Source organism: Actinomadura sp. WMMA1423 (genome assembly GCF_006547145.1).
Classification (GTDB): domain Bacteria; phylum Actinomycetota; class Actinomycetes; order Streptosporangiales; family Streptosporangiaceae; genus Spirillospora.
The window spans coordinates 3,142,111-3,255,778 of sequence record NZ_CP041244.1 but is presented as its reverse complement, the minus strand read 5'-3'; the positions used below and the strand labels follow the sequence as shown (position 1 = coordinate 3,255,778).

Below are 113,668 nucleotides of genomic sequence, written 5' to 3'. Positions count from 1 at the left end.
GGGTCGACTCGGGCCCGGGGCGGCGGACCGCCGCGGGCTGGACGAAGTGCACGATGACGCTCACCAACACGGGGCGTGGCGGCGACGGCCGCCACGCCTCCGACGTGTTCCGCCTGAAGGCCGCCGTCTCCGGTGACGGCTGGACGACGGTGCTGCCGAACGAACTCGCCACCGCGCCGGCGGGGGGCCGCACGAAGGTCGAGGTGTGGGCGAAGGCCGAGCCGGGCGCCGCCCGCCACGCGCTCCTCCGCCTGACGGGGACCTCGGAGAGCGACCCGGCGAAGTCCGACTCGGGGACGTGCGCCCTGCGCTGACCCGCCCTCGGACGGGACGGTCCTCCCTGGTGGGGGCCGTCCCGTCCGTGACGGTCCGTCCCCCCACGACCCCTGGAGCGGCGCACGGGTTGACGCCGCCGGAGTAATGGACCGCGAAACTTAAGTTGCCCTCCCCTAGATCATGAACGGGTCGTCCGCACCACCGGGCCGGGGTATCTGATCTTCCGTGATCAACTCGCTACTCGATGCGACGGCACGCCCGCGGCCTTGGACGGCGGCGGCCGTCGTGGCGGGCGTCCTCGCGGCCGCGGCTTCCGCCGCCGCTCCAGGCGCCGCGCACGCGGCCCCGGCCGGGACCGGGGCCTTGGCCGCGCCCCTGAACCCGCGCGACTTCGACCTGCGCCCAGGCACCGACCGCGGCGGGCCGGTCCGGGCGCTCGGCGACCGGCTCCGCCGGACCGATGTGAGCGGGCTGCTCCGCGCGTCCGGCCACGCCAGGCTGGGCGGCGGCTGCGGGAAGGCGGCCGGGGTCCCGGCCGGCTCCCTCGTCTACTGCTTCACCAGGTCGGACGGCACGACCCGCAGCTGGGTCCCGCAGGGCGTCACGTCCGTCTCGGACGCGGCTGCGGGCGAGCGCTGGGCCGGCGGCGTCAGGCCGATCGTGGTGTCCTGGCACAACGGCGGACGGGTCAGGCTCACGTTCGTCGACCCCGACCGGCGCACGTACCGGCACGTTCTACTCGTCGAGCCGGTGATGCGGGGCGGGCGTCCCACCTACACCGACGTGGGCGTCCACGCGGGCGGCATCGCCTGGTACGGCGACAAGCTGTACGTCGCCGACACCCGGCACGGGCTGCGCGAGTTCGACATGCGGCAGATCTTCGACCTGGCCGCGGGCGGCGCCGGATCGACCGGCCACGCCGACCGGATCGGCCTGCACGGCGGCACCTACTACGCCCACGGGTTCCGGTACGTGATGGCGCAGACGAACGACTGGGAGTTCGCGCGAGGCTCGGCGGGCGCCAAGTGCCGGGGGACGGGCCCGCTGCGCATGTCGTGGACCGCGATCGACCGCACCACGCGCCCGCACGTCCTCATCGCGGGCGAGTACTGCCGAACCGGATGGGCGCGGGGCCGCGTGGTGACCTGGCCGCTGGAGGACTTCGCCGGAGGCGGGACCGTGAGAGCCGACGGCGGCGCGCGGCTCCCGGCGGACATGATCCAGGGTGCGGTCAGGACGCACGGGCGGTGGTGGTTCACCCAGAGCCTGGGAAGCAAGCGCGGCCGCCTCCTGTCGACCCGCCACACCGGGCAGGGCTGGGCCGCGGTCCAGCGCCGGACGATCTCCTACGGGCCGGAGGACCTGTCCTGCTACCGGGGCCGCCACCGCGTCTTCACGCTGGCGGAGCACCCGGGCCGCCGGGCCCTGTGGGCGTTCCGCGCCCCCTCCTGCTCCTGACTCGTGGAAGGACCGGGGCAGGAGCGTCCGCACCGGTCCTTCGTCACGCGTCGGCCGGGGCCTTGGTCGGGTCGGTCTCCTCTGCGGGCCGCCGCCCCGACGCCCGCGCACCGGTCAACGTGCCGGCCGCCACGGCGCCGATCGCCGCGAGGCCCAGCGCCGCCCCGATCCAGGCGGTGGACGTGTAGCCCTTCCCCGCGCCGATCGCGAGCCCGCCGAGCCACGGGCCCGCCGTGATGCCGATGTTGAACGCGACGACGTTCCCGGCCGCGACCAGCGTCGACGCGCCGTCCACCAGCCCGAACGCCCGCGAGTTCAGCGTCGGATTCGTCCCGAAGCCGACGAAGCCCAGCAGGAACACCAGGACCACCACGGGCAGGGGCGACCGCGCCGCCAGGGCGAGCAGCACGGACACGACCGTGAGCCCCGCGAAGCCCGCGTACAGCGTCTGGTCGCCCCACCTGTCGGCCGTGCGCCCGCCGAGCGTGATCCCGATCAGCGCGCCGACGCCGTAGAGGGCGAGCACGCCCGGCACCCACGCCTCGGCGATCCTCGTCGTCTCTGTAAGGAAGGCGCCCAGGTAACCGAAGGTGGCGAGGAGCCCGCTCGTGGCCAGGGCCGTCGTCCCGTACAGCAGCCACAGGCGCGGCACGGCCATCGCCCGCACCTCGTCGCGCACCCGGGGCGGCGCGGCGTCGGCGCGCGCGGTGGGGATCGTCGCGGCGACCCCCGCCATCGCGGCCGCCGACATCGCCGCGACCGCCCAGAACGCCGCTCGCCAGCCGAGGTGCTGCCCGACCGCCGTCCCGGCGGGCAGCCCGACGATCGCGGCGACCGTGAGGCCGCCCGCGACGACGCTCATCGCCTTCCCGCGCGCGTCCCGCGGCACGAGGTTCACGGCGGTCGCCGCCGCCACCGCCCAGAACCCCGCGTAGACGAACGCGCCGACGATGCGCATCGCGAACAGCGTCCAGTAGCCGGGGGTGAGCGCGCTGACCGCGTGCGTCAGCGCGAACACCGCGAGGAACGCCAGCATCGTGCGCCGGTGCGGCCATCGCAGCGTCAGGACGGCGAGCACGGGCGCCCCCACCAGCATTCCGACCGCGAACGCCGAGATCAGCCACCCGGCGGCGGGCACGGACACTCCGAGGTCGTGCGCCATGCCGGGAAGCAGCCCCGCGAGCATCAGCTCCGAGGTGCCCTGCGCGAAGATCGCCACCCCCAGCACGTAGACGGCCAGTGGCATCGGTGTCCTCCTGTATTGGATGGATCAGTACAAAACCGGGACGTGAAAAAGGGCGGCTCGCCGGCCGCCCGGGTCAGAGGGAGAGCATCGCGGTGTCCGCGATCGCCTTGAGGGTGGCGCGGTCGGCGCCGCCCCGCGCCGCCACCTGGATGCCGCTGATCGTGGAGATCATGAAGTGCGCCAGCGCGCCGGCGTCCTTGGCGGCGTCGATCTCGCCGTCGCGCATCCCGTCCTCGATCGCCGCCTTCAGGGTGGCGAACCGCCGCCGCCGGTCCCGCTCGAGCCGCTCGGCGATGTCGGGGTCGTGCGGGCCGAGCTCCACTGTCACGTTCACGACCAGGCAACCCGACGGGTCGTCGTCGTCCGGGACGGCGGCCCAGTCAAGGACCGTCCGGAGGCGTTCGCGCACCTGCCCCTCGCCGTCCCGGAGCTGGGTGACGAGCCGGGTGGTCCGCACCTCCATGTAGTGGGTCAGCGCCTTGACGAACAGGTCGCGCTTGCTCGCGAACGTGTTGTAGATGCTGCTGCGTCCGAGCCCGGTCGCCGCGCACAGCTCCTGCGTCGACGTCGCCTCGTACCCGTCCGCCCAGAAGGCCCGCATGGCCGCCTCCACGGCCCGCCCCTCATCGAACTTCCTCGGCCGCGCCATACCGCCACGGTAACACGTTATGGACAGCTCGATCCAATATCATCGGACGGGGTTGTCGAGCCGCACCACCCGCTGCCGCCCGGGATGCGCCAGCAGCGCCTCACCGAGCTCCAGAGGGCCCTGCGACGAGGAGGGCACGCCCCAGAGGCTCGCCTCAGGGCCGCCTGTGTAACTCGTCAGCAGGACGGGGGAGCCGAGTTCCCGGAGGAGAGCGACCACGGGGTCGAGCGGCTCCCCGGCGCTGATGCCGTGCTGCGCCAGGACGAGGTGGACGTGGGACTCGCGCATCCTCCTCAGATCGGGAACGGCCGCCGCGATCGGGTCCTTCCTGGCCAGGCGAGGACTGTGCGCTACGAGCATGTAGACCTCGGGACCTCTGCCACTGAGGCGGGGCCTGGGGGCCCGCAGGGCCTCGGCCAGCAGCGTGCCGAACTCCTCCGGCGACGCGGTGTACCGTACGCCCGCCTGCCCCCGCGCCTCTGCGTCCGCCAGGTCGCGCGGGCTCATGTACGTGTCCAGGACGTAGACGAGGCGATCGTCCTGGGAGCCGATCGATGCGAGTTCCTCGGCCATCCTGTGCACCAGGGGCGACTTCCCGGTGTCGCTCGGTCCGCTGATGAGCAGGTGGCGATCGGTGCTGAAGTCCAGGAGCACCGGCTCGCCCGTCTCCGGATCGCTCCCGAGACGCACGCTCCGCGGCCGCCGTGCCGCGTCGAAGGCGTGCACCCACCTGAAGCGGCCTTCGAACTCGGGGAGACGCCTGCCCAGTTCTTCGAGCTGTTCCGGGGCTGCGCAGTGGACGACTACGAAGGGTTTGGCCGGCGCCGTATGGATCAGCGTGAGCGTCTCCACGATCAGATCGTCGGCTTCGGTGCTGCGGCCGGGTTCGTCCCGAAGAAGGATCATGCCTCCCGGGCGCGTCAGAAGGAGGTCGGTGAACTCCTGAAAGTATGCGTCGCCCCGATGAAGGGCCGTTCTGTAGAAGGTGAAGAAGTCGTGGCCGACGCGCGGGAGCACGCCGAACTGGGCGAGCACCCACCCGTACACTCTCGCCGCCACGGTCATCTCCGGCATGAAAGGCCCCGGAAAGAGCAGGGGCCCGGGGCGTAGACGATCACCTGAACGCAGGGCTTCGATGTCGGGTCCGACGAGTTCCCACAGGGCCGCCCGGACGGTCGCGGTGTCGACGTCGCCATCGACGTGCCGCTTCTCGGTCTCGATCGCCTCGTCCAGGTCGTCGAGTGTCCGGGCGATCGTGTGTGCCAGATCTTCCAGGTCGGTTCCGTCTGGAGGGGTCTCCGAGGGGCGTGGAGGTTCGCGTGTCCGCCGGACGAAGTCGGCCACGTCGATCTGGGAAGGCTCCGGTGCCAGGGTGAACGGTTGGGGCGAGCCGCCTCCGGCGAGGAGGTAGGCCGTCTGCGGCTCGTCCTGGAAATCCAGGGCTGCCTGCCCGAGGACGTGCTGGAGCTGGTCGGGCGGTAGGCGGTTCGCGGCGATGCGCCAGCCGAGGAGGGGCAGGAAGCGGCCCCAGATCGTCGTGTTCTCGACGGTGGACGAGGTGAGCAGCAACTGGACGTCGAGCGCTCTACCGCGCTGCGCCAGCGAGAGGAGCGTCTCGCCGACCTCGGGCCTGCTGTGCGGGAACGTGAGCGACAGGTCGGCGACCACCAGGAGGCGCGGCCGCGCCTCGAACGGCGAATCGGGAGGCGGGGCGGAGGGTTGCTCGCCCGGCTGGTAGTCCTGGAAGAACTCCCACCAGACCCGGGCGACCGAATGGGGGTCCTGGCGGTACCGCTCGTACAGCTCGTCGACCGACCAGAGGTAGTTGCTGGGCCGCGAAGACCGCGGCGCCTCCTGCGGCGTTTCCGCGGACCGCGCTTCGAGCTCGCCGTAGAGGAAGTCGAAGAACCGCCGGAGCCTCTCCGGCGAGCCCAGCAGCTCTTCCTCGGAGTAACGGGTGTGCGGTAGGCCTATGGGCTCACCGAGGGGGTGCTCGCCCAGGCCCGCGAAGACGAATTGCAGATCCGCCGGGGAATGTCCTGCGGCGAGGGCCAGGGTGATGGCGCGGAGGACCTTCCGGCGGTCCTCCGGACTGCCGACGATCAGGCCGTGCGGGATGCCTGAGGAGCGGTCGAGCGGATAGAGGCTGAGGAGGTGGCCGCCCGGCCGGTAACCGATCGCCGGGCTGCGCGGGGTGTCGGCGGACAGGGCCCACGTCTCGTGCAGCAGCATCCCCGGCCCGCCGCCGTTCAGCCGCAGGACGTCGAACTCGGGAAGGGCCGTGGGCTGGGAAGGGGGTGCCGGCGCCGGTGCGGCGGGTTCCGCGGGTTCGGCGGGTTCCGCGGATTCCGGGGGCCAGGGGATGTCGCTCGCCCTCAGGCCGCGTCGCCGCGTCAGTTCCGCGAGCAGGTCGCCGGTGTCGAGTGAGACGCGTGCGGGCTCGAAGGCGGGCCGGGCCTCCTGCCCGAAGATGTGGACGGACGCTAGGTGATCGCCCATGCGGCTGGGGAGGCCGACGTTCCATCCGGCGAGACCGGAGAGCTCGGGCGGCGTGACCGCGTCGTTCGGGGAGCAGAAGACGAACCTGATCCCCTGGGCCGGTCCCGCCTCGCAGAGCGCGGCGAGAGGCTCGAGGAGGTCGGGGCGGGCCTCCAGCAGGGGACCGGCGTTGTCGAGGACCACGACGAGGGCGGGCAGCGGGGTGAGTCGCCGGCCTTCCAGGAAGGCCGCTTGATACGCGTCCCACGTCGGGAAATCGAAGTACTCGAGGAAGTCCTCGCGTCGTCCCCGCTCGAGTTCCAGAGCCCTCACGAACCGGCCGAGCAGCGGAGAGTCCGCCGACCCGGGGTGGACGGCCGCGGCGACGTGGGGGAGGCTCCCCAGCCCCACGAAGGAGAGGCCCCGGCTGAAGTCGGCGAACGCGAAGTTGACCACGTTCGGTGAGTGGTTGAGCGCCAGGCCCAGGACGAGGGTCCGCAGCAGCGCGTCCCGGGACGCCCGGGGGCCGTTGATCAGCCCGTGCGGCAGGTCGGGATGCCCCTCCAGGACGTTCAGCGACACGAGGTCCTCACCGTCCACGCCGATCACCGCCGGGCGCAGCGGGCCGGGGTCCCAGTCGTCCATCAGTTCCTCGACCGGGGTGCCGAGAAGCTCCAGCAGGTCGGGAGCAGGCGCCGGTGGAGCGGGGGAGGGGGTGAGGTGGGAGCGCGTCTGGGGGTTGAGGAGGGCGAAGTGGTCGGTTTCGGCGGTGAGGACGACCGGGCCGCCGTCCTCGGGCAGGAGGGCGCGGAACGTCTCGGCGGACGTCCCGGCGCGGCGCTCGATCTCCGCGGAGACGGCTTCGAGGACGTGCCGCGTGTGCAGGGCCTCCGGGCGCGGGAGGGTGTCGAGGAGGGCCTCGCGGGCGCCGGGGACGAACTCGTAGCGCGGGCCGCCCGCCGGGCGGAGCAGCCCGCTCAGCAGGACCTCGGCGAGCTGCCCCGGGCCCGAGCCTCCGAGGATCCGGTGCTGGATCAGGCGCATCACCGGCAGGGACGGGACGGAGACGGCGACGTGGGCGGCCAGTTCGGCGGCGGCCGGGGAGGCGCCGGCGAGGAAGCGGCGGACGCGCTCGGCGACCGGCAGTTCCCGCTCGCGCCGTACCGGAGCCGCGCCGGACGGGCGCGCGGGCAGCGTCGCGACGGCCGCCGGCTGCGGTTCGGAACCGGAGACCAGCCGGGCCCACGCGCCGAACCAGCGCGGTGCGATCTCCAGGACGGGGACGGGCATGCCCGCCCCGGCGGCGCCGTCGTAGGGGGCGAAGCGCAGGTCGGTGTTCGGGGCGCCGGGGCGGGGGAGGGCGGCGAGGCCGGGCGCGGTCGGCACGGCGGTGCGGCGCCAGAGGCGTTCGGCGAGCGGCTGGACGATCGCGGTCGGCCCGGTCTGGGCCCAGCGCCGCACGGCCTGGACGGCGCGTCCGTTCCACCAGTGCGGGCCCGAGCAGTCGCTGAGGACGAGCACGGCCCGCCGCCCGGAGGGGTCCAGGAGCGTTCCCGGGTCCTGGGGCGGCGCGTCGGGTGTGGAGGAGACGCGGCCCGTCTCGTCGAGGTAGCTGATGTGGACGTCCTGGAACGCCCCCTGGCGGAGCAGCGCCTCGGCCAGCTCACCGGCGAGGGGGCGCCAGAGCCGCATGGTGGGGCCGGTGTCGATGACCAGGCTGAGGCCGAGCCAACGCTCGGACGACGGGACGAGGACGGGCGTCCACAGGCGGGTGTCGGCGATGCGCGCGGCGGTCGCCTCCTCGTCCAGCTCGACGCGGTGCCGGGACGGGACGCGCCGCTTCAGCGGGCGCAGCGCCCGCTGGACGCCGAGCGGGTCGGCCAGCATCGGCGCGGTCGGCACGAGCACCTCCGACGCCCGCCCCACCGGTTCCGCTTCGGCGGCCGGACGCGGGTGGAGCTCCGTCAGCGGCTCGGACGGAAGGGGCGGCGCGGGCTCCGGCGGCTTGAGCGGACCGGGGGCGTCGGCGGGCTCCTCGACGACCGGAGGCGCGACCGGAGGGACGGCAGGGCCCTGCTTCTCAGCCGGGGAGATGTGGCAGGCGAGCCACAGCATCTCGCTCAGTTCGCGCGCGTCCGGCGGCGGCCCGAAGGCCGACAGGACGTCCCGGAGCCGTTCGATCGTCATCGGCTACCCGGCCCGGCTACTCGTCGTCATCCACGGGCCCGGTCAGGTAGGGCATGATGCGGTCGGCCAGGGCGCGGCGGTCCTCGGTGTCGGCGTGGCGGCACAGGTAGACGGCGTTGAGGAGCTGGTCGGTCGCCAGCGTGCCGGACGCGGAGCGTTCGAAGAACCGGCGGACGAGGTCGTCGCTCTGGTCGGCGAGCGGCCCGAGATGCTCGCGGACGATGGCGGCCAGCTCCTCGCCGTCCACCGGCTGCCGCAGCTCCACGGTCACGCAGCGCCGGATGAAGGCGGGCGGGAACTCGCGCTCGCCGTTGCTGGTCATGACGACCAGCGGGAACGCGCGGCAGCGGACCGTCCCGGCGGTGACCGTGACCCGTGCGCCGGGCCCGTCGGCGGTCATGACCTCGGCGTCCGGTTCGGCCCGCCGGGTCAGCTCGGGCAGCTCGTACTCGCCCTTCTCGAAGATGGTGAGCAGGTCGTTCGGCAGGTCGATGTCGCTCTTGTCGATCTCGTCGACCAGCAGGACGCGCGGCCGCCGGTAGGGCAGCAGCGCCGTGCCCAGCGGCCCGAGCCGGATGTAGCGGCCGATGTCCTCCTCGGACGGCGCGCCGTCCCTGCCCGCCCGGCCGCGCCGTCCCTCCGCGTCATGCCGCCCTGCCGCGTACAGGCGGGTGAGGGGGTCGTACTGGTAGAGGCCGTCGCGGAGGGTGGTCCGGCTGGTGATGGGCCAGTGCAGGACGCGTCCGAGCCCCAGTTCGTGGGCGACGGCGTAGGCCAGCGTCGATTTTCCGGTGCCGGGCGGCCCCGTCACCAGCAGCGGGCGACGCAGGTACAAGGCGGCGTTGACCTGCTGCACGGCATCGTCGGACGGGCGGTACGTCGTCGCCTGGTGCTCGTTCTCGGAACCACCGGAGGGGGGCTCCAGGACGGGCTCGCCGTCGAACGCGCGCCACGGCGGCGGTGGAGGAAGCCGGTCGATGCCGTCGTGCGTGCGTCGGCTCCCTGTGTAGAGCAGCCAGTCGGGCACCTATGCCTCCATCGCGAGCGGGGGGTCGGGGAGCCGGGACGGATCGTCCCACAGCAGCGTCAGGTCGCGCCCGCAGTGGGGGGCGTCCCTGGGGGCGACGAGCGCGGCCTTGCGCAGCGCGAGCGCCAGCCGCGGAAGGTCGCCCGGATGCTTCTCGCCGACCGCCGCGGTCAGCTCGTCGAGGAGGTGGTGCCCACGGCAGTCCTCATGGGACGAGGCGTCGCACCGGGTGCGCGTCCACAGCATCACGGGGATGCCGTTGTTGAGCGCGGCCGTCAGCCAGCTCTTCACCGGGCGCGACCCGTACACGAGGACGCAGAAGTCGATGTTCGCCTCCAGCCAGTCCTGGAACTCGCTGCCCTTGCGCGGCGCGTCGCACGCGATCGGGCGCGGGTCGCTGCGACCGCGCTGGTTCAGCAGCCGCCAGCGGTGGTGGGCCTGGTCGCGGCGGAACGAGCCGGGCTGCAACCGCTCGACGTCCCGCACCACCACCGGGTACATCCGCATGGGGAGCCTGTTGCGGGGGTCGACGTACCACTGCTCGAACGGCTTGCCGAGCCAGCCCTCCGGCACCGCGAACTCGATCATCCACTCGCGGCCGAACAGCTTGGGCGCGAGCTCGGCGACCGCCGCCTCCACCACCGGCCGCACACGCTTCTCCGGCACGCGCTCGGTCGGACGTCCCGGCCCCTCGGCGCCGTCGATCCAGGTGTGGACGGTCACGTCGAAGGCGTTGTCGAACGTGGCGCGCTCCAGCCGCACGATCACCGACGCGGGGCCCGAGCGCGGCGCGGCGGGCGCGGCTCCGGGCAGGTGCCGCGCGGACCAGGAGGTCAGCCGCTGACGGGCGGGGTCCGGGAGGTGCTGCCCGAGCGACGCGACGTACCGGACGAGCCGGTCCTCCGCCCACCCCTCGGCCACGTAGCGCACCGACCCCCACGCCGACCGGAAGCCGCCGAGCGCCCGCCGGCCGGTGATCCGTTCGAGGTCGGCGGTGAGCGGGCCCGTGTAGCGGACGCCGTCCAGGAGCTCCCGCAGCTCGCGGCGGGCTTCGGGGGTGAGCCACCGCAGCGGCAGCAGGTCGTCTAGTTCCTCCCAGTAGGTACGGATGTGCGAGATGGGCAGCATCCAGCCGAGGTCGGCCCGGTCGTCGTGCCGCAGCTCGGCGTTCGTCACCATGCCGATGACCTCGCCCGTCGCCGGGTCGTACACGGCGGACCCGCTGTAGCCCTCCTCCAGCCAGTCGCCCGGTCCGGTCTTGAGCTCCCACCACTCGCGCCGCATCCCGCGATGCGGGAACGCCGTCACGGACGCGTGCCGCTCGTTCCCGTCAGGGCGCCGCGGGAACCCGCACACCCCGAACGTCCGGCCGCCCAGGCCTGCCTCGTTCAGGCCGTCCGGCGCGGCCAGCGTCGCGGGGGTCAGCGTGACCGGCTCGTGCAGTTCGAGGACGGCGACGTCGCCCGGATCGCCCGCCCGCCGCCAGTCGCCGCACCGCACGACCCGGGCGGGAAGGCCCTCCAGCAGGCCGGGGAACCCGACGCTCGCCTCCTCCAGGCCGTGGACCGTGTGGGCGCAGGTCAGCAGCCGGGTCTCGGTGACGAGGAACGCGGCGCCGAGCTTGCCGCCGGCCGGGGGGCCGCCCTCGCCACCGGCCGGGGGGCCGACCCAGGCGCGCCACTGCCAGTCGTCCACGATGCGGCTACGCCTCCTCCGCGGCGCGCGGCTGCTGCCCCCACGTCATCTTGACCTTCAGGTGGCCTTCGACGGTCGTCTTCGCGATGACGGCCCCGGCGGCGGCGTTGAGCTTGACGCCGAACTCCAGCTCGACGCCGTCCGGGTTCAGGTCGCCTCCGCGCAGCGACGCGAGCGCCGACTGCGCCGCCTCCCGGACGTGCTGGAACGCGTCCTCGAACCTGCCCGCCGCGTCGTGGACCAGCTCGCCGGCGCGGGACACCGACTGGAACCCCGGCTCCCGGTCGTCGGTCTCCACGATGATGGTCCCGTTCTCGGTCTGCCAGCGCACCAGTTCGTTCACGCGGCAAATCTAACAAGTCACCGGTAAGCCCGGGAGCACGTCAAGACCGGCCCCGGCCACGGGCTCGCATTCGGCGGTTCCGATCCCCTGGAAGGCGATCGGCCCGGAAGGGCGGAATCAGTCAGCAGGCGCCGATTCGCCCCCCGCTTGGTGGACTATCGCGGCGATATTCGCCTCCATGCCCGCGATGGCCTTGCCGGTGTCCTTGTTCGCGGTTCTCAGTCCGTGGCGCTCAGCGATCCAGGCGGGGTCGTTGTAGGTGAGCCAGGCCTTGCCGTCCTCGTCCTCCCAGACGAGGACCTTGGTGGGAAGGTCGATGGCGCTGCTCCGCCGGTCCTGCATCAGCAGGGTCCCGACCCGGGGGTTGCCGAACATCAGCAGGACCGTCGGCGGGAGCCGCAGCCCGACCTCGGCCGCCTTGCCCGCGTGGTCCACCCGCGCGAAGACCGCGAACCCCGCCTCGACGATCGCGGACTCGAGCCGCTCGACCGTCTCGGTGGCAGGCCGATCACTGGCGATGGTGCGAAGTCCGGTGCCTACTTCCATCGTGCCCCCTGACGCCGCCGTACCCCCGACCCCTGCGACCCAACCTCGACTGAACGAGCGTCACGGCGGTCCAGAAGTCGCCGACCGGGTCGCGCGTTCCGGGATGCTTTGCTAGGAGCGCCGTGGCCACAGGAGGACAGGATGATCACCGTTGCGCAGGTGCGGGCCCTGGCGATGACGCTGCCGCGCACGTCCGAGCACCTCATCAGGGACCGGGTGAAGTTCCGCGTCGGCTCCATCGTCTACGTCGCCTTCTCGCGGGACGAGACCGTGATGGGCTTCGCGTTCCCCAAGGAGGAGCGGCTCGCGCTCGTCGAATCCGAGCCGGAGAAATTCCATCTGCCGGGCCAATCCGACATGCGTTTCAACTGGGTACAAGCATGGACGGGAGCGCTGGACGAGGCCGAGATGGAGGAACTCGTCATCGACGCGTGGCGAATGGTCGTTCCGAAAAGGGTCGCCGCCGCCCGCCTCGGCCTTCAGGACGGGTGACGCCCGGCCTTCAGGACGGGTGACGCTCCGCCGGAGGCCGGGGAGACGCGAGCAGCATCCCGGTGTCCCGGGCGATGGCCTCCGCCGCGGTCGGCAGGAGCCGCGCCATGCGACGGGTGGACAGCCTGCCGGTGCGCCCGGTCACCCCGAGAGCGCCGATCAGCCCGCCCTCCGGATCGCGCACGCCCGTGGCAAGGCAGCTGAAGCCGAGATGGCACTGCTCGTGCTCGACCGCGATCGCGGTGTCGCGCACGGCGTCGAGCTCGTCCAGGAAGCGCGGCCAGGACGTGGTGCCGCGCGGGGTCTGCGGCGCCGGGGGACGTCCGCGCAGGCTCTCCAGCAGCTCGGGCCGCTCGGCCAGCAGCATCCGCCCCACCGCGGAGGTCTGCGTCGCCGCGCTGCGGAGGTCGTTCGCCCACTCGCCGCGCCGCACGTCGGGGGCCCGATCGGCGCCGAAGGCCATGGTCAGGAAGGTGATCGAGTCGTCCCCGACCTGGCAGACCCACGCGATCTCGCCGGTGCGGGCGAACAGGTCCTGCACGTGCGGGGTGGCGACCGTGAGCAGATCCTGCTGCAGGGCCGCGCGCCTCCCGAGGTCCAGCAGGTGCGGGCCGAGCAGGTAGCGCCCGTCCGGCCCCCGCCGCAGCATCCGCCGCGCGACCAGGTCGGCGGCGATGCGGCGCACGGTGGGCTTGGGGACGCCGACCGCACGCGTCAGTTCGGCCAGCGAGACCGGCCCGCCGTACCCGGCGACCGCGTCGAGGACGGCGACGACCCGCCCGGTGACGGTGCGGTCGTCCATGCCTGGCATGCCCTCCATGCCTCGATGGTCGCGGCCGGGCGGACGAAAAGCCACGGGCGGGTCACTCAGTGACACGTTCCCATGGCGTCCGGAAGCGGTCTCGGCGAGCCTGGGTAGGAGGCGCCGCCGTACGGGGGCCGACGCCGCACCGGAGTCCGACCGCACCGGGGGACCATCCCATGACGCAGCCCCACCACCGGGCGACCCATCGCCCCAATGTCCTGTTCTTACTGTTCGGCCTGCTCCTGATCATCATCGGCGCCGCGGCGATGATCCTCGGGTTCCTGTCCGGGGTCCAGACGGTGCTCGGCGCCGGTTCCGGCGCCGACCTGCGCTCCGGGCTCGGCTCCTTCGGGCCGGACGACGCGGGCGGAGAGCTGAAACCGCTGGTCGACAGCTTCACCGTCGTCATCGTCGGAACCACCGTGCTGACGATCGGCCGCTACCTGTGGCGCGGCGCCCGCCGCCGCGGCGCCCGCGACCGGATCGGCCGGCTCCTGATCATCGCCGGGCACCTCGTCGTCTGCGCCGCGCTGGTGGTGTTCACGCGCTTCGTGATGTCCGCGCTGGACGCCGACCCCGGGGAGGGGGAGCAGATCCTCTTCCGGGGCCTGATCGTGTGCGCGGTGCTGTGCGTCCCCGGCGTCCTCCTGGGCGTGCCCGGCATGCGGATGGCGAAGGAGCGCCCGCTGATGAGCGGCGAGATCGAGGTGAACCGCCCCGGGCCCCCTCCGCCGCCTCCGCCTCCGCCACCCCCGCCGCCACCGCGGCCCTTCATACGCTGACCCCGCGCCGTCAGTGCGGCGGCGGCAGCGGGTTGAGGGCGTTGGCGGTGCTGCAACCGCCCTCTCCGGGCATGCGCTGCACGCGGGGCGGCGTCCACACGTTGGTGTGGCCCGGCTCGACGATCGCGAGGACGCAGTCGGCCGTGTCCGCCCAGTAGGGCTTCACCGTGAGCGCCACGCCGACCCGGCCGCCCGCGGTCTGGAACTCGCGCCGGACCGCCGGGTCGAGCCGCAGCGACCCGACCGCCGCGCGGACCTTCGCCTCGTCCGCCCGGCCTCCCTCGGGGACGCGGGGCAGCGCCTTCCGCAGCCGCTCGAACGGGATCCTCGGCGCCTTCGGCCACGGCTTGAACGCGAGCGGTCCGCCGGCCGGGCACGTCACCTCCCTGGTCCCGTAGTGCTCCCACTCGGTGGTGGTGGAGAACCGCAGTTCGAAGCACCGCCGCACGGTGACCGTCGAGGTCGCGAACCAGCCGCCGTCCGGCGCGGTGCCGGACGTCCGGAGCACGAGCCGGATCCCGTCCCCGGCGGTCGAGGCGCCGGTCACGCGCATGACCTCCACGCCGTCGAGGTCCGCCGCCCGGTGCGCCACGTCCTGCGCGGGCCGCGTCCGGGAGTCGTAGATCCGGTTCCCGGCCCGGTCGGCGAGCTTGCGCGCCTGCTCGGTGGCCTGGTCCTCAGGGCTCCGGCCTCCCACCCCGCATCCGGCGGCGAGGAGGACGACCACCGGAATCACGAATCGACGCATGCGCCCAAGTCTGACGATCACTGCGGACCAGAGATATCCGCTCTTCTACTCAATTCGAACACCCGCCCATCCGGACGACCTACGTATCCCGGATCTCCCCACGTCCCGGAGCGCCTGGTCGTTCTGGAGGGCGGAGCTCAGGCCTCGGCGGGCTGCGCGGCGGGGGCCGCCACTTCGGGTGCGGCCTCGACCGGCTCGGACTCCGGCCGGGCCGGACGGCGGCGGCCCCACGCCAGCGCGGCGGCGAAACACGCGAACGGCAGGGCGGGCAGCATGTACCGGTAGTCGAAGTCGACCGTGATCGGAGGGATGGCCAGGAGGGCGACGCCGGAGGTCCAGAACAGCGCCGTCCGTGCGCGCTCCCGCCGCCACACCATCCCCGCGGCGCCCGCGAGCAGGACCATTCCGAGCACCGTCCCCGGCACGCTCACATGCTTCTGGTAGCCGCGCAGCATCCCGGCGTACGGCTCGACGACGTGCGTACGGCCCGTTCCGTGCGAGTACTCGTACACGACCGACCGCCGGTCGCCGCCGCCGTAGACGGGCAGCCGGGGCTTGCGGGCCGTGGGGCGCGTGGGGAAGTGGTACCTGGCCTCGGTGCCCACGGTCGGGTAGCGCGACCGGTGCCACGAGAACGTCCGGACGAAGAAGTCGTAGGAGACGACGCGCAGGTAGTCGAGCGGCTGGTTCTTGATCGCCCACAGGGCGAACCGCTGCGCCCGGGCGTTCGTCTCCGCGTCGAACGCCTTCCCGTTGGACCAGCCGGTCGGCGAGTTGTCCTCCCAGATCTGGTGGGACGAGGCGGACCGGTCGCCCTTGGCTCCGTACGGGCAGAGGCTCGCCAGGTCCCGAGGGGGCGTGAACGCGTCGCAGTCGGCGAACGCGGCCGTCCGCCCCCACAGGAAGATCCCGTCCACGCCGGTCATCTGGAACCGGCCCTGCTCGCGCTGGAACCACGTCGCGTAGGCCCCGACCGGCAGCGCGAACGTCACCGCGAGCGCCATGTACACCGGCCACCGCGTCCGCCTGAGCAGCAGGTAGAGGACGGCGATCAGGAACAGCGGCACGCCCACGGTCCGCGTGACGGCCGCCACGCCGAGCAGCGCCCCCACCAGCGCGGCCCGCCGCCACCCGGCCGCCCCGGGCCTGGCCAGCAGCAGCATCGCCCCGAACAGCAGGACGGTGAACAGGGTGTCCGACAGCAGCAGGTGCTCGAGCGTGACCTGGAAGGCGTCCAGCAGGACCGGCGCCACGGCCAGCGCCGCCCACGTCCGCCGCACCTCGAAGTCGCGGACGAGCATCCGGTACCCGAGCACCGCCAGCCCGAGCACCGCCGCGTGCTGCAGCACCGTCACCAGCGCGAGGCTGTGGAAGGGCTTCAGCCCCCAGAGGAACAGCCCGTACCCGGACGGCCTCAGCGGATGGGGGAACGGGTCGTCCGCGATCCGGACGTAGTCGTAGCTGTCGTTGAACCACAGCACGCCCCGGAACCCCACCATGGCGAGCACGCGCAGCACGATGCCCACGAGCAGCACCGCGCAGAACAGCCAGTTGCGGCGAACGGCCGAAGGGGAGAACGACACCGGGAACCTAACTGTGGGACCTGCGGGCGAACAGAATCCTGCGCCGATCCGGGACCGGCGGCGTCACGCCGGGCGGGCCGATCCGTCACTCACCACCGCCCGCGCATCGGCCGAGATCCTACCAGCGCCACCCTCGCCCGCCCGTGCGGTCCGCCACGGACGACCAGGTAGCAGCGACATTTCCCCCTGCTCCACCGACTCGTGAAGCCCCCGGCGTTCGAGCGGGCGGTGCCTTGACGAGGGGCGGGAGCGCGGGACGGTAGTGGCCGGGACGGGTCTTCACGAGCCGTCCTTCCACCGCAATCCAGACCCGAAGGAGCCTGACGTGGCATCGAAGAGGGAACGTCGAGACAGGGAAATCCTCGCGGAGATCCAGCGAAACTGCGGAAACCAGGCCGAGAACCTCAATCTCCTGGGTTTGCGTACGACCGATCCCGCCTTGAGGGCGGGTGCCTTCGCGGCGGCCGAGGTGAGCAACCGCCAGGCCGGGCAGACACTCGCGGAGTCGCTGGCAGACCCGCGCAACAAGCCCACCGAAGCGATGCGGGCCGCAAGGAGGGCACTGCGAGACGGCGCCTGATCGACTCAACGGCCCATAAGGGCCACCACCACCACCACCGCCGCCGGCGGCGGCGGAGTTCTTAGTTGACTTGCGGCGTGTCGCGCCTATCAGTGCTCGCAGAAGGGCGACACGCCGCGAGTCAACGCATCTGGGGCGGTTTGTCGTGCTAGGTGGCCTGCGCGTCCGCCGTCAGGTAGTGCGCCCGGCCCTCGTCGTCGAGCTCGAACGGGCCTTTCGGGATGATGCAGAACTCGTTGCCCTCGGGATCGGCCATGACGAGGAAGCCTCCAGGGTCGTACTCGGTCAGGCGCCGTCCGCCCAGTGCCTCGACTCTGGCCTGCTCGGCCGCCGGATCCTCCGACTCCAGATCCAGGTGCAGCCGGTTCTTCGCGGGTTTGGAGCCGTCGGTGCGCTGGAAGCCCACGCCCAGCCCGTTCCTGCGTTCCAGCCAGATGTACGGCCCAGAACGCGAGACGACCGGTCGGTCGAGCAGCTCGCTCCAGAAGGCCGCCAGCCGGTCGGGGTCGGCCGAGTCGACGATGACGCAGTTGATGTCCATGATCACCCCTCTGCCCCGGAAGAGGCGGCCGTCAACCGCAAGGGCGCCCAGGCATGCTCGGCCGGGCGGTCCCGTCAACGGATCTCGCAAGCCCTGCTGAAGGACGATGCCTGCTGAGCCGCTCCCGCCTGCTCCGCGGGCAGCCGGATCGTGACGAGGAGGCCCCCGGTGGGGCGGGGGGCGAGGTCGAGGGTCCCGTCATGCGCTCGGACGATGCTGTGCACGATCGCCAGCCCGAGGCCGACGCCGGCGTGCTCGCCGGTCCGCGTGCGCCCGGTGCCGCGCTGGAAGGGTTCGGTGAGGGTCGGTACCAGTTCCGGTGGAACCGGCCGACCGGTGTTCTCGACCCGCAGCATCCTCGCGTCGTGCCGCGCTTCCGTGTGGACCGTCACCCTGCCGCCGTCCGGGAGGTTGTGGACGATGGCGTTCTGGACGAGGTTGGTCACCAGCCGCAGGAGGAGCTGCGCGGAGCCGAGGGCGGGTGCCTTCTCGCCGGTGACGTCGAGCGTGATCCGGCGCCGTTCGGCGAGGGGGAGCAGCGTTTCGGCGGCTTCCTCGGCGATGAGGGACAGGTCGACGCGCTCGCGGGTGAAGCTCCCGCGTCCGCTGCGGCCGAGCAGCAGGAGGGCCTCGGTGAGGTCGATGGCCCGCGCGTTCACGGTGTGGAGGCGTTCGAGGAGTTCGCCCTGGTCTCGAGCGGGATCGTTGCGCGCGGCGTCGAGCAGGGCCTGGGAGATGGCCAGCGGGGTGCGGAGTTCGTGGGAGGCGTTCGCGGCGAACCTCTGCTGCTCGGCGACGTGGAACTCGAGTTGTTCGAGCATGGCGTCGAACGCGTCGGCGAGTTCGCGGAACTCGTCCTTGCGCCCCCGCAGCCGGACCCGATGGGACAGCGACCCGCCGGAGGCCATCCGTGCCGCGTCCGTGATCCGGGTGAGCGGTGCGAGCATCCGGCCGGCGAGGATCCACCCGCCCAGCAGGCCGAACACCAGGATGAAGCCCATCGCCGCGGCCGCGGCGGGATAGAAGCCCCGCAGGAGGTCGGAGCGGTCGGGCCCGAGCACGATCACGATGCCGTACTTCCTCTGGATGGCCGGGGGATCGACATCGCGCATCCAGCGCAGCACGAAGACCCAGAACACGGCCAGCAGGAGGCCGCCGCCCAGAAGGAGGAACCCGGCGTAGCTGAGGGTGAGCTTCAGCCGGGCGCTGAACCCCGGGCGCCTATCCATGACGGCGGTGCTCGTTCTCGACGATCGACACGCGCATGCTCGCGATGCTACGAGCCGGTACATATCGCCGGCATATAGAGAACCGCGTCCGCCCCGGTCAGATGACCGTCTCGGGTGACCGCACCCGGCCGCAGGGGCTGGGAGGCGGTCGGTCAGCCGGCGAGGTAGGTCTCGTAGACGACCTCCTTTGGGCGGCGCCCGCCGACGGTGACGAAGACGCCCTTGTTCAGCCAGTCGAGGCCCGGGGCGGCGGTCTCGATCTCGGTGGCCGCCCGGAAGACGTACTCGCCGGGGTCGACGTCCTCGCCGCGGCCGAGCCGGGCGAGCACCTCCGCGCTGCCGTGACGCACCGAACGCGACCGGACGTAGAGCAGGTCGCCGCCGTCGGTTCGCAGGGTGTAGCGGATGTCGCCCAGCGCGGTGCCGTCCTCCAGCCCGACCTGCCAGTCGGCGCTCGCCCCCGGCACCAGAACCCCCCGGATGTCCGGCCCGGCGAAGGTGCCGCCGGTCAGGGCGACGATGCGCCGATGCCCCGCGGCGACCTCGCCGAGGTCCAGCGGCTCGCCGAGAGCGGCCTCCAGCCGGTACACCAGCGTCAACCGGGGCTCGGGGAGGCGCCCGGTGGCGGCGCGGGCGGGGTCGTTGGGGTGGGGACTGAGCGGCGTGACCGTGATGCGCATCCAGTCGTAGAGCGGTAGGCCCTGGAGCATGGCGTCGAGTTGGGCCCGGTCGTCGGCGCGGTAGAGCCCGAGGATGGGGGAATCGCCGGGCACGGCCCATATGCGGGCGATGTGGCCCTGTGTCGCAAGGTCGGCAGCCGCGGCCGCCTCCGCGTCCCGGCGCCGCTCGATCTCGGCGTCGAGGGTCCCGGCGGGGACGTCGACCTGGAACCGGACGAGGTACTCCATGACGTTCTCCTCCTCTCGGGAGGCCGGCCCGGTCTCGCCTCCTCACAGATCCAGGACGGTCTCCTGTGTCGGGCGGGCGCAGCAGATCAGGACGTTGCCGTCCGCGGGAGGAGCGACGGGCTCCGGGGCGTAGTCCACCTCGCCCGACAGCATGGCCGTCTCGCAGGTGTGGCAGACGCCGGTGCGGCAGGACCAGCGGACGGGGACGTCGCATGACTCGGCGAACTCCAGCAGGCTGGACCCGTGCTCGTCCCAGGGGGCCCGGATGCCGCTGCGGGCGAACGACACCTCCGGCCCGGCACCCGGAGGGCCCGCCGGCGGATGCGGCGGCCGGGCGGTCGAGGCGGTGACGCCCGGTGTGACGGAGGGTCCGGCGCCGAAGGTCTCGGTGTGGATGCGGTCGGCGGCCAGTCCCCGCTCGCCGAGCGCCCGGGTCTGCGCGGCCATGAACGAAGGCGGGCCGCAGACGTAGGCGTCGGAGTCGGCGGGCACCCCGGCGCTTTCCAGCAGGAGCGCGTCCAGGTGCCCCGGGTCGGTGTAGTCGGCGCCGAGGCGGTCCTGCGGGCGCGGACGGCTGTAGCACACCCGCAGGTCGGCGTGGGGGAGCCCGTCCAGCAGAGTGCGGACCTCGGCGGCGAAGGCGTGCTCGGAGCCGTCCCGGGCGCCGTGCAGCCACCACACCCGTCGTGTGGTCCCCGACTCGGCCAGGGCCTGGAGCATCGCGAGAACGGGGGTGGCGCCCACACCAGCCGATACGAGCGCCACGGGTCCGTCGCCGGGAGGGAGCACGAACGTGCCCCGGGGCGCGGCCACTTGGAGGGTGTCTCCGACCCGCAGGTACCGGTGCAGCCGCGTACTGGCGGCACCGTGCGGCTCGGCCTTGACGCTGATCCTGTACCGCCGGTCCCCGGGCCTGCCGGACAACGAGTAGCTGCGGACCAGCGCGGGCCCGTGGTCGTCGGCGTCCAGCCTGACGGTCACGAACTGGCCGGGCAGGGCGGGCGGCAGCGCGTCACCCCGTTCGGCTGCCAGCCACACGGACACGATGCTGCGGCTCTCCCGCTCGATGCGCGCCACCCGCAGGGGCCGGAATCCCGTCCAGGCGGGCGGCGGCGCCGTGGCTTCGGCGGTCAGTCCGGCATTGCCGCCCGGCCCGCCGTCGCCCTGCCGCAGCAGGGCCCGGAACGACTCCTGCCAGCCGGGACTGAGCGCCTGGACGCGCAACGCGCTCTCCAGACGGTCGCGGGGATGCTCGGACAGGTACAGCAGCCCGTCGACCTCGGCGACGCTCATCGCCCCCGGCCCGTCGGCGACCTTGACGATCTCCTGCCCCGCCTCCACCGTGCCCTCGGTGATCACTCGCATGTAGAAGCCGGGACGGCGGTGGGCCACCAGCAGCGCCGCCATCCGCGGCTCGCCCAGGCGCATGCCGACCCGGTAGCAGGTCACCCGGGGCTGGGTGACCTCGAAGACGGCCTCGCCGATCCGGTAGCGGTCCCCGATGCACACCCGGTCGTCGGGCAGGCCCTCGACGGTGAAGTTCTCTCCGAAGTGCCCGTGCACGAGATCATCGCGTCCGAGCACCCGCTCCCAGTACCGGTAGGAATCCGTCTGGTAGACCATCACGGCGCGCTGCTCGCCGCCGTGCCCCGCCAGGTCTCCCTGCCCGTCACCGTCCAGGTTCAGGCGCCGCGCCATGACCGGCCCGCGCACCGGCTCCTTCCAGATCCCGGTACGCACCGTCCGCCCCTCCCAGGAGACGTCCCTGGGCATACCAACATTGACCGCCACCAACCGCGCCAACCACACCACCTCACACGATGCCGCCCCCACCATCACCCACAAGAGCAGCCCCAAACTCCCATTGTCGGGAGGTTTATGACTATTTAAGTGGATTTGCACGCCGCCAATTGCGCCGCGAAAAAATCGGCCAGCCCCTCGCGGTGGACTTGCTGCGGCCACGGTGCGGAGGGCGTCCAGACTGACGGTCTCCAGCGTCCGGGTCCCCGAAGCTCCTCTAGACCGGGGTGCCTGAGGCCGGCGTTTCCCCGGTTGACCGGCCGGCCGACCACGCCTAGACTGAATCACATAGCGACATAGTGATTCAGGGGTGGGTCATGGCAACGGCGAATGTCGGTGCGCTCATCGAGCGTGCACGGGTGGCGGCCGGGCTGAGCCAGCGGGGGCTCGCGGACGCGACCGGCATCTCCCAACCCACTCTGTCGCGGATCATCTCCGGGAATCGGGCGGCGAAGATGCCGGAGATCGTGCTGATCGCTCAGGCGACCGGGCACACCATCCCGCAGTTGACCGGCACCGGGACAGTGGCGGACCGCGTGCAGTGCGCGGCGCGGGCGACGAACGGCTGCGGCATGGAGGGGATGCGCGATGCGCTGCTCGGTTTCCTGGAACTGAACGACTACCTGGAAGACCAGGCCGTCCCCGCGACGGTCTGAGACGGAGGCCGGAGCACGGTGAACGCGGAAGCCGAGGGCCTCGACGCCGCGCGGCGGTTCCGTCGCGAGCACCACCTCGGGGTGCAGCCGCTCGGAGACCTGGTGACGGTCATCGAGCAGACGACGGGGATCGACGTCGCGGTGCTGGACGTGGGACCCGACGAGCACGGCCTGGCGATGCGGGACCCAGACCGGCAAGTCGTGTTCATCGGGGTCGCATGCACCGAGCATCCGATGCGCCAGCGCAGCACCCTCGCCCACGAACTCGCGCACGTCGTCTTCGAAGACTGGGGCGACACCGAGGCGGGCGGCTGGAGCGAACCGTCTCCGAGGGAGGACAGGTGTCGAGCCTTCGCCCGGCACCTCCTCCTGCCCATCGAGGGTCTGCGCGAGTTCCTGGCCGATCGGCGGGACGTGCCCCTGGCATCGTTGTCGGCGGTGGTGCAGCGGTTTCTGGTGTCCCCGGCGATCGCCGCGATCGCTCTTGAGGAGGCCGGATACATCGACCGCGCCAGCAGCGAGCAATGGCGGAAGGTCTACACCCCCCAGTTGGCGGCCCGCTTCGGGTGGACCGACCAGTACCGCGCGCTAGCGGCCGAATCGGGAAAGCGGCGGGCACCGCAGCGACTGCTCGCCCGCGCGATCAACGGTTACGCGCTCGGAGTGCTGTCAGCACAGGCCATAGCCACCCTGCGCGGCGTCACCCTGGAAGAAGCCGAGGCCGACCTGCGCGAGGCGGGCGTCAAGCCCCTCGACCCCACCGTCACCTGGACCGACGCCTCTGATCTTCCCGACGTGGACGTGGACCTGTCCGCCCTGGACGACGACGCGCCGCACGACGCCAAGCAATGAGGTCATTGCTGCTTGAGATCCGCGAGCAGTGCGCGGAACGCGGCGGGGACGAGAAGGAGTTTCGGCCCGTCCGGATCTTGGGAGTCCCGGACGCCGATGCCTTCGTGGAGTTTCGCCAGTTCAACGCACTCATGGGCCTGGTCGTTGCTTCTTTGCGCTTTTCGCCAGGTCACGCTGTCCATCGGTCCATAGCCTCCCGTATGAAGTCGCGGCTGTCGCTAACGCTCAGTGACGTGGACCTCTTCGCCAGCGGCCACCAGGAGTTGCGCAAGGATGCTGGACGATCGTGGACCTCCCCGCGCCGCTCGGCCCATCCACGCTGACGAACACCTCCCCTGCTGGTGGTCAGAGAGGGGTCTGAGGCTCATCCTCGCCCCCTTCCGGCTTCTGGCCGGTGGCCGCCAGTTCGATAGCGGTCATGGCTTCGCTGGCAAGGCTGATCTGGTGGGCTGCCAGGTTCTCGTGGAGACGTGCGCTACTACTGGTTCCGGGGATCGGCGCTACCACGGGCGACCGGTGCAACAGTCACGCCAGCGCGACCTGGGCCGGTGTCGCGCCGTACTCGGCAGCCAGCTCCCGAAGCACACCGTGGGGTTCTGCGAGCCGACCCGTTGCCAGCGGGGCGTACGACACAAAGGGGATGCCGGTCACCTCGCAATGCCGGAGAACGTCTTCTGATGTCCGGTTGGCGACGTTGTACTTGTTCTGCACGGCCGCGACGTCAACCAGCTCGCCACCCGTGCGGAGCTGTTCCAAGGTCACCTTGGAAAGCCCGATACTGCTGATCTTCCCTGTGTCCTGCATGTCCCGCAGTAAGCCGAGCTGGTCTTCCAACGGAACGGCGGGGTCGATGCGGTGCAGGTAGTAGAGGCCGATCCGCTCGACCTGTAGTCGCCGGAGACTCATCTCGACGCACTGGCGCAGGTACTCCGGCCGCCCACACGGTGCCCACTGGTTGGGACCTTGCCGAGTCAGTCCGCCCTTGGTGGCGATGACCAAGCCCTCGGGGTAGGGATGCAACGCCTTGCGGATGTACTTCTCGGCGGTGAACGGGCCATAGGCGTCGGCGGTGTCGATGTGCGTTACGCCCGCGTCGACCGCATCGCGGAGCACCTGCATGGCCTGTTCAGGGTCGTCCGGTGCGGCCCAGTGGCCAGGGCCGGTGAGCTGCATCGAGCCGAAGCCAATGCGCCTGCTGCTAGAAGAGAGCATCTTCGTCGACCTCCTTGGGGGGTCGGCCACGCAGGTCTTCCAGGCTGGCGGCCTTGGTGGCGAGCAGCACGAACAGGCGCGCGGTGACCAGGGCGTCGTACGTCGCCCGGTGCGGGGTGAGGACTTCCGGCAGGCCCTCGGCCAGGCTGTACGCCTCGACCAGCCTCCCGAGCCGGTAGCTGTCCAGCCCCGGCACCAACCGCCGCGCCAGCTTCAGCGTGTCGAAGACCTCGGGCGACTCCCAGCCGGGGAACTTACGGCTCAGTACGCCGAGGTCGACGTGGGCGTTGTGCGCCACGAGAGCGTCTGCGTCCAGGGCGGCGAGCACGTTGCCGGAGATGGCCGCGAACGACGGGCAGTCGGCCACGTCCTTGTTGGTCAGGCCATGGATGCGGGTGGCGAAGTGCTTGATCGGGGCGTCGGGCTTGACCAGCCAGCTCAGCGGTTCCCCGATGACCCCACCGACGATCGGCACGGCGGCCAGCTCCACCAGGTCGGGCGGCTGCTGGCCGTTGCCCTCGACGTCCACGATCACGAAGTTGAGGCTCGTCCATTCAGTCATCTTGCTTCTCGCCCTTCCAGCCGATGTCGGCACGACCGTGCCGACGCTCACGGTGCGGGTGGCGCACGTCGTGAACCTGGAAGCCGAGAGCGTGTTGCAGGTAGTAGCGCGGCTGTTCGGTCTCCAGGCCGGACACCACAGCCGCCCGCTCGGTGATGTCCACGACCACCAGACCACGAGCCTCGGGCAGGCACTCCGCGACCTCCCGCAACCGCTCGGGTGACGGCTGCGTGTGCGCGTTCCGGCAGAGTTCGAGCTGACTCAGCGGGCAGATGTCGCACAGCTCGGGAATGCCGATGTGGCCGTTGTAGTCCGGCAGGCCGTGTGCGTGGGCGACCGCGCAGCTCGTCTTGCGGAACAGCGGCGTCGCCGCGTCGAAGGTGGCGAGTACCCGTTGCTCCAGCGTCTCGGGCACGATTTTCCGCCGCGCGGTGTCCTCGTACGGCTCCGGCAGACCGTTGGCCTTGTAGTACTCCGCGATCTCGTCGCGGTAGAACAGCCCCGTGAACACCGTGGCGTCGGCGTGCTGGGCGAGTTGATAGGCGGCGTCCAGGTGTTCTGGCTTGTCGTTGAGACCCGGCACCAGCGGACGCCAGTAGAGGACTGTGCGGTACCGGCGCCGCGCCGGCCTGCTCATGAGCTTCAAGGACTCGGCCGCCACCGAAGACGGGTAGGGCTCGATCTCCTTGTTGTCGATGCCGCTGTACGTGAAGAGCAGCGTGAGCTTGATGTGTCGGAGCTGGTTCAGCCGCTCGATGTCCTCGGGCTTCATCCGGTGGCGCGTGATGACGAGGACGTGGTTGGTCAACCTCCGCTCGTCCAGGTCTTCCAGCACGGCCAGCGTGTGCGGACGGACGACCGGGAGGAACGGGTCGGTGGCCCGGTTGAACACCTGCACCGGGGTCACGTGCGGCTGGAAGTACCGATGAGTCACCAGCTCCTCAACGGCCTGGGCGTCGGACATGAGCGCCCGCGGTACGCGCTGGTCCCACAGGCCGTAGGTGTGCCGGATGCAGTACGCGCAGTCCAGCGGGCACCCCTGGATGTGGTTCAGGCTGAGGCCGCTCTTGCGATACTCCACGACTTCGCGGGCACGGTCGGGAAGTTTGTCGATCTGATCCCTGCTCAGCAGGGCAACGCGGGTCGCCACTGGCTACTCCCAAGTCCCTTGAGGACGGACGCTGTGCGGCGTCCCTACCGGGAGAGTAGGAAGGAAAAGCCGTGGTGAATAGAAAAATTCTTGGCATTTCTCGAAACATTCGGACGAGTGAGTGCCTGGGAAATCACTCGCCATCTTCCGAGGGTTCCGGGGCAAGATCGTCAATGACCCGGTTGATGATCGCCCGCGCACTCCGGCCGTAACTGGCGACTCCGGCCAGGCTCTCGAAGATGCCGCCGTAGAGTGCGGTCTCCTGCGGCTGTGCAAGGTTCAGTTCGGCCGAGAAGGTCTCGACCATCACGCGGTCGTTGTCCAGCAGCCAGAAGCCGTGGGCAGGCGCGACCACGTAGGCCGTCTCGAACCCGATGATGCCGAGCTTCACGTTGGGCAGGGCCGAAAGGGACACGAGGCGATCAAGTTGCCCGAGCATGATCTCTGGCGGGCAGAGTCGGTAACGGAGCGCCGCCTCGGTCAGCACGAAGTGAAACCGCTTGTCTCCCCGGTACAGGATGTCTTGGCGCTGAACCCGCGCGGCGACCGCTTCGTCAATGTCGTTGCGCACCTTGAAGACCGTGATGCTCTGGGCGAAGCGGTAGCGGGCGTACCCGGCAGTCTGGAGCAGGCCGGGGATGAACGTGGACTCGAAGGCCCGGAACAGCCGCGTCTTGGCGTTGATGTCCGCAACCACTTGCTGATGCGGCTTGAGCCCGACGCGGAGTTGTCGTTGCCACTCGGCGTGCTGGACTTCGAGGGTGTGCAGGGAAGCGAGCAGGGCCTCCGTCTTGTCCTCACTGCCCGTTGCCCGCGTCCAGTCGCGGATATCGTCGTCTGTCGGCGTCTGCTTGCCGTTCTCCAGTTTGCTGACCTTGGAGGGCGGCCACGACAACGACTCCGCGAGCGCGCGCCCGCTCAGTCCCGCAGCGGTGCGCAGCTCGCGGAGTCGCTTGCCGAGTGCATCACGAGCTTCATGAACGCTGGTGATGCCGGTCGTTCGCTTCGGTGGCAAAGTCGTCCCGTCGTATGGCGTGGTGCCAAGCCGCATCTCGCCAGTAGCTGTGCTTCACGATCTCGGTGGGGTCCCCGATCAGTTCGCCGCCCAGGAAGTTCTCATCGTCATCGAAGTGCATCCGCACCAGCTTGGACGAGTCGAACAACCAGTAGTCGTAGTCCGGCAGGCCGGAGGCGTCTTCACGCCTCAAGTACCTGATGTCCTCGCCGGCCTGGTTGGTGTGCTCCGAGCAGAAGATGCCGAAGCGGCTGTAGTCGGTGAGAGGAGTGCTCACGACTCGGACACGTGAGAACCGCCGGCCCGCTGCGGTCGCCTCCCGGATCATGCTCAACCAGTTCTGGAACCAGCCCATGTCCACCGGCTCGCCGGCGGTGAACTGGTCGAGCGCCCTGGCCTCGTTGGCGGACTTGTAGAGGTCGCGCGTCTCCAGCCGGAAAGCGGTGTGCTCGAAGCTGCGAAACAGTCGGCCGAACTCGGGACCGGGTTCGATCATACGGCTCAGCGCAGACCCTCCTGCTCCAGGTAGCGGAGCGCGTACATCTTGAGTACGTCCTCCGGGATCTCGATCAGGGTCTCGTGGTCGGGCACGTCCCCGACGTCCGCAAGTGCCTGGGCGTCGGTGACCTTCCAGCCCTGGGCGATGTACGTCACCCGGTCGGTGCGGTCAGTGGCGAACAGGGTGGGCGACTGCCCCTCCTGGGACTCGGGGTCCTTGCCGAGGAACTGTGCACGCATCGTTGCCTCCGTTGCGAGAAACTTCGCGAACCGTTCTCGACCATCGTGGCCCACGAGTGGTCGCCCGTCAACGGCGCACCGAGCGGCCCTCGTCGACTTCGAGCCCATACCGGACGACAAGTGTGTCGAACCGTGATCACCCAGACAGGCCACCTTGAAATCGCCGTGGTCGGAGGCGGTGGGAAAGCCGTGTGGACGCTGCTGCCTGAAAGCACGTCAGAACGAGGCCGACGCACTGGGTTCCTTGCGCGAGCGTTACCCGTGCCTGGAAGATCTCGCTCGACCGAGGCCCTGGAAGAAGCCGAGGCCGACCTGAGGGAGGCGGGGGTCAAGCCCCTCGACCCCACCGTCACCTGGACCGACGCCTCTGATCTTCCCGACGTGGACGTGGACCTGTCCGCCCTGGACGACGACGCCCCGCACGACGCCAAGCAATGAGGTCATGGCTGCTTGAGATCCGCGAGCAGTGCGCGGAACGCGGCGAGGGCGAGCAACAGCTTCGGCCCGTCCGGATCCTTGGAGTCCCGGATGCCCACGTCCTCGCCGAGCTGTGCCAGTTCCACGCAGTTGCCGCCGAGGTTGTCGCTTCGCCGCGCCTTACGCCAGGTCACGGTGCTCACAGGGCCATCGCCTTCCTGTGAATCGCGAGAGTCCGTTTGGTCTGGGTCTCACTGACGGCCGGGGACTGGGAGGTTAAGTTCTCCGGTAGCCGAGGGGCCGGGGGTGACGACGCCGCTTCCACCGGTGAAGCTACTGCTGTTTGAGGTCTGTGAGCAGTGCTCGGAATGCGGCGGGGGCGACGAGGAGTTTCGGGCCGTTCGGATCTTTGGAGTCTCGTACACCTACGCACTCCGAAAGGGCTGCCAACTCCACACAGGCCCCCTCTTGATCGTTGCTCCGTCGCGCCTTGCGCCAGGTCACATCGTCCACCGGTCGATCGCCTTTCGGATGAATTTACTAGTATCGCCAGCACTCATGGCACGCGCCTGCAACTCCGCGAACGCGCCGATGACGTGCAAGATATCCCGTGGTTCGTCGGATGTGATCCCTCCGGGCGAGGTCTCCAGGTAGACGAGTTCTTCGCGAGTGGGTTGCGTGGCGATGTTAAACGATCCGGAGATGCCGCGGTAGTAAGCGATATCGGGGCGATCTGGAGGGTGATGCTGTCCTGTTGCGACACCCTCAGCAAGTGCTCACACTGCCCGCGCATCACCTCAGGGCCGCCGACATCGCGCATGAGCACGCTCTCGTCCATGACGACTATAAGCCTGGGCGGGGTATCACGGGAGAGGATCTGCTGCCTAAGGAGACGTCGCTCGACGGCGGCCTCGCTCGGGAGGAGTGCCTGAGCGTACTCCTTTGTCTGAAAAAGCCCAGGCACGAACGTTGCCTCGTAGGCGCGGAGGAGGTCGGCTGTTGCTTCGGCTTCCGAGTAGTCGGCGAAGAACTTCGGGTAGCTCGCCGCGCGCAGATGCTTTGTCCAGGCGGTCGTCAGTTGGTCGCCTGTGCCTAACGCCTGGTCGAGACGCTGGGCGAAGTCTTTGCGACAGCGGGTGTTGCCGCTCTCGACCTGCGAGACGTACGAGGGCGTTACCGATATGCGGTTGGCGAGTTCTGTCCGGGTGATGCCGACGTCTTCGCGTAGGCGTCTGACTTCCGCGCCGAAAGCCTTCAGAGCGGGGGACGGCTTGCGGTTGGCCATGACGGGCGCTCCAGTGACTCTGAACTGGCATTAAGTGATTTTGAGTCCTCGGTGTGCGTCCGAGGACTTGCATAGTCACGTTACTTCTTGGAGTGGATTCTGTGCGGGGAGTTACCGGAAGTCGGAGGTGATCGTTCATGGAGTGCCCCGCGGAGATCGTGGTGGCGGTTCGGGCCGAGTCGGTCAAGACGGCTCGGGACTGGGTCGAGGACGTCCTGGAGAGATGGGGCCAGGACGCCTACGTGGCGAAGATCGTGGTGTCGGAACTGGTGACGAACGTCCTGCGGCACACCCGCAGCGCGACGGCGACCGTGCGGGTCGTCCAGGCGGACAAGGGAACCGTCGTGGAGGTCTTCGACTTTTCCGACGTCCTGCCGGTGGCGGGTCCGGCGAACCTGCTGAGCGAGGACGGGCGCGGCCTGGCGATGCTGGGCGCCCTGGTCAAGGAATGGGGCACGCAGCCGCTCGGAGGCGGCGGGAAGGCCGTGTGGGCGCTACTGCCTGAAAGCACATCATGAGCGAGGCGGACGCACTGGTCTCCCTCCGCGAGCGTTACCCGTCCTGGGAAATTTCGCTGAACCGAGGCCAGTGGCAAGCCAATGGGCGCCTCCTCATCCGCTCGTCTTCCCTATGCCTCCTGCAGGCGGCGATGGACGGCGAGCCTCCCTTCACATCCCGCCTGGCGGAGCAGCGAGTGCGGGTGCGGGCGAACGGAGCGGCAACCGTCCCCAAGACGCCGTGCGGAGCGTCCGGGCGGGGCGCGGCCGCTGGCTGTGTGGCGCTCGGCGATTGGTGCGCGCAGTCCAGGCAGGAATGGCAGCAGTAAGGCCGAGGGCGCCCTTCCTAATCGGCGGGCGGCGCGACGCCGTCCCTGGCCGCTCTTTCTAGTTGCCGGTGTTGGTTTGGATTTCGCTGACGACCAGGGGGGTGGGCTGGGAGGTCATGGTCTGGTCGTCGAGGGTGCCGCCGGGGGAGTCGCACTCGGCGCCCTCGCACGTCCAGGTGATCTTCCAGGTGATCGTGGCGGTGATCTTCCAGGAGCCGCCCGGCTGGCCCGTCGAGGAGCGCTTGTAGGTGTAGTTGCAGGTCTTCCCGTTTCGGGTGCCCGCGTCCTTGCACACGAGCTGGCCCTCGCCGAGGTTCCAGGTGACGGACGACGGGGTCGCCGTCGCCTGGACGGTCTGGGCGCCCACCGTGATCGGCTGGGTCTGGACGACGGTGAAGCCGTCCACCCACAGGGACGTCCGCAGCCGCACGAAGGTCTTGTTCTTCGGAGCCGTGTGGACGGTCGGCACGGGGAGCTGGGCCGAGTCCCTGGCCTGCTGCACCAGGGTCCAGGTGTCGGGGGGCGCGGGCGCGGGGGGCGCCGCGGCGGCGGGGCCGTCGACGCCGTCGACGGCCTGGTTGTCGGTCAGGCCCTCGGGCGCGGGCGGGGCCACCGGGCCGCTGGTGCCGCCCGAGCCTCCGCCGGTCCCGCCTCCGCCTCCACCGCCGCCTCCCCCGGTGACGCCGGACAGGTTGCAGTCGAGGCCCTTGTGCGCGCCGCCGCATCCGTCGGCGAGGGCCGCGGCCGGGAACGCGAGGGTGGCCAGGAGGGCCGTCGCCGCGGTGACGCCGGACGCCGCGCGGCGCCGGGTGGGGGTGTGAGACATCGCGTGTCCTCGGGGGGATGTCAGCATGTGCCGTCCCGGACGGAGGCGGCGACCTTCCAGGTGCCGCCGTCGTACTGGACGGTGTAGCGGTACACGTAGGCACCGCCCTTCCCTCCGCCGGTCCGCTTGCCGGTCTCGGCGGAGAAGCGGTAGCCGGCGAGGGTCTTGACGCAGTCGATCAGGTAGATCTTCGTGCTGTCCTTGGAGCGGGCGTAGACCCGGGGGTTCACGGTCTTCGTGAAGCGCCAGATCTGGCCCTTGGCCTTGGTGGCCTCGATGTCGTCGGTGACCTCGGTGAGCAGGGGGTCCATGGCGACGTCGGTGAGGCCGGCGGGGTCGTTCGTCTCGTAGGCCTTCTTGTAGGCGGCCTGGTAGGCGCGGTAGCGGTCGAGCACCGTCCTGAAGAGCTGCTCGGTCGGGATCGCGGTGGGCGCGTTCGCCGCGGGAGCGGGGCCGCCGGTGTCGAACCGGCCGTTGGGAGACAGCTCGCCGCCGGTGGGCGACCCGGACGACCCGCAGCCCGCGGCCGCGCACACGGCGAGGACGGCCGGCAGCCAGGCGGCGCGGCGGGGCCCCAGCGGGGAGGAACGTACCAACCGGGTGCGCATCGCCAATCCCTGAGCGGCAGCAAACGACGGGCCGAATACGCGCGAAAGCTTACAGAGGTGCGTGGGGCGAGAAAAGAGATTCGTTGCGCCCGCTTGACCTCGACCTTGCTTGAGGTGCCAGGCTCCAGGCGGAGGCGTTGAAAGGGCGCGCCGAAACGCGCTGATAGGACGCGTTGGAACGGCGCTGATAGGAGGAGTCGGATATGCGTGCGGTGTGGTTGAGGGAGTTCGGCGGGCCCGAGGTGCTGGTCCCGGGTGACGCGCCCGATCCGGTGCCGGGCGAGGGCCAGGCCCTGGTGGAGGTCGAGTTCGCCAACATCACGTTCGTGGAGACGCAGATGCGGTCGGGCTCCGGCCCGATGCCGGTGCGGTGGGAGCCGCCGGTCATACCGGGCAACGGGGTCGGCGGCGTGGTCACGGCGGTCGGCCGCGGCGTCGACGCGGCTCTTGTCGGACGGCGGGTCGTCAGCGGCACCGGCGGCACCGGCGGCTATGCCGAGAGGGCCGCCGTGGACGCCGAGGGCCTGTTCGAGGTGCCGGACGGCCTGGCGCTCGACGACGCGGTGGCCCTGCTCGCCGACGGCCGGACGGCGACGATGATGACCCGTGCGGCCCGTCCCCGCGAGGGCGAGCGCGTGCTGGTGGAGGCGGCGGCCGGCGGGGTCGGGACGCTGCTCGTCCAGCTCGTGAAGGCGCAGGGGGCCACGGTCGTCGCCGCCGCGAAGGGCGGTCGCAAGACCGAGCTGGCGGTCCGGCTGGGCGCGGACGAGGCCGTCGACTACGGCGAGCCGGGCTGGGCGGAGAAGGCCGGGCCGGTGGACGTCGTCTTCGACGGGGTCGGCGGCGACGTGGCGCGCGAGGCGTTCGGCCTGCTCGGGAAGGGCGGGCGGATGGTCAGCTTCGGCCTCGCCAGCGGGAGGTGGGCGAGCATCCCCGAGGAGGAGGCGCAGGAGCGCGGCGTGGCGCTCGTCCGGCCCGGGGCCTCGCCCGAGGAACTGCGGGAGTTCACGCTGAGCGCGCTGCGCGAGGCGGCGGCCGGACGGCTCAAGCCGGTGATCGGGCAGCGCTTCCCGCTCGACGGGGCGGCGGAGGCGCACGCGGCGATCGAGTCGCGCGGCACCCTCGGCAAGACCTTGCTGGAGGTCAGCCGACCCGCTTGAGGAACGCGACGAGCGAGCGCTCGTAGGCGGCCGGGTCGACGTTCCAGGACTCGGTGTGGTCGCCGGGCGTCGGTATGTGGGTGACCGTGCCGGGCGGCGCCTTCCGGGCGAACGCGAAGGCCGGGGCGTTGGCGACGGTGGCGTCGTCCTCGGTGGTGAACATGAGGACCGGCGTCCGCAGGTGGGGCGCGTACCGGCGCATGTCGAAGTCGGTCAGGTCGATGCCGATCCGCCACTGCAGGACGCGTTTGGCGATGTCGGTGATGAAGCCGGGCAGGTGGCGGGCGTCGGCCTGCTTGTCCAGGGTGGCGTTCCAGTCCAGGACGGGGGAGTCGAGCACGACCCCGCGGACGAGCGACGGGTCACGCTGCAACGTCGTCATGGCCATCGCGCCGCCCATCGACCATCCGTACAGGACGACGCCGGTCGCACCGTGGGCGCGTGCGTAGCCCATGGCGGAGACGACGTCATGCCACTCCTTGTCGCCCAGATGGTTGTGGCGGTCCTCGGAGGGTGGCGCGCCCAAGTCGTTGCGGTAGGCGATGGACAGCATCGGCATGCCCAGCGCGTGGACGGTGCGCATGACGCGGAGCGTCTCGGCCTTGTCGGCGTTGCGCCCGTGAACGCCGATCACCCAGGTCCCCTTGTAGGACTTCCCTGGGACGAGCCATGCCGGCATGGGTCCGACCTCGGACGGATACGTGACGTCCTGGAAGGGCAGCCCGAGCGCGGTCTTCGGGTCGCCGTCGTACATCCAGTGGTCGATCATCGCGGGGGCGTCCTTCACGAGGGCGCCCTCCACGACCGACGACACCTTCCGGACGACGTGCTCGTCGTTCCCGCCGACGACCGGCCCGAGCAGGGCCCGCCCGCCCCGCCAGACGAGGGCCCAGGCGCCGGGGCGCTCGGTCCCCGGCTCGCGGGGGAGCGTGACGGTGCCGTTCCCCGCGTCCTCGATGGTCAGCGGGTACTCGGCGGAGTGGTCGACCTCGATGGCGACGCCGGCGAAGTACCAGCCGATCGCGCCGACGAGCGCGCACAGCAGCGCTGTGATCGTGACGACCGCCGACATCAGCGGGCGGGTAAGGCGGCGGCGCCGCCGGGGCGGCGGGCCGGGGGACGCCGGGACGGAAGACGCGGGTGCAGCGGTGGACACGACATACGAAAGTAGCCTCCCCCGAGAGTCGCGAATGCCCGGGTTAGAGCGCAATACATTGATTAGTGCGGTTAACCTGCCGATCAGGTGCCATAGGGGGAGCCATCGGGACGGAGGGACGCGGGTGACGGGCCAGGACGACCGCGTCGCGGAGGCCGGGAGCCGGGGCGCGGACGCGGGGAGCCGGGCCGCGGAGATCGAGGGCCGGGTCGCGGACTTCGCGCGGCGGCTGGCCCCGCCCGGCTGGCGGCGGCTCGACCTGCGCTGCGCCGCGACGGTCGCGGTGAGCGACGTCGCGCTGACGGTGCTGGCGGGCGACGGCGGGACCGTGACGGCCGAAGACGTCCCGGAGGAGCTGACCGGCCTGCTGATGGACCTGCGCCGCGCGCACTACCTGGCCGAGCGGGGGACCTGGTTCTCGATGACCATGATCATCGAGAAGGGCGCGGTGGCCGCGCTCCACAACCATGACTTCGACCCGCTGTGGGACCCGCCGATCCCGGTGGACTCCTGGCGGCGCGACCAGACCGTGATGCCACGCGACGGCGCCCATGTGCCGGCCTGGCTGCGCGACCGCCTGGAGGGCCGCGAGCCCGCCGAGCGGCCCCCTTCCGATCCGGGGCCGATGAACCCGGTCGAGCAGATGGAGCTGCTGTCGAACCGGTTCGCGATCCTGGTCGGCGACCGCGCGCCGGCGCTGTGGGAGCGGGTCTCCGGGCACTACCAGGCGGTCGGCGGCCACGCCGAGATGCCCGCGACGACCGTCCACCGCGGCGACGGCACCCGGACCTCCTGGACGGCGCCCGCCGACGCGGCGGCGCTCCTCGACCGGCTCCGCGCCGGGACGCACGCGTTCCAGGGCTCCACCTGGTCCCGGATCGACTTCGAGGTCCTGTACGAGGACGGGGCCGTGCGCTGCCGCGCGAGCTTCACCCATGACGACGAGCCGCGCTGGGAACGGGAGCCGTCCGCCGACGACGTCCGGCGCGAGCTGGAACGGTTCCCGCGCGAGGACGTCCCGGACTGGATGGCGCGGCGGCTCGGGCCGCGCCCCCGGCCGGTGACCGTGGCCGACACGCCGCCGCCCCTGCCGCGGTCCGGGCTGCGCAGGGCGAGGATCTTCGACCACGCGGGCCCGGACGGGAGCCGCCCCGCCGTGTCGCGCCCGCCGGTCCCGCCGGAGGAGGCCGCCCGCGTCGCCGAGTACCTGCGGCGGGCCCCGGCCGTCATGGCGGCGCGCTCCAACGCCCCCGACCGGCTCGACCCGTCGCGCGGCGCGGCGGTGCCGCTGACCTTCCACACCGACGGGACGTGGGTGTGGTCGGGTGCGGTGGCCTACTACCTGAGCGAGCACGACGTCCCGCCGGAGCCCGATCTCGTCGCGCACATCAGGGCCAACGGCTTCCGCGTGCCCGCGGTGGACGACGACACCATGGACGCCGCGAACGCCTCCGTCACCGGACGCGCCGCGCCCGAACGCCCCCGGCGCGAGGCCGAGCCCGGCTGGGAGGGCAGGCTCCAGCACCGCCTCGACCAGCTCCGGGTCGACCGCGCCGCCTACCGGATCGACGCGGGCCGGATCGACGCGGGCCGCCTCGAAGACGTGGCCGAGGGCGTCTGGTGCCTGGCGTCCGAGCCGGGGCGCTGGTCGGTGTTCCAGGCGGGGGACGGCGAGCGCCGGAATGAGGCCGTCTTCGACGACGCCGAGCAGGCGTCGGCGCACCTTCTCGGACGGCTCCTGCTCGACCCGCGCCACACCGTCGAGGACGGGCCGTTCGAGCCGCTCAAGGGCGAGCCGCCGCTGTCGCTCCTGCGCGACCGGCACGTCATGGAACTGGCCGCCGGGACCGAGGTGGACCGCTACGGCGGCCCGGACGGCAACGTGGCGTACGCGGCCCGCACGCCGTATCCGCAGCGGTCCCTGCCACCCGAGTGGCGCGACCGCCCGTATCACCTCTACCGGTTGCGGCGCCCCCTGGAGGCCCTTACCGGAACGGCGATCCCGTGGTTCGGCCAGCCGGGCGGCGGGACGGCGCACGTGTTCCGGCGCCCGGTCGCCGACCTCCTCGCCGACGGCAGCATGGTCGAGGTCCCGAACGGCTGACGGGACCGGCCGTCGCGGGGCGGGTCAGGCCTGGCCGATGGCGGAGACCAGGCCGAGCGCCAGCACCAGGTCGAGGTGGATGAACGTCTCCAGCTTCGCGCCCGGCGGGACGTCCCGGTCGGCGGCGAGCCGGTCCAGGACGGCGAGCGCGGTGGGGCCGTCGAGGTCGTCGGCCAGCGCCGCCAGGGCCTCGTCCGCGTACTCGCGGATCATCGGACGCCCCGGGGACGTCGCCCACTCGGCGACCTTGCCGCGCCACGCGTCCAGCCTCGCGGCGGACGCCGCCAGTCGCTCCTCCGACAGCTCCAAAGGCTCCCTGTAGGGGACTTCCAGCATCGCCAGCCGCGCGGTCAACGGGTCCGGGGCGGCGCCCGACTCCTGCGGCACGACCAGGTGCAACGCATCCATGCCGGATGTGTCGGTCGTTCCGGTCACGTACACGTCGGCGTCCGGGAGCACGTCCTCCAGCACCTCGAACGGCTGGACGTTGTAGTCGTCCAGTCCGGCGGGAGCCGCACTCGCCGTGCTCACGACCCGGACCCGGCGCCTGGCCCGCTCGGCGACCCGGCGCAGCAGGTCGGCGACGACGGCGCGGCGGTACCCGCCCTCCGGCGCGTCGGAGGAGCCCACGACCTGGACGCGCAACCCGCGCCCGGCGGGCAGCGCCTCGGTCCGTCCCGTCCGGTGGTCGTGAAGGCGCAGCATGCCTCCCACCCTAGGCGGGGCTTACAGGGGGTGGTCGGCGGCCAGCGGTCCGAAGGGCGCCGGGGCGGCGCCGTCCGAGCGGCGGACGGCCGCGAACCGCAGCCGCACGTAGTCGGCGACCCATCCCGACTCGCGGCGCAGCGCGGGCGCGGCGAGGTCGTTCACCCGCTCAAGGAGCGGGTCCACCAGCTCCGGCGGGACGTCGGCCAGCGCGCGGGAGGCGTAGGCGCGGACCCAGTCGGCGGCGCCGTTCGGCCCCTCGGTCATCCGGGTGGGGCGGTCGGCGTGCTCCAGCAGCCGCAGCGTGAACCCGGCCTCCTCCAGCTTGGTCGCGTACTCGGCGGGCGACGGGAAGTACCAGGGCAGCTCGGGCTCGCCGAGGCCGAACACGCGCCACGCCGTCTGCATCGCGACGATCAGCTCCGCGCAGTTCCCCGCGCCGCCGAGCTCGCCGACGAACCGGCCGCCGGGGCGCAGCGCCGCGTGGACGCGCCCGATCACCGCGTCGGGGTCGCGGGTCATCCAGTGCAGGGCCGCGTTCGAGGCGACCGCGTCGAAGGACTCGCCCACGGTGAAGTCGTGGGCGTCGCCGACGATGAACGACAGCCCCGCGTGCATGGCGGTCGCCTGCGCGACCATCTCCGGGCTGCCGTCGATGCCCAGCACCTCGGCGCCCCGTTCGGCGATCTCCGCGCTGAACGAGCCGGTGCCGCACCCGAGATCGATGATCCTCTCGCCGGGCTGCGGATCGAGCAGGTCGACCAGGGGCGCACCGTGCGCGGACACGTACCCGAAGGCGGAGTCGTACGTCGTCACGGCCCAGTTCACTGTCATAATTTATCGGACATCGGCCAATGGTGAGGTGGGGTTGCCGTGGCGGACGTCACGTCCGAGATCCGCGTCGTCGGTGCTGAGGGCCCGGAAGGCCTCTCCCTGCGGACCTCCGGCCTGTCCGCCAGGGGCCTTCCGGAGTTGCGCGCCGACGGCCTCCCGCCCTATCTGGGGCAGGGCTGGGCGCGGGTCCTGGCCGCACTCGCGCAGCGGCTCGCCGCCACCGGCCAGGTCCCGGACGAGCTCGCGCCCGGCGTCGGGATCCGCCTGGCGCCGGCGGAGGACGGTGCGCTGACGATCGCCCCGCCCCCGGGGCGCGACCTCGGCGAATGGCGCCGGGACGTCCTGCTCCGCCTGTTCCCCGAGGCCCGCACCTGACGGCCGGAGCCTGAAAGGCCGGACCTGGCGGCCCGGACCGGAGAGGCCGGTTCCTAGAATCGGATTCTGACAACCGGGCTGGAGAAGGGTGCGCGAGGTGCCGTACGCAGAGATCGAGTACGAGGTCCGGGACGGGATCGCCACCGTCACGCTGAACCGGCCGCAGAAGATGAACGCCTACACGTTCGTCATGCGCAACGAGATGCTCGACGCCTTCGACCGGATCGACGCCGACGACGACGTGCGCGCGGTCGTGGTGACCGGCGCGGGGCGCGCGTTCTGCGCGGGCGCCGACCTGAGCGGCGGCGGCGACACCTTCGACAAGGACAAGTCCAAGGACATGTTCGCCGGGGAGGACGACGTCCTGGAGGACGGCACCCCGCGCGACGGCGGCGGGACGGTCGCGCTCCGCACCGCGCGCTGCCTCAAGCCCGTCATCGGCGCCTTCAACGGCGCGGCGGTCGGCGTCGGCGTGACCATGACCCTCCCGATGGACGTCCGGCTCGCGAGCGAGAAGGCCAGGTTCGGGTTCGTGTTCGCGCGCCGCGGGATCGTCACCGAGGCCGCCTCCAGCTGGTTCCTGCCGCGCCTGGTCGGCATCGCGCAGGCCATGGAGTGGGCCGCGACCGGCCGCGTCTTCGACGCGCAGGAGGCGCTCGCGGGCCGTCTCGTCTCCCGCGTCCACGCGCCGGACGAGCTCCTCCCGGCCGCCTACGCGCTAGCGCGGGAGATCGCCGACAACACCTCGGCCGTCTCGGTCGCGGCGATCCGCCGCCTCATGTGGTCGGGCCTGTCCGCCCCGTCCCCGTGGGACGCGCACATCGCCGACTCCCGTCTCATGGCCTCCCTCGGCGGCGCGGCCGACGCACTGGAGGGCGTCTCGTCCTTCCTGGAGAAGCGCGACGCCGCCTTCCCGCTGCGCGTCAGCACGGACCTCCCGCCCGAGGTCCCCGACTGGCCCGTCCGCTGACCCGGCCGGTCCGGGGACGGGCCCGGCGTTACGGCGACCCCGGGTGAAGATCCGGTGATCGGGCCGTCGCATGATGGAGGGGAAATCCCCGGGGCGTCCCAAGGACGATCTTGATTTTCCGGACCATCGGGAAGCGTGTTGCATCGGTTACGGAGGGTATTGAACCGCCCGAGGCAACACGTTACGGGGGTGCCTGGTGCGGATCAGGAATTGTGCCGTCATCGGTGCCGGACTCCTGCTCGCGGCCGGATGCAGCCACGCCGACCGCCAGGCGCGGACCGCCGGGCAGCACGGCACGCTCAAGGGCAGGGCTCCGGCCACGCGACCGCCCGCTCCGGCGCCGCCCCCACCCAGGAAGATCGACTGTGATCGGGTGAAGTGCGTCGCGCTGACGTTCGACGACGGGCCCGGCGAGTACACGACACGGCTACTCGACACGCTCAAGAAGAATGGCGTGCGCGCCACCTTCTTCATGCTCGGGGAGAACGTCGGCGCCCATCGCGCCGTCGTGCGCCGGATGGTGCTCGACGGCCAGGAGGTCGCCAACCACACCTGGTCGCATCCGGACCTCACCACCCTGTCGTCGGCCGAGGTGCGCTCCCAGATCCAGCGCACGCAGAAGGCGGTCAAGGACGCCTCGGGCGTCGCGCCCACGCTGGTCAGGCCGCCCTACGGGTCCGTGAACAAGCGCGTCGAGCGCGCCGTCGGGATGCCGCTGATCCTCTGGAGCGTCGACACGCTCGACTGGCGCTACCGCGACGTCGCCCGCGACACGCGCGTGGGGGTCAAGGAGCCGAAGACCGGCGGGATCGTCCTGTTCCACGACATCCACAAGCCGAGCGTCGACTCCATCCCGAAGGTGGTGGACGGCCTGCGCAGGCGCGGGTTCACGTTCGTGACCGTCTCGGAGCTGCTCATGGGACGGCGGCTCGTGCCGGGCGAGTCCTACAGCGAGCGGACCCCGCCTCCGATGCAGGTCACGGCGAGCCCGCCGCCGTCCGGACCGCCGGCGCGCCCGCCCGCCGGATCGCCCACCACTCCGGCGAGCCCGCGCTAGTACGACCCGCGCACGTACGGCCCACGCTCGTCAGTCGTCCTCGGAGGCGGGCGGGCGGGGGCGCCGCTTGGGCGGAGGCTGCGGCGGGACGACCTTCGCCGCGACCATGGCCTGCTCGGGGACCTCGACGAGTTCGCCGTCGCGGCGGCGCACCGCGAGCGTGCCGCCGGCCCAGGATTCGAGGACGCCCACGACGTCGCTGTACTCTCCCGTTGGCAGACGGCGGCGCAGCGAGATCCGCTGACCCACGTCCGCGCCACTGATGGCCACCACCAGGCGTGCGGCGAAGCGGCCGGACATGTAGGGACCCCCATGTCGAATCGTCGGCTGCGGGGTGGCCATACTATTCACAGCGAGCTTGCGGTGAGCCGTGACGTGCGGCGGGGCCGGAAATCCGAGAGGAGTCACTGACGTGACCTACGTCATTGCGCAGCCCTGCGTGGACCTGCTCGACAAGGCATGCATCGAGGAGTGCCCGGTCGACTGCATCTACGAGGGGAAGCGTCAGCTCTACATCCACCCGGACGAGTGCGTCGACTGCGGTGCGTGCGAGCCGGTTTGCCCGGTTGAAGCCATCTACTACGAGGACGACGTCCCCGACCAGTGGAAGGACTTCTACAAGGTGAACGTGGAGTTCTTCGACGACCTCGGCTCGCCCGGCGGCGCGTCCAAGGTCGGGAAGATCGACAAGGACCACCCGATCGTCGCCGCGCTGCCCCCGCAGAGCCACGACGAGTGATCGCGGGCGGTTCTGGAGCGCTCCTCGCGGGCGCTCCGGAGGCCGCCTGCGCTGACAACCGGGCCGTGGTCGGCGACGACCGCGGCCCGGTGGGTTTCTCTCCGAGGAGGTAAGGGCGTTGTTCACGTTGCCGGACTTTCCGTGGGACCGGCTCGCGCCGTACAAGGAGCGGGCGCTGGCCCACGCGGACGGCATCGCCGACCTGTCGGTCGGAACGCCCGTGGACCCGACGCCCGAGCCGATCAGGCAGGCCCTCGCCGACGCGTCCGACGCGCCCGGCTACCCGCAGACCTACGGCACGCCGCGGCTCCGCGAGGCGGTCGCGGGATGGCTGCGCCGCCGCGCCGGCGTGACGGGCGCCGACCCCGACGCGGTGCTCCCCGTCATCGGCACCAAGGAGCTCGTGGCCTGGCTGCCGACGCTGCTCGGCGCCGGCCCCGGCGACAAGGTCGTCTTCCCGGCGCTGGCCTACCCCACCTACGACGTGGGCGTCCGGCTCGCCGGGGCCGACCCCGTCGCGACCGACGGCCTGCTCTCCCTCGGCCCGGTCGCCCCGAAGATCGTGTGGGTGAACTCGCCGTCCAACCCGACCGGCAAGGTGCTGCCCGCCGAGCACCTGCGCAAGGTCGTCGCGTGGGCGCGCGGCCGCGGCGCGGTCGTCGTGAGCGACGAGTGCTACCTGGAGTTCGGCTGGGACGAGGCGAACCCGCCGATTTCGATCCTGCACCCGGACGTCTGCGAGGGCTCCCACGAGGGCCTGCTCGCGCTGAACTCGCTGTCCAAGCGCTCCAACATGGCGGGGTACCGCGCCGGGTTCGTCACCGGCGACCTCGCCCTCGTGAAGCGGCTGCTGGAGGTCCGCAAGCACGCCGGGATGATCGTCCCGGCGCCGGTGCAGGCCGCGATGACCGTCGCCTACGGCGACGACGCGCACGTCGACGAGCAGCGGGCCCGGTACGCGCGGCGCCGCGCCGCCCTGCGCGAGGCGTTCGAGAGGCACGGCTTCCGCGTCGACCACTCCGAGGCGTCCCTGTACCTGTGGGCCACGCGCGACGAGCCGTGCTGGGACACCGTCGCCCACCTGTCGTCCCTCGGGATCCTGGTCGGCCCCGGCGAGTTCTACGGCCCGGGCGGCGCCCGGCACGTCCGCATCGCCTTCACCGCGACCGACGAGCGCGTCGCCGCCGCCGCCGCGCGCCTCTGACCCCCGCTCTCCCGCCGGTGGCGGCGGCCGGTTTCGGTCGGTTCGGGGATAGGGAATCCGGAGTTTCCGGACGAAACCGCATCTTCATTTGATACGTCTGATCGCGGTATGGGCTTGTCAGGCCACAGTCGGTAGGATCCGCAGGTCTGGCCCCCCGAAACGGACGAAACGATGGAGGTGCCGTGGGCAAAGCGGCGATAGTGATCCTGCTGGCACTGATCCTGGTCGCCCTGGTCGTGCTCATCGTCGTCCTGCTGCGGCGCCGCTCGGGCGCCCCGGCGCAGGCGCCCGCCCCGGCCGTCCCGCGCGACCCGTTCGCCCCCGAGGACCAGGTCGCCGGCGACCCGCGCGCCCTCAAGGCGGGCGACATGGTGGAGTACCTCGGCACCCGCTACTTCGTCCGCGGCTCGCTGCGGTTGAAGGAGGGCGGCTTCACCTGGAGCGAGCACCTCCTCGACGCCGACACGATCGAGGGCACCAAGGTCTGGATCTCCGTCGAGGAGGACCCCGACCTCGAGGTCGTCTGGTGGACCGAGCACGAGATCGGCGACCTGCGTCCCGGAGACAGGACGGTCGTCGTGGACGGCGTGGAGTACCGCCGCGACGAGCACGGCACCGCCAGCTACACCAGCGAGGGCACGACGGGCGTCGGCGTCCAGGGCCGGGTCGAGTACGTCGACTACGAGGGCCCGCGCGGGAGGTACCTGTCGTTCGAGCAGTACGGCGGCGGCCAGTGGGAGGCGGGCCTCGGCGAGCGCGTCCCGGCGGGATCGATGACGATCTACCCGGGCGGAAGCTGACCTTGCGGACCGTCCTCGACACCCCCTACGCGGACGCCCGCGCCGACGGGCTGTCGTTCGTGCTCGGCCTGCCGCCGCTGGACGCCCTCGCCGTCCTCTCGGTGGAGTGCGCGGACCTGACCGTGGAGCTGCGCCTGCTCGGCGCGTCCCACCAGGTCATCGCCGGGCCGCTGAGCGAGACGGTGGCGTGCCTGCCGGGACGCACCGAACCCCTGCCGGGACGCGCGGCGACGAGCGTGCCCGGCTGGGCGTACGACTTCGCCGCGACGACCGCGGCGCACAGCGACGGGACGGCGTTCGCCCGCGCCGTCGAGGCGGTGTGCGCGCGGCTCGCGGACCGCGGTGACGCGCTGACCGGGGCGTTCCCCGGTTCCCCGCACGCCGTCACCGCCCTTGCCCTGGAGGAGACGGCGGGACGGGAGGCCGCGGTCGGATGGCGCACATGGCACGCCTACCCGCAGACCCGGGAGATCGTGATGACACGGAGCCGGCTGGTGAGACCTCGTGAACAGTAGAAACCACTCGATCGGCAGGAACAAGGCGGGCCGCAGGTACCGGACGGCGGGCGTGCTGGTCGCCGCCACCGTGACCGCCGGGCTGCTCGGCGGCTGCGGGCAGTCGCAGTCGTCCTGGATCGCCGGCAAGTACACCAAGGCCGGATCGGGCACCTACCGGTCGCCGAAGCCCCCGCGGACGGTGGCGTCGGAGATCGGCCGCAAGTTCAAGCCGATCGACCGGGTGGACGACATGGCCACCATGGGCCCCAACGGCGGCATCTTCATGCGCTACCCGAAGCTCGTCGTCGGCGTCCTGCCGAACGGGACGGGCAGCCGCATCACGGTCGACAACCCGCGCGGCGGCTACAGCCGCCACTACTCGCACGTGGCCGGACGCTGGAGCAGCCCCGGCAGCAACGGCTGGAACAGCAGGGGCGCCGCGTCGTTCCGCGGCGGCGGACCAGGCTCGGGCAAATGAGACATCGGGCAAACGAGGGCGTCGGGCACACGAGGAGCGACACATGAACGACGACATCCTTCACGAGATCGGGGCGACCTTCGCCTACGGCGCGGTCGGCATCGCCCTGATGGCGCTCGGCTACCTGGTCGTGGAGGTGACGACGCCCGGCAGGCTCGGCAAGCAGATCTGGACCGAGGGCAACCGGGGCGCCGCGCTGCTGCTGGCCGCCAAGCTCTTCGGCACCTCGGTGATCGTCACGACCGCGATCGTGACCAGCGACAGCGACCTGACCGACGGACTGGTCGACACCGCCGTGTTCGGCGGGATCGGCATCGTGCTGATGGTCGCGGCGTTCTTCCTGCTGGACGTGCTCACGCCCGGCAAGCTCGGCGCGACGCTCGTGGACGCGGGCGGGACGGGCACGGCGATCCACCCGGCGGGCTGGGTCGTGGCCGCCGCCGACCTCGGGGTCGCCGCGATCGTGGCCGGGGCGGTCTCCTGACGTCCCGCGACCTGGACCAGGCCGCCCCGCCGTCCGGCGGCCCCGCCCCGGAGCCGCCCCCCGCCGAGCGGGACGGCCCGGGGCGGGCGCGCGTCACGGCGCGGGCGGCGCGCGCGCTCGTCCTCGCGGCCGTGTTCGCTTGCGCGGCGTGCGGGCTGGTGTACGAGCTGGCCCTCGTCGCGCTCGGCAGCTATCTCGTCGGGAACTCCGTCACGCAGGCGTCGATCGTCCTGTCGGTGATGGTGTTCGCGATGGGCGTCGGCTCGCTGGCCGCCAAGCCGCTGCAGGACCGCGCCGTCGTGGCGTTCGCCGTCATCGAGGGCCTGCTCGCGCTGATCGGCGGCATGTCGGTCCTCGCGCTGTACGCGGCGTTCGCGTGGCTCGACATCTACGTCCCGGCGCTGGTGGTGGTGTCGTTCGCGGTAGGCGCGCTGATCGGCGCGGAGATCCCGCTGCTGATGACGCTGCTCCAGCGGATCCGCAAGCAGGACGCCGGGTCCGCGGTGGCCGACCTGTTCGCGGCCGACTACGTGGGCGCGCTGATCGGCGGCCTGGCGTTCCCGTTCCTGCTGCTGCCCACGTTCGGGCACATCAAGGGCGCGCTGCTCGTCGGCGTCGTGAACGCCGTCGCCGGGATGGCGGTCGTGCTGTGGCTGTTCCGCCGCGAGGTCGGGCGCGTCGCCCGGGTCGCGCTCGCCCTCGGCATGGTCGCCGTCCTCGCGGTCCTCGGCGGGACGTACGTGCTCGCGGACGGGTTCGAGGTGTCGGCGCGGCAGGCGCTGTACGACGCGCCGATCGCGGTGGCGAAGCGCACGAAGTACCAGGAGATCGTCATCACCCGGCGGGCCGGGCTCGGCCCCTCGGACCTGAGGCTGTTCCTCAACGGCGACCTCCAGTTCTCCTCGGCGGACGAGTACCGCTACCACGAGTCGCTCGTCCATCCGCTGATGTCGGGCCCGCACGGGCGGGTGCTGATCCTCGGCGGCGGGGACGGCCTGGCGCTGCGTGAGGTGCTGCGCTACAAGGACGTCCAGAGCGCGACGCTGGTCGAGCTGGATCCCGAGATGATCCACCTGGCCCGGACGTACGGGCCGCTGGCATCCCTCAACCGCCACGCCTTCGAGGACCCGCGGGCCGAGACCGTCACCGCCGACGCGTTCTCCTGGCTGCGCAGCCTGGACCGGCGGTTCGACGCGGTCATCGTGGACATGCCCGACCCCGACGACGTGTCCACCGCCAAGCTGTACTCGGTCGAGTTCTACGGGATGGTGAAGCGGGCGCTGGCCCCGGGCGGGCGGATCGTGGTCCAGTCCGGGTCGCCGTACTTCGCGCCCAAGTCGTTCTGGAGCATCCAGAAGTCCATCGCCGCCGCCGGCCTCGCGACCACCCCGTACCACGTGGACGTGCCGAGCTTCGGCGACTGGGGCTTCGTCCTCGCCTCCCCGGGGAAGCGTCCGCCCGCGCTGGCCCTGGCTCCCGGCGTCGCGGACCTGCGCTTCCTCGACGGACCGCTGCTCCAGGCCGCGGCCGTCTTCCCCAAGGACCGCCGCGCGAGGGACGTGGACGTCAACACCCTCGTCCACCCCCGCCTGGTCGAGTACGAGGGCCAGGAGTGGAAGAACTCCTAGCCCGGCCCGCGTCCCGTCTCCGCCGGCCGCACCCGCCTCCCGGTAGAGGAGCACGACCGAGCCCTGGCTACAGTGGGATGTATCAGTGCACACTTACTCGCCGGCACAGCTAGGGAGACCGCGGATGGGACGCGAGATCTACACCGAGGAGCACGAGGCCTTCCGCGACATGGTGCGCTCCTTCATCGCCAAGGAGATCGCGCCGCACCACGAGCAGTGGGAGAAGGACGGGATCGTCTCGCGCGAGGTGTGGCTGGCGGCGGGGCGCGCGGGCCTGCTCGGCATCGACATGCCGGAGGAGTTCGGGGGCGGCGGCGACCCCGACTACCGCTACTACGTGATCTTCAACGAGGAGCTGGCGAAGGCCGGCGTGCACGGTCCCGGCTTCGCCGTCCACAACGACATCAACGGCGGGTACCTGCGGCAGCTGTGCAGCCCCGAGCAGCAGCGGCGCTGGTTCCCCGGCTACTGCTCCGGTGAGCTCATCACCGCGATCGCGATGACCGAGCCCGCCGCCGGGTCCGACCTCCAGGGCATCAGGACGACCGCGGTGAAGGACGGCGACCACTACGTCCTGAACGGCTCGAAGACGTTCATCTCCAACGGCATCCTCGCCGACCTCGTCATCGTCGTCGCCAAGACCGACCCGTCCGCCGGGGCCAAGGGCGTCAGCCTCCTCGCCGTCGAGCGCGGCATGGAGGGCTTCGAGCGCGGCCGCAACCTCGACAAGGTCGGCATGCACGCGCAGGACACCGCCGAGCTGTTCTTCGACAACGTCCGCGTCCCCAAGGAGAACCTCCTCGGCGAGGAGGGCATGGGCTTCATCTACCTCATGCAGAACCTCGCCCGCGAGCGGCTGTCCATCGGCGCCACCGCGCAGGCCGCCGCCGAGACCGCCTTCGAGCAGACCCTGGAGTACTGCAAGAGCCGCGAGGCGTTCGGCCGTCCGATCGGCAAGTTCCAGCACAACCGGTTCACGCTCGCCGAGATGAAGACCGAGCTGACCGTCTCGCGCGCCTTCACCGACGAGTGCATCGTCAAGGAGAGCCGGGGGGAGCTGACCCCCGACGAGGCCGCGATGCTCAAGTGGTGGAACACCGAGCTGCTCAAGCGGGTCGTGGACCGCTGCGTCCAGCTCCACGGCGGCTACGGCTACATGACCGAGTACCCGATCGCCAAGGCCTACCAGGACGTCCGCATCCAGACCATCTTCGGCGGCACCACCGAGATCATGAAGGAGATCATCGGCCGCGGCCTCGGCGTGTAGCCCGCGTCCCCGCCCGGTCCGCCGCCGCGCTCACCGCGCCGAAACCTCCCGGCTGCCAGGTTGAGCGCGTGAACACACGCGAGGAAACGGTCGTGCGGCTCGATTCCGTACGCAGGGCATACGGCGGCGTCGCCGCGCTGGACGGGGTGAGCCTGGAGATCCGGCGCGGCGAGTCCGTCGCGGTGATGGGGCCGTCCGGCAGCGGGAAGTCGACGCTGCTCAACCTGGTCGCGGGCCTGGACCGCCCGACGGCGGGATCGGTGGCGGTGGACGGCGAGGACCTCACCGGGATGGGCGAGGCGGCCCTCGCCCGGTTCCGGCGCCGCCGGATCGGGATGGTCTTCCAGTTCTTCAACCTGCTGGACGACCTGCCCGCGCTGGAGAACGTCGCGGTGGCCGCCCGGCTCGCCGGCGTCCCGGCGCGCAGGGCGCGGGCCCGGGCGCTGGAACTGCTGGACGAGCTCGGCATCGCCGCCCGCCGCGACGCCTACCCGGCGGTGCTGAGCGGCGGCGAGCGGCAGCGCGTCGGGGTGGCGCGGGCGCTGGTGAACCGGCCGGCGCTCCTGCTGGCGGACGAGCCGACCGGCGCGCTCGACACCGCGACCGGCGAGCAGGTCGCCGGGCTCCTGCTCGACCTCAACAGGAGCGGCCAGACGCTGCTTCTCGTCACCCACGACCATGGCCTGGCCGACCGGTGCGCGTCCCGCCTGGTCGAGTTCAGGGACGGCCGGATCGTCCACGAGGCCGTGCCCGAGAGCGACGGGCGGGACGGCGGCGGGTCCGAGAGGGGCGAGTCGTGGGCCGTTCGATGAGCGCGGTGTGGGCGGCGTCGCGTGCCGGGGTGCGGCGGCGCCGCGTCCAGTCGGCCAGTATCGCCGTCGTCGTGGCGCTGGCCACGGCGACGCTCGTGTTCGGGCTCGGCCTGCTGTCCGCGTCGCGGTCCCTCTTCGACGACGCGTTCGCGCAGGCGCGCGGCGCGCACGCGACGGCCTCCTTCGACGCCGCGCGGGTGAGCGCCGACCGGCTCGCCGCCACCGCCCACGCGCACGGGGTCACCGCCGCCGCCGGCCCGTTCCGCACTGCGACGCTGCCGCGGAACGGCGGTCCGATGGGACCGGGGGGCGGCGACGACGGCCTCCCCGTGGTGGGACGCGACGACCCCGGCGGCCCCGTCGACAGGCTCACGCTCACGCAGGGCAGGTGGGTCCGCGGGCCTGGCGAGATCGTGCTCCGCGCGAGGCCCGGCGGCCCCTTCAAGCTGGGCGGCAGGCTGTCGCCCCTGGGACTTCCGGAGCTCACCATCGTGGGCTTCGCCGACTCCGCGACCGGCGGCCGCATGGGCTGGGTGACGTCCGGGCAGGTCGCCGCGCTCCGGCCGGACGGGCTCCAGATGCTGTACCGGTTCGACCGCGCGGGGGACGCCGCCGAGGTCCGGCAGAGCCTGACGGCCGCGACCGCCGGGCTCCCGATGCGCGGCTACGACTCCTACGTGACCGCCAGGAAGTCGTTCGAGCTGGAGTTCGACCAGCTGATCCCGTTCATCACGGTCTTCGGGATCCTCGCCATGGCCGTGTCGGTGTTCATCGTCGCCAACCTGGTGAGCGGCGCGGTCGTCTCCGGGTTCCGGCACATCGGCGTCATGAAGGCGCTCGGCTTCACTCCGGCGCAGGTCACGGCCGTCTACGTCGTGACGGTCACCGTCCCGGCGCTGCTCGGCTGCGCGGTCGGCCTCCTGGCGGGCCACCTGCTCGCCGGGCGGGTCGCGGCGCGCGTGGCGGGCGGCTTCGAGCTGCCGTCGGCCGGAGGGCCGGCGCCCCTGCTCGACCTCGGCGGCGGCGCCGGGGTCCTCGCCCTGGTGGTGCTGGCCGCGGTCCTCCCGGCGCTGCGGGCCGGCCGGCTCCCGGCGGTTCAGGCGATCAGCGCCGGGGCCGTCTCGCGCGGCGGCCGGGGGCGGGGCCTCCAGCGGTGGCTGCTGCGCACCCGGCTGCCCGTCCCGGCCGGGCTCGGCCTCGGGTTGCCCGCCGCCCGTCCCGCCAGGACGGCGCTCACCCTCGCGGGCCTGTGCCTCGGCGTGACCGCGGTGACCATGGGCCTCGGCATGCACCAGACGGTCATGAAGATCCTGACGGCCGACACCGAGGGGCACACCTCCGTCAGCGTCGGCCTGCCCCCGAGGTCCCCCGGCGGCATGACCGAGGACCAGGTCGCCGCGCTGCTGCGAGCCCAGCCGGGCACCGCCCACGTGATGTCGTCCGCGCCGGTGAGGCTGCGGATCGCCGGGCTGTCGTCGGGACTGACGGCCGAGACCTGCGGCGGCGACTACCGCCCCTTCCTCGGCGACTCCATCGTCCGCGGACGCTGGTTCTCGGGGCCCGGCGAGGCGGTGCCGAGCGAGGGTTTCCTGCGGCTGCACGATCTGGACGTGGGCGACACCCTCACGCTCCAGACATCCGGGACGCAGGCCACCGTGCGGATCGTGGGCGCGTTCGCGCACCCCGACACCGGCCGGCTGATGCTCGACTCCGCGAGCCTTCCGGGGGCGGTGGGCGAGGACGGGCCGCGGTCCTTCTCGGTGATCCTCACCGAGGGGACCGACGCGGCCGCCTACGCCCACCGGATCACTTCAGCGGCGCCGTCCACCGGGCTGATCGCCGAGCCGACCGAGCCCGACCTCGGGAAGAGCGCGGTCCTCGGCGGGCTGTTCGTGCTGTTCTCGCTGGTCATCTGCGCGGCCGCGGCGATCGGCGTCCTCAACGGCGTGCTGCTGAGCGCCCGGGAACGCGCCCGGGACCTCGGTGTGCTGAAGGCCGTGGGAACGACCCCGCGGCAGGTCGTCGCCATGATGGTGACCGCGATGGCGGCGCTCGGGATCGTCGGCGGCGCGCTCGGCGCCCCGCTCGGGGTCCTCGCCCACCACGGCGTCGTGGTGCTCACGGGCGAGATGCTCGGCAGCGGGATGGCGGCCTCCTGGATCCACGTCTACTCGTGGACGGTGCTGGCGCCGCCGGCCTGCGCCGGGCTGGTCGTCGCCGTCCTCGGCGCCTGGCCGCCCGCCCTCCATGCGGCCGCCACCCGCACCGCCGCCGTCCTGCGCAGCGAGTGACAGGTGAGGGCCACGGCGACCGACAGCCCGCCGTCGGGGTTCGCCGCGGCCCTCACCTCGCCGCCGTGGGCGCGCGCGATGGCCGCGACGATGGACAGGCCGAGCCCCGCCCCCTCCGCCGACCCGGTCCGGTCGGCGTGCAGCCTGCGGAACGGTTCGAACAGCTCGTCCACCTTCTCCGGCGGGACGCGCGGCCCGGTGTTGCGGACGACCAGCGCCTCCTCCGACAGCTCCACGCGGACGTCCCCGCCGGGACGGTTGTGCCGGATCGCGTTCTGCACCAGGTTGGCGACCATCCGCGTGAGCAGCACCTCGTCCCCGGCGACGGTGACCGGCCGCGTCTCGGCCGCGACGCCGATCCGCTCGCTCGCGGCGGCGGCCGCGTTCTCCTCGACGACCTGCCGGACCACCGCTTCGAGATCCACCGGCGCGCGGACGTCGAGCCCGCGGTCCCCCTGCGCGAGGACGAGCAGCCCCTCGATGAGCCGTTCGGACCGCCGGGTGTTGCGCAGCATCTCGTCCCGGACCTCGGCGAGCCGCTCCGGCGAGGGGTCCGCGAGACCGACCTCGACGGCCGTGCGCTGGACGGCCAGGGGGGTCCGCAGCTCGTGGGACGCGTTGGCGACGAAGCGGCGCTGGCTGTCGACCGCTTTCTCCAGCCGGTCGATCATGGCGTCGAAGGTGTCGGCCAGCTCCTTGAACTCGTCCGCCGGGCCGTCCAGCGCGATGCGCTCGTCCAGGGTGGACAGCGACAGCCGCCGCGCGGTCGCCGTGATGCGGTGCAGGGGCCGCAGCAGCCGCCCCGTCAGCCACCAGCACACCGCGAACGCCAGCACGGTGATGACCACGATCGCGACCAGGATGACGACCCGCTGCGACCCCACCAAACTCTCCTGGAACTGTTCCCGCCCGACGACGTGCTTCGCCGCGTAACGGGGACGGGGCTTCACGACCGCGAACGGGGACTCCTCGCATGCACCTGGGGCGCACGGAGCGTCGAGGGAGCGGGACTCGGTGAAATGGACGTCCTGCACCCGGGCGTCGACGATCCTCTGCTGGACCCACAGGACGGCGCCCAGCACGCTCAGCGTGATCGCGGCGAAGAGGCCGCCGTACAGCAGCGTCATCCGCGTCCGCACCTTCATGGGCCGCCCCGTCATGAGGCGCCTCACAGCCGGTACCCGCTCCCGGGAACGGTGACGATGACGGGCGGCTCGCCGAGCTTGGCCCGCAGCTTGCTCACCGTCACCTTGACGACGGTGGTGAACGGATCGGTGTTCTCGTCCCACGCCCGTTCCAGCAGCTCCTCGGCGCTCACCACGCCGCCGCGCGCCTGCATCAGCACCTCCAGCACGGCGTACTCCTTGGGGGACAGGGCCAGCGGCCTGCCGTCCCGGGCCACCTCCCGCCGCGCCGCGTCCAGTGTGATGCCGCCGTGCACCAGCACCGGCGGCAGCGGCGGGACGTTCCGCCGCGCCAGCGCGCTGATCCGCGCGACCAGCTCCTCGAACGCGAACGGCTTGGCGAGGTAGTCGTCGGCGCCGAGGTTCAGGCCGTCCACCCGCTCGTGCACCGCGCCCGATGCGGTCAGCATCAGGATGCGCACCGCCTCCTCGCGCTGGGCCAGCCCCCGGCAGATGTCGTCGCCGTGCACCAGGGGGAGGTCGCGGTCCAGGACGAGGACGTCGTACTCGTTGACCGCGAGCCGCTCCAGCGCGCCCTCCCCGTCATAGGCGACGTCCACCGCCATCGCCCGCTTCCGAAGCCCCTCCGCCACCAGATCGGCCAGGAACCGCTCATCCTCGGCCACGAGTATCCGCATCCCGCCATTCCCCCAGACCGGTCATAAGCCGCCGGTTAACGGTGCGGACCGGTCGGGGCTCAACGGACCGGGCGGGGAATGCCGGTCGGGCCGGTGACCTGATCAGAAAAGGGGCCAGGGGCTGATCCATGGCTTTCTGCTCGGGATCGCGGTTTGGGGATCAGACTTGATGGACACATTCAGCGATGAAGCCATTCCACGCGGTGATCCATTGCAGGTGAGAGGCGATGTGAGGGCCGCTGGCCGGCGGATGCCGTCCCTCCCCGGAAGCACATTTCCATGTCCGCAAATACCCCTCCGACGCGCCCCCCGCTCTTGCGGACTCTGGCGCCCGCCCGTGCCGCCGCTCCGGCACCGACCGTTCCGCCCGCCTCCGCGGCGACCGCGACGCTCGCCTATGTCGCCGGCGACAGCGGCATAGTGGCAGTGATCGACACTGCCACCAACGTGGTGGCCGCCACGGTCACCGTCGGCATCTTCCTGTACGGCGTGGCGGTCACCCCGGACGGAGACACCGTCTACGTCACCAACACCGTCCCCGACACCGGGAAACGCACGGTTTCGGTGATCGATACCGTCGCCGGCGCAGTCACCGCCACGGTCGCCGTCGGCGGCGAGCCGTTCGGGGTGGCGGTCAGCCCGGATGGTGGCAGGGTCTATGTCACCAACCTCGCGGACGGCACGGTTTCGGTGATCGACACCGTCGCCGGCGCAGTCACCGCCACGGTCGCCGTCGGCGGCGAGCCGTTCGGGGTGGCGGTCAGCCCGGATGGTGGCAGGGTCTATGTCACCAACCTCGCGGACGGCACGGTCTCGGTGATCGACACCGCCGCCGACACCGTGGCCGCCACGGTCACCGTCGGCGTTTACCCGTACGGGGCGGCGGTCAGCCCGGACGGTGGCAGGGTCTACGTCACCAACGCCGGGGACGGCACGGTCTCGATGATCGATACCGCCGTCCAGGCCGTCGCCGCCACCATCGCTGTCGGTGCCGACCCGGGCGGGGTGGCGGTCACTCCGGATGGTGGCAGGGTCTACGTCCCCAACTCCGGGAATGGCACGGTCTCGGTGATCGACACCGCCGTCGAGGCCGTCACCGCCACCATCCCTGTCGGTGCCATCCCGGTCGGCGTGGCGGTCACTCCGGATGGCGGCGGCGTCTACGTCACCAACAACGGCGATCACATGGTCTCGGTGATCGACACTGCCACGAACACCGTGACCCTCACCATCTCGGGCGTCGGCGTCGGCCCGTGGGGGATCGCGATCAGCGTGGCCGCCACGTCGGCGGTCGCGGTCACCGCCGAGCCCGATCCGGCCGAGGTGCACAGCCTGGTCACCCTGAAGGCCGCGGTCACCTGTAGCGAGGGCACCCCTACCGGCACGGTCGAGTTCCGTGACGGCGCCACCGCCCTGGGCTCGACCCTTCTGCTCCACGGCACCGCCACCCTCCTGCGCAGGTTCGAGGCCGGCGCCCACACCATCACCGCCGTCTACAGCGGGAATGGCGACTGCCCGGCTGCGGAGTCCAGCCCGATCACCCTCACCGTCAACAGGGGCGCCTCGACCACCGTGGCCTCGGCGCTGCCCCGGACGACGCTGCGGAACCGGCGGGTCGTCCTCCTCGCCCGCGTCCTATGCGGCGGTACCCTCCCCACTGGCACGGTCGAGTTCCGCGACGGCGCCACCAGCCTGGGAACCATCCCGCTGACAGCCGGCGCCGCCTCCCTGGCCACCACCTTCACCACCGCCGGCACCCACACCATCACCGCCGTCTACGGGGGCGACCGCCACTGCGAGGCCTCCACCTCGCCGCCCGTCGCCGTCCTCGTCCGCTGATCAGCGGACGTCCCGGGGACCGTCGGCGGGTGCCGCGCATACGGTCTTCCGGACCGGTCGATGTCCCGCCACCACCGTGGAGGGCCCCTCCTGTCCGAGCGACCCCGGTCCGGAAGTGCGCGTTCCGCGTTTCAGGCTGGGAGTCAGACGGGTGCGTCGGCTGCGGCGACTCCGAGCGCGGCGGCCGTGTCCAGCGTCCGGCGCGGGGTGGCGCACCGCCTGGCCAGGACGGCCTGGTCGAGCCGACCGCCACGGGCCTGGAACAGCAGCGGCGCGGCGGGATGCCGCCGTATCTCGTCCGCCGGCAGGCCAGCGGCCGTCCGGTGCGCCGCGTCCACCAGGGCGGGAACCAGCGTCCGAAGCTTCGCGGCCCATTCCTCGACCGCCCGGAGCCATTCCCGCGACGCCTCATCGGACGTGCTGGAGAACCGGGCGACCTTCTCGCCCAGCTCCTGCCAGGTGAAGTCACGCCACGGCCTGGTCTTCAGGACCGGCAACTGCCATTCGCGCTTGGCGACCGACCAGTGATCAGCGCGTGCCGCCACCGAATGGACCGTGAAGCCCGGAAGGCACAGCGCGGTCAGGTTCCAGCCGTGGCAGGCGCCGGTGTCGAGCCCGAAGACCCTCCCGTCGCGGGCCAGCGGCTCCCGGCCGGTGACATGGTGACCGAACACGACCGGCTTGTCATCGGTGTACCGGTCGTGCCAGTGGCCGTCCGGGAACAGCGCGGCGAGCTCCCGCTCACCGCTGGTCGTGCCGCAGAGGACTTCCTCCTTCTGCTCGCCCAGCGGAACACCGGGAACCAGCGCCGCGTGCACGACCCGGACGTCCTCGCTCTCGAAGAAGTACGGAAGCGTCCGCATCCACTCGACCGTCTCGGCGTACCCGTCGCCCAGTTGCAGGCGCGTGATCTCCTGCGCATAGGAGAAGATCCCGCGCACGTGCTTGCGCTCGTGGTTCCCCATGACCACGACCGAGTTCGGGCGCTCGCGGAAGAACCCGACGACATCCCCGGAGGCCGGCCCCCGGTCGACGAGATCGCCCACGCTGACCAGAAGGTCATCCGGCCGGAGCCCGACCCTGTCCAGCAGTTCGAGCAACTCGTCGAAGCAGCCGTGAACGTCGCCGACGATGACGGTGCGTCCCATCTGCCGGAGCCTAGGCAGCCGCACATTTCACGCGCAAAGCAATATCCAAGCCCTCTCGGACCTTCACCCCGTGGAGAGCCGGCGACCGGCGTAACCGCCTTTGACGGTTCGGACGCTCCGGACGTTCTCGGCGTCGAAGCGCAGTACTCATCGCACATCGCCCACCAGTATGACCGTGTCGGGGCCCGCCTCCCGCCCGATCGCGATGACCTCGACCTCGATCCCGTAACCCGTGAGGGTCCGTGCCAGGTGTGCGAGCGCGATCTGCGCGTTGGGAAAGAGCGTCTCCGGGGTCAGCGGCATCCGGCGGGCGACCTTCATCGCGAGGACGACCTTCGACGGGCGCCAGCCCTCCGGAAGCTCCCGGCTCCCGAGGCTCGTCTTGCGGACGAGGTCGGCGAAGGACGCGCGGGCGTCGTGGCGGAGGCACAGGTTCTCCGCCGAGACGAGGGCCTGGGCGAACATGTGGCTGAACGGCTGAGTGCGCTTGCCGCCCTTCACGTGGACGAGCTCGTTGCCCGGACCGAGCAGGTCGCACGGCTCGAAGCCCTGCGCGCCGTGGAACTCGGTCCGGGCTCCGGTCCGGTCGAGGTTGAGGAACCGGGCCGGGCCGAGGGAATCCTGGACCTGCTCGTTGTAGAGGGCCTCGCCGCGCTTCCCGGAGCCGGGCCGCGGCCTCAGGCCGTCCGGCCAGGACGGCAGGTCGAGGCTCGGCACCGGCTTGAACAGCGCGGCGATGCGGCGCTGGACCGAGGTGAAGTACTCGGTGCCGCCCTCGTACCAGGTTCCCTCGACGAGGAAGTACTCGCGCTCGTTCACGCGCACGGACGCGGCCAGCCACTTGTCGGCCGATGCCCTTCCGAGCACGCGCGTCCCCTCCGCGTCCTCGCACATCCGCACTTCGCCGCGCCGGAGCGCCTGCACGGCCGGAACCTTGTGCTGGAGCCGGCAGTGGCGGAGGACGGCGTCGAGGTCGAGGTCACCCGGGCAGGGGATCTCAGCCGGCCCGATCTTGATGATGTGGCCGGACGCCTCCTGGGCGCGGTCGGCGAGGTCCATCGGAACCGCCGCGGCGAGCCGCATCCCGGTGTCGTCGCCGGGGTCCGCGCGGAGCCGCGCGTCGAGCCGGCCGTCGAGGTCGGCGAGCCGCCAGTCGTCGCGGACCGGGGAGACGGCCTCGACGAAGGCGAAGTCGTCCGGCACGGCCCGCTCGCAGATCTCGGAGATCCGGCGCAGCAGGGCCACGAGGCGGGCCCGGTCGACCGGGATCCGCAGCCGGAGCCCGGCAGACCCCTCGACCCGGAGCGGCCGTGCGCGTTCCAGGCCGAGATCCTCCGGGTCGACCATCCCCGCCAGCCTCCCGACGATCTCGGTGTACTCGCTGAGGCCGATGTGCCCGATGGGGATGCCGGACGGGACGTAGGTCGCGTCCTGGCGCCCGAGCCCTGTCATGGAGCGCCGCACGACGGAACGGACCCGGTCCGCGTCGACCGCCCGGATGGTGAACCTCAGCCCGAAAGCGTGGTCCCTGTGCTGCTCGGGGATGGCTCGCGAACCTCCGCCGAAGCCGATCGCGTACCGGTGGCCGTCCACGTCGAGGAACAGCAGCGCCCGGCAGTCGACGGTCGCGTAGTTGTCGGGGAGCGGCCCGATGAGGTGCTGGGCGGTCGCAACCCACGGAGCCGGGGCGGGGGCGCGGCGCCAGTGGAAGGCCACCGCGTCGGCGTCCGGGTAGTCCGGGAACGCCATGCCGGTCGACGCGGCCTCGTCCAGGTAGGTGCCCTGAAGGGTTTCGAGGAAGGCGTCGACGTCCGTCGCGGCGTCGGAGATGCGGTAGATGGTCAGTTCGTGCGTCGGCACAGGCATGGCTAGGCCCCCGGAGGAAGACGTCCCGCGGCCGGTGGCCGGGGATCAGGTGGGATGCGCGGTTTCATCGCGGTAGTCCACCGCGTCCCATTAGTCGAGTGGAACAACAGCATCAGCCAACCTGTTAGCGTTGTCAACATGTTTAATGATTGATCAGACGCTCACAGGCGTGTACGTTGCCGCTATGGCAGAGGACGAGGCGGTACTGGTCTCGCCCGCGGAGGTCGCGCGGATGGCCGGAGTCACCAGAGCGGCCGTGTCGAACTGGCGGCGGCGACATTCGGACTTCCCGGAGGCGGCGGGCGGCACCGGCGCCGCGCCGCTGTTCGCGCTGCCGGAGGTCCGGCGATGGCTCGAACGGCAGGGCAAGGGCCGACCCATGGCGGACGAGGTCAGGCTGTGGCACGCGCTCCGAGCCGAACGCGGCGAGGACATGGCCGGCGCGCTGGCGGCGGTCGCCGCAGAGCTGGCAGGCGAACGGAGCGGAAAGCCCCTAGGAAGGGCCACTGCGGACCTCGTCGCCGAACTGGCGCGCGATCGGACGCCCGGCGAACTCGTCCGCGACCTGGCGGAGCGGTATGTAGCGTCCGCGACCCACAGCGGCGGCGACCACGTGTCGACACCGTCGCTCGTGCGGGTCGTCCGCCACTTCGCGGGGGAGACGAAAGGCGTCGTGTACGACCCGGCCTGCGGGATAGGTGACCTGCTCCTTTCCGTCGGCGGTTCCAAAGTGAAGGGACGCGTCGGCCAAGACGTGGCCGACGGTCTGCCAGAGTTCGTCCGCCTGCGGGCCAGGCTGGAGAAGAGGCCCGGCACTATCGAGGTCGCACAGGGCGACGCGCTGCGCGACGACCGGTTCCCCCGGCTCAAGGCCGCCCTCGTGGTGTGCGACCCGCCGTCCGGCCAAGCCGACTGGGGGCGAGACGATCTGCTGCTCGACCCCCGTTGGGAGATCGCCCTGCCGCCGAAGGCCGAGGGCGACCTCGCCTGGCTCCAACACTGCCACTTCCACACGGCTCCTGGCGGGCGCGCCCTGATCGTCCTACCCGCCTCCGCCGCCTACCGCCGATCCGGCCGCCGCATCCGTTCCGAGCTGGCGCGCGGGGGCATACTGGACACGCTGGTCGCGCTGCCCGGCGGGCTCGCCGCCGGACACTCCGCGCCCATGCACCTGTGGATACTGAGACGCCCGACCCGCCAGCCCGGCCCAGACGCCCGCGTCCGTATGATCGACCTGACGGACGCCGACCTCGGCAGGACCATCGAGCCGGACCCCGAACGGGTCGCGGACGTGCCGGTCATCTCCCTGCTGGACGAGGAAGCCGACCTGACCCCGGGCCGCCATGTCGCGGCCGGGCAGCCCGGCGCCGCCGCCTACGAGAAGGCGCGCACCCGGTTCGAGGAGCTGCTCGAACAGCTGCGCCACGCGTTGCCTCGCCTGCCCGAGGGGACGGAGGAGCTGGCGGCAACCGTCAACGTGTCCGAGCTGGTCCGCGCCGGCCTCGTCCGGGTCGAAGAGGGACGCCCGGTCTCCACCACCGACCAGCTGGACACGGACTTCCTGCTCGGCTTCATGACGAGCGCGGTCAACACGCGCCGCAACACGTCCGGCTCCGGCACCCACCGCGCCGACCCGCGTGGGGCCCGCGTCCCGCAGATGGACCCTGACCGCCAGCGTTTCTACGGGACCGCGTTCAGAGAACTGGAAACCTTCGTGCAGCACCTCGAAGAGGCGGCCAAAATGGGACGCCGTGCCGTGCAAATGGCGCACGACGGCCTGACGAGCGGAACACTGGAACCACCCCGAGCGAAAGACGAGGACGACGAGTGAGCGTTGACCAGAACCTCTCCGCGTTCATCTGGTCGGTGGCGGACCTGCTCCGCGGCGACTACAAGCAGTCGGAGTACGGCAAGGTCATCCTCCCGTTCACGGTTCTGCGGCGGTTCGACTGCGTGATGGAGCCGACCCGGCAGGCCGTCTGGGAGAAGGCCGACGCCTATCCGGGCGACGCGCCTCCCGCACTGCTGAAGTCGGTGGCGAAACTGCCGATCTACAACACGTCCCGGCAGAGCTTCCGGACGATCGGCAGCGACCCCGCGAACGTGCGCAAGAACCTCACCGACTTCATCAACGGGTTCTCGTCCGAGGTCGCCGAGATCATCGAACGCTACGCGTTCCACACGCAGATCGAGCGGCTGGACGCGGCCGGGCTCCTCTACCAGGTGGTGCAGAAGTTCGCCGACCCGAAACTCGACCTGAGCCTGTCCAGGGTCAGCAACCACGACATGGGCTACCTGTTCGAGGAGCTGATCCGGAAGTTCTCGGAACTCTCCAACGAGACGGCCGGTGAGCACTTCACCCCGCGCGAGGTCATCGAGCTCATGGTCGAACTGCTGCTCGCCCCGGACGTCGACGCCCTCACCGGTGAGGGAAAGGTCATCGACATCCTCGACCCGGCCTGCGGAACGGGCGGGATGCTCGCCGCCGCCGAGGAGCACATCCGGGCGCTCAATCCGAACGCGCGCATCAACCTGGCGGGCCAGGAACTCAACGCCGAGTCGTACGCGATCTGCCGCTCCGACATGCTGCTGAAGGGGTACGACGAGACGAGTTCGCGCATCAAGTTCGGCAACTCGTTCAGCCACGACGGGCACGAGGACTCCACCTTCCGCTACATGCTGGCCAACCCGCCGTTCGGCGTGGAGTGGAAGAAGGTGGAGAAGGCCGTCAAGGACGAGGCCAAGGACTACGGCCACGCCGGACGCTTCGGAGCCGGCCTGCCCCGCATCAACGACGGCTCGTTCCTGTTCCTCCAGCACATGATGCACAAGATGAGGCCCGTCACGATCGACGTGGAGGGTGACCTCAAGGGGTCCCGTATCGCCATCGTCTTCAACGGCTCGCCGCTCTTCACGGGCGGCGCCGGGTCGGGCGAGTCGGAGATCCGCCGCTGGATCATCGAGAACGACTACCTCGAAGCGATCGTCGCCCTCCCCGACCAGCTCTTCTACAACACCGGCATCTCCACGTACTTCTGGATCGTCACCAACCACAAGGCGGAGCGGAACAAAGGGAAGGTCGTCCTCCTCGACGCCCGCGACCAGTGGACGAAGATCCGCAAGTCCCTCGGCGAGAAGCGCAAGGAGATCAGCCAGGCCCAGCGCAACCACATCTGCGCCGTCTACCGGGACGCTCTTGAGATCGCCGCCGACCCGGACCACCCCGACCACGCCAAGGTCAAGGTGTTCCGCAACGAGGACTTCGGTTACCAGCGCATCACCATCGACCGGCCGCTGCGCCAGCGCTTCGAGGTCAGCGAGGAGACCCTGACGGCCCTAGCCGAGACCAGGGCGGTTCAGGGATACGAGCTGAGAGACGAGCTGCTGACCGGCCTCAAGACCCTCATCGGCACCTCCATGAAGGCCCGGACGAAGTTCCGCGAGAAGCTCTTCGCCACCTACATCGAGAACTCCATCACCGTCCCACCGGACAAGGCGGAGAAGGCCATCATGACCGCCTTCGCCGTCACCGACCCGGAGGGAGAGGTGCAGAAGGTCAAGGGCAAGGTCGTACACGACCCCGACCTCCGCGACTTCGAGAACGTCCCCCTCATAGAGGACATCGATGAGTACTTCGAGCGCGAGGTCCTCCCACACGTCCCCGACGCTTGGATCAACGAAAGCAAGGACCCCAAGACGAAGGAGACGATCCGAGCCAAGATTGGCTACGAGATCCCCTTCACCAGGTACTTCTACACTTACACTCCACCTCGCCCTCTCGAAGAGATAGACGCGGAGTTGAAGGCCATCGAAGCCCAGATCCAAGAACTCCTCGGCCAGGTGACGCATGGTTGATTTGACTCTCCCCGAGGGGTGGCGCATGGAGAGCGTTGGCCGCTCGATACTGTCTCTGGCTGACGGGCCTTTCGGTAGTAACCTCGCTTCCAAGCATTACACTGACGAAGGTGCTCGCGTAATCCGGCTTGGTAATATCGGTGTTGGTCGTTTTAAGGACGATGACCGAGCATACATTTCTTTGGAACGTTATACGGTATTGAAACGGCATGCGGTTGAAGCGGGAGATGTCATAGTTGCCGGGCTAGGCGACAGCAACAATCCCCTTGGTCGAGCATGCAGGGTTCCGGCAGGTTTGGGTCGCGCTATCGTCAAGGCCGATTGTTTCCGACTGCGCATGGATGAAACTCGGCTTGATTCGCGATTCTTGGTATATTTTCTAACTTCAAGCCTGGGGGAGTGGGGCGCTAAGGTCAAGTCCCGGGGGTCAACACGTCAGCGCATGAACCCGCGTGATGTGGCATCGTTGCATCTACCCGCTCCACCGCTGCGGGAGCAGCGGCGCATCGCAGACTTCCTGGATGTTGAGACCTCCAAAATTGACCAGATGATGCAACTGCGGAGGGAAATGTCGCTACTGTTGCAACAGCGGGAGCGTGCGCTGCTGGATGTTGAGATCGCTACCCTCGTTTGCCGGTTTGGCTCGCTTCCTTTCCGGCGGTTTATTCTTCGAATGGAACAAGGGGTGAGCCCTCAGTGTGACGTCGTCCCAGCTAGCGATCAAGAGTGGGGTGTGCTCAAGGTCAGTGCAGTTAAGAACGGGCAGTTTTTCGGTGACCAGAACAAGCGGCTTCCTGACGAACTGCTTCCCGAATCACAGTATGAAGTGAGGGCCGGAGATCTGCTCATCACGCGCGCTAACACCCCAGCCCTCGTTGGTGCGGCCGCCGTCGCCAGGAATCCTCGTAGGCGACTCATACTCTGCGACAAGATCTTCCGGGTGCATGTGAGTGATGGAATGAGCAAGGACTACCTTGCTCTCATCGCCAGAGGTACGCGAATCCGAGACCTCTGCGCAGAAGCGTCTCACGGAAGCTCACAGTCCATGGCGAACCTAAAAACCGAGGAGATCAAACAGTGGCCAATTCCGAAGGCGCCGCTCGCTGAGCAGGAGGCGCTTACAAGGCGCTTCGATGTATCCTTCAGTATCAGCAGCGGGCTAATTGGTTCCATTAAGACTCAAGTTAGGTTGCTGGAGGAGCGGCGGCGCGCGGTTATTACGGCGGCTGTGACAGGGGAGTTGGACGTTACGACCGCGCGGAGCATCTCGTCCGTGTAATGCTGATCGCGGGTGATTGATCCGGTGGGCCAACGGTGGCGGGGAGGCTGAGGTGAGGATGGGTTCCGGACGAGGCGGCGGCCCCAAGATCCCTATACAGGTCCAGCAAGTGCGGCAGGCGTTGCTGAAGGACTACGAGGGCCTGATCTACACCGACGATCTGAGCGGGTATCAAGGCAACGCATGGGAGCAGCGATTCCTGTCCCGGGCGCTGACGGCCTCGGCGATCCGTCACGTGACGAAGTGTGATCACAAGGCGGCCGGTCAGGCCGTGATCGATGGCGAGAACGATCAGGGCATCGATGGCGTCGCGCTCGATGTGAGCTCACGCGAAGTCTGGCTGGCCCAGGCCAAGTGGAGCGACGCGGGCAAGGGGAAGATGGACCTGGGCGAGGCCCTGAAGTTCATCGAGGGCCTGCGGCTGATCGAGCGACGTGACTTCGAGGGCACCTTCAACGACAGGTTCGATCCCTTCAAGGCCCAGCTCGACGTGGCCATGGGTGACGCTCGCCTCAAGATCACGCTTGTCATCGCCCTCATGGGGCCGGCCGTCTTGTCGGACGCCGTCCGGCAGCTCCTCGACCGTACTCGTGCGGAGTTCAATCGCCACGGACCGCTGCTCGACTACAAAGTCATCGGCGATGCGGAGTTCCATCAGCAGCTGCGTCAAGATCTGGCACCCGCACCAATCGACGTCGAGGCCACCATGTCGAGGTGGATCAAGCGCGACACTCCCTTCGAGGCGTGGCAGGGGACCGTTGCGGTACGCGACATTGCCCAGTGGTTCGACGATCACGGCGACGCGCTGTACGAGCAGAACGTCCGCAAGTCCCTCGGGCTGACCCGGATCAACTCCGGCATCAAAGAGACGTTGCTCAACGAACCCGAGAACTTCTGGTACTTCAACAACGGCATCACCGTGTTGTGCGACAGCATCGAGCCTTACTGGCTCGGGCGGCCACGGCCTGACGAGCCGGTCCGGCTGACTATGAACGGCGTCAGTGTGGTCAACGGGGCGCAGACCGTCTCCGCCATTCATGAAGCCATGAAGCAGAACGAACAGGCTGTGGACGAGGCTGACGTCACCGTGCGCGCATTCTCTCTGGGGGCGGACCGTCCGGCCTACGCGAAGCGAATCACGGAGACGACGAACACGCAGAACGACGTCTCCCAGCGTGACTTCATCGCATTGGACACAACCCAGGCTGCCATCCGCGAAGACTTCCTGCTGTCGCTGGGGAAGACCTACGTCTACAAGCGGGGTGAGCCGGACCCGTCACCTGATGCAGGATGCTCGGTCGAGCATGCGGCGTTGGCGCTGGCCTGTGCGCACCGCTCACCCGAATTGGCCGTACGAGCCAGCCAAGGCACGGAGACGCTGTGGGAACGCGGGTCCAGCGGAGCCTATCCACGTCTCTTCAAAGAGGCACCGAGCGCGTACCGGGTCTGGCGGCTCGTCCAGGCGCGGCGTGTGGTGGGGGCCGCGCTGGAGGCGAAGCGCAAGGATCTTCACGGCCGCGCGGCGGATATGGCCAGGCGCGGTGACCTGCTCGTCACCCATCTCGTCCTCCAGCTTCTCGATCTGGAAGACGTCGACGAGCACGCCTTCGATGAAGAGTCGATGTTGGCGAGCATCCCCGAGCTGACAGACGGTGTCCTCGCCTGGCTCATCTATCACGTGGACGCCGAGTACGGCGCGAACTCTTTCCTCTCCACCACGTTCACAGATGAGACGCGGTGCAAGGATCTCGCCAAGCTGGTTCTTGATGACGTGCGGCGCGGCGGGACGGTCCCGATCCTCCCGAAGGACTATCAACCGCCCAAGCGTGCGCAACGCAAGCAACGTCGTCCGAACGCGGTCCCGACCCTTGTCAATGCGGGACGGTTGCTCGACGGGACGCGGCTGGTCTACCGGCCGGAGACCAGCAACGAGGAGTTGGCAGTCAAACCCTGGCTGGACGCGGATTCCCGGAGAGACACAGCTACCTGGGTGAACGACCGTCGTAAGTGCCTTCTGTGGGCTTACGACGGGGCGGCGTACTCTCCAACCGGTCTGATCGTCCACATCTGGGAGCTCGCGGGTTACGACCGCTCTCCTGTAGCGGTGCAGGGGCCAAGACGATGGTGGCTGGACGACAAGTCGCTCTGGGATCTCGCCGTTGAGATCTTTGAGAATGAGGAGAGTTGATCCGGCTCTAGCGGATGGTGACCCGGAGCGGCTGCCTGGTGGGGGAGCCGTCGGTGGCCTGCGCGGGGCTTGGGGGGCAGCGCAGGCACCGGAACGGCAGCCGCTCCGGGAGATCAACGGTGTTTGCCGATGTAGCCGGTGTCGGTAATGGCCATGCCGACCAAGAAGATCAGCGTCGTAACCGTGAAGGCCGCGAGCAGTGAGCCCCCGGTAATCGCCAATGTGGTGATCACAGCGTCTCCTCGATCTTGCGTTGGTCGGCGAGGGCCTCCCGGAGTTGGTCGTACGTGTCCTCAACGAGGGTCGCGCAGAGGCCGCGATTGATCTCCCACATCTTCAGCGGTGGACCGAGGCGCGTGGCCACCAGGCATCGCATTGTCGGCGGCCGGCGGATGTGCCATGCCGGGTACTGCTCTTGCAGTCGCTGTCGTTCTTGATCATTCACGGCTCGGAGTTCCCTGCGAGTTGGGGTGCCTTTCGAGAGACGAGCCTTGCAGCTCAGAGTTACTCTGTGCTACGAACCGTTCACTCCCCGAACGGCACCCGAGCAAGTGATGGCGACACCCCAGAACAGGTCAGCCGACACCCGGGAGGCACCCGATGGCACCCTCACGCGACACCAACCCCTCCGCTTACCAGGAAGTGTTCGTCAGCGAGCTGCGGGCGAGGCGCGAAGCATCCGGGCTCAGCCGCAACAAACTCGCGGCTGCGCTGGGTTGCACCCCTCAGTGGATCGCCAAGGTCGAGATCTTCGAGAAGCCTCCGTCTGAGAGCCTCGCTGATGACCTGGACACGTACTTCCAGCTAGGCGGAACGTTCCGACGCATGTGGGAGATGCACCTAGAAGTGCGTAAGCGTGGCTTGATCCCGAGCGGCTTTCGGCCCCTAATTGAGGCGGAGAAGAAAACTGATCAGGTCAGCATCTACGAACCGCTGCTGATTCCGGGTCTGTTCCAGACAGAGGAGTATGCCCGACTCGTGCTGGGTGCTAATAGGCGTCCCGACAAGCTCGAAGAGTTGGTCTCGATTCGCCTTGGCCGTCAGGCTGTCCTAGACAAGGCTGAGCCGCCATGGATATTTCTGCTGATCCGTGAGGCGGTCATCCGTGATTTGCCTGCGGGGGTCATCCTCGGTCAGTGTAAGCGACTGCTGGAGTTGGCAGAAAGAACGACAATATCAGTTCAGGTCGTCCCGACGGGCGCTCATTTGTTTCATCCGGCAGGATTCCAGATTCTCGGATTCCCGCAGGCGCCTTCCATCGCTTACATGGAAGGCACCGGTGAGCATGGTCAAACCCTCACAAACCCGGAAGCAGTGCGTAGGCTTGCCGTACTCTTCAACTTGGCAAGATCCGAGGCGCTGTCTGCCGAGGATTCCATGGCCTCGATCAGGAACTACATGGAAGGCACGTGAGCATGTCTGACCGGTCGCATGTGTCTTGGCGTAAGAGCTCTTACAGTGATCAAGAAGGGGGCAACTGCGTCGAGGTTGCCGAAGTTGCGGCGAGCGTGGCTGTGCGGGACTCCAAGGACCCGGACGGGCCGAAGCTGACCATCCGCCGGGCGGCTTTCGAGACGCTGGCTCGCGACATCCGCGCGGGCCGGTACGACGGGTAGGGCAGCTTCTGGCGGCTCTCGGTGCCTTTCGCCCGTGATTCGGGCGTGAGGCACCCGCCTTGCCGGGGTAAGGAACGAGCCGGACCGCCTGTCCTCGGGGCATGCTCGCGGATGAGCGGGGGGTGCGGGGCCTCCTCGGCCCCCGCGGCCGAGAAAGCCGGCGCAGAGCCGGGCTGGGATCGCCACCGCGACGAAACGCCACCGCCGGAAGCGCGGACGCTCACCGGTTGCGTCCTCCTCAGTCGTGCACGTCGGGGGTCGGGAGTGGCAGGATCTCCCGTTCGAAAAAGCTCAGCAGTTGCTTGCCCGCATCATGCGGCTCGACGAGTTGCCGATGGCACGCGTGGATCACAGCCGGGTCGTCATGGCGACGGCCTCCCGAGTGCGTGCCGTCGCTGTCGTAGAGGACCTCGTACATCACTTCGGTGCCGAGGAACACCAGTTCGGGTAGCTGATGCTCGGCCTCCAGGTGGCTGACCAATGAAGCGTCCAGAATCCGAATGTCCTGGAGGCCCGCCTGGGCTCTCACCCGGAGGACGTGGAGTTCCCACTGGAGGTATGGGCTGATCGGTCGCTCGACGATCCCGAACCGGTGGCTTTCACGCCCGCTGACCGTCGAGCCCTCCGGGTTGACGGTGGAACAGCGCTCCTCGACCGCGGCGAGGGCGCCTCTCCAGTCGCCGTTGCTTAGCGCGACCCAGCCGGGGTCGTCGGGCTCACGGAAGGTCTGTCGGCGTTCCAGCTTCCAGAACGCGCCTTCGGTACGTTCGTGGTACCGCCAGAAGTCGCTGAGATAACCCTGGGGGTCCAGTCGGACGGCGGCGAGACCCGTATGCGATCAAGCATCGGGGAGGTTGGGCTTCGCGGCGATCAGCATGTTCCGGAGACCACTGCGAGCCGTTCGTTCGAGCTGCGGCAGGCGTGGGCGCGGATTCCTCACCCGTGTGACCGTGGGGCCGCTGGATCGTGCTGGTACGCCGCAGGCCTCGTGGGTGCCGCTGCGGTCCCTACGTTCGTAGCCGCGCGGCTCCATCAGAGCCACATCCCGGTGTTTGCTCTTCTAGAGGTGGCTGGGACGGTGCCATACGCGGGTGTTGTTGCGTTCTTCCTTGCGGCGGAAGGCGTCCTCAAGGTCGATGTCGTACCGGTTGACGACCGCGACAAGCATCAGTAGCGAGTCGACGGCTTCCTCGCCCAGGTCGTTGACTCGTCCCTGCGGGTCCTCGGGTTGGCCTTCGAGCTTTCCCACCGCGCGGCATACTTCGCCGATCTCCTCGACGAGCTTGAGGCACTGCGCTGTGGCCGGCCGCCCTTCGAAGCCCCTTTCGGCTTCCAGTTTGGCGACGTAGTCCTGGATGTCGCGTAGCGAGGCGTGGTCGCGGAGGGGATTCATCTCGTGTCACCCCATGGGGTCGATGAGGCAGGGGTGACGACGCTAGCAGCCGATCATGGCCGACGACCGGATTTCATTGCCGTGGGCGGGCGCGGATCATTCCACGACCATCAGGGTGCGTTCCAAGTACTTGTTCAGGTGGTGTTCTTTGTACGGGTATGCCGCCCAGAGCTGTGCCGCCGTCTGTTCGTGCAGGTTCCCGAAGGGCAGGATGCACTCGGGTTCCTGCCATACCGGGGAGGCGACGGCGCGGCCGTCGGGCTCGATGAGGATCGCGTGGCCGGCGCCGATCTTCATCCAGTCGGCGATGGTGATGCGCGGCAGCCAGCCGCATGCCTCGCGCTCGGCGGTCAGGAACTTCTCCAGCTCGTCCAGTTCCTCACCGGTGGTGAAGTCCTCGAACAGATTCCGGCTGTAGCCCTTGGGGATCGTGGTGAGAATCTTGACCTTCTTCGCGCCGAAGACGTCGCCGGTCTGGCAGATGTAGTGAATCTTCCGTTTGTTGCGGCCCAGGTACACGCAGATCACCGACAAGGGGATGTCCTCTTCCGCGACTCTCCGCAATCCGCGGATCACCATGTCATAGTTGCCTCGGATCCGGTCATGCTGGCGGCGCGGTCCGTCGACGGTGATATCGACATAATCGACGAGCGTCCGCAGCCTCGCCGCTCCGTCCCGGGTGATCATGGACGCGTTGGTGGACAGCACGACCTGCCCGAACCTGTCTTGGCAGTACTCCAGGACCTCCCAGAAGTGGCGGTATCGCATCGGCTCGCCGCCGGACAGGATGATCCGCCGCATCCCGGACAGCTTGTCGAGCATCGCCAACACCTCTTCGTGAGACCGCGTGCCGATGCCGGGGGGCTCGCTGCAGTAGGTGCAACTGAAGTTGCAGTCGCGGGTCAGCTGGAACGTCAGCGATAAGGGCCGGTCCATCTGCTCGACCAGATTGCTCGTCTTCTCGCCGCCAGGGGCCTTATAGCACTGTGCCTCGTCGTCGAAGACCAGTTGGGGCAAGGCGCCCTCCGGAGGCGTGTAGGCACTGGACCGGTGGCTCCTGGACCGGGTCAACTGCCGGGTCTTCGGAACGCCCCCTGTCGGGTGGACGGCGGGAGTGGCGGACGGCTGGGTCATGATCTGCCCTTTCTCCGAATCAACATGGCTTTAGGTCACGAGGACCTCGCTGAGCCTCGGGCATGACGCCAGCGCATCCGCCGACGCGGCCGCCGCCCCGACGATCGGGATTTCGTACTCTCTGGCAAGCAGCGCGACGGCGACGCCGGCCTTGTGACGGCCGATGCCGGGAAAGCCGGTAAGCCGATGCAGCAGTGTGCTCGCCGATGGGTTGTCTGACCACACGTTCGCTGCCCGAGCGCCGTAGTGGTCGACCAGTCGCGCGCAGATCCCGATGACGCGTGCCGACATCACGACGGCGAACGGGTGGATCGCCGGGCGCTCGCGCATCACAGTGACGAGGGAACTCGGATCGGCGACGGCGAGGGCGTCCACGTCCAGGCCGCCGAGCCGAGCTGAGAGCCGCACCGGTGCCTTCCACGCGGTCTCGGCGCGGACTTGCTGGTTGAACAGGACTCCGAGCAGGAAATGTAGGTCACCGGCGGGTGCGTCAAGGTCGGGAAAATCCGGCTTTCCGGGGGTCATTGGGCACCCTCGAAACACCGGGCGTACAGCCAGTCCAGCAGGTTCTGGTGATCGGTCATCGTCGAATTATCGACCATGCGGCTCGGTACGCCCTGACGTTTCATGTGTTCGGCGTACCGCGTGTAGGCCGCTGCTTCTGCCCCGGCATCGACGGTTTGGAGCCGAGTCGTGGTCGCGCGTTGGATGTGCCGTCGGCGCAGTTCCCGCGCCGACACCCGTAGGACCAGGTTCAGTGCGGGGCGAGGGAAGTCGCCGTTCAACTGCTCAATGACGGTTTCGGGTACGCCGTCCGCAGTGTGGAAGACATAGGAGGACAGGATGTAGCGGTCGCAGATGACGGTGCGTCCGTCAGCCAAGGCCGGTCCGATCACGTCGTTGACATGCCGCCGGCGATCCTCGGCGATGGACGCGGCCAAGTCGACGCCGTGCATCCGCTGCTCGCGGGTCAGGTCGAACGCCGGAGTCGGCTCCTTGGTCAGAACGACGTCGGCCCTCGATGCGGCGGCCAGCCGGGTGGACAAATCACTGACCAGCGTCGTCTTTCCGGCCAGCTTGGGCCCCTCAAGAGCGATAAGTCGACCTCTCATCATCGCTCCGTCCACTGCCCGGTCATTTGTGGTCGAGTTTCCTGTCAGGCTGTAAGCCTTCCCCAACGCGATGGGTCCACCTCCGCATGGCCGCAGCCGGTCGTGTTCCAGACCCTCACGGTTCAGGAAGCGGGTGCGCCCGGCTCGACTCGGGGTCCACCGCCCACCTCGGCGTGCCCGCACCTCTGTTCCGCGTGGTCCGCAAGGCCCCGCGGCTTTCGTCGGATCGGCCTGGCCGATGAGCGGGCGGGTGAGCCGAGTGTGGCGGCCGGGGCGGTCGGACCGGTCGTAGCCTGGAGGCACTACTGGATGCCTCGCCTCCGGGCGCCGATCGGAGACGAGGCCGCGGCGCTTCCCCTCTCCCCGTTCGCAGAACCTCACGGCGCGCCAGTTCGGGTGGCCCCGTCAATGCGTAGGTTCTGTTAGCGAAGTCAACAACCTGAAACAGGTTGATTGTTGCTCACAAGCGTCCTAGAGTAAGCGCCGCCGGATCAAGCGGCGGCGGTGGGTGAGTCGGGCGGACGAGGTGGGGGCCGTGAGCGCGAAGGTGTACGGAGAGAAGACGTTCGAGGACGCCGTCGAGAGTGCATTGATCGGTCACGGATGGGCGCGGGGCGAGCCGGGGAACTACGACCGGGAGCTCGGGCTCGACACGGCGGAGCTGGCGGTGTTCCTCGGCCGGACGCAGCCCTGGGAATGGGAGCGACTCCGTACCGCCTACGGCGAGGACCCCGCCCGGCCGTTCGCGCGGCTAGTGGGCAAGGAGATCGACGCGCGGGGCGCGCTGGACGTCCTGCGCACGGGTGTGAAGGACAAGGGGATCCGGTTCAGGCTCGCCTACTTCCGGCCCGCGCACACGCTGGCGGCCGGCGCGCTGGACGAGTACCGCGCGAACCGCCTGACGGTGACCCGGCAGCTGCACTACTCGGCCGAGGAGCCCGCCAAGTCCGTCGACCTGGCGCTCTTCGTCAACGGCATACCGGTGGCGTCCGCCGAGCTGAAGAACGCCGCGACCGGGCAGACCGTCGCCGACGCGCGCAGGCAGTACCGCGAGCGCGACCCCAAGGCCCTCTTCTTCGCGCGGCGGACGCTCGTCCATTTCGCCGTGGACACCGACCTCGTCTTCCTGACCACGCGCCTCAAGGGGAACAAGACGCGGTTCCTGCCGTTCAACCAGGGTTCCAAGGGGCCAGGGCTATCGGGGGAGGCGGGCAACCCGCCCGCCGGCGATTCCGGATACCGGACGTCCTACCTGTGGGAGCAGGTGCTCCAGCGGGACAACTTCCTGGAATTGGTCCAGCAGTACCTGCACGTCGAGGACGCGGACGCCAAGGCCGGCAAGGCCCCCTCGTTCAAACCGTTCGCCGCCCACACCCAGCCGCTCATCTTCCCCCGCTACCACCAGTGGCACGCGGTCAGGACGTTGATCGCGGACGCACGGGAGAAGGGCGCCGGGGAGAACTACCTGATCGAGCACTCGGCCGGTTCCGGGAAGTCCAACACGATCGCGTGGCTGGCGCACCGGCTGTCGACGCTGCACGACGACGCGAACGAGCCGGTGTTCGACAAGGTCATCGTGCTGACCGACCGGCTCGTCCTCGACAAGCAGCTCCAGGACACGGTCTACCAGTTCGAGCAGGTCCAGGGCGTGGTGGAGCGGATCGAGAAGGACTCCGCGCAGCTGGCCGAAGCGCTCACCGGCGCCCGCGCCCGCATCGTGATCACCACCCAGCAGAAGTTCCCGTACGTCCTCGGCAAGGTGCGCGACCTGTCGAAGCGCAAGTACGCGATCGTCATCGACGAGGCGCACTCGTCTCAGGGCGGCGAGGACGACGCCGCCCTGAAGAAGGCCCTCGGCTCGCGGACGGAGGACGAGACCGGCGACCCGCTGACCTCGGCGGCGCTGGCGCGCGGCAGGCAGCCGAACCTGTCGGTGTTCGCGTTCACCGCGACGCCGAAGAAGAAGACCCTCGACCTGTTCGGCCGGTTCAACGCGGAGAAGGGCAAGAACGAGCCCGTCCACGTGTACTCGATGCGGCAGGCGATCGACGAGGGCTTCATCCTCGACGTGCTGCGGAACTACGTCACCTACGGCACGTACTTCAAGCTGTCGCAGGCCGCCGCCGACGAGGCCGACCGGATGGTCGACCCGCGCAAGGCCAAGGCGCAGATCGTGCGGCAGGCGATCTGGTCCGAGGCGTCCACCGCGGTCCGCGCGAAGATCATCGTCGACCACTTCCGGTCGCACACCGCGCCCCGGATCGGGGGCCGCGCGAAGGCGATGGTGGTGACGCCGCTGCGAGCTGACGCCCTGAAGCTCTACCAGGCGATCCGCACCTACGTCGACGAGCGCGGGTTCACCGACTGCGGGACGCTGGTGGCGTTCTCCGGCGCGCTGCGACTGGAAGAGGGCGGTGCCGAGTACACCGAGGCCAAGCTCAACGGATTCCCCGAGCGGGAGCTTCCGGCGCGGTTCGCCTACACGCGGGCCGACGACAAGCGCGCCGGGACCGTCCCGAGGCAGGAGTACCGGATCCTCGTCGCCGCCGAGAAGTACCAGACGGGCTTCGACCAGCCGCTCCTCACCACGATGTACGTCGCGAAGCCGCTCGCGGACGTCGCGGCGGTGCAGACGCTGTCGCGGCTCAACCGCACCCACCCGGGCAAGACCCAGGAAGACCTGTTCGTGATGGACTTCGCGAACAAGGCCGACGACATCCTGGACGCCTTCCAGCCGTACTACGAGACGACGATCAGTGAGCCGACCGACCCCGACCTCCTTTACGCCAAGGAGCGGGAGGTGCTCGCCTACCGGCTGCTCGTCGAGGCGGAGATGCGGCGGTTCTTCGAAGCGCTCAGTGCCGAGCGGGCCAAGGCCGCCGACGAGCGCGAGCTGGTCAAGGCGCACGGGAAGCTGTACCGGTGGCTGGAACCGGCCGTCGACCGGTTCGTCGCGCTGGCCGCCGAGGAGCCGGACAAGGCCGAGGCGTTCCGGGGCGCGCTGCGCGACTTCGTCCGCGCCTACGGGTTCCTCGCCCAGGTGATCGGTTACAACGACGACGACCTCGAACTGCTCTACCAGTACGGCCGGTTCCTGCTGAACAAGCTCCCGCCGCGAGGCCAGGAGGCGGCCGTGGACGTCGGCCAGGTCGAGCCGAGCCACCTGCGCGTGGAGAAGAAGGGCGAGCACGAGCTGCGGCTTGAGGCCGACGGCGACCAGGAGGTGAGCGGGCTTCTCGGCGGCGCGACGGGCCCGTCCGCCGATCCCGAGGAGCTGTCCCTCTCGGAGCTGATCGACCGGGTCAACGACGAGTACGGCGCGAATCTCTCCACCGCGGACAAGATCATCGTGGGTCAGTTCGCGGTGGCGATCGCCGAGGACGCGCAGCTCGCCGCGATCGCGCTCAACAATCCCCGCGAGGTGTTCGAGCGTGAGGTCGACAAGGACGCCGACCGCATCATGATCGACCAGGCTGCGTCCAACGAGGAGCTGCTCGTCCGGTATTTCGATGACGAGCGCGTCAACCGGCTCTTCAAGCAGGTCGCCAAACGGCAGGCGTACGACATGATCCGGCGGCCCGTGCGGCGCGAGGCGCAGCGGCGCGCGACCGCCGAACGGGCGGCGGAGATTCGCCGGACTCGCGGCTCTCGTCCCGAGTAGCGTGCATCCCATGGGAGACGCCGACGAGGCGAGCGGGAGAGTCGTCGCGGGTCGCTACCGCTTACGCGCCCCCATTGGCGCCGGCGGCATGGGCGAGGTCTGGGAAGGCTACGACGAGCGCCTCGGCGGGCGCCGCGTCGTCGTCAAGATGATGCTTGACGAGCGTCTCTCAGAGTCGTGGCCGCGCGCGGAGACCATGGAGGTCCGCAGGGAGCGCTTCCTGCGCGAGGTCCGGACGACCGCCGCCATCGAGCATCTCGGGATACCGGCCGTCTATGACGCGGGCGTCTCCGATGGACGGCTGTTCATCGCCATGCAGCTCCTGCACGGCCGCGAGTTGCAGACGCTCATCGACGAGACCGACCACGAGGGGGAGCCGCTCGCCGTTGCGCGGGCCGCCGCGATCGGCGCGCAGATCGCCTCCGTTCTCGACGAGGTGCACCGGCACGACGTGGTGCACCGGGACGTCAAGCCGTCCAACCTGATGCTCACACCGGGCGGGATCGTTAAGGTGCTCGACTTCGGCGTCGCGTCGCTGCTCGGTTCCGGAGACAACCCGCGCCTCACCCAGGTCGGGATGACCATCGGCACTCCGCCCTACATGTCGCCGGAGCAGTCGCTCGGCAACACGATCGGCCCCACCTCGGACGTCTACGCACTCGCCTGCGTCCTGTTCGAGGTGCTGACGGGAGAGCCGCCTTTCGCGGACTCCGCGTCGAAGTCCCACCTGTGGCACCACGTCCACTCCGAGCCGCCCCTCATCCGCGCCAAGCGGTCGGACGTGCCGGAGGAGATCGAGTGCCTGCTGGTGGAGATGCTCGCCAAGGAGCCCGAGGACCGGCCCGATGCCGCGGACGTCTACGAGCGCCTGCTGCCGTTCGCGTCCCGCCCGGGCGGGGCGGGGTTTCCTGCCGAGATCGCCCACCTGGACCCGTGCCTGCCGTTCGTCCGTCCGCTGGGCGGTCGACTGGGCCGCCGCGGCGTCCCCAAGGCCTCTGGTCAGGCCGTCACGGCCCCCCCGCTCACCGAGCGGGAGATCGATGAGGCCGGTGACCGGGTCGCGGAGATGCTGGACGAGGGGCTCTTCGTGGAGGCGTTCGACCTGCTGGAAGGCCTCCGGGCGAGGACGACTGACCGTGCGCTCGCCATCGATCTGTCGTTCCGGCTCGCGACGGCCAAGTTCATCGCGGGCCGGCACACCGAAGCCGCCTCCCTGTTCGCCGAGGTGGGATCGTACTTCGCCGAGCGCTACGGGCCGGACGACACCGATGCGCAAATGGCCCGCTACTACCTGGCGCAGTGCAGGGACGAGTCGGGTGACCTCAGCGGTGCCGCCGCGGCGTTCGAGGACGTGGCCGGTGCCGCGTTCGATCCGTCCGACGACCAGGCCGTGGAGCGGCACCTCGACGCGCTCGCCTCGCTCATGCGGCTGTACGCCGCCGGCAGGCGCCGTGACCGGATGTCGGACACGGCGGAGCGCATGCGGGCGGCCGTCCTCAGGTACCGGCGGGACGACTCGGTGGCGATGCTGGGCGAACTCGACGCCTATCTCGCCCGCCTGACCCGCCTCCTCGACTCCGGTGCGGCGGGGCAGGCCGGAGCGAATCGCTGATCGGCCCCCGCCCGGTGTGCGTTACGGCGGGGCATCCTTCTGGGTGTTCTTGGCGCTGGCCTTGAGCAGCAGGGCCTCTGCCTCTGTCATGGACTGGAGTTCGGAGAAGCTGACGCTCTCGTTCGGGGCGTGGATGGCGCACGTGGGCTCCTCGCAGCCCCACAGGAGGATGTCCGCCTGGGGGTTGGCGACGCGGAACGCGCTGGCCAGCGGGATCGCCCCTCCCTGCCCGGCATGCACCACGGGCTTGCCGTCGTATGCCTGCTCAAGGGCGGTGTGGGCGTCCTTCATGCGGGGCGTGTCCGGGTCGGCGGCGAAGCCCGCGCCCTCGTTGGCGGGAGTCACCTCCACGCGCGCTCCCCAGGGAGCGACCTCCCTGAGTCGTGCGGCGAGCCGCTCGCGGGCCTGGTTGAGGTTCTGGTGGGGGGACAGCCGAACACTGATCTGGGCCGTGACGGTGGGACACAAGGCGTTGGTGGCGCCGGCCATCGGCGGCACGCCGTCCAGGCCGACGACGTTGACCGACGGCTTGCCGTACAGGCGCTCGGCGAGCGGGCCCGTGCCGATCAGACGCACGTCCTCCAGCACGCCAGCGTCGTGGCGGAACCGCTCCTCGGGGACGCCCGGCCACCCGAGGTCCTCCTTGTCCAGCCGGATCATGACGTCGCCCTGGTCGTCCTGGAGCGCGGTCAGCATCCGCGCGAAGGCCATGAACGCGTCCGGCGCGGGCCCGCCGTACACGCCGCTGTGCACCGGATCGCGGAGCGTGCTCACGGTGACGTCGACGGCGACCAGGCCGCGCAGGCTCGTCGTGATGGTGGGCTGCCCGCGTCGGACGTTCCCGGTGTCGGCCATCACGATCAGGTCGGCGGTGAAGCGGTGGTCCGCGCGGCCCGTCTCGGAGGCCAGGTAGTTCTCCAGGATGCCGGTCCCGGTCTCCTCCTCGCCCTCGATGACCAGTTTCAGATTGACCGGCATGGCCTTGCCGAACATGCGCAGCATGGCCAGGTGCATGCATATCCCGGACTTTTCGTCGGCGGCGCCCCTGCCGTACAGCCGGCGGACCCCGGCGATCTCGTTCTCCGTCGCGATGAACGGACGGGTGTCCCAGCCGTCTCCCGGCGGCTGGACGTCGTAGTGCGCGTAGAGGAGCACGGTCGGCGCACCGGCCACGGGCGGCGCCGGGTGCTCGCCGTAGACGAGGGGCGTCGCGGTCCTGCCGTCGTGGGAGACCGCCACCTCCTCCACATGGGCGATCCCCGCCTGCTGGAAGAGGCGGACGACGGCATGGCGGGCGTTCTGGACGCCTTCCGGGTTCGCGGCGTGACTGGGTATCTCCACGAGGCACGCCAGGTCCTGCCAGAGCCGCTCCATGTTGCCGTCGACCAGCGCGCGCACACCGCGCGTCAGGTCCGACACCTCGGTCGTCATGCGTGGCCCTCCCGGCGCAGGCGGACAAGTGCCGCATTCTTTATGGTCGTCATGTCAGGGTTCCCGCCGCCTCCGCGCGTGCCGGCCTCTGCCCGGCGTCATTGAAGGCCCCGAATCGCACAATCTCCGAAGCGTTGAATCACCGGTGCACGCGTTGACCCGCAAGTGCCCGCAGGTGACGTCCGGCCTGCCGCATGGCCGGGGGCCCGGCCGGACCCCCGCCGAGATCTTCATCGGTGTTCGACGCGTCCGATCTCGAGACGCGGCCAGTCGGCGAGGTCCCTCAGCAGTTGCCGGTCGTGGGTGGCGACCACGACGGTGGCGCCGGTGGCCCGGATCGCGCCGGTCAGTTCGTCCACCAGGGCCGACGACAGGTGGTTGGTCGGTTCGTCGAGCAGGATCAGGCCGGGCCGCCCGGCCAGCGCGAGGGCCAGGTCGAGCCGCCGCTGCTGGCCCTGCGACATCCGCGCGGCCGGCGTGCGCATCGCGGCTGAGTCCAGCAGGCCGAGCGCCCCGAGCGGGACGATGTCGGCGTCGCGCAGCACCCCGTGCGCCACGAGCCGCCCCGCGTGCCGGGCGTACACCTCGCGGGCGGTGAGGCCGGGCTCGTGCTCGGCGGTCTCCTGCGTGATCAGGGCGACACGGGTTCCGTTCGCTCTCCAGAGATGCCCGCGGGTGGGCTGGAGAGAACCGGCCAGCACCGCGAGCAGCGTGGATTTCCCGGCGCCGTTGGGGCCGGTGACGAGCAGCCGCTCCCCACCGTCCAGGCCGAGGTCGATCGGGCCCGCCAGCCGCCCTTCGACGGCGACGCCGCCGGCCCGCAACTGCGGCGCTCGCGATCGGACGTCGAGGTCGGGCCATCGCAGGGCCGGTGGCGGCTCCGGCACGTCGATGCGGTGCGCTTCGAGGGCGTCCTGCCGCCGGTTCAGTGCCTGGACGACGCCCGGCGCGCGGGACTGGCGCTGGTGCTTGCCGGTGCCCTTGTCCGGCCGCCAGCCGGTGGACAGGCGGTCGCGGGCCTTGGACACCGCGTCCTGCAGCCGCCGGTGCTCGGCCTGCTGCTGCTCGAAGTCCTGCTCCCAGCGCTCACGCTCGCCGCGCCGCGCGTCCTGCCAGGCGTCGTACCCGCCCGCGTACAGCCGCGGCCTGCCGTCGCGGCTGGGGTCGAGGTCGAGGAACCGGTCGGCGACGTCCCGCAGCAGCGCGCGGTCGTGGCTGACGACGGCGAAGCCGCCGTCGTGCTCCCGCAGCCGGCGCGTCAGGAAGTCCAGCCCGCCGGCGTCGAGGTGGTTGGTCGGCTCGTCGAGCAGCAGCACGTCGTACCGGGCGGCGAGCAGGCACGCCAGCCGCACCCGGTAGCGCTGCCCGACCGACAGCGTCGACAGCCGCCGGTCGCGGTCGGTGCACGCGCCGAGCGCGTCGAGTGCGACGTCGAGGCGGCGTTCGGCGTCCCACGCGTCGAGCCGGGTGGAGGCCTCCAGCGCCGCGGCGTAGCGGTCGCCGGCGGCCGGATCACCGGCGGTCACGGCCTCGGTCGCCTCGTCCAGCGCGGCGAGGGCCGCGAGCGGAGCGGCCAGCGCCGCGGACGTCAGGCCGCCGACGGTCTCGCCGTCGCGCGCCGCCAGCTCCTGGCGGGCGAGGCCGATCGTCCCGGCGCGGTGCACGGTGCCCTCGTCGGGCGGGATCAGGCCGGCGAGGACGTGCAGCAGCGTCGTCTTGCCGCGGCCGTTCTCGCCGACGACGGCGATCCGGGACCGGGCCGAGACGGTGACCGACACGTCGTGCAGGACCCGCCGCGACCCGCGGGTGACCGCGACGTCCTGGGCGCGGATGTGGGCGCTGTCGCCCGCCGGGACGGGCCGGGACATGTTCTCGGGAATCGGGGTGAGGCTCAAGGGTGCTCCGCAGCTCGCAGTGGAGCCGGGCAGCGGAAGACGGCCGCCCGGCGGGAACCGGGACGGCGAGCGCGGATTCAGAAAGGGGAAGGCGCCGCCGTCAGCGGGCGCTGCGGACCTTCTGCGACCAGATGCCTCGTGCCATGCCGCTCACGCTACCCGTCCCGCCCCGCGGCCTCCATCGAATAAAACCCGCCGAGGCCGATCGCCGGCACGCTCCTCCGTCGTACGCCGTGGCCGAGTGCGACCTACCGGAGGCCGCCGGGATCGCGGTGCGGATCCCGTTCGTCAGCGGTGTCCTGTCGGGACTCACGCTGCTTGCCGGATCGCTCTACGGCGCGGTGCGGCGATGACCGGGAACATGCGTGGGTGAAGGTTCGGCCGGTCCGTGTGAGGGGGCAGGCGGGCCCGCGGCGGGTTCGGCCTTCGCCGTCGGGCGGCTCATGGTCCGCAAAGGTCCCGTAAACGGATTCGTTCGGTGTCCGCCCAGTTCAAGGGCCATGAAGTCAGATCCGGGCGGTCGCCGGAAACGTGGCGTAAAGCGCGTGATGCTCTCATGAGGATCATCGAATACGCCAAGGCGCTTCATCGCTGCCGGAACGTGTGGGCGCCCTATGTCGGGGTCGCGGGGGTCGTTCTGGCCATCGCGAAGATCGTTGCCGGATTCTAGGCTCGACCTCCACCGAGGCCCCCTTCCTGACACGATGACCGGACAGGTCGATAAGGGGGCGGCGATGAGTGAGGACGACGGCGCGGCTCAGCGGTTCGCGGACGCTTTATCCGAGCTCTACGAGCGGGCCGGATCTCCTAGTTCCGGGCAACTGAAAGCCGTACTCGCGGCCCGCCATCCGGGGCTGGCATTGTCGCCCACGTCCCTCGGGGAATGGTTGGGCGGCAAGAGCGTGCCGTCCCGCACCAAGGTCTTCGCCTCCCTGGTCGCCGTCCTTCAGGAATCGGCGGGGGAGCCCCGGCGACCGCTGGAATGGTGGGAGGGCCTGCGCAGGGCCGCCCAGCGGGAACGCGCCAGGAACCGCGGCGGCCGCCCGCGCGGCGGCGGTGCGCCGGCCGGAGGTGTCGCGCCCGAGGAGACCGTCCCGCCGCCGAGGGGCGAGCCGCGTCCCCTGCCCCTGACCCGGGCGGAGGAGGACACCGCGGCCACGCTGGCCCGGGCCGTGCTGCGAAGCGAGCAACTGGCCCGGCGGCGCCTGCTCGGTGAGGACGACCTCGCCATCGACCTCGAATTCCGTTTCCGGCCCGCGCGCTCGCACGACGCGGAGGGGGCCGAGCCCCGCAGCAGCCTGCGGCAGGTGGTCGAGTACTACCGCGACCTGCGCCCTCGCCGGATGGTCATCACGGGCGCGGGGGGCTCCGGCAAGACCGTGCTCGCGCTCCAGATCGTCCTGGACCTGCTCGGGAGGTACGCCCCCGGTGACCAGATCCCGGTCCGGATGACCGCGGAGTCCCTGGAGGGCCGGTCGGTGGAGGACTTCCTCGTCCGGCACCTCCATACGGCGTACAGCGTTCCCGCGGGCCGGGCGCGGGCGCTCGTCGATGCCCGGCGGATCCTCCCGGTGATCGACGGCCTGGACGAGATGGACCGTGCGGGCGGCTTCCCGTCCCGCGCCGGCCGGGTCATGCAGGCGATCAACGACTACCAGCACGCGGCGGGCAAGGGCGCGGTCATCCTGACCTGCCGCACCAGGGAGTACAACGCCCTGGAGGCGACCCGCTTCTGGATCAAGTTCGCCGCGCAGGTGGAGCTGGTGCCGGTCAGCCAGGCCAAGCGGACCGAGTTCCTGCGCCGCCGGGTGACCGACCTCGGCCGGTGGGACGCCGTCCTCGAGGCCACGAAGGGGAAAGGGCGTCTGGCCAGGGAACTGTCGACGCCGTGGCGCCTCGACCTCGCGGTTTCGGTGTACGAGGAGCCGAGCCCGGACGGCGAGGGCTACCTGCGCCACCCAGACGAACTGGTCGCACCCGGTCTGAACGTGCGCGACCATCTTCTGGGCCACTACATTCCGGCGATCGTCGCTTCCCATCCGCCTCCGCACGGGGCGTCGGCGGAGAACGTCGAGCGCTGGCTCACCTCCCTGGCGCAGTTCCTCCGCGACAACGCGAGGCCAGGACACGAGGTCGATGGGAAGCGGCTGTCCAGCACCGAATTCGTGATGCACGAACTCTGGCCACTCGCAGGACGCGAAGCCCGCGCCAAGGCGGCGACCGTTCTCCTGGTCATCCTCGTCGCGGGCTTGGTGGCCGGGTACTCGCAGTGGACGGGGCACGACATGCGGAAGGAACTCCTTCTCCCGTCGGGCGTGGGTGCGTTCACCGCGCTCTATTCGTTCGGAAGGCAGTGGCCGGAGCCCAATCGCTTCCATCTGCGCTGGTTCGGTCAGGCCCCCGACAAGTCGTTCCGCACGCTGGGCTCCCTCAGCTGGGCCCTCAGCTGGGCGATCGGGGGTTTCGTGACCTGGCTGGTCACGAGGGAAAAGGACATCCTGATCGCCACGGCCATCCTGGTGGTGGCCGGGCTCCTGCACGTCATCAGTTCCGGCCCCATCCGGGAGAGGTCCCGCTCCACCGCCCAGGGTGATCTGGTGGTCGGAACCACCATAGGCGCGGCCCTTGGCGGCTTCCTGGAGATCGCTGGGCACGGCAAGGTCGGCCACGGCCTCGCCATGGCCCAGGGCCTGCTCTTCGGCCTCGGCCTCTTCGGTGTGGCGGGAACGCGCTACCTGGGCCTGCTCCTGGCCACCCGCCGTTGGCACGAACGGCCTCTCCCATGGATGCTGGGCGGCTTCCTGGAATGGGCCTATGCGGCCGGTCTCCTGCGTGTGGCGGGGGTTGCCTACCAGTTCCGCCATCGCGAACTCCAGGAGTACCTGGCTCCGCTTCCCAAGGCCCGTGCGCCCAAGCGCCGGAAGGCCGCCAAGGCCCGTCCACCGGAGGACGGGGGCGCCGAGCGCGGCCGATCCGGTGCGGCCGGAGAGCACGAAGCCGGGGAGCACGAGGCCGGAGACTCCGCGAGTCATTCAGGTTGAGGTGGGCACCCGCGATGGGAATCGTCCTGCGGGCGGGGCGGTGACTTTTCGCCGGTCTTCGTGGCGAGCCACGGCATTCGGGTGGACGTCCATAAGCATTCGCCAGGCGTGAAGGCCGTCGGTACCGTGGCTTGGTTATGGAGCAGTTTGGGCAATTCCTCAACGTCGTCGACGTGGAGGCGACCTGCTGGGAGGGGCGGCCGCCCCCCGGCGAGGTCAGCGAGATCATTGAGATCGGGCTGTGCGTCGTGGACGTGGAGGCGCGGAGGCGGGTGGCCAAGCACCGCATCCTGGTCCGCCCTGCCCGCTCGTCGGTCAGCGCGTTCTGTACCGAGCTCACCGGGCTGACCCCCGCCGAAGTCGAGGGCGGCGTCGATTTCCGGGAGGCGTGCGCGGTGCTGGAACGGGAGCACCGGTCGCGGTTCCGCGCCTGGGCCAGCTGGGGCGACTACGACCGCCGGCAGTTCGAGCGCCAGTGCTCGGACGGCCGGGTCTCCTACCCGTTCGGCTCCCGGCACACCAACGCCAAGCGGACCTTCACCGACTGCTTCGGGCTTCGCCGCAAACCCGGGATGAGCGCGGCGCTGGAGCACGCCGGCCTCCCCCTTGAGGGACGCCACCACAGCGGCGCCGACGATGCCTGGAACATCGGCGCCCTGGTCCTGGAGATCGCCGCCTGCGAGAGCTGGCCCGGCTCCGAGGAGAACGTGCGCCAGGTGACCGGCGGGCGCTGACCTGCCCGGGGCAGGCCGGATCCGGTCTCGCCATTCCGTTGACACCGGACGCTGAGTAATGCGCAGCATGCGTCTCCGCCCCCTCGCCGGCTCAGAACCCGCCTGCCGGCCCATCGAAGCCGAGGGTGCGACGGGAGGTCGTGTCGGCTATCCTGAGCGCAGGAAAAGCAACACAGACCTTCGAGCTCGCGCGCAGCGCGGGCTTCTCGCAAGAGTGGAGGGCTGCGAAAGTGCGGGTGGACATCGTGTATCCGGACTTCGTCGCCTTCCTCCCCAGGGGCGACGTTGGCGTGATGTTCACACAAAACCGCACCTTCGTCGCCCACAAGGCGGCGTCGGCCCGTTGGCCGAGCAGTCTCATTCACGGGGGCGCTTCTGGCGTTTCCGTGAAGGTATGGTGATCGCTGTCTGCTGCGCTTGGCCAACAAGGCTGCAGTGACATCACCATTCTCTATAAGTTCTGAGGGGTCTGCTGAGCAAAAACAGAGGGAGCGCTGCTTCATGGCGTGACCAGCGGACGATCTGAGCCGCATCTGTTTGTTACTTGTTCGGAAGACTTCTAGTTGATCACCGGGCTGCGCCCGGAGATACTTTTCCACATACAGGAGCCCTTTCTTCGGGCTCCTGTGTTATTTTCGGGGCCTGCCGGCCGGTCGCCGCATGCCCGACGACCCCGCCGCCATCGCCGCGAAGGCGATGCAGAACAGCGTTTCGCGCTCGCCGAACCGCCTATGCCGTTCGCTTTTCAGCTCGCTGAAATCGGTCGTGAGAATACCGATCCCGATTTCGGGCGAGAACATGCCGGGGGCGGCCCGCCGGCTGGGAATCACCAGCGCCCCGTGCGGCTCCACTGCTCCCCTGAGCGACCGGACGGAACTTGATTCGCGCGTTCGTTCCCTCGGCCCGGTTCGGCTGGCGCCGGGGGCCGGCGGTGGGGAGGTCCGGCCACACGCGCCCGTGGCCGGATCCCGGTGGGTCACAGGTCGGTGGCGATGATCTTTTCGATGTTCCGCTCGGCGAGGGCGGTGATGGTGACGAACGGGTTCACGCTGGTGTTGCCGGGGATGAGCGAGCCGTCGATGGCGTAGAGGCCGGGGTAGCCCTGCAGCCGGCCGTAGTTGTCGGTCGCCTTGTTCAGGACGGCGCCGCCGAGCGGGTGGTAGGTGAGGTGGTCGCCCCAGACCTTGTAGGTGCCGAAGAGGTCGGTCCGGTAGATCGTCCCCTCCTTGCTGTTGATCTTGTCGAAGATCGACTTCGCCATGCCGATGCTGGACTGCTTCCAGGCGGTCTGCCAGTTCAGGTCGACCCGTCCGGCGGAGGAGTTCCAGGAGAACTCGGCGCGGTGCGGGGTGTTGGTGATCGACAGGTAGAACGAGGCGTACGTCTCGATGCCGGTGGGCAGCGGCGCGACCTCGGCGAACGCCCCGCCGGCGTCCCAGTTGTCGATCCCGCCCGTCGGCATGGAGGACTGGAGGCTGCCGGTCGGGTCCCACAGGTGGTTGGCGCGGCCGACCATGACGTTGCCGTTGTCGCCCCAGCCCTTGCCGACCTCGCCGTTCAGGTTGGGCAGCGCGCCGGTCGCCCTGAGCTTGACCAGCAGCTTGCTGGTGCCGACGCTGCCGGCCGCGAAGAACACCCGGGCGGCGGTCACCGTCTTGTTCGCGACGACGGCGCCGGTCGTGTCGATCTGCTCGATGGCGACCGTGTACCCGCCGCCGGACGCGGGGGACACCGACGTCACCCTGTGCTGGGCGGAGATCGCGACCCGGCCCGTGGCCTTGGCCTGCGCCAGGTAGGTCTTCTGGAGAGACTTCTTGCCGTAGTTGTTGCCGTAGAGGATCTCGGTGTTCAGCGCCGACCTCGGGACGGCGTTCGCCGCCTCCTGCTTCATGTAGTTGAAGTCGTAGACGTTCGGGACGTAGACGAACTCGAACCCCGAGCGCTGGGCGTGCTTCCGCCCGACCCGCGCGTACTGGTAGCAGTCGGTGGTGTCGAACCAGGCCCGGTCGATCTCGTTGACGCCGAGCCCGGAGTTGGCGCGCGGGTAGTAGACGTTGTACATCTCGTCGGCGTTCACCGAGGGGAGGATGGCGCTGAAGCGCGAGCGCTTCGGGGTGACCGCCATCCCGCCGTTGACGAGGGACCCGCCGCCGACGCCGCGGCCCTGGTAGACGAGGATGCCGCCGAAGTCCTCGGCGTCCAGGATCCCGGTGTACTTGGGGACGTCCCTGTCGATCGGGAAGCCGAGGAAGTTGCTGATGGGCTGCTTGGTCCGCGTCCGGAGCCAGTAGGCGCGGTAGTCCGGGGCCGTCATGCCCGAGAAGATCTTGCCGTCCGAGCCCGGGGTGTCCCAGGTCATGCCCATCTCGACCATGTGGACGTCGACGCCCGCCTGGGCGAGGCGCAGCGCGGCGACCGAGCCGCCGTAGCCCGTGCCGATGACCAGCACGGGGACGCGGGCGCCGTTGGCGATCGGCGCAGGTGCCGGTGCCGCCGAGGCGCCGGTGCGGCCGAGCAGGCCCAGTCCGACGATAGAACCGGTTCCAGCGATGAAGCCGCGACGGGACACGCGAAGGGACGGGGTGGTGTCACTCATGTGACCTCCCTCACTCGTGAGATTAGAACGTGTTCTATCTGGAATTGTGAGCCGCGTCACGACCTGGCCCGAAGATTCTCGTGTCCACATGTGGCTACCAAGTGCTTGCTTGGTCCTGGTACATTCCGCGCATGATCTCCGTGGTCGTCTGGGGTACCGGCAACATGGGACGGCTGGCCGTGCGGGCCGTCGAGGCGCACCCGGCGCTCCGGCTGAGCGGCGTGATCGTCCACGACCCGGGCAAGGTGGGACGGGACGCGGGCGACCTCGCCGGCCTCGACCGCCACCTGGGCGTCGCGGCGACCGCCGACGCCGAGGCCGTGCTCGCCGGCCGCCCGCAGGCCGTCGTGTACGCGGCGTCCGGCGACATCCGGCCGGACGACGCGCTCGCCGACGTCCTCAAGGCGATCCGCGCCGGGGCCGCCGTCGTCACGCCCGCGCTCTACGCCCTCTACGACCAGCGCAACGCGCCGCCCGAGATGCGCGCTGAGGTGCTGGACGCGATCGCCGAAGGCGGCGGCTCGCTGTTCGCCTCCGGCGTCGACCCGGGGTGGGGCAACGACGTCCTGCCGCTGCTGGTCAGCGGCCTCGGCGGCACGATCGACGTCGTCCGCTGCCAGGAGATCTTCGACTACTCCACCTACGACCAGCCCGACTCCGTCCGGTACCTGGTCGGCATGGGGCAGCCGATGGACTACGAGCCGCCGATGCTCGCGGCGACCGTTCCGACCATGGTGTGGGGCGGCCAGGTCAGGCTGATGGCCCGCGCCCTCGGCGCCGAGCTGGAGGAGATCCGCGAGACCGTGGACCGGCGCCCGCTCGACGCCACGATCTCCACCGCGTCCATGGGCGAGTTCGAGAAGGGGACGCAGGGCGCGGTGCGGTTCGAGGTCCAGGGCATCGTGGACGGCGAGCCGCGCATCGTCGTCGAGCACGTCACGCGGATCCATCCGTCCTGCGCGCCCGACTGGCCCGTGCCCCCGGACGGGGACGGCGCGCACCGCGTGGTCATCGAGGGCGTCCCGCGCATCGAGGTCACCGTCGAGGCGACCGACGAGCACGGGAACCGCGCCGCCGGAGGGAACGCCACCGCCGCCGGACGCCTGGTGAACGCGATCGACTGGCTCGTGGACGCCGAACCGGGGCTCTACGACGCGCTCGACGTTCCCGTCCGTCCGGCCGTGGGCAAACTCGGCAGGACGGCGTCATGAGAGGCGCCATCAGAAGGGCAGGCCCGTGAACATCGAGATCCCCGAGGGCAAGGACCCGATCCAGTACGTGTGGGGGGAGATGGTGCCGGGCATCGGCCCGGCCGCCTCGAACCTCTCCCTCGCCGTCTACGCGCACACCACCCTCGGGCTCCGCGAGTTCGAGGCCGCCCGGCTGCGCGTCGCCCAGCTCAACGGCTGCCTGTTCTGCCTCGACTGGCGGACGGAGCGCGACGGGCACAAGGTCGAGGAGGGGTTCGCCGACGCGGTCGCCGAGTGGCGCACCACCGGCGACTTCGACGACCGCACACGCCTCGCCGCCGAGTACGCCGAACGCTACATCCTCGACCACCACGGCCTGGACGAGGAGTTCTGGGCCCGGATGGCCGCCCACTACGGCCAGGCCGAGATCGTTGAGCTGAGCATGTGCATCGGCTCCTGGCTGGCCTTCGGCCGCCTCAACCGCGTCCTCGGCCTGGACGCCATGTGCGTCCTGCCCCACTCCTGAGACGTCCGCCGTCAGGTGGGGGTCAGTCGTCCTCCTCGATGTGGGTCAGCTTGTCGGGGTTGGTGACCGCGTAGACGCCGCGGACGTGGAAGCTGTCAGGGTCGAGGTCGAGGACCATGACGGCGAACGGGGCGTTCTTGTCGAACAGCACCGCGGACGGGTCGCCGTTGACGGTGCGGTAGCAGATGTCCAGCCCCTTGAGCCGCTGGGAGGTCGTCCTGGTGATGGTGCGCGCCACCCGGTCGGCTCCCTGGATGGGACGCAGGGCGGCCGTGCCCTTGGACTTGCCGCCGCCGTCCGTCCACAGCGTCACGTCCGGGGCGAGGATGTCCATCAGCGCGTCCAGGTCGCCGCCGAGGGCGGCCTGGAGGAACCGTTCCGTCGCCTCGCGCTGCACCTTCGGATCGGCCTGGTAGCGGGGGCGGCGGGCGTGCACGTGCTCCCGCGCGCGGTGCGCGAGCTGCCGCACCGCCGCGGGGCTGCGCTCCAGGATCTCCGCTATCTCGGTGTGCGCGTAGCCGAACACCTCGTGCAGGACGAACACCGCCCGCTCCAGCGGCGTGAGCGTCTCCAGGACGACCAGGAGCGCCATCGAGACCGCCTCGGTGCGCTCGGCCGCCTCGTCCACGTCGTTCCGGACCACCAGCGGCTCGGGCAGCCACGGCCCGACGTAGGTCTCGCGGCGGCGGCTGATCGCGGCCTGCCGCGACAGCGCCGTGTTGACCGCGATCCGCACCAGGTAGGCGCGCGGGTTCTCGATCACTCGGGCGGGGCCGGCGGTGCCGCGGCCCGCCCACGCGAGCCACGTGTCCTGGAGGACGTCCTCGGTGTCGGCGACGCTCCCGAGCATGTTGTAGACCACCGAGAACAGCAGCTCCCGGTACCCCGCGAACACCTGCGTCGCGGCGTCGCCGGCGGCGCCCTTCGCCGTGCGGTCGGCGGGATCCTCCCTGCTGCCGGACGGGTCCCCCGTGCCACCGGCGGCGGTGTCTCCGATGCCGTGGGCGGTGTCGTCGGCGGTGCTTTCGGACATGGCTCGACCTCCTTCTCGCTCACCCCCCTCTGAGCTCGGTCGGCCCTCCGAGTGTGACATCGCCACGAGAATGTGACCTGGACCACATTCGCGGGCCGCCGCGTCACACTCCCGCCCTCCGATCCGCTCATGGAACGGGAAACCGACCGACTCGGGGCCCGCAGAGCCCCGCACGTCCCGCACCGGCGGTCAGCGGCGCGGGTCCACCGACCGGAGGTCCGAATGGCCGACTCCCCATCGTCCTTCCTCGCGACGGGACGCGGCAAGGTCACCCTGACCCTGCTGTGCGCCATCGCGTTCCTCGACTTCATCGACGCCTCGATCGTCAACGTGGCGCTGCCCGCGATCCGCGCCGACCTGGGCTTCTCCGTCCAGGACCTGCAGTGGGTGCCGTCCGGCTACCTGCTCACCTACGGCGGGTTCATGCTGCTCGGCGGCCGCCTCGCCGACCTGCTCGGACGCCGCCGGATCGTGGTGGCGGGCACCGCGGTGTTCTCGCTGTCCTCGATCGCGGGCGGGCTCGCCACCACGTCCGGGACGCTCATCGGGGCGCGGCTCGCGCAGGGCGCCGGCGCGGCGCTGATGCTGCCGGGCACGCTGTCGATCCTGACGACCACCTTCAAGGAGGGCGGTGACCGCGCCAAGGCGCTCGGCGTGTGGGGCGGCGTCGGGGGCGGAGCCTCCGCCGCCGGGGTCCTGCTCGGCGGGCTGCTCACCGACGGGCCCGGCTGGCGCTGGGTGATGCTCGTGAACGTCCCGGTCTGCGTCCTCGTCATCGCGGGGCTGTTCCTGCTGGTCGAGGGCGACCGCCGCGCCGTCCGGCTCACGGGCTTCGACGTGCCCGGCGCGATCCTCGTCACCGGCGGGATGCTGCTGCTGGTGTTCACCCTGGTCAAGGCGCCCGAGGTCGGCTGGGACGCGGGCCGCACGATCGGCGGGCTCGCCGGGGCCGCCGCGCTGCTGGTGGCGTTCCTGCTGAACGAGCGGCGCAGCCGCGACCCGCTGCTGCCGCTGTCGATCTTCCGGATCCGGGGGCTGGCCGCCGCGGACGTCACCCAGCTCGTCGCGGTCGCCGGGTTCCTGTCGATGTTCTTCTTCCTGAGTCTCTACATGGTGAACGTCCTCGGCTACTCACCGCTGGAGACCGGCTCGGCCTACCTGCCGCTCTGCGCGGGGGTGGGTGTCGCCGCGGGCGCGTCCGCCCAACTGATCGCGCGCGCCGGGACCCGTCCCGTGATGATCGCCGGGCTGCTGCTCGCGGCCGCGGGCATCTACCTGCTGTCGCGCATCCCGGTGGAGGGCCACTACCTCACCGACCTGCTCCCCGGCCTGATGGCCACCTCGTTCGGGCTCGGCTTCACGTTCGTGGCCGTCACCACCGCGGCCAACGCGGGCGTCCCGCCGGACAGGGCGGGCCTGGCGGCGGCACTGCTCAACGCCTCCCAGCAGATCGGCGGCGCCCTCGGCCTGGCGATCTTCTCCGCGGTCGCCGCCGCCCGCACGAGCGACCTGCTGGCCGACCGGAGGCCGGTGCCCGAGGCGCTCACCGGAGGGTTCTCCCGAGCGTTGCTGGCCAGTTCCCTGTTCCTGGCCGCCGCGGCCGTCGTCGCCCTGCGCGCGGCGAACAGCCGCGGTGAGGCGTCCGCGACCGCCGACGGCGCGGAGGACCCGGAGAAGGAGGCGGGCGCCGTGCCGATCACCTAGTGGAGACGCCGTTGCCGCCGGGGATGCGGATCAGGGATGCCCCGAACAGGACGACCAGCCCGGAACCGGCCAGCACGAACTGGGACGGCGACAGGCCGAGCGGGGCCTCGGAGGCCCTTCTCAGGAGGTCGGCCGCGACCCCGGCCAGCAGCGCCGCCAGTGCCAGGCCGAACCGCAGCACGGCGTGGAACGCCGTGAGAGCGAGGTTCCGGTTCACCCCGCTGAGCGATTCCTGGAGGTAGGTGATCCCGCCCACCAGGGCACTGGTCGCCGCCGCGCCGAACAGCACGGCTCCGATGAAGGCCCAGGCCACCGTCCCCAGCAGGGCCATGAGGAAGATCACCACGCCCTGCACGGCCGTTCCGACCCTGATCTGCACCGCCAGGTTCCGCACCTTGCGGTGGATGATCAGCAGCCCGACCAGCGCGCCCACGCCGAACAGGACCACCAGCGCCCCGAACCCCACCGGCCCCGCGGTCAGGACGTTGCGCACGAACACCACGCCCAGCGAGAACAGGGCGCCGAGCCCGAGCGACACCACCGCCACCCCGGGAAGGACGCCGCGCACCACGGGAAGGCGCAGCGCGGTGAGCAGCCCGCGGGACGACGTCTCCTGCTCGGTGCGCTCCACCTCCCGCCGCTCGGCGGGCCCGGGCCCGAGGTCGGGGATCGAGCGGATGGCGAAGTAGCAGGCGAGGTAGGTCAGGGCGTCCAGCCAGAACACGGTCACGTAGCGCCAATGCCCCTCCACGCCGATGTGCTGCGAGAAGGAGAGGATCAACCCGAACGCCCCCGCGCCCACCGGGATCATCCCGTAGGAGGTGGCCATGGTGATGCCGTTGGCGATCTCCAGCGTCCCCGTGTCGTGCCGGTTCTCCTCCTCCTCGATCAGGAACGGGATCGAGGCGTCCCGGGCCGGCAGGAAGACCAGCCCCGCCACCTCGATCACGAAGGCCCAGAAGTACACCCAGCCCAGCCACGGCACGATCGGGAGGGCCAGCGCCATGCCCGTCTGGATCAGGGTCGTCCACATCATGACGCTGCGCCGCCGCCAGCGCGTCACCACCCGGGCCGCCAACGGCGCGCCCAGCGCGGAGGGGAGCAGCCGCAGGACCAGGACGCCGCCGACCGCCGTCGTGGAGTCGCTGAGCTCCAGGACGAAGTACATCAGCGCCAGGGTGCCCATCCAGTCGCCGAACGAGGACACCGTCTGCCCGATGATGAGCCGCCGGAAGTCGCGCTTGTTCAGCTGCTCCCTGAGTCCCATGCGGGCTCCATACCCGGTGTGTCGTGCTTCGGCGGCGCATCCGGTGAGGAGTCCTTCAGCAGGGCGGCGAGCCGGGCCGCGGCGGCGTCCCAGCTCCAGCGCTCGCACGTCCACCGCCGCCCGGCCGCCCCCATCGCGGCGGCGCGTTCGGGGGAGGCGAGCAGGCGGTGCAGGGCCAGGGCGATCTCGCCCGGGCCGGTGGCGTCGACCAGTACGCCCGTCCGGCCGTCGATCAGGGACTCGGGGCTGCCGCCCGACCGGCCCACCACCACCGGCAGCCCCGACGCGGACGCCTCCAGCACCGACAGGCCGAGCCCCTCGGTCTGGAGTCCCGCCCGGTCGTCGCGGCACGGCAGCGCGAACACGTCGGCGGCGGCGTAGTAGCGCGGCAGCTCCGCGGCGGGGACGGGCCCGGTCACGGTGACCGATCCCGGCGCCTCCCGGTCCGCCGACTCGATGAGCCTGCGCCGCATGGGGCCGTCCCCGACGATCACCAGCCGGGCGTCCGGGCGGCGCCGCACCACGTCGGCCCACGCGCGGATCAGCATGTCATGGCCCTTGCGCCGGACGAGCCGGGCGACGCTGAGCACCACCGGCCCGTCCCCGAGGCCGTGCCGGCGGCGCACCGCCGCCCCGTCCAGCCCCGGCCGGAACCGCACGGTGTCCACGGCCCCGGCGAGCCGCGCCAGCCGCGTCCGGTCGCCGACCGCGGCCTGGAGCTCCGGCAGCGTGGTCGCGCTGAGATGGGTGAGGACGTCGAACGACCGCGCCGCCGCCCTGAGCGCCGCACGCGTCGGCGGCGCCCGGAACCAGCCGAGTTCCTGCCCGTGCGCCGACCCGACCAGCCACCGCACCCCGGCCGCCCGCACCAGCGGCGCGTACATCCCGAACGGAGCCGCCGCCGTGATCCACCCCGCCTCGACCCCGTGCCGGACGACGAGCCGCCGCAGCCCGCGGAAAAGCAGATATCCGCGCCGCCGGACGACGGGGAACGCGAGCCCCGCGTCGAATTCCGCGGCCCCCGGCCACGCGGGCGCCACGACGACCAGCCGGTCCACGGGCAACCGCCGGACCAGCTCCCACGTGAACGTCTGCACACCCCCGGGTTCCGGTGGAAAATGCCCGGTCAGCACCAGCGTCCGCGGTATCTCCATGCGACGACGATTTCCCGTCCAGACGCCCCCCAACCAAACCACAAGGCCACTCGTCGATATGACGCCTCAGCGGGTCCAGCGCAATTCGGAATGAACAGACCGAAAGACCACAACTCCCTTTCGAGGCCTCTCATCGGTAATGCCATGATGCGGTAAAAACTTGGAAAGCAAGTGAAATTGCTCAGCCTGAGAAGGCTCGCGGCCTCTGCTCCGACAGGCCCGCCCTGCACAGGCTGGCCGTGACGGTTCCCGACCGGACCCCGTGCACCGAGCCGCCACGTCTCCACGCGCGCCCCGATCGCGGTGCCCGACCGCCCCGGCGCGGCATCGGAATCACCGGACCGAGTAGTGTCGGTCGTCCTATGCGAGGCGCCCCGCTCTCGGGGGTGCGGCAGTCGGACGCGATGCCGGGGATGTCCGGTGGGTCAGGTGAGCGGGCGGGGCAGGCGGTTCTCGGGCGCGACGGTCATCATCGATTGTGGAACCCGTTCGGTGGTTCCATGGCGTGACTCTTGATGAAGAGGTCCTCAGCGGGCTCTGGGGTAGTGGACGGGACGGAGCGGCCGCGCGCGCCCAGCGTGATCGCCGCGGCGACGACGATGGCGGCCGCTGCGAACGCCGTCGTCGCGGGCCAGCCGAACCGTTCGACGGCGGTCGCGCCGAACGCCGTCCCCAGGCTTCCGCCGACGAAGTAGACGAGCATGTAGGCGCTGTTGAACCGCGCGGGTGCCGCGGGGTCGATGGCGAGGACGGTGCTCTGATTCGCGACCTGTGCGGCGAACAGTCCCGCGTCGAACAGCGCCAGACAGAGCAAGGTCGCCGGGGCGCTCGAGAGGGCGAACCCCACGATCACCGTCGCGGCCCCGGCGACGGCCAGACCCAGGAGGATCACGCGCCGCGCGCCGACGCGATCGGTGAACATTCCCGCGACCCGGGTGGCGGGAATGCCAAGGAGCCCAGCGAACGCGTACAGGCCGATGCGCTCTGCCGAGTACGAGTACGGGGGCTCCGACAGCGCCACCGCCAACCCGGCCCATATCGCGCAGAACGCGAAGAACCACAGGGCGCCACGGGTGGCGGCCGACCGCAGCGCCGTGTTCCGGACGAGCAGGCCCGGAATCGACTTCAACGTGGCGAGGTAACCCCGCTCGGCTCCTCCCCGGGTGCCCGGGACCACCAGCAGCAAGCCCACCGCGACGGCCGCACAGGCCGCTGCGAACGCCATGAGCATGCCACGCCAGCCGATCACCTCGGCGAGCCAGCCGCCGACGATGCGGCCGGCGAGGATGCCCGCCGAGATCCCGGCCGTCAGGAGCCCCAGCGTCGCGGCCCGACGATGCGGGGACGCCAGCCGCCCGACCACCGAACTGAGGCCCGCGCCGACCGCGGAACAGGCCCCGATCACGCTGATCGTCGCGCCCAGCACCAGAACATCGCCGACAAGGGCACACAAGAGCAGGGCTGCCGCGAGGGCGCCGACCTGCGCCGACAGCACCCGCCTCGGAGGGAATCGGTCGACCAGGGGGACGAGCAGACCGAGCCCGACCATGTATCCCAGCGGCCCGCACGCGAGCGCCACCCCGACCGCGGCGAGCGAGGCGTGCAACGAGTCCGCCACATCGGCGATCGCCGGCTGCAGCGCGTAGATCGTCGCCGTCCCGAGCCCGGCCGCGAGCGACATGAACCAGACGACGGGACCGGGCAGGCCACGACGCCGACCGGCATCGGCTCCGGCAAGATCAGTTTCCACGCCTTCGACGCTAGGAGGCGCGGGCACGGCCACGCTGGCAGGAATCAGACGTCGACGTCCCCACGACCAAGGCGGACGATCCCCGGCCGAGGCCACGGTCGGCCTGCGCTTCATGGACCACGTCGTCGCGACCGAGATCGCCTGGACCCCGTGTGGAGTGATCGGGCCGTCCCGAAAGCCCGCCGGGTGGTGCGAGCGCCGGTCGCTCCGTCCGGTGGCGGCGAGCGTGTAATGCCGACGAAAAGATGGTGCGCAAAGTTGCCTCGACGCAGGATCGAAACCGCGGGTGCAGCCCCTCGGGCAATGGAGTGTGCAATTTTTGAAACATCTCGCTTTCATGGACGGTGGTGCCCGCAAAGGACTCGTGCACCATCGGACACTGCTGGTTCTGAAATCTGGAGACGGCCGTTGCCGAACCGTCTTGGAAGGCTGGGCGTAGGCGTGGAGAATCCCACCCGGGTGGGAGGGCAAGGAAGCGAGCGTCGATCGCCCCAGGCCGCCCGTGGGTCAAGGGGCTGAGCCTGGAGAGCCGGCTGACCGATGCCCTGGGAACCGGCCCGGCTCCCCCCAGCGGAAGGACTCGAGAGTTTGGGCGTGGACAATCCACCTGGCCCGGGCAAAGGCCCGGAGACCACCGACAAGCCCACCCCGCCCGAAAGCGGCGGCACGTCATCGCACGACCATCCCGGAGCGGACGGGAAAACGCCCCGCGTGGACAGCCTCTCCGCAGCAGGCTGGAAGTTTCCCGGACGGCCCGAGACCGGCACCGGGCAGCCTGGCGACCGCGATCCGAAGACCAACGATTCCACCGCCGTCCCGACCCGCGACAACCCACAGACGCAGGGGGCCCCGGCCGAAATCAAGCCGGACGCCAGGAGAGACCCCGAGAGCGACAAAACCGACTCCGCCCTCCCGCCGACCGACCCTGAGGACGACGAAACCGACTCGGCCCAGACCGGCGAAGGCGGCTCGGAAGCGGAAAAGCCCGGCCATGCCGAGCCCGAGGAGCCGCGCCAGGACCAGGGCGAGCGCGGCAACGACGACCAGGAAGCCGAGGCCGGTCAATCCGAGACCGGCAAGGTCGATGCCCAGGGCGACCACGAGAACAGGGAACCACGCCCCCAGGACGCCGGCAGTTCCACCGGTGGCAAGACCGACGACCCCCAACCAACCCCGCAGCCGGTGTCCCGCCTGGAAAGCATCGCCCGCGCCCGCGAAGCACAACACGAATACGCAGAACAACTACGCGCAAAGTCCCAAGACAGCCAACCTTCCGATGACACCGCACAGCAACCCCTTGGCGAAGAGGGAGACCAAAATGCCCCGCCCCAAAATGCGAAAACGGGTGAGCGGGAGCATGGGCAGGAAGTGCAGCCCCCAGTCAACGATGAGACACCACCCGGCGGCGCCGATGACAATGACAGCGACAACAGCGGCGGCGACAGCAACGGCAAGGACGACAGTCCGCCTGAGGAACAGACACATGTCGAGAGCCGTTCTGGCGAGCGGCCCGTGTCAAGAGAAACGAAGGCCGTCACTGAAGAGCAACAGCAGTCCTTCGAACAGAGCCAGCGGCATCTCGACGGTCTCAGTAAGAAGGGACAATCAGAGGAAGTCGGCAAAGGCTTCGAGAGAGACGGCCAGAGATACAAGCCTGAAGCCGCTCTGCTGAAGGCCGCGAAACATGGTGTCGACTGGTCTGAAGGAAGGGCTCGCGCGATAAGAGAAGGTCGACCCCAAGGGCAGTTCGGCAGCGCGGCAGACGTCCAGTACGCGACGGAGCGCGGAGCCGAACTAGGGCCGAATAAAACGGGCTTCTTCAGACTGCCCGAAGGGCATGACTGCGTAGAGTATCATCCAGATGGCGAGACAAGCACACCGGACAGCCTATTCGTCAAGGTGTACCCCAACGGTAAGGTCCACGCTTACCCGCTGACTCGATAGGATTTGCATGAGCTTTTGGCTGCAAACAGGAAACCCTGAGACCCTGGAGGTCGGGTCGGGCGAGGACATGGCGGATGCGACGGGGCAGATGTATCCCATGGGCACCGAAGACGCCATCTTGTTCTGGAATCGGGTCCCGGTGCGACTCGAATACCGCTATGACATTCCCGTCTTGCTCGATGACCTGGTCTCGCTGCTTGAAGAGGTCCAGAGCCCGGAGTTCTCCCAGACGGAGGTTTACTGGGGGTCCGACACATTCTCTGCCGAATGGAACATTGTGCGCGATGGTGATTCCCTCAGAATCGATTCACGCTGGAACGGCGTTCATGGAAGCTATGAATCCCTCCTCAACGACCGAAGTCAGTTGACCGTGAGAATCGATTCTTTCGTGGCCGAGTGGCTGAAGGTGCTACGCCGGATCACATCCGACCTCGCCATCCGCCATGTACGCCTGGAAGATGATGACATCGCGACCCGGGCGGAGACGCTGTTGGCGAAGGCGAATTGACTTCAAAAGGCGGACGTATGGCGTCGCTGAGTGCACTTCAGGTAGCCGCAACGCGATCATCGGGTTGGCGAGAGCCGGTGCCTCGTTGTTCGCATGGCCAGGGTGGTGAGTCTCTGGGCGAGGAGGTCGGGGGACGGGGCTTCGATCAGGCGGTCTGGGAGGCCGGGGACGAAGGCCCACCATGATCGGGTGTAGATCCCGTACCAGACCTGCAAGCCGGGGATCCAGGACGTCAGGCCGGCGGCCGGGTTCATTGGCTCAACTCCCCGCCGGATGGTTGGGCGGCCAACGTCGCGCGTAGTTCGTCCTCGGAGTCGGCGATGACGGTCGCGGGCGGGCTCGACTTCGGATCGCGCCGGACCGCGCCCCAGTACTCGCCCCGCTGCGACACCCACACCATCCAGGCGGGGAAAGTCTCGCTCGATCTCGGCTGTTCTCGGGTCTTTCACTGGTTGACCTGCCCCTTCGCGGCCGGACTCGTTGAGGTTCGTTCGATTCGCAGGACAGAGTGCAGCCGATCGATTACCTTCGGCTACGAAGCTGTCTCAACTGGACGTCCACCCCCCGACGCCCCCGCCAACCGAGTGACGGAGGCCCCCGCCATGGCCGGTGACCAGCAAGATCCCGACGCCCTGCGCGTCCACTTCGGTGAAGAGCTCCGGCGGATGCGCCAGCGCGCGAAGCTTTCCCAGAACCAGCTCGCGACCGCCCTCGGCTGCACCCCGCAATGGATCTGCCAGATGGAGAAGGCGGACAAGGCCGTCTCCGAGCAGACGGCCCTCGACCTGGACACCTACTTCAAGACCGACGGCGCGGACCAAGACGACGGCCACTTTCACCGCCTCTACACCGTCATCCGTCGCGCCGGCCGCCACCGCGTCCTGTTGCCGGGCTTTGATGCCTACCTGCGCCACGAGAGCAAGGCCATCGGCATCCGGTGCTTCGCTGCGCAGGTTGTCCCCGGGCTCCTCCAGACTGAGGACTATGCAAGGGGGACGATGGACCTGAGCGAGCCCGTCGAGACGCTCGATGCGCGGACCGTCGGACGCATCGACCGGCAGGCGATCCTTTCCCGGGACAAGCCTCCTGAGACGATCTTCGTCCTGGATGAATCGGTACTTCGACGACCGGTCGGCGGTCAGAAGACCATGGTCGACCAGATCGAGCACTTGATCGGTGCCGCGCAGTCGCCCCGTATTCAGATACGAGTCATGCCGTTCCAGCGAATCACGCCGGTTGCGCTCGTAGGTGGCCTGATCCTTCTCAGTTTCGAGAAGGATGCCGATCTCTTGTACTTCGAGACGGGGAGCGTGGGGCAGTTGGTCGACCGCGAGGACGTCGTGTTCAAGGCCGGGGTACATTTCATAACGATGGTGGGCGAAGCTCTTAGTCAGGCGGAGTCCATCGAGTTCATGAGCCATGCCCGGGAGACTTACCTGTGACCGATGTGAACCTCACGACGGCTGGTTGGCGGAAGAGCAGTTACAGCGGTGGGACGGGTGGTGAGTGTGTGGAGGTTGCCGCTGTGGAGGGGCAGCTTCTGGTTCGGGATTCCAAAGACCCGGATGGGCCCTGCCTTGGGCTGACTCTGGTGGCTGCGCGTGACCTGGTGGGTCGCCTGCGAGCCCAGTAGGCCGGACGCGGATTGCCCTTCTTGGTGCCTGCCGGGCTTGTTCAGCTGAGCAGGGTCAGGACGCGGGTCGCTTGGTGCTTCAGGATTTCTGGTGGAGCGCTGGTCTCGCCCGAGGCGCGGCGCAGGATGGCCAGGAGCCAGAACGTCGCCAGGAGTCGGCGGGAGTCGCGTAGGCGTGCTGCTTGGGCGGGGGAGGGGTCGAAGCGGTCGAGGATCTGGGCGGCGTCGATGATGCCCGGCGCGGCTAGGGAGATGTGCTCGACGCTCTCGGCCAGTTCGTAGGGCTGGTCGCTGCGGCCGGAGTGCTCGAAGTCCACGATGCCTACCGTCCGGCCGTTCCAGAGGTAGTTGGCTAGGTTGCCGTCGCCGGTGCCCAGCACCGGCTCGTGTTGCTCGGCCGCGAACGCGTCCAGCGCTGGGTGTCGTATCCACGCGGACGCCTCGTCGAACGCGTTCTCGATCATTCGGTCGGCTGTCGGCCTGGCGAGCATGGGGAACGCTAGTCGGAGGTCGGTGAGCATTTCCGCTGGGGACCCTGCTCGGGGCGGGAGGGCGGCGAGGAGATCGCGGGGGATCGCTCGTTGCATCGCCTTGATGGCGTCGGCCATGGCCTCGACCTGCGCGGTGGTCACCGGGGGAGTCAGCGGGGAGCCTGCGAGCCTCGTCATCGTCACGCGGGCGGGCTCGGTCGCCAACTCGGCGGTTATGGGGGACGGCCCCAGGCCGGGGGCGTATTCGGCGAGCAGCGTCAGCGCTCGCCATTCCCTTTCCGCCGCATCGTGGCTCCCGGGCCTGTACGTCTTGACCACGATTCGTGGGTGTATCTGAACGTCGTGCGTGCTGGCCAGGCTCATCCGGCTTCGCCGATCCCTTCGGGCGAGGGTGCCGTCCCACGCGTCCCCTGCCGGGCGGTTACTGGACGATGACCGTGTTCTGGGGGGCCTGTTTGTCCACGGTCCAGCCGTCGTGGCCGGCGTCGGACGTCCAGTGCTTGCCGGCGAAGCGGATCTCGGTGAGGCCGTAGGCCTGGGCGTGGGTCACGGCCCAGCTCGCCACCGCCCAGCCCGAGCGGGGGTTGGTCACCTGGACCGCGTTCCACGAGTCCGGGTCGGACGGGGTCCCGGCCTTGAGGGGGCCGGGGCCGCCGACCTTCAGGCGGCTGCCGAAGGCGCGGCGCATCTCGCGGAGGGCGTCGGGGCGGCGGGACGTGGTCTTCTTGTCGGGCGGGTACCAGCAGCGGGCGGTGGCGGGCTCGCGGCCGGTGAAGGCCGTCGCGAGGAGCTTGCCGTCGGGTTCGTGCTGGGCGTAGGCGCGGCCGTCGGCGCTGCGCTGGACCTTCTGCGCCGCGTCGTGCAGGTCGCGGTCGAGGTAGTCCTTGACCTTGACCAGCGCGTCGAAGAACTTGCTGGTGGACTGGACGGGGTCGCGGAGCTTGTCGGGCGTGCCCCACCCCTGGGACGGCCGCTGCTGGAACATGCCGACCGAGTCGCGGTCGCCGCCCGGCAGGTTGTGGATGTGCGACTCCTGGATCGCGGTGGCGTAGGCGATCACGACGGCCCGTTCGGGGAGCTGCTTGCGGAACGCGACGGCGGCGATGGTCGCGGCGTTGGCGCCCTGCTCCAGGTCGAGAGGCATCTTGCCCAGGGACGTCTGGACCTCGCAGCCCGACCCGTGCAGGTACGGGCGCATCCGCTGGAAGGCCACGTAGACGCCCACGCCCACCAGCAGCACGACGACGGACAGGACGGCAGCCCAGCGGGCACCGCGGCGGCGGCGCCCGCCGCCCGCCCCCTCATTGGGGCGCGCCTTCAACCTCGCCCAAACAGCCACGCGAAGACAGTACTGGGAGATGGCCACCAGTAAGCTCAGGAGGCATGACCGAAACGTTCACCAGCCCGATCTCCGGCGGCATCGACGAGCTGTGGGAGCGGCGCACCGAGCTGACCCCGGACGACGCCGACGCGCGTTCCGCCATCGTGGCCGCCGTCGACCTGATCGACACCGGCGAGGCCCGTGTCGCACGGATCGACCCCGCGACCGACGAGGTCGTCGTCGACGAGCGGGCCAAGCGGGCCATCCTGCTGAGCTTCAAGGTCCTCGGCATGGCGCGCTCGCAGGTGGGCGACTTCCGGTACCACGACCGCATCCCGCTGAAGACGCGCCTGGACGGCGTGCGCGTCGTGCCGGGCGCCATCGCGCGCTGGGGCGCCCACCTCGCGCCGGGCGTGGTGCTGATGCCGTCCTTCACCAACATCGGCGCCTACGTCGACTCCGGGACGATGGTCGACACCTGGGCCACCGTCGGGTCGTGCGCGCAGGTCGGCAAGAACGTCCACCTGTCGGGCGGGGTGGGCATCGGCGGCGTGCTGGAGCCCCCGAACGCCAAGCCCGTGGTCATCGAGGACGAGGCGATGATCGGCAGCCGGTCCATGATCGTCGAGGGGGCGCGGGTGGGGCGCGGCGCCGTCGTCGGGTCCGGGACGAACCTGTCGGCGTCCATGCCGGTCATCGACGTGGAGACCGGCGAGGAGATCAGCCGCGGGCGCATCCCCGACTGGTGCGTGGCCGTCGGCGGCACCCGCTACAAGGAGTTCAAGGGCGGCACGTTCGGCCTGCCGGCGGTGCTGATCCTCAAGCGGCTGGAGGAGGGGCAGCGCCACGACAAGGCGTCCCTCAACGACATCCTCCGCGACCACGGCATCAACACCTGAGCGGCGCCTCCTCGACCTTGAGGGGGCGGTCGGTGAGGACGGCGGCCGCGGCCGCGTAGCCGGGGCCCGCGGCCAGGTCAGCGAGGCGGACGGGGGAGACCGCCGCCTCGCCCTCCCAGGCGACGACCTCGGGCGGCTCGTCCGGGCCGGAGACGTGGATGGCGGTCATCGGGGCGGCCAGCCCGTGGCCCGTCGCCTTCAGCAGGGCCTCCTTGCGGGTCCAGTAGGAGTGGAATCCGCGCCTCCGGTCGCTCATGGCCCGCAGCACCTCGCCTTCGGTGTCGGTGAGCACCATCCTGGCGAGGCCGTCGATGTCGCGGTCGCTCTCCTGCTCGACGTCCGCTCCGACCACGGCGCCCTCGACCAGCACGAGCAGGACGCGGTCCCCCGAGTGGGAGAGCGAGAAGTCCAGGTCGCCGCCGGGGAGGCGGGGCTTGCCGTGCGAGTCCCCACAATGGGGGCATTCGGTGGTGAAGCGGATGTCGTGCGGGGACCTGCCGGTGGCCTCGGCGAGGACCGTGCGCGCGAGGAACCGCCCTGTGACGAACCGGGCCTTGTCCTCGGCGCGGATGAAGCGTTCGTAGCGGGCGCGCTCTCCCTCGTCCAGGAGGTCGCGCATCCGGGAATCGTCGTCGGGGCGCGCCCAGTGGACGGCGCACTCCAGTACGGGCATCTCCACGAACGCGATGATAGATAACCTTCGACCATGGGGCTTGATCTCTTCTCGGACGTCGCGGACCTGACGGCGGCGGTCGTCGACATCGAGTCGGTGAGCGGCGGGGAGGAATCCCTGGCCGGGGCCGTCGAGGAGGCGCTGCGGGCGCTGCCGCACCTGGCGGTGGAGCGCGTCGGCAACAACGTCGTCGCGCGCACGGATCTCGGACGCGCCGAACGGGTCGTCCTGGCGGGGCACCTCGACACCGTCCCGCTGAACGGCAACCTCCCGTCCCGCGTGGAGGGCGACCGGCTCTACGGCTGCGGCACCACCGACATGAAGAGCGGAGTCGCGGTCGCGCTGAGGCTCGCCGCGACCGTCGAGGCGCCCACGCGCGACGTCACCTACGTCTTCTACGACTGCGAGGAGATCGAGGCCGAGCGCAACGGGCTGCGCCACCTGGCGGCGTCCCGGCCCGACCTGCTCGCGGGCGACTTCGCCGTGCTGATGGAGCCGACCGGCGGGCTGATCGAGGGCGGCTGCCAGGGCACGATGCGCGTCGAGGTCGCGGCGGCGGGGGAGCGGGCGCACAGCGCGCGCGCCTGGATGGGCTCCAACGCGATCCACTCCGCCGGGGCGATCCTCGACGTCCTGCGCGCCTACGAGCCGTCCCGCCCGGTCGTGGACGGCCTCGAGTACCACGAGGGCCTGAACGCGGTGTTCATCACGGGCGGCGTCGCCGGGAACGTCATCCCGGACGAATGCGTCGTCACCGTGAACTACCGGTTCGCGCCCGACAAGTCCCTCGCCGACGCGGAGGCGTACCTTCGGGAGACCTTCGCGGGCTTCCGGGTGACGGTGACCGACGGCGCGCCCGCCGCCCGGCCCGGCCTGACCCACCCGGCCGCCTCCGCGTTCGCCGCGGCGAGCGGCGCCGAGGTCCGCGCCAAGCTCGGCTGGACCGACGTCGCGCGCTTCGCCGAACTCGGCGTCCCGGCCGTCAACTACGGCCCCGGCGAGCCCACCCTCGCGCACACGCGCGACGAGTACGTGGAGATCCCCCTGATCGCCGAGTGCGAGGAACGTATGCGCACGTGGCTGGAGGGGCCCATTACCGTGGCTGCATGACATCGGAAGTGAATTCCCGCTCGCGCCGGCAGGGACCGGCCATGCTGCGGGGGCGGGCCGTCCCCCCGACGACGACCGACCAGCGGCTTCTCGACAGCCGCGGCCCGGTCGACTGGGTCCACGCCGACCCGTGGCGGGTGCTGCGGATCCAGGCGGAGTTCGTGGAGGGCTTCGGCCTCCTCGCCGAGCTGCCGAAGGCCGTCAGCGTCTTCGGCAGCGCCCGGACCAAGCCCGGCTCGCCGGAGTACGAGATGGCCGTCGACATCGGCGCCCGCCTGCACGAGGCCGGCTACGCCGTCATCACCGGCGGCGGCCCGGGGATCATGGAGGCGGCCAACAAGGGCTGCGACGAGAACGGCGGCCTGTCGGTCGGCCTCGGCATCGAGCTGCCGTTCGAGCAGAAGCTGAACGACCACCTCGACATCGGCCTGGAGTTCCGGTACTTCTTCGTCCGCAAGACGATGTTCGTGAAGTACTCGCAGGCGTTCGTCGTCCTGCCGGGCGGCTTCGGGACGCTGGACGAGCTGTTCGAGGCGATCACCCTCGTCCAGACCAAGAAGATCACCCGCTTCCCGATCGTCCTGGTCGGGACGCGGTTCTGGAGCGGCCTGCTCGACTGGGTCAAGGAGTCGATGCTGACCTCCGGCAAGATCTCGCCGCAGGACATCGACCTGTTCCACCTCACCGACGACCCCGAGGAGGTCGTCCGGATCATCATCGAGGGCCACACCCGGGCCGAGCAGGAGATCATCGAGTCGCGCGCCGCGGCCGAGGCGGCCGAGACCGCCGGGGAGTAGCCTCCCGCGCCGTGGACCTGCATGATCGGGGCGATCATGCAGGTCCAGGCGACCCTCGGCTCGGGCTAGCCGGGCGCCCGGTCCGTCCAGCCGGCGGTGATCGTGGCGCCGCCCGGGGCCGTGACCAGCGCGCCGTCGGCCGAGACGACGAAGTCGCTGCTGGTGATGCGGGAGGTCTCCGGGTCGATCACCAGCTTCGACCTGCCCCCGACGTCGAAGGAGATCGACAATCCCAGCCCGCCGTTGACGGGGCCGAGGCTCTCGACGTTGGGGTAGTCGGCGAGCGCGCGGAAGGCGGCGGCGCGGACCTTCGGAGGAGCCGGCACCTGGGTGACCAGGGAGAGCAGCCCGTCGAAGACCCACCGCCGCCGCGACTCGGCGACGGTGCCCTTACCTCTGATGACAAGGGGGATCTTCCGCTGGTCGGTGGCGATCCAGGCCTTCAGCGCATCCGGTGTGGTCGGCAGCCGCTCGATCTGTGCGATGGTCAAGGGCGACCCGCCGACTGTGAACGGGGCGGGCCCGGTGTGCTCGACCACCTTGCCGCCGGTGGCGCGGCCCTTCTCCCAGAACCGGCCGTCGCGGGCGGTCCAGTTCTCCGTCAGGGTGCCGGTCTCGCCCTGGCGGGGGGTGTAGGCCCAACTCACGTACCAGTACTTGCCGGAGGCCGCGGGCCGCTTCAACGCGGTCGTGGCGGCCACAAGAAGGACCTGCCGGCCGGACGGGGAGGCGGACGCGACCGGGCCCCGCTCCGGTCTCTCGGCGCCTCCCCCCGCCCCGGTGACGACCACCACCGCGGCGGCCGCCGCGGCGAGGGCCGTCCCCGCCGAGGCCAGGAGGACGGTCCGCCTCCTCGACGCACGGCGCGGAGCCTGCTCGTCCGAGCGCAGGTCCTGGTCGATCTCGGTCATCACGAACTCCCGGAGCCGTCGGTGGCGGTCGCTCGGCAGATCCCGCTCCACCGGCTCCGGCAGCAGCCGGGCCAGCACCTCGCGGTCTTCCGGGTTCGGCTGACTCGCGTTCATCGGGCTCGGGTCAGTGGGGCTCGGGTTCATCGGGCTTTCTCCTGAGCGGACCGGACCGCGATCTCGCGGTCATCCTCTTCCTGTCCGTGGCCGGACACCGGTTCCGGGCCTTCTTCGGGCGGCCGCGCCCGCCCGGCGGTGAGCCTTTCCAGCTTCCTGCGCGCGCGGGACAACCGGGAGCGCACCGTGCCGACCGGCACGCCGAGCGCCTCGGCGGCCTCGGCGTAGCCGAGACCCGACCAGACGCACAGCGCCAGCACCTCGCGCTCGGGTTCGCGGAGCGCCGCCAGCCCCGCCCGCATCCGGGCGAGCCGCTCCCGGTCGTCGATGCGGGCCGTGATCTCGTCGGTGAAGTCCGGCACGACCTCGCCCTTCGGCAGCCGCGCGAGCGCGCCCTCGTGCCGCCGGGCGGCGCGGCGCACGTTCCGGGCGACGTTGGTGGCGATGCCCAGGAGCCACGGACGCAGCGATCCGTCGGCATCGAGGTCGACCCGTTCGCGAAGCCGCCATGACTCCAGGAAGGTGAGGGACACGACGTCCTCCGCCGCCGACCAGTTCCCCGTCAGGCGGAAGGCGTGGTTGTACACCGAGCGCGCGTGTTCGTCGAACAGTTCTCTGAACGCCTCGGGGTCTCCTGCGTGAACGCGGGCACGCATACTCATCTCCACATGCAGGACTGTTCGCCGGGCCCACCGGGTTCCTGTGACCTGCCTCACATGACGACGCCATGGAAGGCGCATCGCCGCACGAGGATCCCGTCGCTTTATGTGATTATTTGACTACATGTCTGGCTGTCGATAGGAAGAGGGCTTTGTGCCGGGCGCCGGACGGTGTTGCGGCTGACCGGAAGTGGGCGCGGGTCGGATGCCGGTGTTGCGGCGTGTGGGGCTGTTCGGGGTCGTTCCGCTGGTGGTGATCGCGGTCGCGGCGTTCGGCTGGTACCGGCTCAGCGACACCGGCAGGGACTGGCGCTACCGCGACAGGCTCGCCGGCTTCTGCCAGGGGCTCGTGCCCGAGGCGGAGTCCGCCGCCTTCACCGGCCACGACCAGAGCCTCCTCGGGCGCGACCGCTCCGTACCGGAACATGACGGCCTGCGCTGGGAGAGGTGCGAGCTCGGCGCGCGGCCGAACTGCCGATGCCGCTGGGCGGCGGTTGGGAGGGCTTCACCGACCTTCAGAACACCGCGGTGGTCCTGCCCTGCACCAACCGGCACGCGTCCGTGGTGGTGTCCGCGGTCCGGGACGAGGCGGCGGGGACGGACGAGGCGCGCCGGGCCGCCCGGCTCGTCACCGCCACGGCGGTGCGGGCCGCCCGCCGCTACGGGTGCGAGGCCAAGCCCGGCGGCCCGATCCCGCCGGTTTCGAGGCCGTCCGGCGACACGCTCCCCGAGAACGTCGGGGGGACCTGCGCCGGTATCCCGGTCGCGACCGCGGTGGACCGGGGCGAGGTCAACTGGATCAAGTGGAACGTGGGGGGCGGGAACTCACCCGTCGAGGACTGCGTCCTCGGCAAGACGGTGGCCTTCCGTGCGGACGCGTACCACTTCCAGGCGAACTACGGCCCGTACGCCCAACGGCTGGAGTCCGCCCAGTACGACGAGGGCTACGGCGGCCACGGGTACGGCAACCCCGCTGAAGACCCTCGGCGCGGCGCGGCCGTCTCAGACCGGATACCTGACGCCCGTCAGCCTCTCCGAGCACTCCCAGAGGCGACGCTGCCCCTCCACGTCGAGAGAGGCGGCGCTGGACCTCGCGCGCACCGGGTAACCGCGAATGCCCCCGACGCCTCGTGGACCGAAGTACTCGCCGCCGCTCACATCCGGATCCGTCGCCGCGCGCAGCGCGGGCAGCGCCCCCATCTCCGCGGGCTGCATCAGGCGTAGGGCGGGCATCACCCTGCCCAGTGCGCGGATCGGCGCGGGCGTGTGACGCGGCAGTTCGGTGTCGGAGACGCCCGGATGCGCCGCCACGGCGACCGTCCCGGTCCCGGCCAGCCTGCGCTGGAGCTCATAGGTGAACATGATGTTGGCCAGCTTCGACTGCCCGTACGCGGCCACACGGCTGTAACGCCGCTCGGACTGTAGGTCCTCGAAGTTGATCCGCGCCCGGAACCGGTGGCCCATGCTGCTCATCGTGACCACGCGGGAGCGTTCGGAGGCCAGCAGCCGGTCCAGCAGGAGACCCGTCAGTGCGAAGTGGCCGAGATGGTTCGTGCCGAACTGCAACTCGAACCCGTCCTGGGTCCTGCTGTACGGCGGGTACATGACACCCGCGTTGTTGACCAGGATATCGATCCTCTCGTGAGCGGACCTCAGCCGCTCGGCGGCGGCGCGCACCGAACCGAGGTCGGAGAGGTCCAAGCGCAGGACCGCGAGCCTCGCTTCCGGCACGGTGCCGGCGATCCGGGCTGCCGCGAGGTCTCCCTTCTCCGTGTCGCGGACCGCGAGCACCACCGATGCGCCGCGCGCCGCCAGCGCCTTGGCGATCGCGAAGCCGAGCCCGGTATTGGATCCGGTAACGACTGCTGTTCGCCCAGTTTGGTCGACAATGTCGCTTTCTGGCCACTGTTGCGTTTTCAGGGTTCCTCCCGTCGCCGCTGGGCACCCTATCGTCGGATTCAGACTTCCGAAACGTTCCTTCCGGCCGTCTGAAAGGGACCCGAACCGGCGGAATGGAGAATGTGCGGCCCCTGCGAAGTCGTCCTTGAGGACGGGGCTGCGCGCGTTCGCCGAGCGGCACGGTTGCTCGGACCTCCGCCTGCCCGCTGACGACCTTCGGCGCGGCGCGGCCGGTTCAGGCGCTGGCGACCACGGCCATGCAGGTCACGAGCAGAAGCGCCACCTGCCCGAGGACCAGGGTGGGACGGATCCGCGCGGTGATCGCCCAAGCGGGCCGCAGCACCAGAGCACCGGCCCCGGCGGCGGCGCTGCCCCAGAAGGACCACCAGGCGATGGGCATGAGCGTCTCCGAGGCCGGATCGCACTGCTCTCCATAGGTGAGGCACCGCGCGTACTCCGGGGTCGCGAGCACGCACAGCCAGGCGAGCACGGTGGCGGGGAGCAGCAGGGCGAGAGCGGTCGCCGCGGCCACTCCCCAGGCCGAGCGCGTCCTGGGAGCGGCGGCGGTGTCATCCTTGATCACGGACCCAGTGAACAGGCTTCCGGCCGCTCGACCGATCCGTCCTCCTACTCAGGTCCGCGCGGCACGGTACCCAACACCGGCCGGGGACGCGCCGGCGCCCGCGGTCAGGACTTGCCGCGGGCGTCGCGGATCATGTCGCGGACGCGGTCGGCCACCGCGGCCATCGGGCCGGCGAGCATGTTCTTGGTCGCGGACTCCACGCCGGGATGCGGGCGGGTGGGCGCGGTGGCCTCGGCGGCGCGGACCGCGGCGGCGAAGCCCTTGAGCTGGGCGGGGCTGAACTCGTCCTTGAGCCGGTCGAACTCGTAGCGCTCCTCGGCGCGCGCGTGGGTGAGCACGTCGACGCGCAGCTTGTCGAGCGACTTGAGGAAGCGCGGGTCATCGGTGTCCATGCCGTCCAGCTCCGAGAGCAGCTCCTTGGCCTCGCGCTCCTCGGCCAGGCGGTCGTCCACGATGCCGTCGCCGCCGGGCAGGCGCCGGGCCACGGGGTGGATGATCTCCTCTTCGGCGGTCTCGTGGATGGCCAGCAGCTTCACCAGCCGGTGGAAGGCCTTCTGGCGCTCGGCGCCCTCGGAGTCCATGACCTCGTCGAACAGGTCCCTGATCCGGCCGTGCTGCGCGCGCAGCAGGTCGACGACGTCCTCGGTGGTCTCGGCGTTGGCGGGTGTGGTCCGCATGGGCCTTCCTCGCTTCCTCGCCCGGCGGTCCCCCGGCCGGGCGGTGTGAATGACGGGCGATGCGGCCGCCCGTACCCAGAGGTCCGGCGCCCATGCGAATGGTTCTCGCCCGGCCGTGCCGGGAGTCGGTCAACACGGAGCCAATCTTGAAAAACCCGAGCTCGGAGAGGTGAAGGAGGGGACGCCTCGGGTAGGCGCACCGGTCGTCAACCCGAACGGCATCACAGGAAGGGACGAGCCTGGTGGCCTTCAACCCGCTCGAACACCGCGGCATCCCGCTGGACGACCAGCTGCGCAACTGGGCCCAGCTGGACGTGGCGCCCGTCGATCCCGACAAGTCCGATCCCTACACCAAGTGCCGCATCATCGCGATGAACGGCATCGAGGTGGAGGCGATCATGTTCAGCCACCACTTCAACCGCGTCTGCCCCGACCTGGAGGTCAAGCAGCAGCTGGCCCAGGTCCGCAACATCGAGCAGCAGCAGCAGAAGGTGGTCAACTGGCTGCTGCCCGGCCAGGCCTCGGTCCTGGAGACCACCATCAGCTACGAGCAGGTCGCGGTCGACCTGACCGGCTGGGTCGCCCGCCAGGAGCCCGACCCGTACCTCAAGCAGGCCTACCAGTTCGGGCTGCTGGAGGACTTCGACCACCTCTACCGGTACTCCAACCTGTACGAGATGATCGAGCACCGCCGGGCCGAGAAGATCGTCGACCAGCTCACCGAGGTCATGCCGGGCCGTCCCGGGCAGCTCCAGCACCGCCACCCGTTCGACAACGTCCGCGAGCCCTACGACCGGGAGGCGGCGGCGCCGATCTCCAAGCTGCACGCGCTGACGATCATGGCGGCCGAGCAGCAGACGATGAACTTCTACATGAACGTCGGCCCGATGTACATGGAGCCCATCGCCCGCCAGCTCTACCAGGACATCGGACTGATCGAGGAGGAGCACGTCACCCACTACGAGTCGCTGGTCGACCCGGGGGAGACGTGGTGGGAGCGGCTCGTCAACCACGAGTACAACGAGTGCTACCTGTACTACTCGTTCATGCAGACCGAGTCCGACCCGCGCGTCAAGGGCATCTGGGAGCTGCACCTGAACATGGAGCTGGAGCACCTGCGGATCGCCTGCGACCTGATGCGCCGCCACGACGGCCGCGACCCTGAGAGCATCCTCGCGCCCGAGCTGCCCGAGCCGGTCACGTTCGAGCCGAACAAGCAGTACGTGCGCGAGCTGCTGGCCACCCAGATCGACTACACGACCCTCGGCACCGGGTACGTCCAGGAGGCGCACCGCCGCTTCGAGGAGTACCAGGACAAGATCAACGCCGAGCGCCCGCCGCAGGAGCGCGTGATCGACGAGCACCGCGCCAAGTTCGGCGACGAGTACCGCCTGGAGACCGACGGCCCCCACCCCGTCGAAGGCCTCCGCGAGAAGCCCTCGAGCTGACCGCCCGCCCACCGCGCCCGCGAGGCCCGCGCCCGGCCGTTCGGCGGCCGTCGCGCGGGCCCTCCGGGTCCGGGATTCCGTGGCACGGTCCACCGCCTAATGGCCGTAATCGGTCACCATTGCCCGGCGCGTGATGTGCTGGGGTTGGGGGAGGGCGCCATGGCGGATCGCGGCGGGCGCGCGGCTTTCGATGGCGGTAGGAGGCTGCAATGGGTGTGCGGTACAGCCTGTACGACTACGGAATCCAGCAGGATCCGTATCCCGTTTACGCGCAGTTAAGGGAGGACGCCCCGGTCTACCGTAATGACGACGAGGATTTCTGGGTGCTGTCGCGGCACGAGGACGTGACCGCGGCGTTCCGGGACTTCCGGAGGTTCTCCAGTGCCAACGGGATCCTGCTGGAACCGTCGGTGTGGGGGCCGAAGGCGCGGACGCACGCGTCGTTCCTCGCGATGGACCCGCCCGAGCACACCCGGATGCGCGGGCTCGTGGCGAAGGCGTTCACCCCGCGCCGCGTCGCCGAACTGGAGCCGCGGGTCCGCGACATCGCCCGCGGCCACCTGGACCGGGCGCTGGACGGCGCGGGGCCGGGCGCGGAGCTGGACCTCGTGGCCGACTACGCGGCGCTGCTGCCGATGGACGTCATCTCCGAGCTGGTCGGCGTCCCGGAGGGCGACCGCGGCGAGCTGCGGCGGCTGGCCGACGCGATCGTGCACCACCAGCAGGGCGTCCAGGACGTCACGCGGGCCGGGCGGGAGGCGATCCCCGCTCTGGTGGGCTACTTCCACGACCTGATCGCCGAGCGCCGGGCGCGGCGCCGCGACGACCTGGCGTCGGCGCTGCTGGACGCGGCCGAGGGCACCGACCACCTGACCGAAGCCGAGATCATGGGGGTGCTGTTCATCCTGATCGCGGCCGGGAACGAGACCGCGACCAACCTCATCTCGGGCGCCTGGCACTGCGCCTGGCGGCATCTGGACCGGCCGTCCGAGGCGTTCGGGCGGATCGGCGACTGGATCGAGGAGACGCTCCGGCTGGAGCCGCCGGCGCAGGCCGACGGGCGGACCGTGACCGGGGAGTTCACCCTGCACGGCGTGACCGTCCCGGCCGGGGCCCGCATGCTGCTGGTGATCGGCGCCGCGAACCGCGACCCGCGCGCGTTCGCCGACCCCGACCGGTTCGACCTGGGGCGCGACACCACGGCGAAGATCAGTTTCGGGTCGGGGCGGCACTACTGCATCGGGGCGCACCTGGCCCGGCTGGAGGCCCGGATCGCGCTGGAGGAGCTCGTGGCCCGCGTCGGCGACTACGACATCGACGAGGCCGCGGCCCGGCGCGTCAACTCGCCGTACGTGCGCGGGTTCGCCGAGCTGCCGACCTCGGTCGTCCGCAGGACGGGGTGAAGGGCGGGGCCGGCGCTCAGGGCTTGCGGGCGACGGCCCCGATGAAATGGCTCATCTGCGGGTCCCGCGCCGGGCCCGCGAGGGGCGGCCGCCCCCACTGCGGGACCCACACGATGCCGGGTTCGAGGATCTCCAGCCCGGTGAAGCAGCGGGCCACCTCCTCCGGGCCGCGCGAGTAGATCGGCAGTTTCGACCGGCGGTAGACGGCCTGGGAGTGCTCGGTGTCGCCGGGGTCCATGCCGCCGTCGTAGCCGTGGGAGACCACCACGTGGCTGCCGGGCGGCAGCCGGTCCGCGAGGCGGCCGACGAGCCCGGCGGGGTCGTCCTCGTCGTGGACGAAGTGCAGGACGGCCACCAGCAGCAGCCCCACGGGCTCGCCGAGGTCGATCAGCTCGTTCAGCCGGGGATCGGCCAGGAGCTCCTCGGGGCGGCGCAGATCGCCCTCGACGACCGCGACGCTGGGGCTGCCCTCCAGCAGGGCCCGTCCGTGCGCGAGCACGACGGGGTCGTTGTCGACATAGACCACGCGGGCGTCGGGTGCGGCGTCGCGGGCGATCTCGTGGACGTTGCCCTGCGTGGGCAGGCCGGTCCCGACGTCGATGAACTGGCGGATGCCGGCCTGCGCGGCCAGGTGCCGGACGGCGCGGGTGAGGAAGTCCCGGTTGGCGCGGGCCGCGGCGGGCGCCTCGGGCACCGTCTTCATGATCTCTTCGGCGGCCTCGCGGTCGACGGCGTAGTTGTCCTTGCCGCCGAGGTAGTAGTCGTAGATGCGGGCGGGGGAGGCCCGGAGGGTGTCGATCGACAGGTCGGCGGCGCGTTCGGCGGGCAGCGGCACGAGGACGGGCCGGGGCCGGTAGTCCAGGCCCGGGTCGTCGCGGCGGATCTGGGCGGCGGTCCGGCGCAGTGCGGGCCCCGGCCCGGCCGGTGCGGGCAGGGCCTCGGCCTCCTCGTACAGGCGCAGCGCCTCGCCCTTGCGCCCGGCCCGGTGCAGCGCGAGCATCAGCAGGCTCCGCAGGTGCTCGTTGCCGGGCTCCTGCGCGACCCAGCCGCGCGCCGGCCCGATGAGTTCGAGGTGGCGGCCCTGCGCGAGCCGGACCTCCGCTAACTCCTCACGGACCTGGCCGCGCTCGCCGACGAGCGCCCGCCGGGTCGCCTCCATGGCCGGGGTGGCGGGCAGGTCGCCCAGCGGCTCCTCGCCCCACAGTCCGAGAGCACGCTCGTAGACCGCGATCGCCGCGGCGGCGTCGGTGGCGCGCAGGTGCCGGGCGCGTGCGGCCAGGGTCCGGAACCGGCGCAGGTCGAGACGGTCGTCGTCGTCCAGGACGAGCCGGTATCCGCCGTTCTCCGGGACGAGGCGGCCGGGGGGCAGCGAACGCCGCGCGGTGCCGACGGCGAGGGCGAGCGCCGCGGCCGGGTCCGGGCCGCCGGAGAGGCATCCGAGCCGCCGGGCGAGCACGCCGGCCGGGACCGAGCGGCCCTCCTCCAGCAGCAGCGCGACCAGCAGCCCGCGGGCCTCCGGATGGGGGACGGCGACGGATTCACCGCCTCCCGCCCGGATGCCCAGCCTCCTGCGCAGAATTCGGAATTCCACCTCGCGCCTCGCTTCGTGCCCGGGTACAAGCGACGCACAGAGGGTATTGCAGACGGCATTTTCTCGTCGCGCATTCGACCGGCCCCGCCGGGTCGTACTTGCGTGCCGATCGGATCCCGCCCGTTCTTCTGCTTTTCTTGACAAAAGTGCGAACGCGTTTCCGGCGACCGCACATGATCTGGCCGCCGGGCCACGGCGGCGAGGCCGCTCCCGGCGGCGCGGGCGCCGCCGGGAGCCTCAGTCGTGCCCCCGGTAGCGGGGGTTGGTCGCATGCCATTCGAAGCCGCCGCCCATCCAGGCCCGCAGCCCCTTGAGGAACCGCTGGAGCTCGGGGGACGGGACGGCCGCCAGCTCCCGGTGGCCCGCCTCGAAGTCGCGGACGAGGTCGTTGTGGAGGCGCACGGCGGTCTCGGTCGCCTCCTCCACCGAGCAGCCCCGGTCGGCGGCGATCAGCAGGACCAGGTTGCAGACGGGGTTCTCGTCCGCGGCGTCCTTGGCCACCGAGTGCAGGTCGTTCACGATCACGCTCGCCGTCCCGGCCTGGAAGGCGGCGCGGCGGACGCGCGGCTCGTAGAACAGCCGGCTCGGCACCTCGTAGCCGCCGACGACGTCGATGAGCGTCATCGAGGTGTAGAAGCTGTCGTGCTGGCGCGCCGCCAGGTACTCCCAGGCGGGCGGGTGCTCGCCGGTCTCGCGCCAGGCCGCGTAGGCCGTCCAGCTCACGAACATGGCGAAGGTCGAGTAGCAGATCCGCTGGACCTGCGCGTGCGACGCGTGGCGCCTCAGGTGCTCGACGGCCGAGCCGAGCATCCGCAGGACGAGGTCGTCGTGCAGTGCCTCGCGCAGCGGCGGGGTGAACTCGCCCGCGGGGGGGACGGGGTCCATGGCCGACATCACCAGCGTGAGGCGCTGCGGCAGCCGCGCGGGCACGGCGCCGAGCGCGGTGTCGTCGGCGTAGTAGTCGTCGGCCGCCCACCAGCCCGCGTTCAGCTGCGCCGCGACGAGGAGGGCGTCGGGGTCCTCGGTGTCGGGGTGGGCGAGGGTGACCAGCCGCCCGAAGGCCGCCCGGCCCAGCGCGTCGAGCTCGTCGTCGCCGAACCCTCGGTCGCGCGCCCAGGCGAGCAGCCGGGCGTCCACCTCGGCGGCCAGGGCGTCGTCGACGCGCTCGGGCGGCGGGCAGTACAGCGGCGAGTGCGAACCGTCCCCCCAGCCGCGCTCGACGTAGCCGGGCCCGCCGCCGCCGGCCGGGCGCGGATGCTTCCCGGCCAGGAGGTCCCCGTAGGGCACCTCCCGGCTGGGCCACGCCGCGGCGATCAGCGACGGCAGGGACACCGCGCCCGTCCCGGGTCCGGACGGTGCCGCCGGGCGGGGTCCCGCGGAGGAGCCGTACGGCGTCTGCCTTCCGCTGCACCCGTGGTGCGTCGTTTCCATGCTCTTCTCACCTGCCTCTGCCCGAAGGCGGCCGGTCCGGCGTTGACGGGGTCAGATCCGATCGGCGGCGATGAGCAGGTACTGGAAGCTGCCGTCGCGGTAGGCCTCCAGGAAGGCGCTCTCGATCCCGGTCGCGACCGACGACTTCTCGCGCAGCTCCCAGTACGGGATGGTGTCGGGGGTGAGGTCGACCACGGCGACGGGAACGAGCCGGTTGGCGGCCATCGCGCGGAAGTAGGCGCTGCGCGGGTGGATGTCGCACACGTAGTGGGCGTTGATCGTGGAGACCGCCCGGGACGGCAGCCCGTAGACGTCGTTGTAGCAGCCGGTGATGGTGACGTACCTGCCGCCGCGGGCGAGCAGCCGGGAGTGCGCCGCGAACAGGTCGTCCAGGACGGTGTACATCGTCGACTCGTTGTTCCAGACGGCCTGGAACGCGCCCGCCTCGAAGCCCGTGTCGAGCATGTTCCTGAAGTGGAACCGGACCCGGTCCGACACCCCGCGCTTGGCGGCCTGCTCGTTGGCGAAGTCGACCTGGGCCTGGGAGATCGACACCCCGTCGACCTGGCAGCCGAACGCGGCGTTGGCCATGATGCTGGAGCCGCCGCGGCCCGAGCCGGCGTCCAGGAGCCGGTGGTCGGGCCGGATG

General features: G+C 70.5%; 104 protein-coding genes and 3 pseudogenes (2 of these 107 running past the window's edge). 49 read left to right on the top strand and 58 right to left on the bottom strand.

The annotated features are described in order from the left end of the window. Together FKD65_RS15160 and FKD65_RS15155 are read left to right on the top strand one after the other, a co-directional pair. Positions 1-314: the 3' portion of a M6 family metalloprotease domain-containing protein gene (locus FKD65_RS15160; protein ID WP_240810159.1), read on the top strand. It extends 1,753 nt beyond the left edge of the window; only the last 314 of its 2,067 coding nucleotides appear in the window; its start codon lies beyond the left edge, outside the window; the stop codon is at positions 312-314. 187 nt (positions 315-501) lie between these two features. Beyond that, positions 502-1,734, top strand: a complete 1,233-nt coding sequence (locus FKD65_RS15155; RefSeq protein ID WP_141578112.1) for a hypothetical protein — start codon at positions 502-504, stop codon at positions 1,732-1,734. A 43-nt stretch (positions 1,735-1,777) separates the two neighbouring features. Here the strand turns inward: FKD65_RS15155 and FKD65_RS15150 are convergent, their stop codons facing one another. From FKD65_RS15150 to FKD65_RS15120, 7 genes are all read right to left on the bottom strand, one after another. Further along, complete coding sequence (locus FKD65_RS15150) at positions 1,778-2,980, bottom strand: Cmx/CmrA family chloramphenicol efflux MFS transporter (protein WP_141578111.1); 1,203 nt, start codon at positions 2,978-2,980, stop codon at positions 1,778-1,780. Positions 2,981-3,053: 73 nt separating this feature from the next. Beyond that, positions 3,054-3,629 (bottom strand): TetR/AcrR family transcriptional regulator, encoded by a 576-nt coding sequence (locus tag FKD65_RS15145; RefSeq protein ID WP_141578110.1) that lies wholly within the window; start codon positions 3,627-3,629, stop codon positions 3,054-3,056. A gap of 39 nt (positions 3,630-3,668) precedes the next feature. Then, positions 3,669-8,294, bottom strand: coding sequence for an SAV_2336 N-terminal domain-related protein (locus FKD65_RS15140; RefSeq protein WP_141578109.1), 4,626 nt, complete (start codon positions 8,292-8,294; stop codon positions 3,669-3,671). 16 nt (positions 8,295-8,310) lie between these two features. Further along, entirely contained in the window at positions 8,311-9,321 is a 1,011-nt protein-coding gene (locus FKD65_RS15135; protein WP_141578108.1) for a MoxR family ATPase, read from the bottom strand. After that, positions 9,322-11,016 (bottom strand): trypsin-like peptidase domain-containing protein, encoded by a 1,695-nt coding sequence (locus FKD65_RS15130; RefSeq protein WP_168221049.1) that lies wholly within the window; start codon positions 11,014-11,016, stop codon positions 9,322-9,324. It abuts the gene before it with no gap. Between the two features lie 7 nt (positions 11,017-11,023). Continuing rightward, complete coding sequence (locus tag FKD65_RS15125) at positions 11,024-11,359, bottom strand: CU044_2847 family protein (protein ID WP_141578106.1); 336 nt, start codon at positions 11,357-11,359, stop codon at positions 11,024-11,026. A 117-nt stretch (positions 11,360-11,476) separates the two neighbouring features. Beyond that, positions 11,477-11,905, bottom strand: coding sequence for a DUF302 domain-containing protein (locus FKD65_RS15120; RefSeq protein WP_141578105.1), 429 nt, complete (start codon positions 11,903-11,905; stop codon positions 11,477-11,479). A 141-nt stretch (positions 11,906-12,046) separates the two neighbouring features. On the opposite strand from FKD65_RS15120, the gene FKD65_RS15115 reads away from it, so the two are divergent. Beyond that, entirely contained in the window at positions 12,047-12,397 is a 351-nt protein-coding gene (locus FKD65_RS15115) for an MmcQ/YjbR family DNA-binding protein (protein ID WP_141578104.1), read from the top strand. A gap of 10 nt (positions 12,398-12,407) precedes the next feature. Here FKD65_RS15115 and FKD65_RS15110 read toward each other — a convergent pair whose 3' ends face one another. After that, the gene (locus tag FKD65_RS15110) at positions 12,408-13,217 is read right to left on the bottom strand and encodes an IclR family transcriptional regulator (protein WP_141578103.1); all 810 of its coding nucleotides are present in this window, start codon (positions 13,215-13,217) and stop codon (positions 12,408-12,410) included. A gap of 161 nt (positions 13,218-13,378) precedes the next feature. Here FKD65_RS15110 and FKD65_RS15105 point away from each other — a divergent pair, with 161 nt between their 5' ends. Continuing rightward, positions 13,379-13,984, top strand: coding sequence for a hypothetical protein (locus FKD65_RS15105; RefSeq protein ID WP_141578102.1), 606 nt, complete (start codon positions 13,379-13,381; stop codon positions 13,982-13,984). A gap of 10 nt (positions 13,985-13,994) precedes the next feature. Here the strand turns inward: FKD65_RS15105 and FKD65_RS15100 are convergent, their stop codons facing one another. Both FKD65_RS15100 and FKD65_RS15095 read right to left on the bottom strand, forming a co-directional pair. Next, positions 13,995-14,732 carry a translation initiation factor IF-2 gene (locus FKD65_RS15100; protein WP_141578101.1) on the bottom strand — a complete coding sequence of 246 codons (738 nt, stop codon included), beginning with the start codon at positions 14,730-14,732 and terminating at the stop codon, positions 13,995-13,997. Positions 14,733-14,869: 137 nt separating this feature from the next. Then, entirely contained in the window at positions 14,870-16,315 is a 1,446-nt protein-coding gene (locus tag FKD65_RS15095) for a hypothetical protein (RefSeq protein WP_141578100.1), read from the bottom strand. 325 nt (positions 16,316-16,640) lie between these two features. On the opposite strand from FKD65_RS15095, the gene FKD65_RS15090 reads away from it, so the two are divergent. Beyond that, a complete protein-coding gene (locus tag FKD65_RS15090; RefSeq protein WP_141578099.1) occupies positions 16,641-16,895 on the top strand; it encodes a hypothetical protein in 255 nt (84 codons plus the stop codon). Between the two features lie 148 nt (positions 16,896-17,043). On the opposite strand, the gene FKD65_RS15085 is transcribed toward FKD65_RS15090, so the two are convergent. The 4 genes from FKD65_RS15085 to FKD65_RS15070 form a co-directional block, all read right to left on the bottom strand. Next, on the bottom strand, positions 17,044-17,436 hold the full coding sequence (locus FKD65_RS15085; RefSeq protein WP_141578098.1) for a VOC family protein: 393 nt from the start codon (positions 17,434-17,436) through the stop codon (positions 17,044-17,046). 74 nt (positions 17,437-17,510) lie between these two features. After that, the gene (locus tag FKD65_RS15080) at positions 17,511-18,665 is read right to left on the bottom strand and encodes a HAMP domain-containing sensor histidine kinase (RefSeq protein WP_141578097.1); all 1,155 of its coding nucleotides are present in this window, start codon (positions 18,663-18,665) and stop codon (positions 17,511-17,513) included. A gap of 152 nt (positions 18,666-18,817) precedes the next feature. Next, positions 18,818-19,573, bottom strand: coding sequence for a muconolactone Delta-isomerase family protein (locus FKD65_RS15075; RefSeq protein WP_141578096.1), 756 nt, complete (start codon positions 19,571-19,573; stop codon positions 18,818-18,820). A 42-nt stretch (positions 19,574-19,615) separates the two neighbouring features. Continuing rightward, positions 19,616-21,346, bottom strand: a complete 1,731-nt coding sequence (locus FKD65_RS15070) for an MOSC and FAD-binding oxidoreductase domain-containing protein (protein ID WP_205718671.1) — start codon at positions 21,344-21,346, stop codon at positions 19,616-19,618. Between the two features lie 344 nt (positions 21,347-21,690). Between FKD65_RS15070 and FKD65_RS15065 the strand changes: the two genes are divergently transcribed. Both FKD65_RS15065 and FKD65_RS15060 read left to right on the top strand, forming a co-directional pair. Continuing rightward, positions 21,691-22,029 (top strand): helix-turn-helix transcriptional regulator, encoded by a 339-nt coding sequence (locus tag FKD65_RS15065; protein WP_141578095.1) that lies wholly within the window; start codon positions 21,691-21,693, stop codon positions 22,027-22,029. An 18-nt stretch (positions 22,030-22,047) separates the two neighbouring features. After that, positions 22,048-22,881 (top strand): ImmA/IrrE family metallo-endopeptidase, encoded by an 834-nt coding sequence (locus tag FKD65_RS15060; RefSeq protein WP_141578094.1) that lies wholly within the window; start codon positions 22,048-22,050, stop codon positions 22,879-22,881. 2 nt (positions 22,882-22,883) lie between these two features. On the opposite strand, the gene FKD65_RS15055 is transcribed toward FKD65_RS15060, so the two are convergent. The 7 genes from FKD65_RS15055 to FKD65_RS15020 all read right to left on the bottom strand — a co-directional run bounded on the left by FKD65_RS15055 (position 22,884) and on the right by FKD65_RS15020 (position 27,558). Continuing rightward, positions 22,884-23,063: a DUF397 domain-containing protein gene (locus FKD65_RS15055; protein ID WP_141578093.1), complete on the bottom strand. Its 180-nt coding sequence runs from the start codon at positions 23,061-23,063 to the stop codon at positions 22,884-22,886. Between the two features lie 343 nt (positions 23,064-23,406). Next, complete coding sequence (locus FKD65_RS15045) at positions 23,407-24,093, bottom strand: aldo/keto reductase (protein ID WP_302931600.1); 687 nt, start codon at positions 24,091-24,093, stop codon at positions 23,407-23,409. Continuing rightward, the gene (locus tag FKD65_RS15040) at positions 24,080-24,655 is read right to left on the bottom strand and encodes a 3'-5' exonuclease (RefSeq protein ID WP_141578092.1); all 576 of its coding nucleotides are present in this window, start codon (positions 24,653-24,655) and stop codon (positions 24,080-24,082) included. The genes FKD65_RS15045 and FKD65_RS15040 overlap by 14 nt, the downstream gene beginning before the upstream one ends. Further along, complete coding sequence (locus tag FKD65_RS15035) at positions 24,648-25,805, bottom strand: radical SAM protein (protein ID WP_141578091.1); 1,158 nt, start codon at positions 25,803-25,805, stop codon at positions 24,648-24,650. Before FKD65_RS15035 ends, FKD65_RS15040 begins: the two co-directional genes overlap by 8 nt. Positions 25,806-25,938: 133 nt before the next feature. Further along, positions 25,939-26,856, bottom strand: coding sequence for a helix-turn-helix transcriptional regulator (locus FKD65_RS15030; protein WP_205718670.1), 918 nt, complete (start codon positions 26,854-26,856; stop codon positions 25,939-25,941). Next, on the bottom strand, positions 26,780-27,316 hold the full coding sequence (locus FKD65_RS15025; protein ID WP_240810157.1) for a DUF6879 family protein: 537 nt from the start codon (positions 27,314-27,316) through the stop codon (positions 26,780-26,782). The genes FKD65_RS15030 and FKD65_RS15025 overlap by 77 nt, the downstream gene beginning before the upstream one ends. Positions 27,317-27,321: 5 nt before the next feature. After that, entirely contained in the window at positions 27,322-27,558 is a 237-nt protein-coding gene (locus FKD65_RS15020) for a hypothetical protein (RefSeq protein ID WP_141578089.1), read from the bottom strand. Positions 27,559-27,819: 261 nt separating this feature from the next. Here FKD65_RS15020 and FKD65_RS44210 point away from each other — a divergent pair, with 261 nt between their 5' ends. Then, positions 27,820-27,996, top strand: coding sequence for a hypothetical protein (locus FKD65_RS44210; protein WP_168221047.1), 177 nt, complete (start codon positions 27,820-27,822; stop codon positions 27,994-27,996). 2 nt (positions 27,997-27,998) lie between these two features. On the opposite strand, the gene FKD65_RS15015 is transcribed toward FKD65_RS44210, so the two are convergent. The 3 genes and pseudogenes from FKD65_RS15015 to FKD65_RS15005 all read right to left on the bottom strand — a co-directional run bounded on the left by FKD65_RS15015 (position 27,999) and on the right by FKD65_RS15005 (position 29,260). Further along, positions 27,999-28,178, bottom strand: a complete 180-nt coding sequence (locus FKD65_RS15015) for a DUF397 domain-containing protein (RefSeq protein ID WP_141578088.1) — start codon at positions 28,176-28,178, stop codon at positions 27,999-28,001. Positions 28,179-28,308: 130 nt separating this feature from the next. Next, positions 28,309-28,479 (bottom strand): DUF397 domain-containing protein, encoded by a 171-nt coding sequence (locus FKD65_RS15010; protein WP_302931615.1) that lies wholly within the window; start codon positions 28,477-28,479, stop codon positions 28,309-28,311. After that, positions 28,476-29,260: pseudogene (locus FKD65_RS15005) on the bottom strand (helix-turn-helix domain-containing protein). Before FKD65_RS15005 ends, FKD65_RS15010 begins: the two are co-directional and overlap by 4 nt. Before the next feature lie 137 nt (positions 29,261-29,397). Between FKD65_RS15005 and FKD65_RS15000 the strand changes: the two are divergent. After that, positions 29,398-29,778 carry an ATP-binding protein gene (locus FKD65_RS15000; protein WP_141578085.1) on the top strand — a complete coding sequence of 127 codons (381 nt, stop codon included), beginning with the start codon at positions 29,398-29,400 and terminating at the stop codon, positions 29,776-29,778. A gap of 366 nt (positions 29,779-30,144) precedes the next feature. Here the strand turns inward: FKD65_RS15000 and FKD65_RS14995 are convergent, their stop codons facing one another. Beyond that, a complete protein-coding gene (locus FKD65_RS14995; protein ID WP_141578084.1) occupies positions 30,145-30,912 on the bottom strand; it encodes a hypothetical protein in 768 nt (255 codons plus the stop codon). A 20-nt stretch (positions 30,913-30,932) separates the two neighbouring features. Further along, positions 30,933-31,520 carry a hypothetical protein gene (locus FKD65_RS14990; RefSeq protein ID WP_141578083.1) on the bottom strand — a complete coding sequence of 196 codons (588 nt, stop codon included), beginning with the start codon at positions 31,518-31,520 and terminating at the stop codon, positions 30,933-30,935. Positions 31,521-31,723: 203 nt separating this feature from the next. On the opposite strand from FKD65_RS14990, the gene FKD65_RS14985 reads away from it, so the two are divergent. Next, entirely contained in the window at positions 31,724-32,680 is a 957-nt protein-coding gene (locus FKD65_RS14985; RefSeq protein ID WP_141578082.1) for a zinc-binding dehydrogenase, read from the top strand. On the opposite strand, the gene FKD65_RS14980 is transcribed toward FKD65_RS14985, so the two are convergent. After that, complete coding sequence (locus FKD65_RS14980) at positions 32,664-33,836, bottom strand: S9 family peptidase (RefSeq protein WP_141578081.1); 1,173 nt, start codon at positions 33,834-33,836, stop codon at positions 32,664-32,666. The genes FKD65_RS14985 and FKD65_RS14980 overlap by 17 nt on opposite strands. 124 nt (positions 33,837-33,960) lie before the next feature. Here FKD65_RS14980 and FKD65_RS14975 point away from each other — a divergent pair, with 124 nt between their 5' ends. Next, positions 33,961-35,940 (top strand): TNT domain-containing protein, encoded by a 1,980-nt coding sequence (locus tag FKD65_RS14975; RefSeq protein ID WP_240810156.1) that lies wholly within the window; start codon positions 33,961-33,963, stop codon positions 35,938-35,940. Between the two features lie 24 nt (positions 35,941-35,964). Here FKD65_RS14975 and FKD65_RS14970 read toward each other — a convergent pair whose 3' ends face one another. Continuing rightward, on the bottom strand, positions 35,965-36,645 hold the full coding sequence (locus FKD65_RS14970) for a hypothetical protein (protein ID WP_141578080.1): 681 nt from the start codon (positions 36,643-36,645) through the stop codon (positions 35,965-35,967). Positions 36,646-36,666: 21 nt separating this feature from the next. Beyond that, positions 36,667-37,473 (bottom strand): class I SAM-dependent methyltransferase, encoded by an 807-nt coding sequence (locus FKD65_RS14965; RefSeq protein ID WP_240810155.1) that lies wholly within the window; start codon positions 37,471-37,473, stop codon positions 36,667-36,669. A 45-nt stretch (positions 37,474-37,518) separates the two neighbouring features. Here FKD65_RS14965 and FKD65_RS14960 point away from each other — a divergent pair, with 45 nt between their 5' ends. The 3 genes from FKD65_RS14960 (at position 37,519) to FKD65_RS14950 (ending at position 39,881) form a co-directional block, all read left to right on the top strand. Then, positions 37,519-37,854 carry a hypothetical protein gene (locus tag FKD65_RS14960; RefSeq protein WP_141578078.1) on the top strand — a complete coding sequence of 112 codons (336 nt, stop codon included), beginning with the start codon at positions 37,519-37,521 and terminating at the stop codon, positions 37,852-37,854. A 97-nt stretch (positions 37,855-37,951) separates the two neighbouring features. Further along, a complete protein-coding gene (locus FKD65_RS14955; protein WP_141578077.1) occupies positions 37,952-38,824 on the top strand; it encodes a crotonase/enoyl-CoA hydratase family protein in 873 nt (290 codons plus the stop codon). A gap of 196 nt (positions 38,825-39,020) precedes the next feature. After that, positions 39,021-39,881 (top strand): polysaccharide deacetylase family protein, encoded by an 861-nt coding sequence (locus FKD65_RS14950; protein WP_141578076.1) that lies wholly within the window; start codon positions 39,021-39,023, stop codon positions 39,879-39,881. A 30-nt stretch (positions 39,882-39,911) separates the two neighbouring features. Here the strand turns inward: FKD65_RS14950 and FKD65_RS14945 are convergent, their stop codons facing one another. Next, on the bottom strand, positions 39,912-40,181 hold the full coding sequence (locus FKD65_RS14945) for a hypothetical protein (protein WP_141578075.1): 270 nt from the start codon (positions 40,179-40,181) through the stop codon (positions 39,912-39,914). Between the two features lie 112 nt (positions 40,182-40,293). Between FKD65_RS14945 and fdxA the strand changes: the two genes are divergently transcribed. The 10 genes and pseudogenes from fdxA to FKD65_RS46605 all read left to right on the top strand — a co-directional run. Beyond that, a complete protein-coding gene (gene fdxA, locus FKD65_RS14940) occupies positions 40,294-40,620 on the top strand; it encodes a ferredoxin (RefSeq protein ID WP_141578074.1) in 327 nt (108 codons plus the stop codon). A 118-nt stretch (positions 40,621-40,738) separates the two neighbouring features. Then, on the top strand, positions 40,739-41,824 hold the full coding sequence (dapC, locus tag FKD65_RS14935) for a succinyldiaminopimelate transaminase (protein ID WP_141578073.1): 1,086 nt from the start codon (positions 40,739-40,741) through the stop codon (positions 41,822-41,824). 182 nt (positions 41,825-42,006) lie between these two features. Then, on the top strand, positions 42,007-42,624 hold the full coding sequence (locus FKD65_RS14930) for a DUF4178 domain-containing protein (RefSeq protein WP_141578072.1): 618 nt from the start codon (positions 42,007-42,009) through the stop codon (positions 42,622-42,624). A 2-nt stretch (positions 42,625-42,626) separates the two neighbouring features. After that, positions 42,627-43,139 carry a DUF2617 family protein gene (locus FKD65_RS14925; RefSeq protein WP_141578071.1) on the top strand — a complete coding sequence of 171 codons (513 nt, stop codon included), beginning with the start codon at positions 42,627-42,629 and terminating at the stop codon, positions 43,137-43,139. Next, entirely contained in the window at positions 43,129-43,599 is a 471-nt protein-coding gene (locus FKD65_RS14920) for a DUF4247 domain-containing protein (protein ID WP_141578070.1), read from the top strand. The genes FKD65_RS14925 and FKD65_RS14920 overlap by 11 nt, the downstream gene beginning before the upstream one ends. A 43-nt stretch (positions 43,600-43,642) precedes the next feature. Further along, complete coding sequence (locus tag FKD65_RS14915; protein ID WP_141578069.1) at positions 43,643-44,083, top strand: DUF350 domain-containing protein; 441 nt, start codon at positions 43,643-43,645, stop codon at positions 44,081-44,083. A gap of 101 nt (positions 44,084-44,184) precedes the next feature. Beyond that, positions 44,185-45,711: pseudogene (locus tag FKD65_RS14910) on the top strand (polyamine aminopropyltransferase); the annotation flags it as partial. 124 nt (positions 45,712-45,835) lie between these two features. Continuing rightward, positions 45,836-46,978: an acyl-CoA dehydrogenase family protein gene (locus FKD65_RS14905; protein WP_141578067.1), complete on the top strand. Its 1,143-nt coding sequence runs from the start codon at positions 45,836-45,838 to the stop codon at positions 46,976-46,978. Positions 46,979-47,046: 68 nt separating this feature from the next. Beyond that, positions 47,047-47,790 (top strand): ABC transporter ATP-binding protein, encoded by a 744-nt coding sequence (locus FKD65_RS14900; RefSeq protein WP_141578066.1) that lies wholly within the window; start codon positions 47,047-47,049, stop codon positions 47,788-47,790. Next, a pseudogene (locus FKD65_RS46605) lies at positions 47,787-49,985 on the top strand (FtsX-like permease family protein); the annotation flags it as partial. The gene FKD65_RS14900 and the pseudogene FKD65_RS46605, both read left to right, overlap by 4 nt. On the opposite strand, the gene FKD65_RS45525 reads toward FKD65_RS46605, so the two are convergent. Both FKD65_RS45525 and FKD65_RS14885 read right to left on the bottom strand, forming a co-directional pair. Continuing rightward, positions 49,958-51,226: a HAMP domain-containing sensor histidine kinase gene (locus FKD65_RS45525; RefSeq protein WP_141578064.1), complete on the bottom strand. Its 1,269-nt coding sequence runs from the start codon at positions 51,224-51,226 to the stop codon at positions 49,958-49,960. The pseudogene FKD65_RS46605 and the gene FKD65_RS45525 sit on opposite strands and share 28 nt — an antisense overlap. Positions 51,227-51,249: 23 nt before the next feature. Beyond that, complete coding sequence (locus tag FKD65_RS14885; protein ID WP_141578063.1) at positions 51,250-51,903, bottom strand: response regulator transcription factor; 654 nt, start codon at positions 51,901-51,903, stop codon at positions 51,250-51,252. Between the two features lie 426 nt (positions 51,904-52,329). Between FKD65_RS14885 and FKD65_RS14880 the strand changes: the two genes are divergently transcribed. Then, complete coding sequence (locus tag FKD65_RS14880) at positions 52,330-53,742, top strand: Ig-like domain repeat protein (protein WP_168221046.1); 1,413 nt, start codon at positions 52,330-52,332, stop codon at positions 53,740-53,742. A 143-nt stretch (positions 53,743-53,885) separates the two neighbouring features. On the opposite strand, the gene FKD65_RS14875 is transcribed toward FKD65_RS14880, so the two are convergent. Both FKD65_RS14875 and FKD65_RS14870 read right to left on the bottom strand, forming a co-directional pair. Continuing rightward, positions 53,886-54,890, bottom strand: a complete 1,005-nt coding sequence (locus FKD65_RS14875) for a metallophosphoesterase family protein (protein WP_141578061.1) — start codon at positions 54,888-54,890, stop codon at positions 53,886-53,888. Between the two features lie 147 nt (positions 54,891-55,037). Beyond that, positions 55,038-56,756, bottom strand: coding sequence for a DUF6119 family protein (locus FKD65_RS14870; protein WP_141578060.1), 1,719 nt, complete (start codon positions 56,754-56,756; stop codon positions 55,038-55,040). A gap of 184 nt (positions 56,757-56,940) precedes the next feature. Here FKD65_RS14870 and FKD65_RS14865 point away from each other — a divergent pair, with 184 nt between their 5' ends. The 6 genes from FKD65_RS14865 (at position 56,941) to FKD65_RS14840 (ending at position 65,694) form a co-directional block, all read left to right on the top strand. Further along, positions 56,941-58,587 (top strand): N-6 DNA methylase, encoded by a 1,647-nt coding sequence (locus tag FKD65_RS14865; RefSeq protein ID WP_141578059.1) that lies wholly within the window; start codon positions 56,941-56,943, stop codon positions 58,585-58,587. After that, positions 58,584-60,611 (top strand): class I SAM-dependent DNA methyltransferase, encoded by a 2,028-nt coding sequence (locus FKD65_RS14860; RefSeq protein ID WP_141578058.1) that lies wholly within the window; start codon positions 58,584-58,586, stop codon positions 60,609-60,611. The genes FKD65_RS14865 and FKD65_RS14860 overlap by 4 nt, the downstream gene beginning before the upstream one ends. A 25-nt stretch (positions 60,612-60,636) precedes the next feature. Beyond that, entirely contained in the window at positions 60,637-61,890 is a 1,254-nt protein-coding gene (locus FKD65_RS14855) for a restriction endonuclease subunit S (RefSeq protein ID WP_168221045.1), read from the top strand. A 58-nt stretch (positions 61,891-61,948) separates the two neighbouring features. Next, positions 61,949-64,078 carry an AIPR family protein gene (locus FKD65_RS14850; protein WP_141586841.1) on the top strand — a complete coding sequence of 710 codons (2,130 nt, stop codon included), beginning with the start codon at positions 61,949-61,951 and terminating at the stop codon, positions 64,076-64,078. Positions 64,079-64,678: 600 nt separating this feature from the next. Next, positions 64,679-65,491 carry a helix-turn-helix transcriptional regulator gene (locus FKD65_RS14845; protein ID WP_141578056.1) on the top strand — a complete coding sequence of 271 codons (813 nt, stop codon included), beginning with the start codon at positions 64,679-64,681 and terminating at the stop codon, positions 65,489-65,491. Between the two features lie 2 nt (positions 65,492-65,493). After that, a complete protein-coding gene (locus tag FKD65_RS14840) occupies positions 65,494-65,694 on the top strand; it encodes a DUF397 domain-containing protein (RefSeq protein ID WP_141586840.1) in 201 nt (66 codons plus the stop codon). A 238-nt stretch (positions 65,695-65,932) separates the two neighbouring features. Here the strand turns inward: FKD65_RS14840 and FKD65_RS46600 are convergent, their stop codons facing one another. From FKD65_RS46600 to FKD65_RS14815, 5 genes are all read right to left on the bottom strand, one after another. Then, positions 65,933-66,505: a DUF6879 family protein gene (locus tag FKD65_RS46600; protein WP_368367271.1), complete on the bottom strand. Its 573-nt coding sequence runs from the start codon at positions 66,503-66,505 to the stop codon at positions 65,933-65,935. 249 nt (positions 66,506-66,754) lie between these two features. Further along, the gene (locus tag FKD65_RS14830) at positions 66,755-67,087 is read right to left on the bottom strand and encodes a MazG nucleotide pyrophosphohydrolase domain-containing protein (protein WP_141578054.1); all 333 of its coding nucleotides are present in this window, start codon (positions 67,085-67,087) and stop codon (positions 66,755-66,757) included. Positions 67,088-67,183: 96 nt separating this feature from the next. Beyond that, entirely contained in the window at positions 67,184-68,104 is a 921-nt protein-coding gene (locus FKD65_RS14825; protein ID WP_168221044.1) for a radical SAM protein, read from the bottom strand. A gap of 147 nt (positions 68,105-68,251) precedes the next feature. Next, positions 68,252-68,746: a hypothetical protein gene (locus FKD65_RS14820; RefSeq protein WP_141578052.1), complete on the bottom strand. Its 495-nt coding sequence runs from the start codon at positions 68,744-68,746 to the stop codon at positions 68,252-68,254. Beyond that, positions 68,743-69,348 (bottom strand): hypothetical protein, encoded by a 606-nt coding sequence (locus tag FKD65_RS14815; RefSeq protein WP_141578051.1) that lies wholly within the window; start codon positions 69,346-69,348, stop codon positions 68,743-68,745. The genes FKD65_RS14820 and FKD65_RS14815 overlap by 4 nt, the downstream gene beginning before the upstream one ends. 520 nt (positions 69,349-69,868) lie before the next feature. Between FKD65_RS14815 and FKD65_RS14810 the strand changes: the two genes are divergently transcribed. Beyond that, a complete protein-coding gene (locus tag FKD65_RS14810; RefSeq protein WP_141578050.1) occupies positions 69,869-72,994 on the top strand; it encodes a type I restriction endonuclease subunit R in 3,126 nt (1,041 codons plus the stop codon). Between the two features lie 10 nt (positions 72,995-73,004). Beyond that, positions 73,005-74,606 (top strand): serine/threonine-protein kinase, encoded by a 1,602-nt coding sequence (locus tag FKD65_RS14805; RefSeq protein ID WP_141578049.1) that lies wholly within the window; start codon positions 73,005-73,007, stop codon positions 74,604-74,606. 21 nt (positions 74,607-74,627) lie between these two features. Here FKD65_RS14805 and FKD65_RS14800 read toward each other — a convergent pair whose 3' ends face one another. Both FKD65_RS14800 and FKD65_RS14795 read right to left on the bottom strand, forming a co-directional pair. Next, on the bottom strand, positions 74,628-76,037 hold the full coding sequence (locus tag FKD65_RS14800) for a M20/M25/M40 family metallo-hydrolase (protein ID WP_141578048.1): 1,410 nt from the start codon (positions 76,035-76,037) through the stop codon (positions 74,628-74,630). Positions 76,038-76,267: 230 nt separating this feature from the next. Beyond that, on the bottom strand, positions 76,268-77,905 hold the full coding sequence (locus FKD65_RS14795; RefSeq protein ID WP_168221421.1) for an ABC-F family ATP-binding cassette domain-containing protein: 1,638 nt from the start codon (positions 77,903-77,905) through the stop codon (positions 76,268-76,270). Between the two features lie 505 nt (positions 77,906-78,410). On the opposite strand from FKD65_RS14795, the gene FKD65_RS44205 reads away from it, so the two are divergent. From FKD65_RS44205 to FKD65_RS14780, 4 genes are all read left to right on the top strand, one after another. Continuing rightward, positions 78,411-78,602 (top strand): hypothetical protein, encoded by a 192-nt coding sequence (locus tag FKD65_RS44205; protein ID WP_168221043.1) that lies wholly within the window; start codon positions 78,411-78,413, stop codon positions 78,600-78,602. A 64-nt stretch (positions 78,603-78,666) separates the two neighbouring features. Next, entirely contained in the window at positions 78,667-80,973 is a 2,307-nt protein-coding gene (locus FKD65_RS14790; RefSeq protein ID WP_168221042.1) for an NACHT domain-containing NTPase, read from the top strand. A gap of 137 nt (positions 80,974-81,110) precedes the next feature. Beyond that, positions 81,111-81,707, top strand: coding sequence for a 3'-5' exonuclease (locus tag FKD65_RS14785; RefSeq protein WP_141578045.1), 597 nt, complete (start codon positions 81,111-81,113; stop codon positions 81,705-81,707). A 140-nt stretch (positions 81,708-81,847) separates the two neighbouring features. After that, the gene (locus FKD65_RS14780; protein ID WP_141578044.1) at positions 81,848-82,108 is read left to right on the top strand and encodes a hypothetical protein; all 261 of its coding nucleotides are present in this window, start codon (positions 81,848-81,850) and stop codon (positions 82,106-82,108) included. A gap of 228 nt (positions 82,109-82,336) precedes the next feature. Here the strand turns inward: FKD65_RS14780 and FKD65_RS14775 are convergent, their stop codons facing one another. Next, a complete protein-coding gene (locus FKD65_RS14775; RefSeq protein ID WP_141578043.1) occupies positions 82,337-82,558 on the bottom strand; it encodes a hypothetical protein in 222 nt (73 codons plus the stop codon). 125 nt (positions 82,559-82,683) lie between these two features. Next, positions 82,684-84,303 carry a GMC oxidoreductase gene (locus FKD65_RS14770; protein ID WP_141578042.1) on the bottom strand — a complete coding sequence of 540 codons (1,620 nt, stop codon included), beginning with the start codon at positions 84,301-84,303 and terminating at the stop codon, positions 82,684-82,686. 131 nt (positions 84,304-84,434) lie between these two features. Here FKD65_RS14770 and FKD65_RS14765 point away from each other — a divergent pair, with 131 nt between their 5' ends. Next, positions 84,435-85,514 (top strand): dihydrodipicolinate reductase, encoded by a 1,080-nt coding sequence (locus FKD65_RS14765; protein ID WP_141578041.1) that lies wholly within the window; start codon positions 84,435-84,437, stop codon positions 85,512-85,514. Between the two features lie 25 nt (positions 85,515-85,539). Continuing rightward, positions 85,540-86,019, top strand: a complete 480-nt coding sequence (locus FKD65_RS14760; RefSeq protein WP_141578040.1) for a carboxymuconolactone decarboxylase family protein — start codon at positions 85,540-85,542, stop codon at positions 86,017-86,019. Between the two features lie 22 nt (positions 86,020-86,041). On the opposite strand, the gene sigJ is transcribed toward FKD65_RS14760, so the two are convergent. Then, the gene (gene sigJ / locus FKD65_RS14755; protein ID WP_141578039.1) at positions 86,042-87,052 is read right to left on the bottom strand and encodes an RNA polymerase sigma factor SigJ; all 1,011 of its coding nucleotides are present in this window, start codon (positions 87,050-87,052) and stop codon (positions 86,042-86,044) included. A 222-nt stretch (positions 87,053-87,274) separates the two neighbouring features. On the opposite strand from sigJ, the gene FKD65_RS14750 reads away from it, so the two are divergent. Next, positions 87,275-88,756 carry an MFS transporter gene (locus tag FKD65_RS14750; RefSeq protein WP_141578038.1) on the top strand — a complete coding sequence of 494 codons (1,482 nt, stop codon included), beginning with the start codon at positions 87,275-87,277 and terminating at the stop codon, positions 88,754-88,756. On the opposite strand, the gene FKD65_RS14745 is transcribed toward FKD65_RS14750, so the two are convergent. The 3 genes from FKD65_RS14745 to FKD65_RS14735 all read right to left on the bottom strand — a co-directional run bounded on the left by FKD65_RS14745 (position 88,749) and on the right by FKD65_RS14735 (position 92,927). After that, the gene (locus tag FKD65_RS14745; protein WP_141578037.1) at positions 88,749-90,023 is read right to left on the bottom strand and encodes an MFS transporter; all 1,275 of its coding nucleotides are present in this window, start codon (positions 90,021-90,023) and stop codon (positions 88,749-88,751) included. The two genes, FKD65_RS14750 and FKD65_RS14745, sit on opposite strands and share 8 nt — an antisense overlap. Beyond that, positions 90,002-91,177, bottom strand: a complete 1,176-nt coding sequence (locus FKD65_RS14740) for a glycosyltransferase family 4 protein (RefSeq protein ID WP_205718669.1) — start codon at positions 91,175-91,177, stop codon at positions 90,002-90,004. Before FKD65_RS14740 ends, FKD65_RS14745 begins: the two co-directional genes overlap by 22 nt. Positions 91,178-91,646: 469 nt before the next feature. After that, positions 91,647-92,927 carry an MFS transporter gene (locus FKD65_RS14735; protein WP_240810153.1) on the bottom strand — a complete coding sequence of 427 codons (1,281 nt, stop codon included), beginning with the start codon at positions 92,925-92,927 and terminating at the stop codon, positions 91,647-91,649. A 594-nt stretch (positions 92,928-93,521) separates the two neighbouring features. Between FKD65_RS14735 and FKD65_RS14730 the strand changes: the two genes are divergently transcribed. The 4 genes from FKD65_RS14730 to FKD65_RS14715 all read left to right on the top strand — a co-directional run bounded on the left by FKD65_RS14730 (position 93,522) and on the right by FKD65_RS14715 (position 97,012). Then, positions 93,522-94,871 (top strand): hypothetical protein, encoded by a 1,350-nt coding sequence (locus tag FKD65_RS14730; RefSeq protein WP_141578036.1) that lies wholly within the window; start codon positions 93,522-93,524, stop codon positions 94,869-94,871. Positions 94,872-94,878: 7 nt separating this feature from the next. Next, positions 94,879-95,379: a hypothetical protein gene (locus tag FKD65_RS14725; RefSeq protein WP_141578035.1), complete on the top strand. Its 501-nt coding sequence runs from the start codon at positions 94,879-94,881 to the stop codon at positions 95,377-95,379. 320 nt (positions 95,380-95,699) lie between these two features. Continuing rightward, entirely contained in the window at positions 95,700-96,821 is a 1,122-nt protein-coding gene (locus tag FKD65_RS14720; RefSeq protein WP_141578034.1) for a helix-turn-helix transcriptional regulator, read from the top strand. Further along, on the top strand, positions 96,818-97,012 hold the full coding sequence (locus FKD65_RS14715; RefSeq protein WP_141578033.1) for a DUF397 domain-containing protein: 195 nt from the start codon (positions 96,818-96,820) through the stop codon (positions 97,010-97,012). Before FKD65_RS14720 ends, FKD65_RS14715 begins: the two co-directional genes overlap by 4 nt. A gap of 41 nt (positions 97,013-97,053) precedes the next feature. Here the strand turns inward: FKD65_RS14715 and FKD65_RS14710 are convergent, their stop codons facing one another. After that, the gene (locus FKD65_RS14710) at positions 97,054-97,866 is read right to left on the bottom strand and encodes an aminoglycoside phosphotransferase family protein (RefSeq protein ID WP_141578032.1); all 813 of its coding nucleotides are present in this window, start codon (positions 97,864-97,866) and stop codon (positions 97,054-97,056) included. Positions 97,867-97,924: 58 nt separating this feature from the next. Beyond that, on the bottom strand, positions 97,925-98,842 hold the full coding sequence (locus FKD65_RS14705) for a hypothetical protein (RefSeq protein WP_240810152.1): 918 nt from the start codon (positions 98,840-98,842) through the stop codon (positions 97,925-97,927). A 44-nt stretch (positions 98,843-98,886) separates the two neighbouring features. On the opposite strand from FKD65_RS14705, the gene FKD65_RS14700 reads away from it, so the two are divergent. Further along, on the top strand, positions 98,887-99,723 hold the full coding sequence (locus tag FKD65_RS14700) for a 2,3,4,5-tetrahydropyridine-2,6-dicarboxylate N-succinyltransferase (RefSeq protein WP_141578031.1): 837 nt from the start codon (positions 98,887-98,889) through the stop codon (positions 99,721-99,723). Here FKD65_RS14700 and FKD65_RS14695 read toward each other — a convergent pair. Then, the gene (locus FKD65_RS14695; RefSeq protein ID WP_141586836.1) at positions 99,713-100,396 is read right to left on the bottom strand and encodes a 4'-phosphopantetheinyl transferase superfamily protein; all 684 of its coding nucleotides are present in this window, start codon (positions 100,394-100,396) and stop codon (positions 99,713-99,715) included. The two genes, FKD65_RS14700 and FKD65_RS14695, sit on opposite strands and share 11 nt — an antisense overlap. 33 nt (positions 100,397-100,429) lie before the next feature. Here FKD65_RS14695 and dapE point away from each other — a divergent pair, with 33 nt between their 5' ends. Continuing rightward, positions 100,430-101,506, top strand: a complete 1,077-nt coding sequence (gene dapE, locus FKD65_RS14690) for a succinyl-diaminopimelate desuccinylase (protein ID WP_141578030.1) — start codon at positions 100,430-100,432, stop codon at positions 101,504-101,506. After that, positions 101,503-102,303: a TIGR00730 family Rossman fold protein gene (locus tag FKD65_RS14685; RefSeq protein ID WP_141578029.1), complete on the top strand. Its 801-nt coding sequence runs from the start codon at positions 101,503-101,505 to the stop codon at positions 102,301-102,303. Before dapE ends, FKD65_RS14685 begins: the two co-directional genes overlap by 4 nt. 65 nt (positions 102,304-102,368) lie before the next feature. Here FKD65_RS14685 and FKD65_RS14680 read toward each other — a convergent pair whose 3' ends face one another. The 5 genes from FKD65_RS14680 to FKD65_RS14660 form a co-directional block, all read right to left on the bottom strand. Continuing rightward, positions 102,369-103,328 (bottom strand): CU044_5270 family protein, encoded by a 960-nt coding sequence (locus tag FKD65_RS14680; protein ID WP_141578028.1) that lies wholly within the window; start codon positions 103,326-103,328, stop codon positions 102,369-102,371. Between the two features lie 26 nt (positions 103,329-103,354). Next, positions 103,355-103,984 (bottom strand): RNA polymerase sigma factor, encoded by a 630-nt coding sequence (locus FKD65_RS14675; RefSeq protein ID WP_141578027.1) that lies wholly within the window; start codon positions 103,982-103,984, stop codon positions 103,355-103,357. Positions 103,985-104,989: 1,005 nt separating this feature from the next. Further along, a complete protein-coding gene (locus FKD65_RS14670; RefSeq protein ID WP_141578026.1) occupies positions 104,990-105,907 on the bottom strand; it encodes an oxidoreductase in 918 nt (305 codons plus the stop codon). 214 nt (positions 105,908-106,121) lie between these two features. After that, complete coding sequence (locus FKD65_RS14665) at positions 106,122-106,469, bottom strand: hypothetical protein (protein WP_141578025.1); 348 nt, start codon at positions 106,467-106,469, stop codon at positions 106,122-106,124. A 104-nt stretch (positions 106,470-106,573) separates the two neighbouring features. Continuing rightward, positions 106,574-107,146, bottom strand: a complete 573-nt coding sequence (locus FKD65_RS14660; RefSeq protein ID WP_141578024.1) for a hemerythrin domain-containing protein — start codon at positions 107,144-107,146, stop codon at positions 106,574-106,576. Positions 107,147-107,388: 242 nt separating this feature from the next. Between FKD65_RS14660 and FKD65_RS14655 the strand changes: the two genes are divergently transcribed. Together FKD65_RS14655 and FKD65_RS14650 are read left to right on the top strand one after the other, a co-directional pair. After that, the gene (locus FKD65_RS14655) at positions 107,389-108,594 is read left to right on the top strand and encodes a hypothetical protein (protein WP_141578023.1); all 1,206 of its coding nucleotides are present in this window, start codon (positions 107,389-107,391) and stop codon (positions 108,592-108,594) included. 209 nt (positions 108,595-108,803) lie between these two features. After that, on the top strand, positions 108,804-109,997 hold the full coding sequence (locus FKD65_RS14650; protein WP_141578022.1) for a cytochrome P450: 1,194 nt from the start codon (positions 108,804-108,806) through the stop codon (positions 109,995-109,997). Between the two features lie 16 nt (positions 109,998-110,013). On the opposite strand, the gene FKD65_RS14645 is transcribed toward FKD65_RS14650, so the two are convergent. The 3 genes from FKD65_RS14645 to FKD65_RS14635 all read right to left on the bottom strand — a co-directional run. Beyond that, positions 110,014-111,588, bottom strand: a complete 1,575-nt coding sequence (locus FKD65_RS14645) for an SAM-dependent methyltransferase (protein WP_168221040.1) — start codon at positions 111,586-111,588, stop codon at positions 110,014-110,016. 237 nt (positions 111,589-111,825) lie between these two features. After that, entirely contained in the window at positions 111,826-113,019 is a 1,194-nt protein-coding gene (locus FKD65_RS14640; protein ID WP_205718667.1) for a family 2 encapsulin nanocompartment cargo protein terpene cyclase, read from the bottom strand. A 51-nt stretch (positions 113,020-113,070) separates the two neighbouring features. After that, positions 113,071-113,668 carry the 3' portion of a geranyl diphosphate 2-C-methyltransferase gene (locus FKD65_RS14635; protein WP_141578020.1) on the bottom strand. 239 nt of this gene lie beyond the right edge of the window, so only the last 598 of its 837 coding nucleotides appear in the window; its start codon lies beyond the right edge, outside the window; its stop codon occupies positions 113,071-113,073.

What these genes read in the sequence shown, in the direction of transcription:
- FKD65_RS15150 (WP_141578111.1), bottom strand. Translation starts at nt 2,980, where the DNA reads ATGCCACTGGCCGTCTACGTGCTGGGGGTGGCGATCTTCGCGCAGGGC.
- FKD65_RS15145 (WP_141578110.1), bottom strand. Translation starts at nt 3,629, where the DNA reads ATGGCGCGGCCGAGGAAGTTCGATGAGGGGCGGGCCGTGGAGGCGGCC.
- FKD65_RS15140 (WP_141578109.1), bottom strand. Translation starts at nt 8,294, where the DNA reads ATGACGATCGAACGGCTCCGGGACGTCCTGTCGGCCTTCGGGCCGCCG.
- FKD65_RS15120 (WP_141578105.1), bottom strand. Translation starts at nt 11,905, where the DNA reads ATGGAAGTAGGCACCGGACTTCGCACCATCGCCAGTGATCGGCCTGCC.
- FKD65_RS15115 (WP_141578104.1), top strand. Translation starts at nt 12,047, where the DNA reads ATGATCACCGTTGCGCAGGTGCGGGCCCTGGCGATGACGCTGCCGCGC.
- FKD65_RS15110 (WP_141578103.1), bottom strand. Translation starts at nt 13,217, where the DNA reads ATGGAGGGCATGCCAGGCATGGACGACCGCACCGTCACCGGGCGGGTC.
- FKD65_RS15105 (WP_141578102.1), top strand. Translation starts at nt 13,379, where the DNA reads ATGACGCAGCCCCACCACCGGGCGACCCATCGCCCCAATGTCCTGTTC.
- FKD65_RS15100 (WP_141578101.1), bottom strand. Translation starts at nt 14,732, where the DNA reads ATGCGTCGATTCGTGATTCCGGTGGTCGTCCTCCTCGCCGCCGGATGC.
- FKD65_RS15085 (WP_141578098.1), bottom strand. Translation starts at nt 17,436, where the DNA reads ATGGACATCAACTGCGTCATCGTCGACTCGGCCGACCCCGACCGGCTG.
- FKD65_RS15080 (WP_141578097.1), bottom strand. Translation starts at nt 18,665, where the DNA reads ATGGATAGGCGCCCGGGGTTCAGCGCCCGGCTGAAGCTCACCCTCAGC.
- FKD65_RS15075 (WP_141578096.1), bottom strand. Translation starts at nt 19,573, where the DNA reads ATGGAGTACCTCGTCCGGTTCCAGGTCGACGTCCCCGCCGGGACCCTC.
- FKD65_RS15070 (WP_205718671.1), bottom strand. Translation starts at nt 21,346, where the DNA reads ATGCCCAGGGACGTCTCCTGGGAGGGGCGGACGGTGCGTACCGGGATC.
- FKD65_RS15065 (WP_141578095.1), top strand. Translation starts at nt 21,691, where the DNA reads ATGGCAACGGCGAATGTCGGTGCGCTCATCGAGCGTGCACGGGTGGCG.
- FKD65_RS15055 (WP_141578093.1), bottom strand. Translation starts at nt 23,063, where the DNA reads ATGGACAGCGTGACCTGGCGAAAAGCGCAAAGAAGCAACGACCAGGCC.
- FKD65_RS15045 (WP_302931600.1), bottom strand. Translation starts at nt 24,093, where the DNA reads ATGCTCTCTTCTAGCAGCAGGCGCATTGGCTTCGGCTCGATGCAGCTC.
- FKD65_RS15040 (WP_141578092.1), bottom strand. Translation starts at nt 24,655, where the DNA reads ATGACTGAATGGACGAGCCTCAACTTCGTGATCGTGGACGTCGAGGGC.
- FKD65_RS15030 (WP_205718670.1), bottom strand. Translation starts at nt 26,856, where the DNA reads ATGCGGCTTGGCACCACGCCATACGACGGGACGACTTTGCCACCGAAG.
- FKD65_RS15025 (WP_240810157.1), bottom strand. Translation starts at nt 27,316, where the DNA reads ATGATCGAACCCGGTCCCGAGTTCGGCCGACTGTTTCGCAGCTTCGAG.
- FKD65_RS15020 (WP_141578089.1), bottom strand. Translation starts at nt 27,558, where the DNA reads ATGCGTGCACAGTTCCTCGGCAAGGACCCCGAGTCCCAGGAGGGGCAG.
- FKD65_RS15000 (WP_141578085.1), top strand. Translation starts at nt 29,398, where the DNA reads ATGGAGTGCCCCGCGGAGATCGTGGTGGCGGTTCGGGCCGAGTCGGTC.
- FKD65_RS14995 (WP_141578084.1), bottom strand. Translation starts at nt 30,912, where the DNA reads ATGTCTCACACCCCCACCCGGCGCCGCGCGGCGTCCGGCGTCACCGCG.
- FKD65_RS14990 (WP_141578083.1), bottom strand. Translation starts at nt 31,520, where the DNA reads ATGCGCACCCGGTTGGTACGTTCCTCCCCGCTGGGGCCCCGCCGCGCC.
- FKD65_RS14985 (WP_141578082.1), top strand. Translation starts at nt 31,724, where the DNA reads ATGCGTGCGGTGTGGTTGAGGGAGTTCGGCGGGCCCGAGGTGCTGGTC.
- FKD65_RS14970 (WP_141578080.1), bottom strand. Translation starts at nt 36,645, where the DNA reads ATGCTGCGCCTTCACGACCACCGGACGGGACGGACCGAGGCGCTGCCC.
- FKD65_RS14945 (WP_141578075.1), bottom strand. Translation starts at nt 40,181, where the DNA reads ATGTCCGGCCGCTTCGCCGCACGCCTGGTGGTGGCCATCAGTGGCGCG.
- FKD65_RS14915 (WP_141578069.1), top strand. Translation starts at nt 43,643, where the DNA reads ATGAACGACGACATCCTTCACGAGATCGGGGCGACCTTCGCCTACGGC.
- FKD65_RS14905 (WP_141578067.1), top strand. Translation starts at nt 45,836, where the DNA reads ATGGGACGCGAGATCTACACCGAGGAGCACGAGGCCTTCCGCGACATG.
- FKD65_RS45525 (WP_141578064.1), bottom strand. Translation starts at nt 51,226, where the DNA reads ATGAAGGTGCGGACGCGGATGACGCTGCTGTACGGCGGCCTCTTCGCC.
- FKD65_RS14885 (WP_141578063.1), bottom strand. Translation starts at nt 51,903, where the DNA reads ATGCGGATACTCGTGGCCGAGGATGAGCGGTTCCTGGCCGATCTGGTG.
- FKD65_RS14875 (WP_141578061.1), bottom strand. Translation starts at nt 54,890, where the DNA reads ATGGGACGCACCGTCATCGTCGGCGACGTTCACGGCTGCTTCGACGAG.
- FKD65_RS14870 (WP_141578060.1), bottom strand. Translation starts at nt 56,756, where the DNA reads ATGCCTGTGCCGACGCACGAACTGACCATCTACCGCATCTCCGACGCC.
- FKD65_RS14865 (WP_141578059.1), top strand. Translation starts at nt 56,941, where the DNA reads ATGGCAGAGGACGAGGCGGTACTGGTCTCGCCCGCGGAGGTCGCGCGG.
- FKD65_RS14855 (WP_168221045.1), top strand. Translation starts at nt 60,637, where the DNA reads ATGGAGAGCGTTGGCCGCTCGATACTGTCTCTGGCTGACGGGCCTTTC.
- FKD65_RS14850 (WP_141586841.1), top strand. Translation starts at nt 61,949, where the DNA reads ATGGGTTCCGGACGAGGCGGCGGCCCCAAGATCCCTATACAGGTCCAG.
- FKD65_RS14845 (WP_141578056.1), top strand. Translation starts at nt 64,679, where the DNA reads ATGGCACCCTCACGCGACACCAACCCCTCCGCTTACCAGGAAGTGTTC.
- FKD65_RS14840 (WP_141586840.1), top strand. Translation starts at nt 65,494, where the DNA reads ATGTCTGACCGGTCGCATGTGTCTTGGCGTAAGAGCTCTTACAGTGAT.
- FKD65_RS14830 (WP_141578054.1), bottom strand. Translation starts at nt 67,087, where the DNA reads ATGAATCCCCTCCGCGACCACGCCTCGCTACGCGACATCCAGGACTAC.
- FKD65_RS14820 (WP_141578052.1), bottom strand. Translation starts at nt 68,746, where the DNA reads ATGACCCCCGGAAAGCCGGATTTTCCCGACCTTGACGCACCCGCCGGT.
- FKD65_RS14805 (WP_141578049.1), top strand. Translation starts at nt 73,005, where the DNA reads ATGGGAGACGCCGACGAGGCGAGCGGGAGAGTCGTCGCGGGTCGCTAC.
- FKD65_RS14800 (WP_141578048.1), bottom strand. Translation starts at nt 76,037, where the DNA reads ATGACGACCGAGGTGTCGGACCTGACGCGCGGTGTGCGCGCGCTGGTC.
- FKD65_RS14795 (WP_168221421.1), bottom strand. Translation starts at nt 77,905, where the DNA reads ATGTCCCGGCCCGTCCCGGCGGGCGACAGCGCCCACATCCGCGCCCAG.
- FKD65_RS14790 (WP_168221042.1), top strand. Translation starts at nt 78,667, where the DNA reads ATGAGTGAGGACGACGGCGCGGCTCAGCGGTTCGCGGACGCTTTATCC.
- FKD65_RS14785 (WP_141578045.1), top strand. Translation starts at nt 81,111, where the DNA reads ATGGAGCAGTTTGGGCAATTCCTCAACGTCGTCGACGTGGAGGCGACC.
- FKD65_RS14770 (WP_141578042.1), bottom strand. Translation starts at nt 84,303, where the DNA reads ATGAGTGACACCACCCCGTCCCTTCGCGTGTCCCGTCGCGGCTTCATC.
- FKD65_RS14765 (WP_141578041.1), top strand. Translation starts at nt 84,435, where the DNA reads ATGATCTCCGTGGTCGTCTGGGGTACCGGCAACATGGGACGGCTGGCC.
- sigJ (WP_141578039.1), bottom strand. Translation starts at nt 87,052, where the DNA reads ATGTCCGAAAGCACCGCCGACGACACCGCCCACGGCATCGGAGACACC.
- FKD65_RS14750 (WP_141578038.1), top strand. Translation starts at nt 87,275, where the DNA reads ATGGCCGACTCCCCATCGTCCTTCCTCGCGACGGGACGCGGCAAGGTC.
- FKD65_RS14745 (WP_141578037.1), bottom strand. Translation starts at nt 90,023, where the DNA reads ATGGGACTCAGGGAGCAGCTGAACAAGCGCGACTTCCGGCGGCTCATC.
- FKD65_RS14740 (WP_205718669.1), bottom strand. Translation starts at nt 91,177, where the DNA reads ATGGAGATACCGCGGACGCTGGTGCTGACCGGGCATTTTCCACCGGAA.
- FKD65_RS14725 (WP_141578035.1), top strand. Translation starts at nt 94,879, where the DNA reads ATGAGCTTTTGGCTGCAAACAGGAAACCCTGAGACCCTGGAGGTCGGG.
- FKD65_RS14720 (WP_141578034.1), top strand. Translation starts at nt 95,700, where the DNA reads ATGACGGTCGCGGGCGGGCTCGACTTCGGATCGCGCCGGACCGCGCCC.
- FKD65_RS14710 (WP_141578032.1), bottom strand. Translation starts at nt 97,866, where the DNA reads ATGAGCCTGGCCAGCACGCACGACGTTCAGATACACCCACGAATCGTG.
- FKD65_RS14700 (WP_141578031.1), top strand. Translation starts at nt 98,887, where the DNA reads ATGACCGAAACGTTCACCAGCCCGATCTCCGGCGGCATCGACGAGCTG.
- FKD65_RS14695 (WP_141586836.1), bottom strand. Translation starts at nt 100,396, where the DNA reads ATGCCCGTACTGGAGTGCGCCGTCCACTGGGCGCGCCCCGACGACGAT.
- dapE (WP_141578030.1), top strand. Translation starts at nt 100,430, where the DNA reads ATGGGGCTTGATCTCTTCTCGGACGTCGCGGACCTGACGGCGGCGGTC.
- FKD65_RS14685 (WP_141578029.1), top strand. Translation starts at nt 101,503, where the DNA reads ATGACATCGGAAGTGAATTCCCGCTCGCGCCGGCAGGGACCGGCCATG.
- FKD65_RS14680 (WP_141578028.1), bottom strand. Translation starts at nt 103,328, where the DNA reads ATGAACGCGAGTCAGCCGAACCCGGAAGACCGCGAGGTGCTGGCCCGG.
- FKD65_RS14675 (WP_141578027.1), bottom strand. Translation starts at nt 103,984, where the DNA reads ATGCGTGCCCGCGTTCACGCAGGAGACCCCGAGGCGTTCAGAGAACTG.
- FKD65_RS14660 (WP_141578024.1), bottom strand. Translation starts at nt 107,146, where the DNA reads ATGCGGACCACACCCGCCAACGCCGAGACCACCGAGGACGTCGTCGAC.
- FKD65_RS14650 (WP_141578022.1), top strand. Translation starts at nt 108,804, where the DNA reads ATGGGTGTGCGGTACAGCCTGTACGACTACGGAATCCAGCAGGATCCG.
- FKD65_RS14640 (WP_205718667.1), bottom strand. Translation starts at nt 113,019, where the DNA reads ATGGAAACGACGCACCACGGGTGCAGCGGAAGGCAGACGCCGTACGGC.